We start from the raw sequence: 115,343 nt of genomic DNA, 5'->3' as shown, positions 1-115,343 counted from the left end.
TGAAGATCACCTTCAGAGCTTAAACGGAAGGTAATGGTAAATTTAATAGGATAATACCCGGTATAGGAATCTTTCCGGATCGCCATGCTGTAATGAGCAGAAACGCTTTCTCCCGGCTGGATCCGGTCGTAAGTGCGGTCATAGTTACCGTCATTGATCTCAAACGGGAATTTAGCATCGTCCTCAGATAATCCCATGGATATAGTGACATCCTGGGCAGTGGTCTCCCTCTTATTACGGAAATTTACATCAAAATCAAGGACATTGGGATAAATGCCTCTGGGAGTGGACTGATTTTCGCCTATTACAAAATAATTTCCTTCTTTTTTATCTTCTTCATCGTCTGCTGAGGAAGAGGTGCTGGTAGAGATCCAGATATTAATATAATCTACATCAGAACCGCCATCCCATTCTAACTGGATCGGGATACTGTAATATCCCTGGCCTGCATCACGGCGCACTCTGGCAGATAAAGAAACGCTTTTTACATTTCCTGCCTTAATATTTCCTACATGTTTGGCAGTAAATGTAGTCTCCATGATCTCAAACGGATAATAGTCAATGGTATAATCACTGTCCCCGCTGCTCTCAATCTGTTGAAAATCACTGGTCTCAAGAAGACTGACACGCAGATTGTTCATATCTTCATCTGTGGCGCGGATGCGGAAAGGAATGCTCATGGATTTACCAATATTCCCCTTTGGTGCCTTGGTGGTAAATATATAGTCATTGCTGCTGGCATTGGTGTTATAGCCCAGTTTGAAGTCACCGGCATAAGCACTTAAGCTGCTGACGGCAGCAAATATCCATATAACGGCTAAAAGCGCCATTTTTTCCCATACATTGTTTTTCATTCTCATTCTCTCCTCTGACCCACTTCTATATTTACGATCTTACCGTCTACAATCCGTATCCGGCGGTCCGCATAGGAAGCCAGGTTATTGTCATGTGTGACCATAACAAGGGTCTGGTCCTGTTCTTTTACAATTCTCTGCATCAGCTGCAATACCTCCATGGTAGTTTTGGAATCCAGGTTTCCTGTAGGCTCATCTGCAAAGATGATCTGGGGTTTTACTACTAAAGCCCTGGCAATACCTACCCTCTGCTGCTGTCCTCCTGACATTTGGTTAGGCATATGCTTTTCCTGTTTGCCTACTCCTACCAGTTCCATGTATTCTCTGGCTTCTTTCAGGCGTTCCTTCTTTGGAACCCCTCTAAATGCCAGAGGAAGAGCCACATTTTCTATGGCGTTCATGGTATTTAAAAGGTTATATGACTGAAAGATAAAACCTACTTTTTCGCGGCGGAAAGCCACTAACTGTTTTTCTGTTAATTTTTCTATATGTACATTTCCAATGAGGATCTCACCTTTGGTAGGCTTTTCCAATCCCGCCAGCATATTTAAAAGAGTGGACTTACCGGAACCTGAGGTTCCTACTATAGCTACAAATTCACCTTTTGGGATTTCAAAGCTGACACCGTTTAAAGCCCGGACTTTTGTTTCTCCTACACGATATATCTTATAAAGGTCTTTTACGCGGATGACCGCAGACTCTTCTTTTTGATCTTCTACATTCAAAACAAACGCTCCTTTCTGCTATAGTCGCTTGTTTTTCTTTTGGACTCATTATAAACTCACGAATCCCGCGCTGACGCGCTCCACTGCCTGCTTACGCAGGCGATTCGTTCGTTAATGGCTTGTGAAAAACAAATGTCTGCTGCGCAGCCGCTTGTTTTTCCCTGCGCTCATTATATCTTAAACTCACGAATCCCGCGCTGACGCGCTCTACTGCCTGCTTGCGCAGGCGATTCGTTCGTTAATGGCTTGTGAAAAACAAATGTCTGCTGCGCAGCCGCTTGTTTTTCCCTGCGCTCATTATATCATAGTATCTTCATTCAGGCTCTCTGTTTTTCCTTGAAAGTTCCTTAAATATTTCTTACTCTGCTAACAAGACGATACTTTTAACGATTTTTTACAATTTTTCATAATTGCGCTTGACTTCCTATGAGTTTTATGTAAGAATATGTCGAGGCACATAATCAGTGCCATTCTGACTAAGATCAGCTGTCGCACTGGTTCAGTGCTGAAGTATTTCCCAAAATCATGTAATTGAATATAAAAGGCAAAGGAGAATCACATGAGACACTTATTGAATCCCTTAGACTTCTCTGTGGAGGAGATTGATGATCTTCTGGCGCTGGCAAGGGACATTGAAAGCAACCTTCCAAAATATGCCCATGTCTGCGACGGCAAGAAGCTGGCTACATTATTCTATGAGCCAAGTACCCGTACACGTTTAAGCTTTGAAGCTGCTATGTTAAACCTTGGCGGAAATGTTTTAGGTTTTTCATCTGCTAATTCCAGTTCTGCATCAAAGGGCGAAAGCGTTGCTGATACCATCCGCATGATTTCCTGCTATGCAGATATCTGCGCTATGCGTCATCCAAAAGAAGGTGCTGCTTATGTAGCTGCACAGAAAGCACGTATCCCGGTCATCAACGCAGGTGACGGCGGACACCAGCATCCAACACAGACTTTAACAGACCTTATGACCATCCGTTCATTAAAAGGTCGTCTGGATAACTTAACCATTGGCCTGTGCGGTGACTTAAAATTTGGCCGTACCGTCCACTCACTGATCAATGCCATGGTCCGCTATCCAGGTATAAAATTTATTCTCATCTCCCCGCCTGAGCTTCGTATCCCTGACAGCATCCGTGAGGACGTTCTGATTGCTAATAACATTCCATTTGAAGAAATCGGCAGTCTGGATGATTCCATCGGCCAGCTGGATATCCTGTACATGACCCGTGTGCAGAAGGAGCGTTTCTTCAACGAAGAGGATTATATCCGCTTAAAAGACTGCTACATCTTAGACAAGAAGAGAATGGCAATGGCAAAGGATGATATGTTTGTTCTCCATCCACTTCCAAGAGTAAATGAGATCTCTGTAGAAGTAGATGACGACCCAAGAGCTGCTTATTTCAGACAGGCACAGTACGGCGTATATGTTCGTATGGCTCTGATCATGACATTACTGGAGGTAGAAAAGCCATGTTAAATATCAGCGGATTAAAAGAAGGAATCGTACTTGACCATATTGAGGCTGGAAAAAGCCTTGATATCTACTACCACTTAGGTCTTGATAAATTAGACTGCCAGGTAGCTATCATCAAGAATGCACGAAGCAATAAAATGGGCCGCAAGGACATCATTAAGATCGAAGGCGGACTGGATAAGGTTGATCTGGATATCTTAGGATACATTGATCATACCATCACTGTTAATATCATCAAGGATGATCACATTGCAGAAAAGAAAGCATTAAAGCTTCCTAAAAAGATCACCAACGTGATCCACTGCAAGAATCCTCGCTGCATTACCTCTATTGAGCAGGAACTGCCTCATATCTTCTATCTTAGTGATGAAAAGACAGAGACATATCGCTGCCAGTACTGTGAAGAAAAATACAGCGATTTTAAATAAGACACATACCTAATCCCCCATCTGATGATGGGGGATTTTTTTATTTGTCCTGCAAAAAGACCAGACACATTTATCCGTTTTATCCGGATAAAAAGTCTGGTCTTTTTACATGTATTCTCTCTTATTTAATTCCCTTATTTACGTTCTGGTACGATCTCGATCCAGTATCCATCAGGATCAGTGATAAAATAGATTCCCATAGACGGATTTTCGTAGCAGATGCAGCCCATTTCCTCATGCTTTTTATGGATGCCATCGTAATCATCTACATGAAAAGCCAGATGGAACTCACATTCTCCAAGATTATATGGCTCTGTGCGGTCTTTTAACCAGGTCAGTTCCAGTGTGAAATCTGAAACTCCATCACCTAAGTAAACCAGCTTAAAAGAGCCGTCAGAAGCATCTTTTTCCCTTACTGGCTCCAGGCCTAATGCTTCTTTGTAAAAAGCAAGGCTCTTATTAAGATCTAATACATTAAAATTGAAGTGATTAAATTTGATCATAAAAAACCCCATTATTTGTTATTCTTTGGAACCATAGCTTCCATACCGCCCATGTAAGGTCTTAATACCTCAGGAATACGTACAGAACCATCAGCCTGCAGGTTGTTCTCTAAGAATGCGATCAGCATACGTGGCGGAGCTACTACTGTGTTGTTTAAAGTGTGAGCCAGATACTTGGTGCCATCTTCTCCCTGAACACGGATCTTTAAGCGGCGTGCCTGGGCATCACCTAAGTTGGAGCAGCTTCCTACTTCAAAATACTTCTTCTGTCTTGGAGACCATGCCTCTACGTCGCAGGACTTAACCTTTAAGTCGGCTAAGTCACCGGAACAGCACTCCAAGGTTCTTACCGGAATATCCATGGAACGGAACAGGTCTACTGTGTTCTGCCACAGCTTATCATACCACATCGGGCTTTCTTCTGGTTTGCAGACAACGATCATTTCCTGCTTCTCAAACTGATGGATACGGTATACACCTCTCTCCTCGATTCCATGGGCACCTTTTTCCTTACGGAAGCATGGAGAATAGCTGGTCAGGGTCAGCGGCAGCTGTGTCTCTGGAGTAATGGTATCAATAAACTTACCGATCATGGAATGCTCACTGGTTCCGATCAGGTACAGGTCTTCTCCCTCGATCTTGTACATCATAGCGTCCATTTCAGCAAAGCTCATAACGCCAGTCACTACATTGCTGCGGATCATGAAAGGAGGTACACAGTAAGTAAATCCACGGTTGATCATGAAATCCCTAGCATACGCAATAACTGCGGAATGCAGTCTTGCGATATCACCCATTAAGTAGTAGAAGCCGTTTCCTGCTACTCTTCTTGCTGCATCTAAGTCAATGCCATTGAAGCTTTCCATAATATCTGTGTGATATGGGATCTCAAAATCAGGTACTACCGGCTCGCCAAAACGTTCAATCTCTACATTCTGGCTGTCATCTTTGCCAATCGGCACGCTTGGATCGATGATATTAGGAATAGTCATCATGATCTTTAAGATCTTTTCAGAAAGTTCTGCTTCTTTTGCTTCTAATTCAGTCAGTCTTGCAGAGTTAGCACTAACCTGCTTCTTAACCTCCTCTGCTTCTTCCTTTTTGTCCTGCCCCATAAGAGCACCGATCTGCTTGGACAGTTTATTTCTGCTTGCTCTTAAATCATCTGCTTCCTTCTGGGTAGTGCGGTTTTCTGCATCCAGCGCAATAACCTCATCTACCAGCGGCAGCTTGCTGTCCTGAAATTTATTCTTAATATTCTGCTTTACAATGTCTGGATTTTCTCTGACAAACTTTAAATCTAACATGCTACTCCTCCTGGATCTTCATTTCCTTATTTATATAGCGATCAGTTTATATAGAATACATACCATATTTCGCCAACTGTTATTGAGTATATAACATTTTCCCAAGATTGAAAAGACCTTTTTGTGTTTAGGGTTCATTTTCCGCTGTACCGCACCAGCTTGCCCATCAGTTCTTCAAAGCATACGCCATTTTCCACTGGTATCTGAAGTTCTTCAGAGCGGCGGATACAGTCTTTTACAAAATCTGCAGCTAGTGCCACTCCCTCTGACAAGCTTCCTCCTCTTACACAGACACCTGCTACTACTGATGAAAATACGTCACCTGTACCTGGACGTTCTGTACCGACCTTTTTGCGGCGGATATAAGTTATTTTCTTTTCCCTTTCCGCTACTGCATTGACCAGATACTGTCCTTCTCTCACACCGGTGATCACAACGCCAGATGGACCCATAGCAAGAAGTTCTTCTGTAAGCCCTTCTATCTCTTTCCGGCTCCAGCCTTCTTTTTTAAAAGGGCGTTCTGTTAAAATGCAGGCCTCTGTAAGATTTGGTGTTAAAATATCTGCCATTTCTGCAAGTTCCCGCATTTTCCGGCACATGGTTTCTGTATAAGTGGCATAGGTTTCCCCGTGGTCTCCCATGATCGGATCCACGATCACTTTGGTTTCCGGTTTCTTAAATTCAGTGATCATATCTTTAACTATCTGGATCTGGCGCTCAGAGCCTAAAAAACCGGAGACAATGCCATCAAAGGATAATCCCAGTTCTTTCCATTTTTCAATATAAGGTTCCATTTTATCAGTATAATCATCAAAAAAATACACTGGGAAACCGGTGTGATTGGAAAGCACTGAGGTGGGAACCGGACAGCACTGGATCTTCAGTGCCGCTAAAACAGGCAGAGCCGCTGTAATAGAACAGCGGCCATAACCTGAAAGATCATTGATCATTGCGATTTTTTTCTGGTGGTATTGTGTCATTCTTCACTCCATTTATTTTAATTTATCGAATAACCCAGAACGGATCAGCGCCGTTCTTACCGGCATGTAGATCACAACAGATGCAATGGTGGATGTAACTGCATTAATAGAAGTTGCTGCTACATTCCATGCAAGTGTCAGATCTGCTGCAGGTTTTCCCATGATCCATAATTTGTAGTAATAACCTACTAAAGGATCAAAGATCACATTAAACAGCAGACCGCTGACTGCTGCAGCAATTGCATAAGTTAATACTTTTTTACTGTCCTTTGTTTCATTAATATGTCCGATGTGATGCGCTACTAAACCTGCGATCAGGCCAATACAAAGCTTTAAAACAAAGGTCTTTGGTGCATAGAACACATACTTAGGATCAAAAAGATCACCGATGGTCATACCGATAGCACCGCCTAAACCGCCGTAAAAGCCGCCTAAAAGCAATGCACCTAAAACGCAGACTGCATTTCCAAGATGAATAGATGTTGCATCTCCGCCTGGAAGATAGATCTTAAACTGTAAAAATGTAAATACCACGTAGGATAATGCTGCAAAAAGTCCTGTAAGAGCGATCTTATATACTTTATTGCTCCCTGTTTTTGAGTCTTCATGTACTGCCTGTGCTGTATTCATAATTGACCTCCTCTGTCCGGTTTATTGTTAGTTATTTATCCGGCTCTTTTACTTAGAAGGTATACTAACACTTTAGTGGATAGTTTTAAATATCCAGTTTATTCATTTTAAACCAGTCCAGTTTTTGATCCATCAGTCATGGGACTCTACCGTGATCAGAACACCGTCAGACAACGTAATCCTACCTTCCTCTTCCACCAGCTCATTGCTGATACAGAGGCTGGTTCCAATAAAAATATCACGGTCTGTAAGTGGATACTTAAAGCCTTTTAAAGTGATCCCTTTTACTTCTTGCGTAAGAGGCAGGAAGGAAATATATTTCCCCCATACTGCATCTTTTCGAAAAATATGTTCCCCATCTATAAGATACAGACGGTTCTGGGGATCCACAATCTCTGCATAAGTGCCTTTTTGCAGGCATGGAAACAGCAGATGGATATTCCCGATCATATGATCCAGTCTTCCTCCTGTAGCTCCCAACAGCGTAATATAGCTGCAGTTCATGGCAAGAGCACGCTTAATGGCAAGCTCTGTGTCTGTATCATCTTTTTCCGGCTGATGCACTTCCCATATGATATGTTCCATTTTCCGGTAGTAAGACAATATCTCCGGGCGGACAGTATCAAAATCTCCTACGATCACATCCGGGATGATCCCCAGCTCTTTTGCAGCTTCCAGTCCTCCATCTACAGCTATTACTTTTTCATATTTACTTTTCTTTAAAAAAGAACCGGCGAAAGCAAGGGAAAGCTTCCCGCCGGTCAAGATCAGACAACGTTTCATTTCTCGTATTCCTTAAAGATCTCATTAAATTCTTTTACTCTTGCTGCCGGATCGGAACCGAAAACAGCAGAACCTGCGACAAATACATTGGCACCTGCTTCTAATACCTCTCTTACATTGGCTGCGCTGATGCCACCATCTACCTGTATATTAGCAGTAAGACCCTTTTCATCACACATAGCCCGCACCTGCTTTACCTTTTCTAATGTATAAGGAATGAACTTCTGGCCGCCAAAACCTGGATTTACAGTCATGATCAGTACCATGTCCACCTGACCTAAGATACATTCCAGTACAGATACAGGAGTAGCTGGATTTAAGGCAACACCTGCTTTGCAGCCAGCCTCCTTGATCTGGTTTACAACCCGGTCCAGGTGGGTACATGCCTCTGCATGGACAGTAATGATATCTGCTCCCGCATTTTTAATATCTTCTATATAGCGCCCTGGTTCTTCCACCATCATATGAACATCAAAAGTCATATTCGTAACTTTTCTTAAGCTTTTAAGAACCGGCATTCCAAAAGAAATACTTGGAACAAAGGCTCCATCCATTACATCCAGATGCAGATAAGGTGCCCCTGCTTCTTCAATCTCATGAACCTGTTCTCCCAGTCTGGTAAAATCTGCCGCCAGTAATGACGGTGCTACTTTGTATTCCATAATTAATATCTCCTTTTCTGCTTTAATTCATCATACATCAGATGATAATTGTCGTAGCGGCTCCGGCTGATCTTTCCTTCTGCTACTGCATCTTTTACACCGCACACCTTTTCTCCTATATGAACGCAGCCCAAAAACCTGCAGCCGCTTTCATACTGGCTAAATTCCGGGAAATGATCCTTTAACTCATTTGCTTCTATATCCGGCGTAAACATAGAACTAAATCCCGGCGTGTCCATCATGTAAGTATCTTTTTCAACAAAAAACAACTGTGAATGACGGGTAGTGTGCTTTCCACGCTCAATCTTGCGGCTGATATCTCCTGTTTCCATCTCTGCCTCCGGCTGGATACAGTTGGTAAGGGAAGATTTACCTACACCGGAAGGGCCTGCCAGTACCGTAGTTTTTCCGCGAAGAAGGCTTCTAACCTGTTCAATACCAGTTTCTTCCATAGCACTGATAAAATACACCGGATAGCCCGCCGGTCCATAAATGCTTCTATACTGTTCCATCAAAGCCTCATCTCCCAGGTCCTGCTTATTAAAGCATAATGTTACCGGGATATCTTCCATGGACATCATCACTAAAAAGCGGTCTAAAAGATTTAAATTCGGTGCCGGATGAGTCAGTGCAAAAAGCACCAGTGCCTGGTCCACATTGGCAGCTGCCGGACGGATAAGCTGATTTTTTCTTGGAAGGATCTCATCAATATTTCCCTCCATGGCTTCTTCATCCAGCACAGAAAACTCTACATCATCACCAACTAAAGGCTTGATCTTCCGGTTTCTGAAGATTCCTTTGGCCTTACACTGATATACTTTATTTTCGCCATTGTTTACGTAATAGAATCCTGCGATCCCTTTGATTATCTTTCCTGTCATTTTTTCTCCTAGCTGCTTTTATGTTCTCCCGGAGTCTTTTGCAGTGAAAGGACATTGGCAATCTGCCTTCACTGCCTGCTCATAACCAAATAACTGCCATACAGTCTCTAGTACATCGTTTCGTAAATAACTGTACTAATCACGTAGGATGCGGATTTGAGTGTGCAGGTCTAAAAACGCAGGCGTAGCGGGCTACGCTGAGGCTTTTAGGCCTGTGCAATCAGATTCGCAGACAAGTGAGCGGTATAGTTATTTCGAAAACGATGTACTAGTGTACTGTATCATTCACATTTCGCATAATGACTTGCCTGAATTTCCATCTGCTGTGTTGTCGTCAATCGACGATGCCACCGCATCGCCTCATTCCTCCGCCTTGCAGATTGAAAATTCATTCTGCGTCATTTTGCTGAAAGTGAATGATACAGTACACTAGTTATCCTACCGGGAAGAAAGAAACCGGATAAGAAGCGATCACAGTATCCTTCTCTACATCTACCACTTCTACTGTACCGTTTTCCACGCCGTATGCTCCCTTGATCCTTGGGAATACCACCGGAATATCCTGGGAACCTACCACCAGCCTTGGACTGATCAGCGGAGTATATACTTCTGCCCCACTTGCATCCTTCTGCTTTAACCGGATAGATATTTTTACACTGCTTGTCTGGGAAGCCGGTCCAATATAATTGCTCAAAGAACAGGTAGTATCTATGGAGCCCATATAATAGGACTCATCTGCTGCCTGTGCCTGGGTACTTCCTTCTTCTTCCATCTGATTAACCACATAATCAACTGTGGCAGACGGCTCTAAAACAGTTCCCGGAAGTGCAGACTGGCTCAGAACTGTACCTTCTGGCTTCCCTGCATCATAATCGTAGGTCACAGTACCCGTTTTCAATCCCGCTGCCTTTAAAAGGGCATCTGCTGTAACTTCGTCTCTTCCGATCAGCTTTGGCACCTGTCCCTGGGCTGTCTTTGGCCCTGTGCTTACAACCAGTTCAATGGTATCCCCTGCTTTTGCCTGCTGTGGACTGTAGCGGATAACTTTTCCTGTTTCAATATTATCGTTTGCCTCTTCTTTTAAGGTAACTTGCAGTTCTTTATCTTTTAAAAGTTTCTGGGCATCTTCTCCTGAAAGCTGCTCCAGTCCCAATGAAGAAAGATCTACTTTATCACTTCCCTTACTGATGGTCACGCCAACTGTACTCCATTTTTCCACTACTTCGCCTTCTGCCACATCCTGGCGCATGACCTGGTCTGCTTTATAATTATCAGAGTAATCTTCTGTTTCTATACTCATTACCAGGTTGTATTCTTTCAGCTTAGCCTCTGCCATATCCTTTGGAAGTCCCAGTACATTTGGCATATAAGTCTGGTTATCTGCCAAGGAAACATTAATGCCTTCTGTGGCCGTTTCACTGGTAACTACTTCCGTTTCCTTATCCTGTCCGCTTTTTGGCCAGAAAAGCCCTGTCAGCCTTGAAAATACAAAAATAACTACCACCGCTACTAAAACAGCGGCAAAAATACCCATCACCATAATAATACGTTCAAACTGGGTACTTACATCTTTTTCTTTCTTTCTGTCGCTGCGTTTTTTATGGACTGGTATCTGAGGCTGTGTTTCCTCTTTATCATATCCATCCCCGTCATTCTCTTCTGTTTCCGGTGTCTGGATACTTACAGCCGGGTCATATTCCGGCTCTTTTACCACAATATCCTCTGTGTGGGGCCGTCTGCGCTCCTGGATCTGGGACAGTTCTTCCCTGGAAATAGGTCTTGTTACATAAGGATCATTTTCCTCATCTGTCTGAGATACTGCCCCGTAAATATCATAATCCGGATCTACCATTACATGGCGCAGATCTGTGATCACATCTCCAATAGAAGAATATCGTCTGTCCGGTTTTTTCTGGGTACATTTTAAAATGATCTGTTCTAAACCACTGCTTACCACCGGATTTAACTGGGAAGGCGGTGTAATAGGCGTCTCTAAATGGGCAAGGGCAACAGCAACTGTATTGTCCCCTTCAAAAGGGACTCTGCCTGTGACCATTTCATACATGGTAATACCAAAGGAATATATATCACTTCTCTCGTCACAATACCCCCCTCTGGCCTGTTCTGGTGAAATATAATGGACAGAACCTACTGCTGTAGCATTCATGGTCTGGCTGGATACAGCTCTTGCAATGCCAAAATCAGCTACTTTCACATTTCCATCTCTGGAAATGATCATATTCTGAGGCTTGATATCCCGGTGGATGATGTGCTGCTCATGAGCAGCTGCGATTCCCTGCGCCACCTGGATAGCAATGCCGATTGCCTCTTTATTTTCAAGAAAGCCCTTCTTTTCGATGTAGCTTTTTAAGGTGATACCCTCAATCAGCTCCATAACGATATAATGAAGATTGCCTTCATCTACTACATCATAAACATTGACAATATTAGGATGGGAAAGTCTGGCTGCCGCCTGAGCTTCCATTTTAAATTTGCTGACAAAATTCTCATCAGAAGCAAATTCTTCTTTTAAGACTTTAATGGCTACTAAACGGTCTAAGGTATGACATTTTGCCTTGTATACCACAGACATGCCGCCAGAGCCGATCCGTCCTAATATCTCATAACGGTCCTGAAGATATGTTCCCTGATTTAACATGATCCCATCCCTCCTTCCTGAGGCTTCACAAGTACAACAGCAATGTTGTCTGTTCCTCCTCTCTTATTTGCCTCTGCGATCAGACGTACTGCCTTTTCTTTTAAGGTGCCTTCGGAGAGAACAATGGAACACATCGTATCATTGTCCACCATATTGCTCAGTCCATCTGAACAAAGTAAAATGTAATCTCCCTGTTCTAATTCTTCCTCAAAGAAATCCGGCTCTATATCCGGTTTGATGCCTGCCGCCCGGGTAATAATATTCTTTTTCCTGTTATAATCAGCACTTCCCCTCTGCATCATCCCCATAGCCACCATTTCCTCTACATAGGAATGATCCCTGGTGATCTGACGGATAGCCCCATCATGGATCAGATACAAGCGGCTGTCTCCTACATTAGCTGCATAAAGAATGCCCTCTTCGATCACAGCTGCTACCAGTGTACAGCCCATTCCCTGAAATTCTTCTCTTTCCAGAGACATTTCATAAAGAGCTTTATTCACTGTTTTAATTCCCTCTTTTAACTGGGTAACACAGGGACCGTTCTGACGGTGATTTAAATACACCACCAGATTTTCCACCATAAAGCGGGAAGCATAATCTCCCGCCTTGTGGCCTCCCATTCCATCTGCTACCAGAAAAAGATCCGGCAGAAAACCTACTTTTTCAGGAGAAGCATAAATATAATCCTGATTCATGGAACGGACTCTTCCCGTGTCTGTCAGTGCATATGCTTCCATATCAGATCTCTCCTTCCTCCAGATAGCTCTTTCTTAACTGACCGCAGGCACCGCCAATATCACGTCCCATTTCCCTGCGCACCGTTGCGTTGATCCCATGCCGTTCCAGATAATTTTTAAACTGTTCTATGGCCTTTTTGTCTGACTGGACATAATCCCGTTCTTTAATAGGATTGACCGGGATCAGGTTCACATGTCCATGCTGGTCTTTGATCAGCTCTGTTAGGGCTTTTGCCTCCTCTAAGTTATCATTAACTCCTTTTACAAGGCTATATTCAAAGGTAAGTCTTCTTCCTGTTTTTTCAAAATAATAATGACAGGCTTCCAGCACATCTTTAAGCTTAAAGCTGTTAGCTATAGGCATCAGGGTCTTTCGCACCTCATCATTAGGTGCATGTAATGACAGTGCCAGTGTGACCTGGAGTCCTTCTTCTGCAAATTTCCGGATCCCCGGCACAATTCCACAGGTGGAAATAGTCAGGTTTCTCTGGCTGATATTTAAGCCCTTGTCACTGGAAATCAGACGGATAAAGCGGACCACATTATCATAATTATCCATGGGTTCTCCGGAACCCATTACTACAATATTGGACACCCGCTCTCCGGTAATAGTCTGGATGCGGTAAATCTGGTCAAGCATCTCAGAAGGACGTAAATTCCGCTCCATACCATCCAGAGTAGACGCACAGAAACGACAGCCCATGCGGCAGCCCACCTGGGAAGAAATACATACAGAATTTCCATGGTGATACTGCATCCATACGCTTTCTATCACATTTCCGTCCTCCAAGCGGAACAGATATTTTCTGGTGCCGTCAATGGCAGAAATACGCTCTCCTGCTGTCTGCAGTGCTGTAAGACTGTAATTGTCCTTTAACTTCTGGCGCAGATCCTTTGACAATGTGCTCATATCATCAAAGCTTTCTGCCAGCTTTACATGAAGCCAGTCATAAAGCTGCTTTGCCCTGAAAGATTTCTCTCCCAGGGCTGTCATCTCTACTGTCACTTCTTCCAGTGTCATAGACTTTATATCTTTTTTACCTTTTGTATCGATCAGGTCTAACATATATGCAAATACTCCTATGCTTCTCTTTTAAAAACACTGATGAAAAAGCCATCAAAATCTTCAAATGGATGGATACCAGCAAGGATCTGGATCTGACCATTTTTAAGGTCTGCTCCCGGATACATATTCTCTTTTAAACATGCGTATCTCTCTCCCTTTGAAGAAAAAGCTTCTGTCAGGTCTTCCGGCTTAAATGGCAGATTTTCTGTGATCCAGCGGGCATTTTCTGCATTTTCCTCTTTATTGATAGTGCATGTGCTGTAGATCAGGCGGCCGCCTGGTTTTACATACTTCCACACAACAGAAAGGATCTCTTTTTGCAGCTTTGAAAGCTCCCGTAAGTTTTCTTTTGTGGTGTGGTACTTTATATCCGGCTTTCTTCCAATAATTCCCAGTCCGGAGCAAGGCAGATCGGCAATGACCAGATCTGCTTTATTTTCACTTTCAGGATCAAATTCAGTGGCATCCCACTGGACTGCTTTTATGTTTAATGCACCCATACGGCTGGCATTTTCTTCGATCAGTGCCACCTTCTGGTATGTAAGATCCCTGGCTTCCACGCAACCGGTGCCTTCCATTTTATCTGCCAGATGCAGGCTTTTTCCGCCGGGTGCTGCGCATACATCTATGATATAGCTGCCTTTTTCCGGTGCAGCCAGCTCACCAACTAAAGCTGAGCTGATGTCCTGTACCTGGATCCAGCCTTTCTGAAAGGCATCAAGGCTTTCCATATGATCATACTCAGATAAAGCCAGCATAGAATCAAAGCCTTCTACCTGCTCTGCACTAACCTGCTGTTTTTTTAAAGCTGCCAGGATCTCTTCTTTTGATGCCAGGTTCAAATTGCAGCGCACCCATACTGGCCGTTCTTTTAAAAAAGAAGCGGCGATCTTTTCTGCGCTTTCCTTTCCCCAGTCTTTTTCCCACATGGAATACATCCACTGCGGAAGACTATAGCGCAGATAAGGCTCCTTAAGGTCCAGTTCTTCTTTATTTCTTGCAATAGTACGTAAAACTCCGTTTACAAAGCCTTTCAGCCCCTGAAAATGGTGGTGTACAGCCAGTTTCACTGCTTCATTGCATACAGCGCTGTCTGGCACACGGTCCATGTAAAGGAGCTGGTAAACGCTCATCCGGAGTATATTACGGATGAGCGGTTTCATTTTTTCTGTTTTGGTTTTTGAATAGCTGTTTATAATAAAATCAATCTGAAGCAGATATTCCAGGGTTCCTTCTGTTACTCTGGTGATAAATGCCCGGTCCGGTTTTTCCAGATACTGGTATTTACTTAAAGCCTGATTTAATACCAGATGGACAAAATTACCCTTATCCAGTACCTCTGTCAGGATACCAAGTACGATCTCCCGGTTCTCCAGACCTCTGTCTATGGCTTTTGCCATATCATGTTCCCCTTTCTAGTCATCTCTGCGTCTGTTTCCAAACAGGAGCAGAAGTCTTAAAAGCTGCAGCAGGGATGCTGCGGCTGCGGCCACATAAGTCAGTGCCGCTGCATTTAATACCTGTCTGGTCTGTCCTACTTCCCGCCCCTCTAAAATACCGATAGAATCCAGAAGCGCTACTGCTCTATGAGAAGCATTGTACTCTACAGGCAATGTAACGAGCTGGAACAGAACAGCCAGTGAAAACATAAGGATTCCCAGATTAATAAGTCCGGTCCCTCCTAATACGATACCAAGAATGATCAGAAGCCATGAAATCTGGGATCCGAAATTAGCCACTGGCACCAACGCTGCACGCAGCCTTAAAGGTGCATAATCTCTTGCGTCCTGAATGGCATGACCACACTCATGGGCTGCTACACCAATGGCTGCAATAGATGTAGAACCGTAAACTGCATCAGACAGGTTTACAGTCTTACTCCTTGGATCATAGTGGTCAGTCAATCTGCCTGATACATGGCGTACAGTCACATCATAGATCCCCTGTGACTGCAGAATACGCTGTGCTGCCTGGGCGCCGGTCATACCGCAGCGGCTGGCCACAGAAGAATAACGGCCATAGGTAGCATTTAACTTTGCAGATGCTCCCATGGAAAGGAGCACACCGATCAGGATCAGTATATAAGTTGGGTCAAAATAATACATTGGCATGTAACCGTACATAAGATCACTCTCTTTCTCCCAGGATCTCTCCTGGTGTAATAGTAAAGCCACGCAGCAGTGCATCTGCTGCCATACGTTTCTTTCCTTCTAACTGAAGTTCATTGATCTTTAAAATGCCTTCTCCGGTTGCAACAGTAAATCCATGTTTGTCAGCCTGAAGGACCTGTCCCGGAACTGCATCTGCCGGAATTGCTTCATCTACTACATCTGCATCCCAGATTTTTAAAGTCTTCCCATTATAAAAAGTATAGGCACTTGGCCATGGATTCAAGCCACGGACCAGACGTTCAATAGTGGCAGCTGACATACTCCAGTTAATATTGCCTAAGGTCTTTGTAAGCATCTTTGCGTAGCAGGTGCCTTCTTCTCCCTGAGGAGTTCCTGTAATAGTCCCTTTTTCCAGTTTTTCAAGTGTTGACAAGATCAGCGGACCGCCTGCTTCGCTTAACTTTTCAAATAAACTTCCGCTTGTTTCTTTTGGATCCAAAGGGATCACCTTTGTTTCTAAGATATCTCCTGTATCCAGGCCAACATCCATCATCATAGTAGTAACGCCGGTCTCTTTTTCGCCGTCAATAACTGCCCACTGGATAGGTGCTGCACCGCGGTACTTCGGAAGCAGTGATGCATGGATGTTCACACATCCATATTTGGGCAGATCAAGTATCTCTTTGGATAAGAGCTGGCCAAAGGCAATAACAACAATGGCATCCGGAGCTTCTTTCTTTAATACTTCTACAAATTCCGGTGTTTTTACCTTTACAGGCTGATATACCGGAATACCATATTCCAGGGCCTGTATCTTCACCGGAGTCATCTGGACATCTTTACCTCTGCCCTTTGGCTTATCCGGCTGGGTCACAACAGCTGTTACCTGATGACCAGCTTCTACAATGGCTTTCAATGCCGGTACGGAAAAGTCCGGCGTTCCCATAAATACAATACGCATGTGTATTTCTCATTCCTTTCAAAATCATCACAGACAACTGTATCCCAGTTCTTTTTTACTCTTCTGTGATCTCTTCTTCGTCATTTTCTGTATCCATCAGCTCGCCCTCTACCAGTTCGGTATAAAGCTGACCGTCTAAATGGGCACATTCATGGCAGATAGCTCTTGCAAGTAAGCCTTCGCCTTCCACCTCGATCTCATCCATGTTCTCATCTAAAGCCCTTACTACCACATGGTTTGGTCTTGTAACAACACCTGTTTTTCCAGGAACACTTAAGCATCCCTCATAGCCGGTCTGCTCCCCATCCTGTTCGATGATCTCCGGGTTGATCAGAACATACTGATAACCGTCTTCTACATCGATAACAACGATCCTCTTTAAAATGCCTACCTGTGGAGCTGCAAGGCCCACACCGTTTGCCTCATACATAGTCTCGAACATGTCTTCGATCAGCTCTTTTGTACGGTCGGTCATCTCTTTCACCGGTTTACATTTCTTATTTAAAATTTCATCCCCAATAACGCGGATCTGACGAACTGCCATTTTTATCTCTCCTTTATCTGTTTACTTTCGGCGCCGCTTGTTTTTCCCTTCACTCATTAAGGTCTGACTGGAAAATAACACTTTCAAGACCCTGGGCCTCTTTTAAGCACTGCTCCGCCATTTTCCTGATGTGTATCAGTATATCATAGTTTTCCTGCTTTATATATAAAATTTTTCTATAAATATCATTAACTTTGTACACCGGGGCATTTACAGGACCAATAAACTGGATCGTTTCATCCTTTGACAGATCCTCATTTTGCCCGGTCCACTGTTTCAGGCATTTTTCTAATAATACTGCTGCCTGTTCTAGCAGTTTCTCATTTTTATCTGCGATCTGGATCGTTAAAAGTCCTACAGCAGGAGGATAACCCAGAAGCCTCCTGAAATTCATTTCCTGGGTATAAAAAGCTTCATAGTCCTGCGCTGCAGCTGTCTGAATACTGTAATGATCTGGTTGATAGGTCTGGATCACAACATTTCCGGCTGTATTTGCGCGGCCCGCTCTCCCTGCTGCCTGGGTTAGAAGATCAAATGTCTCCTCACTGCAGCGGTAATCACTGGCATAAAGAGAAAGATCCGCTGCCAAGGCACCTACTAAAGTGACTTTTGGAAAATCATGGCCTTTTACGATCATCTGGGTACCAATGAGAATATCTGCCTCTCCTCTCGCAAAAGCAGACAAAATCTGCTGGTGTCCGCCCTTTTTGGATGTAGTATCCAGATCCATACGCAGGATCCTGGCTTTAGGGAACATTTTCGCAGCCATTTCTTCTATTTTCTGGGTTCCTGTGCCAAAAGGGGCAATATAAGGAGAGCCGCAGGACGGACAGGTCTTAGGCTGACGGATGGTATAACCACAGTAATGGCACATCATCCGGCCGTCTTTATGGTAAGTCAGCGTTACATCACAATGAGGACATTTCACTGCTTCCCCGCAGGAGCGGCAGGACACAAAGGTTGCATAGCCCCGTCTGTTAATAAACAGCATAGCCTGCTCCCCTTTTTCCAGACGGTCCTCCAGCAATTCTTTTAACCGGGCACTGAAAATGGATCTGTTGCCTGCTTTTAATTCTTCCCGCAGATCAGCAATCTCTACTGTAGGCAAAACAGAATTTGCCTTAGCACGTCTGTCCAGCTTATAAAGGTTATATTCCCCCCTTACTGCCCTGGTATAAGTTTCCAAAGACGGGGTTGCAGAGCCAAGGACAAGCATTGCCCCTTCCATTTCTCCCCTTTTTTTCGCCACTTCCCTGGCATCGTATCTGGGAGAAAGCTCACTTTTATAGGAATTTTCATGTTCCTCATCAATGATCACCATTCCCAATCGTTCAAAGGGTACAAAAAGAGCCGATCTCGGACCTATGATAATATCAATATCCCCCGTCCTTGCCCGCTCATACTGGTCAAAGCGTTCTCCTGCTGACATCCGGGAATTCAATACGGATACCCGGTCTCCAAAGCGGAGATAAAAACGCATGACCGTCTGCCAAGTAAGGGATATCTCCGGGATCAGAAGAATGACCTGTTTTCCAGCACTGATCACATGACTGATCAGTTCCATGTACACTTCTGTTTTTCCGCTTCCTGTGATACCGTGAATAAGACATGGCTTCCTACTTCCACTATCATAATTTTCACAGATATTATCTGCGATTTTTCGCTGATCCTCATTTAAAACAGGCGTTTCCCATTGGGCTTTAGACGTATCTGTTAAAAGGCGGCGCATCTGCTCTAAAGGATTGCGGTACTGATCTACTATCTGGATTGCAAGAAGTCCTGCCTGTTCTAACGGCCGGACGGCTGCTGCTGTCAGGTTTAATTTATGAAGGGTATTCTCATAAGGAATATCCGGATTTTCTTTTAAAGCATATAAAAGTCGCAGACGCGCCTTGTGATTTTTCCGTTCTGCAGTCTGGATTGCTTCTTCCAGGGCCGGTGCATCCGCCAGCAGATGGATCTTACGCTTTGGTGCTTCCCGTACCTTCTGCTTTACAGGCAGCACCGTTTTTAAAGCCTGGTTCATGGTAGAGCCATACCGCTCTTTCATCCACCACGCCAGATGGATCAGCTGGGACTGGGCGGTAATACTTCCCTCCACCAGGGAATCGATCTCTTTTATTTTCGATATATCGTATTCCGCCTGATCAGTCAGCTCCACCACATAACCTTTTCGTTTATGGCTGCCTGCACCAAAGGGGATATACACCTGTTGTCCCGCTTCAACCTGTCCTAAAAGATAATCTGGAATACGGTACTGGAAGGTCTTATCTACGCTTTCATGGGATATGTCAATAATGATATTTGCATATTGATAGATAGTTGGTTGATATATTGTATCTGTATTATGATTCAAATCCTGTCACCTGTTTTAAGGCTTTCTGCCTGTCTGGTTGTTTTCACGTTTTTATTGTAACAGAAAATAACGTTTGTGACAACGCAAACAGCCTGAAGTTCATCGTTTCCACAACTTTCTTCAGGCTGTCTGCCGGAAATGGTGAAAAATGGCATTGGTTGGTTTATTCCGCCGGAAATCTGTCTGAGAAATTATAAAGGGAGCATCACGCCCCTTTTCTTTCAGGACGGATCTCCCTTTATACGAACTTCTCATATTTTATATAAAAGCCATTACTTTGAACTTCCCCAGGTACGGGCTTTTATACAGACTGTGCTTGCAAAGGAATACTTTAATGCTTAAATACAGCACTATTTTCCCAGTACCTCTTTTCCCAGAGAATCAGCAGCAAGGATTGCATCGTAAAGCTGATCTGCAGTTACATCTGCTACCATATTATGTATGGATTCGCCTTCTACACAGGCATGCTCTGCAATGACCTTTACCTGTTCCTTGGTTGTTACACCAATTTCTTCCAGAGTAACAGGAAGACCTACTTCCCGGCAGAAATCCTGAACTTCTTTAAACTCTGCCTTTGGAGCGCCCTCTAATACCAGCTGTACCAGAGTACCATAAGCAACGCAGTTTCCATGTGGTGCACTGTGTCCGCCTAAAGCTGTCAGGCCATTATAGAAAGAATGGGCAACAGCCAGACCGCCATTATCAGCGCCTACACCAGACAGGTATACATTGGCTTCGATGATAGCATCCAACGCTGGAGTAACTACCTGATTTTCACAGGCATGTTTTGCAGCTGCGCCATACTCTTTTAAAGTCTCATAGCAAAGTTTGCACAGTGCCATTGCAGATCTTGTAATACCACCAAATTCCAGGCTTGGCGCATCGGTACGCTGACATGCTCTTGCTTCAAAATAAGTTCCAAGGGCATCACCCATACCTGCTACCAAAAATTTTACAGGTGATTTTGCAATCACATCACTGTCCACAATAACAGCTTCCGGGTTCTTTGGATAAAATAAATAGCTGTTAAATGTCTCATCATCATTGTAAATAACAGAAAGTCCTGTACATGGAGCATCTGTTGCAACGACTGTTGGGATAATTACCACCGGAAGTTTTTCATAATAAGCAGTAGCCTTTGCTGTATCAATGGCTGAACCACCGCCAACACCTACTACTACATTCAGTCTATTTTCGCGGACAATTTTCCTCATCCGTTCAATCTCACCAACACTGGATACACCACCAAAAATCTCATACTGGCGGATATCTTCTGTTCCTTCAAAACTCTTCTCAATCTTATCATGGCACATTTTGTATCCACTTCTTGAACAGACAAACAAGAATTTGTTTCCAAGATCTTTCATTTCCTCATGGAATTTAAACAGAGAATCCTTTCCCTGTACATATTTCTGCGGTGCACGCATCATTCTCAGTCTTGCCATAATAATTACCTCCTGTTTTTCACATTATTTTGAGATTATTAGTTTGTTAATTTATTATCACATGCATATATTATACTACCAATCACCCTAAAATGCCAAGAAATACTTTATATAGAACATGTACAAAATTTTAAACAGAAATCCTGGTATAATCCACGATAATTACCGATCCCTTACACGCAGGATAAATTTTCATGTGCAAGGAAGCTGAATGAGGCGATGCCGGTAGCATCGTCGATTGAAGCTGACGCGGCAGATGGAAATTTAGCTTTGCGCCTCTGCATAATAAAAAAGACAGCTGCACCAACAGGTATGTCCTGTATAGCTGCCTCTGTCTTTTTCATATTACTTATATTTGCTTACTTCTAGGATCTCCTCTGCCTTCTTTACTTCTTCCGCAGTCGGTGTCCTTACACCGTCTAGTGTATAAGGAATTCCCAGTTTCTGCCATTTAAACAGTCCCAGTATATGATACGGAAGTACCTCTACACGTTTTACTGTCTTCAATTCCCGGATCAGGTCGCGGGTCCTTACCAGTCCTTCTTCGTCATCGGTCAGATCCGGCACAAGTACATGGCGGATCCACATATCTTTTCCGTGGTCTGAAAGCCATTTTGCCATCTGCACGATGTTGTCATTTGGACATCCCGTTAATTTTTTGTGTTTTTCGTTGTCGATCTCTTTAAAATCAAGGATCACCAGATCCGTTACTTTCATCAGTTCTTCAAATTTACTGACAAAAGGCTCTTCCAGCGTAAAAGGATTGCCTGCTGTATCCAGAGCTGTGTGAACGCCTTTTTCCCTGGCTTTCTTAAAAAACTCTGTTACAAAGTCGATCTGGAGAAGCGGCTCTCCCCCGCTGACGGTAATACCTCCATTTGGCTGTCCTTTTTTATTCCAATAGCTCTTATACCTGTATACATGGGAAAACAGCTTATCTGCTGTCCAGGGAGTACCTCCCTCTAATTTCCATGTCTCCGGATTGTGGCAGTAACGGCACCGCATGCGGCAGCCCTGAAGAAATACAACGAAACGGACACCCGGACCGTCAACCAGTCCAAAGGTCTCCATAGAATGAACAAATCCTTCCACGTTTTTCTCCTTATTTTCTGAAAATGCATTCCATAAATATTTATAACGGTCCAGAACATAATGTCCTGAACCGTTACATAGATCAGATCAATAGCGGAATGCTATTTTATTTCTCAGTTACATTAAATGCAGCCTGTATTAAATTACATGGTTGCATGGCAGGTTCTGGAGATAACGTCCATCTGCTGCTCTCTTGTTAAGTCGATGAACTTAACAGCGTATCCAGATACACGGATAGTGAAGTTAGCATACTCTTCCTTCTCCGGATGCTCCATAGCATCGATCAGCTTCTCCTTACCGAATACGTTTACATTCAGGTGATGAGCGCCCTGATCAAAGTAGCCGTCTAATACCTGTACCAGGTTATCTACTCTTTCTTCTTCGCTGTGGCCCAAAGCATCTGGGTTGATAGTCTGGGTATTGGAGATACCATCCAGAGCCCACTCGTAAGGCAGCTTAGCTACAGAGTTTAAGGAAGCCAGTAAGCCGTTCTGCTCTGCGCCGTAGCTTGGGTTTGCACCTGGGGACAGTGGTTCGCCTGCTCTTCTGCCATCTGGCATGCTTCCGGTAGCCTTACCATATACTACGTTAGAAGTAATGGTCAGGATAGAAGTTGTAGGCTCAGAATTTCTGTAGGTATGACGTCTCTTTAACTTCTCAAGGAAGGTCTTTAACAGCCATACAGCGATCTCATCTGCTCTGTCATCATCATTTCCGTATCTTGGGAAGTCTCCCTCAGTTACAAAGTCTACGATCAGGCCAGTTTCATCACGAACAGTCTTCACCTTTGCATACTTAATAGCACTTAAGGAGTCAACTACATGAGAGAAACCAGCAATACCGGTAGCGAATGTACGTCTGACATCGGTATCGATCAGAGCCATTTCAGCAGCCTCATAGAAGTACTTGTCATGCATATACTGGATCAGGTTTAAGGTATTTACATATACGCCTACCAGCCAGTCCATCATTACCTCGTACTTACGGATCACTTCATCATAATCAAGGTATTCAGAAGTAATAGGCATATATTCCGGGCCAACCTGCTCCTTGGACTTCATATCACGTCCACCGTTCATAGCATACAGTAAGCACTTAGCCAGGTTTGCACGGGCGCCAAAGAACTGCATTTCCTTACCAGTCTGGGTAGCAGATACGCAGCAGCAGATGGAGTAATCATCGCCCCACTCTGGCTTCATTACGTCATCATTCTCATACTGTACAGAGCTTGTATCAATAGAAATCTTAGCTGCATACTTCTTAAAGTTCTCTGGCAGTGAAGAAGAATAAAGAACAGTCATGTTTGGCTCTGGGGATGGTCCCATGTTCTCTAAGGTGTGCAGGAAACGATAATCAGTCTTAGTTACCATAGAACGTCCATCTACGCCGATACCGCCAACTTCCAGAGTAGCCCAAACCGGGTCACCGGAGAACAGCTGGTTGTAAGATGGGATTCTTGCAAACTTAACCATACGGAACTTCATTACCATGTGGTCGATCAGCTCCTGAGCCTGGGACTCGTTTAAGATACCCTTATCCATATCTCTCTTAATGTAGATATCAAGGAAAGTAGAGATACGGCCAACGCTCATTGCAGCACCGTTCTGTGTCTTAACTGCAGCCAGGTATCCGAAGTATAACCACTGAACAGCTTCCTTAGCAGTCTTAGCAGGCTGGGAGATATCATATCCGTAAGATGCTGCCATCTTCTTCATATCCTTTAATGCCTGATACTGTCTGGAGATCTCTTCTCTTAAACGGATCACATCATCAGTCATGGTTCCGTCACCGCAGTTAGCAAAGTCATTTGCCTTCTCTTCCATCAGGCGGTCGATACCATACAGAGCTACACGGCGGTAGTCACCTACGATACGTCCACGTCCATAAGTATCTGGAAGTCCGGTAATAATCTTGTTATGACGAACTTTCTTCATCTCTGGAGTATAAGCATCAAATACACCCTGGTTATGGGTTCTGCAGTATTCGGTGAAGATCTTATGAAGCTCCGGGCTTGGCTCATAGCCATAATTCTTGCAAGCTTCCTCTGCCATACGGATACCACCATAAGGCATGAATGCTCTCTTTAATGGCTTATCTGTCTGAAGACCAACGATCTGCTCTAAATCCTTGTTTTCTTCGCTGATATATCCAGGTCCATGAGAAGTAATGCCAGATACGATATCAGTATCCATATCTAAAACGCCGCCCTTAGCGCGCTCTTCCTTCTGAAGTCCCTGCAGGATTCCCCAAAGCTTATCCGTAGCTTCGGTAGGTCCTGCTAAGAATGATGAATCACCGTCATATGGTGTATAGTTCTTCTGAATAAAATCTCTTGTATTGATCTCTTCTTTCCAGAGACGGCCTTCAAATCCGTCCCACTGTTCGTAGTTAAACATTTACTTCCTCCTGTTTTGTATTCCGCGATTGTTAGCTACTCTTAACTCAACACGAATAATATCATATTTTCAGAGAAAGGCAAGTGATTATTTGATAAATTTTTTCTTGTGTTAAAGAAAAAACAATGTTTGTTTTTTGGTGCATACAATCAGTGTTTATGCGGGGTTTTAAGTGGTGTTTTGTTTGGAAAAATGTGCAATTTTATCCCTCATATCCCATTTGCCTCGCAATCCATTCCATGATCACATCTGCCACATATTTTTGCTCCACTTCTGTCAGTTCTCTCCCCTTGGGGATATGATGCCATTTTTCCAGACAGCTGCGGCAGCAGGTACCTGTGGCATGCTGGGCAATAAATACAGGATGACCTCGCATAGGTGTCTGTTTTCCATCATTTTTGGGCTCTGCCGGGGCAAGTCTGTCCCGTATAAAATCTGTGGCATGGCTTCGTACAGTATCCATTCCTTTTTCTAAAACATAATGCCTGTCGTTGGCTTTTAATGTGAAGCTGCTGCGGAATTTTGACTGGGAAAGGCGTTTCCAGAGATCCCCCTGGTAAACGGCTGGTGTTTCACACAACATAGACGGCTGGATGCTGTTTTTATATACGATCATTTTTTCTTTTAGTGCTGATGCAGAGCTTTGTGTAAATGATCCGGCATTTCCAGTATCTTCTTCTCCCTGGATCAGCTTTTTTGCCAGTGCCGCCGCCACTGCTTTTGACTCTTCGCTTTCCGGCATCAGACGTTTCGCCAGCTTTGTATTTCTCCCTGCTGTTGTTTCATTGCGGATCGCATAAAAAACAGCTTTTTTCTCTCCGATCAGCACCAGTATCTTCTTTGCCCTTGTCACTCCTGTATACAGAAGATTTCTTTGAAGCATCACAAAATGGCTCATGGTAAATGGCATGACTACAATGGGATATTCGCTTCCCTGGGCCTTGTGAATGGTTACTGCATAGGCTAATGACAGCTCATCCAGCTCTGTCACGTCATAGATCACCTTCCGCCCGTCAAAATCTACCGTCAGCTCCCGTTCTTGCATATCCACTTTGCAGATAGTCCCAATATCCCCATTAAATACTTCTTTGTCGTAATCGTTGCGGATCTGCATTACCTTATCGTTCAGGCGATACTGGGTGCCGCCACGGCGCAGGCAGATATCAGTTGGGTTCATGGCTTCCTGAAGCACCTGGTTTAAGTTGACAGCACCACACTCCCCTCTTTGCATAGGAGTTAGCACCTGTATATCCTGAACAGGATCCACATGGTAATACCGGGGCAGATTTTCTTTACAATACTGTACCAGCGTTGACACCACTTCTTCCTTTGTCTGTTTTTCTGCGAAGAAAAAGTCGGCATTTTTACCACCCCTCATATCAATGGCTTCTCCCTTATTGATCCTGTGGGCATTCATGATAATACGGCTTCCCTGGGCCTGACGGAAGATCCTGGTCAGACGCACCACCGGGATCCGCCCGGAATCGATCATATCCCGGAGCACATTTCCGGCGCCTACACTTGGAAGCTGGTCAATATCACCTACCAGAACCAGTGACATTTGTTCCGGGACTGCTTTTAGCAGGTTGTACATAAGCATAATGTCCACCATGGAACATTCATCCAGTATTAATACATCCCCTTCCAGCGGCTTATCCTCATTTTTCTGGTATCCTTCCGGTGGTTTGTACTCTAACAAACGATGAATGGTCTTGGCTTCCATGCCGGTTGCCTCTGCCATACGCTTTGCTGCCCGTCCTGTAGGAGCTGCCAGAAGGATCTTATAACCAGCCAGCTTATATGCAGATATGATCCCCAATGTTGTAGTAGTTTTTCCAGTTCCCGGACCACCGGTGAGTATCATGACTTTGGATGAGATGGCTGTTTTTACTGCTTCTAACTGGATCTCATCGTAGGTGATATCAGACTGAGATACCACTTTTTCCACGATCCTTTCATCATCGGACACAGATTTTCGCCCGGTAAGCAAAAGTTCCAGCAGCCGCTTCGCACAACCGCTCTCTGAGAAATAATAAGGCGGCAGATAAATAGCCTCTTCATCCTGGATCACATCTTTGGTGCGAAGCATCTCATCTAAAGTAACTTCAATCTCCCCTTCTTCCACTTCCAGCAGTTCTTTCGCCTTTTTTACCAGCTGTTCCCGTTCTCCATAGCAGTGTCCCTCTTCCCCCAGTTTATTTAAAGTATAAAAAATCCCACTGCGCAGACGTACAAATTTCGTCTTATCAATGCCCATTTTCTCCGCAATGGAATCTGCTGTTTTAAATCCAATGCCCCAGATATCATCTGCCAGACGGTACGGATTTTCTTTTACAATGGAAATACTTTCTTTTCCATAGGTTTTATAAATCTTAGTGGCATGAGAAGTGCTGACTTCGTTGCTCTGAAGGAACAGCATAATGTTTTTGATCTCTTTCTGGTCCTTCCAGCTGGTTTTGATCCGTTCTGCCCGCACTTTTCCGATGCCAGGGACCTTGATCAGTTCTTCTGGTGTTTCATCAATAATATCCAGCGTATTTTCGCCGAATTTTTCCACGATCTTTTTTGCAAAAACAGGCCCGATCCCTTTTACAAGACCGGACCCAAGATATTTTTCAATGCCATATACAGTGGCAGGAAGTGTTTCCTCAAACCGCTCTGTGCAAAACTGCCTGCCGTATTTTGCATCCATTTTCCAGAAGCCTTCTAAAGACAGGACAGAACCCACATGGGTATCCGGCATAATACCAACCACTGTTACCAGGTCACTATAGTTTTTTACTGCGCATTTTAAAACTGTATAGCCATTTTCCTCATTTTGATATGTAATCCGCTCCACTACGCAGCGCAGATGCTCCATGTGTTTGTCTCCTTGTTCTTTATTTAACAGCCGAATAATTTTGCTGTTTTCTCCATACGCTCTGCGATCGGTACTCCAAATGGGCACCGTGACTCACAAGCATGACAGCCAATACATTCAGAAGCTTTATGCTCCAGCAGTTCATAATGGGACTGCACAGTTGCCGGAACCTTTGGCTGCATGGTAGCCAGATCATAAAATTTGTTGATCATGGCAATATCCAGATTGGCTACGCATGGTTTGCAGTGACCGCAATAGGTACACTCTCCTTTGTAGAAATGGAATGGCGCGTTGGCGATCACAGATGCGTAGTCTTTTTCTTCTTCAGAAGCACTTTCATATGCCACTGCCTGGTCTACCTGCTCTTTTGTATCATAGCCGCACATAATGGAACAAACTGCCGGACGGGTCAATGCATAGTGGATACACTGTACCGGTGTTAAGCTTACACCAAAAGGAGAACGTTTTTCATCAAATAATCTTCCCCCTGCAAAACCCTTCATAACGGTAATGCCCACATCATTCTGCTCACAGACTTTGTATAAACGGGCCCGGTCCGGGTCAGTTCCTTTTAAGCTTGCATCAAACTCATCTGCAAACATGGTGTCAATGTTTTCGCTGGCAGGAAGCATATCAAAAGCCGGATTGATGCTGAAAAGGATCATTTCCACAAAGCCGGACGCTGCTGCTTTTACTGCCACCTTCGGGTTATGAGAACTCATTCCGATGTGGCGGATCACACCATTGTTTTTTAATTCCATTACATAATCCATATAGTCTGAGCGAAGAATATTTTCCCATTCTTCCTCAGAATCTACATAATGGATCATTCCCAGATCAATATAATCTGTCTGTAGCCTCTTTAACAAATCCTCAAAGGCTGGACGCACATATTTCATATCCCTGGTGCGGAAATACTGGCCGTTCTTCCAGGTAGATCCGATATGCCCCTGGATATACCACTTGCTGCGGTTTTCTTTGATCCCTTTTCCGATCACATCCCTGGATTTCGGGTCAGCCATCCAGCAGTCTAAAATATTAATTCCCTTAGAAGAAGCATAACGGATCAGTTCCACTCCTTTCTCCTCTGGGTGTCGTTCCAACCATTCCCCGCCGAAACCCACCTCACTTACCTGAAGTCCAGTTTTTCCTAATCTGCGTGTATTCATGTTTAACTTTTTTCTCCCAAAATACATTGCTATATCACTTTAGTTTTATTGTTCTCTATTTATTTTCTCCATAATAACCATGCACAGAATTTTGTGACCAAACTTCAAACATAGTCTCATGATTAAGTTTGATATACTTACGTATTTTTTTCATATCTGACTCTGATACTACACCTTGTCTCTGTACGATCGTTTCTCCATCCGGTTTTACAAAGAGTTTTGCAGAACCTTTTTCCGTTAATCTTTTATCGCTGGCATGGACATGCATACATTCGATCACACACTCCATTGTATAATACAGATAATATCCGGCAACTTTAAATGGAAAATACTTAGGCATCCTCTTCCTCCATAAATTCCCTGTTTTTCAAGTAATAAGCCTGCACTTTTAAAACAGTAATCGTATCCATTGTTGTTTCTACCATCGTACCATCTTTCTGAAGAACGCAAGCTTCTTCCGGATTACTTAAATTTAATACCTGTATCAGCCCCTCTGCATTTTTAGTAAATGCGTATCCGGCAACGATCATATCTGCTTCATCTGCAATTTTTTTCAATTGTTCAACTGGCATATCGAACCTCCACTTTTTTAATTGGCTTTAAAAATTCAGGCGCATTAATATAAAGTCTTTCAAGGATAGGAACCAGATCTATATAGTCTTCTGTAAGTTCTTTTTTATTTGCATATTTTACATCTACCACAATATATCCTTCATCCCATTCTTTTACTTTTACAATTTTTTGCAAACTATATGGTCCTTTAAATCGTACTGTCTTTCCCTTATAATTAAATATAATATAATCATTCTGGCTTGATAAATATGCTATATGATCCATGGCATTTTCCTCCACCTAATTAATTGCATATATTCACAGCTTCTAAAAAAACTGTATATTATTCCTTTTATTATAACATACTCTGCCAACATAAAAAAAGAGCCATGCAGCTCTTTTTATTACAACTTATTTTTATGCTTACCAAAAGCTCACATTTTCTGTAAAACCCAGTATCCCACTCCTAAAATCCAGCTTGCTCCCACGCCATACAAGATCACCGGTCCTGCAATGGTAAATATCTTTACGCCAATACCGAAAACCTGGCCTTCGGAGCGGAATTCTATTGCAGGAGCGGCTACGGAATTAGCAAAGCCTGTAATCGGCACTAAAGCTCCGGCTCCGCCAAATTTTACCAGTTTCTGGTAAATATTAAGTCCCGTACATAAAGCACTTAAAAATACCAGTATAATAGAAGTCCAGGTACCTGCAGCCTCTGCCTCCAATCCACACCTGTCAGTGGCCCAGTTCATGATAAACTGCCCCAGAGTACAGATCAGGCCTCCTGTTATAAAAGCTTTTCCCATAGAGATCCACAGGTTGTGAACCGGGGTGATCGCTTTGATGTAGTCTGCGTATTTTTTCTTATCGATCTCCATATCCATTTCCTTCCTAACGATCCTGGTTTAATATCCTATTTTAATACCCAGTTTTAATGATCCTATTCTTAATATCCTCATCCGGCTGCCATCCTTTTCCAGAAATATAATATAGAACCGCCACACTTTCCTGCTGCAATGGCGGCGATCAGCCACGGAAGTCCCACTGACAGCCGTATCCTCCGGGAAAATGTAGGAAGAGCCTTTAAAGTTTCTGCCAGAGACATAACAAGACAGCCTGTAAATATCCCTACACTGACACCCCCTGTAAGAAGAAAGATCTGCCCAAATACCTCTCCCAAGGGCAGCCGCACCTTATAAAGCTCCATAATGTTTCCAAGCACTCCTCCAAGGATGATCATATTTTCATAAAGCATAATATGCTTTTTCGTCTTCGTTTTTCCGATCATCCGCACAAATACGCCGATGATCGCCAGAAACGCATACACCCCTGCTGCAATGATCCCCCCGGCACAGAGACCGAAAAAAAGAAGAAAGACATTTTTAATCCACATCAATCTCTTTCTCCTTTCTATCAGCCTGATCAATAAGTGTTTTACAGATATTTTCCTCATACAGACGCATTTCTACCTCTAAAGGCGTAGGATCTGTATTCAGCTTTTTTACTGCAAAATGATTGAAAAATACTAAAATGCCAACAGCCAGCCCCACACTGTAGCCTGCTTCCATAAGCCCGAATCCATCTGGCTGCCGCCCCATCACCTGAAAATAGACCTGTCCCAGCACATCCCCTACATTTACATCATTATTAAAGGTCATAATGGCAAATGCCGCCCCAAAAAAGCTGACCAGACACACAAAAAAGGTTTTTAGCCACTGCCAGCACATTTCTGGAGCCTTTGGCGGCTTATAGGCAATGATAAAATCCGATTCTCCCAGATTGTTTACCTCAATAGACGGATCTATGGATTCTAACTTCTGCACTACTTCCAAAGCGCTCATTACATACCGTCTGGCTTCTTTTTCAGGGATGCTTTTTACCTTTAAAGCCCGGCATTTGCTTAAGATCACCTTGTCCCGGCAGGTTACTTCCCCTATATCTTTTAAAAACACATCCCTGCGGCAGATCTCCGTGATCTGGTTTAACTGTATATAGACCGTCTGGCTCTGGCTGCTGCTTCCCTGGCTCATAAAGCTTCACTCTGCCCTTCTTCCTCTTCTATCAGTACACTGGCCGGTGCTGACGCATAGGCTGCAACTCCGGTTTCTGTCATGTTATAATAAGCCACTACACCGTTATCTACAAATAAGCCTTCTTTCTCATATTCCGGTTCTTTCATTTTCCACAACAGATACCCTGTAACCATTCCTGCTATGAGCAGCAGGAGAATAAGAACTGCTTTCACACTTTTCATTTTCATCAGGTTCACATCCTTTCAAAGCTAGAATGTGCCTTTTTTTGATTTTTATTCGTTATTTTATCTCTTCTCTTTTATCCACCTGTCCTCATCCTTCAAAACGCTTTCGCAGCTCTTTTAAACATTTCTTCTCAAGACGCGAGATCTGTACCTGGGAAACCTTCAGTGCTTTTGCCGTTTCTGTCTGTGTCTGGCCATAAAAATAGCGGCGCAGTATCAGTTCTTTTTCCTGCTCGCCCAGATCTTTCATCAGCTTTTCCAATGTAAGCCTGTTTAATAACTGTTCCTGAGCTTCGCTCTTTTCTTCTAATTTGTCCATTAAGACTCCTTTTTCTCCTTCTGTAGCACTTAGCGGTCTGTAAATAGACTCAATCTGGGCGCCTGCCTCTAAAGATGCAGCCACCTCTTCACTGCTTACCCCTAATTCTTTTGCGATCTCTTCCACTGTAGGTTCTCTTCCGTAATTATCCGTCAGCTGTTCTTTTAAAGAAAATACCTTTACCACCAGTTCCTTTAAAGAACGGCTTACCTTAATCATTCCGTCATCCCGCAAAAACCTTCGGATCTCGCCTGCGATCATTGGCACTGCATAAGTAGAAAACCGCACCTGATACTGCAGGTCAAATTTATCAATCGCTTTTAAAAGCCCGATGCTTCCGATCTGAAACAGATCTTCCTGTTCATATCCACGGCCTGCAAAGCGTTTTACAATGCTCCATACAAGCCCCAGATTATCTGTTACCAGCCTGTCTCTGGCTGCTTTATCTCCCTGGTGAGCCAATTCGATCATTTTCAGGGTTTCATCCATAAGGCTCACCTTCCAATATGTTTTTTCATGGTCACGGCCGTTCCTTTTTCCGGTTCTGACTCTACAATAACTTCATCCATGAAGGCTTCCATAAAGGAAAAGCCCATACCAGAGCGTTCCCCTGTTGTATCTGTTGTATACAAAGGCTCCATGGCTTTTTTTACATCCGCAATTCCTGCTCCTGTATCTGTTATGCAGACAGTCAGCGTTTTTTCTGCCGGATCTGCCGTCATGTCCATAAATATCTCTCCGGCCTCTTTTCCATAGCCATGGATAATGGCATTGGTGACTGCCTCTGACACTGCTGTTTTTACATCCTGTGTCTCCTCTAATGTTGGATCTAAGCGGCTCATAAATACAGCTGCCACAACTCTGGCAAACTCTTCATTTTTAGAACAGCTTTCAAATTCCAGCCTTACATGCTCCTTTTGCCCGGTTCTGCCATTTTGTTCCTTCTGTCCTTCCACTTTTTCCATCCTCCTGCTTTTATAAATTTCCCAATGCGCTTTCACGGTCCTTAAACCCCCGGATCAGACGCCCCAGACCGCCCATCTCAAGGATCCTGAGTATTCTTGGACCTGCACCGTAATAAGTTACAGTACCTCTGCTGGCCGCCATCTGCTTATAACGGTTTAAAAGGATCCCGATCCCGGAAGAATCCATAAATTCTGTTTTTCCAAAATCGAAGATAATACGGTTGATGTAGTTTTCATCTAACATCAGGTCCGTGTCCCGTTTTAAGTCACGGCAGTTGTGGTGATCCAGTTCTTTTGGCATATGTATAAGCAATGTATCGCCAAAAGCTTCATAGGTTATTTTTGTCTGTTTCATGGTTCTTGGTTCCTCCTTAATAACTCCACCCGCCAGTAGCGGGTGGGCAATAAAAAACAGAGAAAAGGTAGTTATTCTTTTCTCTGCTGTATGATCTGATATTCACTTTTCCTATTCACATTTCCGCCCTGGGCGGATCACTCTTACTCATGTTTTTGGCGGGTCCCAAGTTCAAAAATCCTCCTGCAGGCAAGCTTGCATGGGATTTCCGACCTTTTGACCCTGGTATCTTCACATTTAATATCCTCTTGCCGTTGATGCCTTCTGGGCATATTCAGAGTCTCCATGTTCTCCAACGATCTTGTCAAACATGGCGTTTGCATTTTCCGTATCTCCGGATTCCTGATACAGACGGCCTACATAGAACATAGCTTCCGGGTTATCTGGCTGGATCTTTAAACTGGCCTGAAAATAATCCATAGCCTGGGTCTTGTCACCGCCGTTCCACAGCTGCAGTCCCTGCTGCACCAGGCTCTGGTAGATATTTCCTGCCATATCCTGACGGATGCTGCTTATGATCGCCTGGATATTTTCATCCTCGATCATATCAAAGCCGGCATCTGCAAAGGTCTTTGCTGCTGCTACCAGATCTCCTGTACGATAATACTGGAGCACCCAGATCAAACTCTGATACTGGGCCAGCACACTGGTGTTTCCTGTAGTCAGCTCGTCCAGTTTTTTCTGTACCTCTTCCTTCTGGGCAGTAAGTTCATCATTTTTCTGCTGCAGCGTATCATTTTGCTGGTTTGCATTATTCAGCTGCTGCATATAGCCGATCAGCTCATCATCCCTGGTACGGTTTAAACTGCTCTCTCTTGCAGGAAGCACCAGCACGTAGAAAGCAAACAGACCTAAAATAAGACCGATGATAATGTGAAATACCGTAGAAAGACCTGTATTTTCCTTGTAAGTATTGGGAATGATCACATCATCATCCTGCATCTGCCTGTGGGAAAATGCCTTGATCATCTTCCTCTTTTCCGCATCTGCCCGGCCAGTATTCTGTTTTACAAGAGACATATAATACAAGGCTTTTGGATTGCTCTTATCAATCTGTAATATCTTATAAAGAGACCGTCCCGCCTTATTATAATCTTCCCTCCGCATATACAAAAGGGCCAGAAGCAAATGTGCCTTCACAAAGTGGGGCTTTGCACCAACCACACGGGCCAGCTGAAGGATCGCCAGATCATCACTGCCGTTCTGGGCATGCCACAAAGCCTGGTTAAAGGTTTTCACATTCTGGCTTTCTGCCTCTAACTGTCCGGGTTTTCGCTGGATCTCATCTAAATAATGATCTGCAAGATTATTTTCCGGCTGTAAATTTAAGCTGATGACCCACTGTACCAGTGCATCTGCTACTTCCCCATTTTCATAATAGATCAGACCCAGGAGATTTCTGGCATCTGTCTGGTATTTGGAAAAATGCAGGCTTTTTTTCAGGCACTGGGCTGCACCGGAAAGATCCCGTATTTTCGCCTTTTCCAGCCCCAGATTATAGTAGCTGTTGGCTACCTGTCTGTTTTTTGCTGCAATATCCATCATCTTTTACTTCCGTCTCTTTCCTTGATCAGTTCCATCATAATGTCTGTCATATCTGTCAGGTCGCTTTTTACAATGGCATCCTCTACCGCTTCTACGTCCAGACTTGGCTTAAAACGTTCTATTTCTTCTTCAAAATCGATCAATGTATCTTGCTCCTTTCATCCTCCAGATGAACCTTCAGCTCTCCAATCAGGTACAGGGAGCCTGCACAGAATAAAATGCCCCCTCCTGCTGTCTGCTTCATCTGGCTGATAGCAGTTTTTGTATCCTCAAAAGAAACTACATCACAGGAGGCATATTTCTTAAAAACCTGTGAAAGCCGTTCTGCTGACAGCCCCCTGTCACTGTTCATATGTACCACACCAATGCCGCACCAGTCAAGACCTTCACAAAGTTCTTTTGCCATGGTCTCATACTCTTTATCTGACACAGCTGCAAAAAGAAGCCATGGTTTTTTACCGGTTCTTTCCTGGATCTTTCCTGCTGCCTGAATAAAAGCTGCGATCCCCCCCGGATTGTGTGCTCCGTCCAGATAAATATTTTCAGCTGCTCTTTCCATTCTTCCAGGCCAGCGTGCTTCCCTGATCCCATCCTGGATCACCTCATCCGCCAACCTTTCAAAAATACCGCCGTATGTTCGTAAAACCCGGAGAGCTGTCACAGCAAGAAATGCATTCTGAGCCTGATAAGGTGCTTCAAAAGGAACAATAAAAACAAGTTCTGAACAGTCAAGACCAGAAGCCTGTCCATAATCTTCTTTTTCTTTAAGACAAAGGCAGTCACTTCCCTCTTTGGCACCATTCACTGCCTCATAAAGAAGATCCGACACAGGAAAACACTGTGCATTCATCTTCTTTGCCCTGTTGCGTATCACTGCCCCAGACTCTGCATCTGAATCATCAAATACCACAGACACACCGGCTTTAATGATACCAGCCTTCTCCCCTGCAATCTCAGGAATGGTGGTACCCAGATACTGCATATGATCTTTGCTGATTGAAGTGATCACACAGACTGCCGGTTTTTCCAGCACATTAGTAGCATCCAGACGGCCTCCAAGACCAGTCTCTATGACCATCACATCTACCTTTTCTTTTGCAAAGATCACCATTGCCATATAAAAAAGGAACTCAAAAAAAGTAGGATGACAAAAACCTTCTTTCATCATAGCCTCTGCCGCTTTTTTTACTTCCCTGAAAGCCTCTTCAAAAATCCCGTTTTCCACCAGCTCCCCATTTATGAGAAAACGTTCCCGGATTTCCACCAGATGAGGAGAAATAAAGGTTCCTGTACGAAAACCGGCTTTTTTTAATACAGAGGTCATAAAAGCACATACAGAACCTTTTCCATTGGTTCCCGCTACATGGACTGCCGGGATCTTTCTGTCCGGTGCCCCCATGCGGTCTAAAAATACCCTGATATCTTTTAAAGAGTTTTTCTTATTGGCCCACATAGGAAGCTGGTCCAGATAATCTTTCGCACCTGTCTCTTCCATATTTTTCCAAGTCCTTTCCAGGATCATATTTACAAAACAGGATCCTCTTCCATAGTATACGAATTTTACAGGGTCCGCAACTCTATCTTCCCCCGTTTTTTCGACTTAAAATAACGTCCGGCGCCTGTGCCAGCACAATAGCTAAAAACATAAGAACACAGCCAAGGATCTCTCTTCCTGTCATCTTCTGTCCTAAGAGCAGCCAGCCTGCAAGTACAGAAATGCTGGACTCCAGACTTAAGATCAAAGAAGCACTGGCTGGATCGACCCCCTTCTGTCCTACGATCTGTAAGGTATATCCCACGCCACAGGACATAACACCTGCATAAAGAATAGGCTTCCATGCTATAAGGATCTGTGTAATGTGCGGTTCTTCAAAAATCAGCATACCTACCAATGAAATAGCACCACTTACCAAAAACTGGATGCAGGACATTTTCACTCCGTCTACTGCCGGTGAAAAATAGTCAATGATCATAATATGGATAGAGAAAATAAAGGAACAGATCATAACAAGGAAATCACCCTTCTGGATTCCCCGGTCACTTCCTGACATGCAAAGCAGGTAAAGACCTGCAACAGCAAGAACAACTGCTCCTGCAACAGCCGGACTGCATTTTTTACCTAAAAACAAGCTTAAAACCGGCACAATGATAATGTAGCAGGCAGTAATAAAGCCAACCTTTCCCACACTTGTATACATTACACCAAACTGCTGTAAATTAGTTGCAATACCAAGAGCAACACCACAGCAGATACCGCCTAAGATCAGCGTTTTTCTGTCGCCTGGTGCCTTATAATCTTTTTCTTCTGCCTTCTTCTTTCTATCCAGGACAAAGATCACAGGGATAAGCACAAGACCGCCGATGATGCTTCGCACCCCATTAAAAGTAAAAGGCTGTACATAATCCATTCCTACACTCTGGGCAACAAATGCAACACCCCAGATGGTAGCTGTCAAAAGTAATATCAATGCATTTTTCAATTTCATTTTAATTAATCCTATGTAAATTTTTTATATTGAGGGAGTGCAATGCACGTAGCAATTCAGTATCAGAGAGGTCAAAAGCATTCGCGGTCCGCAGGAAAAACCGCTGTGATCCGGCTTACTGCAGCCACATCTTTGCGCACATACCCTTTGTTAAAGGCCCGCGTGATCCGCTCCATCACTGCCTCACAGTTTTCGTAGGTCGCAGCAGGGATAAGTACAACATACTGGCTCACACTATAACGGGAGAAAATATCACTGGCCCGCAGGGAACCCTGGATCACCATCTTCATCCGTTCTGCAGCCCTGCCTAACACATCCGCCTTCATTTTTCTGCCATCTGGCCGTTCTATACTCAACAGACACAAATATACGGACTCGCCGCTTCTGGCCACTGCCCTGCGTTCCAGCCAGAACAGACGTTTAAAGACTGAATACTCACATTCATAAGCCCCGAAACGGTTCTCTGTCTGTTTCTCTGTTGGGATTTCCGGCTCTGATAATTCTGCAGCAATATCCTCAAATGGTTTTGGCTCTTCTAAATGACTGGTGCTTACCAGATGGTACAATTCCTTAAATTGATCAGAAGGTGTAAGCTGGTGTTCCTTATAAAATTTGTCCATTGCCATAAGATACCGGTTTAAAGCGGCTTCCACCTGTCCCATGTAGTAAAGAGCTAAGATCTTGCAGCCTTCAAATTCTTCCTGGTATTCATAAAGACTTAAACCTGCATCTGCGATCTGTTCTGCCTCTTTATACTGCCTTGTTTCAAGAAGCCATAGACACACTTTACGCACCAGCCTTTTATAAAGGCCACTGTAAAACTCTCTTTTTTCTTTCATCCAGGCAGCATCACCGGCTCCTGGAAGAAATTCTCCTTTATAAAGAGAAAGTGCAGTTTTCCACTGCTCTTTTCCTGTTTCCATATCAAACGCTTCTGCCAGACACAGCTTACTTAAATGTTCAAATTCTTCTCCATCCACTTTCATGGACAACTGCGGATTCCACCGGTAAATGCCTTTACTGCTAAGTACCATAGCTGTTGCCGGGAAACCGGCTTCTTCTAACAGGCGGCGAACGCGGAATACCAGTGTTTTTAAGGCTCCATAAGGATTTTCCTCATCTTTATCCTGCCACAGCAGCTGGTAAAGCTCTGCCACCCCCAGATCCCGTTCTCTGTTTAAAATAAGGTAGCTTAAAAGATTCCAGACCTTTCTGGAACGGCTTCCATCATCCCGTAGACACAGACCATCAAAAGAAAGAGCAAAACCGCCAAACGTATCAAGATTTCCTTCCCATTGTGCTTCCATACCCTATTCCTCTCTGCTTGGCAAAACGGTCCGAAGGGCAAATAGACTGCCATCCGGGCCGTTTTCATTAACTTAAACTTACTTTTCAAGCTGTGACAGACGTATCTTTACCTGATCCATCATCTGGGTATATTTCTCCAGTTTTGCCTTCTCTTCATCGATCTTGGCCTGTGGAGCCTTGCTTACAAACTTCTCATTTCCAAGCATAGCATGAGAACGCTTTAATTCGCCCTCCAGACGTTTTTCCTCTGCCTTTAAGCGCTGGATCTCTTTTTCAATGTCTACTAATTCTGCAAATGGCATGTAGATAACTGCCTTGTGGATAACTGCAGAAACTGCATCCTCACCAATGCCTGCTTTATCCTTCTGCAGGATGACTTCGCCGGCATAGCCTAAGAATGCGAAGAAACTGCGGCTGTTCTCAAAGATCTTTAATACAGCATCATCCTCAGATACTACATAAACAGTTGCCTTCTTGCTTGGCGGAACGTTCATGGATGTACGCACATTACGGATGGCTCTTACTGCCTCTTTAATAGTTTCAGTAGCCTCATGCTCTGCCTCAAATGCCCACTCTTCCTTATATACAGGCCAGTCAGAAAGCATAATTGTCTCTTCCTTTTCCTGTAAATTGCAGAAGATCTCCTCTGTGATAAACGGCATAAATGGGTGCAGCAGCTTTAATGCCTGGATCAGTACGTTCTTTAAAGTCCAGATAGCTGCGGCCTTAGTCTCATCCTCTTCATTGTACAGTCTTGGTTTAACCATTTCAATGTACCAGTCGCAGAACTCTTCCCAGATAAAGTCATATACCTTCTGAAGAGCGATACCTAATTCATATTTATCCAGATTTTCTGTTACATCCTTAGTCAGTGCATTTACCTTGGAAAGGATCCACTTATCTGCCAGTGTCAGGTCTTCTTCAGTAACACCGGAAATATCAGCTGCCTTTTCAATATTCATCATAATGAAACGGGAAGCATTCCATACCTTATTTGCAAAGTTACGGCTGTTTTCTACACGCTCCCAGTAGAAACGCATATCATTTCCAGGGGCATTGCCGGTGATCAGGGTCATACGCAGCGCATCTGCACCGTACTTGTCAATAACTTCCAGAGGATCGATACCATTTCCAAGGGATTTGCTCATCTTACGTCCCTGGGAGTCTCTTACCAGACCATGGATGAGAACAGTGTTAAATGGGCACTTGCCAGTCTGTTCAATACCGGAGAATACCATACGGATCACCCAGAAGAAGATAATATCATATCCTGTTACCAGTACATCTGTCGGATAGAAATAATCCAGGTCCTCTGTCTTATTTGGCCAGCCAAGAGTAGAGAATGGCCATAATGCAGAGGAGAACCAGGTATCCAGAGTATCCTCATCCTGTTTAAAATGAGTCTTTCCGCACTTCGGGCATACAGCTGGTGCTTCTTTTGCAACTACAACATTGCCGCAGTCCTGGCAGTAATATGCAGGGATCCTGTGGCCCCACCATAACTGTCTGGAAATACACCAGTCACGGATGTTCTCTAACCAGTGAAGATATGTTTTTCCAAAGCTTTCCGGAACGAATTTTAACTGGCCGTTCTTTAAAGCTTCAATGGCAGGTTTAGCCATTTCGTCCATTTTTACAAACCACTGCTGTTTTACCATAGGCTCTACTGTAGTCTTACAGCGGTCATGGGTACCTACATTGTGGGAATGAGGAACGATCTTTACTAACAGGCCCATTTTGTCCAGGTCTGCTACCATGGCTTTTCTTGCCTCATAACGGTCCATGCCGAAGTATGGTCCAGGCACATTGATAGTAGCGTCATCATTTAAGATAACGATCTCTTCTAAGTTATGGCGCTTTCCAACCTCAAAGTCATTTGGATCATGGGCCGGTGTGATCTTAACACAGCCGGTACCAAACTCCTTGTCTACATACTCATCTGCAATAACAGGGATCTGGCGGTTGGTTAACGGCAGTTCCAGCATCTTTCCAACAATATCCTTGTAACGGTCATCATCCGGATTGACAGCAACTGCAGTATCACCTAACAAAGTCTCAGGTCTGGTGGTTGCGATCTCTACAAAACGTCCTGGCTCTCCAACTACCGGATAGTTAATGTGCCAGAAATTTCCCTCCTGCTCTACATGCTCTACTTCTGCATCAGAAATAGAAGTCTTACATACAGGACACCAGTTTACAATACGGGAACCTTTGTAAATATATCCTTTTTCATATAATTTGATAAAAACTTCCAGAACTGCGTCAGAGCAGCCTTCGTCCATGGTGAAACGTTCTCTGTCCCAGTCAGCGGAAGAGCCTAATTTGTGGAGCTGCTTTACAATACGGGTGCCGTATTCATCTCTCCACTTCCAGCATTCCTTTAAGAAGCCTTCTCTTCCCAGGTCAGCCTTGCTGATCCCTTCTTCTTTCAGTTTGTTAATAACCTTAACTTCCGTTGCAATGGCTGCATGGTCAGTGCCTGGCTGCCATAATGCTTCGTATCCCTGCATTCTCTTATAACGGATCAGGATATCCTGCATGGTATTATCCAGTGCATGTCCCATATGCAGCTGGCCGGTAATATTTGGCGGCGGCATAACAATGGTAAATGGTTTCTTGCTTCTGTTTACTTCTGCGTGGAAATATTTTCCCTTCAGCCATTTGTCATAGAGGCGGTCTTCAATTTCCGCCGGATTGTAGGTCTTTTCCAGTTCCTTCATCTGCATTCTCCTTTAAAAAAATAAAAGCCCTCTGCATCCCATAGGGGAAGCAAAGGGCGACTATATCGCGGTACCACCTTTGATCTGACCAGTATCTTCATAGCACACATCGGTCATCTCACGGAACACGAAAGCTTAAACTATATCATAATCTTTCCTGCTCTCTCCCTTAACGCGGGCCAACGGAACAGGCTAATGTATCTTTCTCACCTGTCCGGTTCACAAGCTACCTTCCACTTTTAAGTATTCCCAAGCGGCCTTTCAGCCAGTGAGCCGCTTTCTCTGAGGGTCTTAAAAATGTACTCCTCTTGTTCATCACCGTTTTTTATACTGCTGTTTTCAAGCATACGTATTTTTTCTGGTTTTGTCAAGAGAAAAGTTTCATAATACGGTCATGTTCACCGTTACTGAGGCAGTTTGCACACATCCACCCACTGTTCAAAGTCACAGGACTTTTCCAGATCCGGGATAGACAGCTTAACAGCGCTGTTGCTGCTTCCACATGCAGGATAAACTACATCAAAGCGCCTTAAAGACTCATCTAAATACACCTTTACGCCCTCTTTAATACCGTAAGGACATACACCCCCAACCTCATGGCCGATCAGTTCTGCCACCTGCTCTACGGTCAGCATTTTTGCTTTTACACCGAAAAAGGATTTATATTTGTGATTGTCGATCTTCGCATCTCCAGCTGCCACAATAAGGACCGGTCCTTCTCCTGTTAAAAAGGACAGTGTTTTTGCAATGTGGGCCGGTTCGCAGCCTACTGCCACTGCTGCCAGTTCTACTGTTGCACTGGAGACATCAAACTCCTTTATCCTGTGGTCAAAGCCTCTTTTTTCCAAGTATTCCTTTGCTGTCTGAAATGCCATTTTATATCTTATGCCTCCTGGTTCTTACCCCTGTGTAACTCTGTATTCATCTTTCCATTTTCCCACCAGACGTCCTGCACGCTCTAACTGACCTGCCGGATCCTGCTTCCACATAGCACGCAGCGTTTTTAAACCTTCTGCCTGTCCTGCGGTCAGCTCCGCCTGGGCTAATTTCTGCTTCCATTCTTCCTTAAGCTCCGGCTTAAATAATGATTCATAACTTTCATCAACAGAGAGACCTGGAGTAAAACAGGTAAGCAAATAAATCTTTTCCAAAATCCGGGGATCCTCATTTAACTTAAAAGCAGTATTGTATGCCTTGTAAGACTTATGGAACTGGAACATCTGGACATAAGCTGCACCCAAGTTCTGGTAAACTTCTGACCAGAAGTTTTTCTCTTTCTTTTTATTTTCCTCTGCTTCCACAAGCCCTTTATAGCGCTGCACCGCTCTTCCATACTGTTTTCCGGAAAAAAGATAATCAGCCACTGCCTTTTCATAGGCATGTTCCGGCAGATTCCTGTACGATGCTGCTGTCTGCTTGAACTTCTGGGCTTCTTTTTCCGTGTAATAATCACATTCTGCAAGAAAAAGATATAAAGCCTCTTCCGGCTTTCCCCCTGCTTCTATCAGCTTTTCCATACGGCCAGCTAAAAAACCAAGTCCCAGCTCATTTTTGATAAAGGAAAACAAAGAGGCATCTGCAAAATCATTCATCACTAATAAGGGGTGATGATAGATCACATAGCAAAGCTCCTGGGAGGAATAAATATGGATTCCCAGCACTTCGATATAAAAGGGATGTTTTACTCTCTCCCTTCTGCAAAGCAATAAACTCATAGGATCACCTCTTGTCTGATAACTGTATCACTGGCTGGAAACAATTCCCCAAAGCCTTTATCCCGGATCACCACTGCCATGGTATTTTCATCAGTAAATCCAATATTCATCTGGATCCTTGTAGTACGTCTTGGCCGCTCCGGAAATCCGCTAAGAGGCACGGAAACGATCCGCTTCTTTCGGGAATCCAGATGGGAAATGATAAACTCGATTTCCTTCTGGTCATCTATAATAAGCTCCAGTGAGCTTTTTGACTCATACCAGTTGTCCCCATAAGAAGCTACTGCCAGCAAGATCTCTTTCCCGGCCCGCATCACTTTTAAAGCTACCTCTGCCTTTAAACGTCCTTCACAGACGAACACATAGGGGAATTCTGTTCCCTGTGCCAGATAGTCACCTGCTTTAACAGCTGCTCCTTTGGAAAATAATACATTTTCCACAAACACTCTTCTGCGGTTGCAGGCAAGCTTCATAAAGCCGGTGGCCCAGTCCTGGCGTTCAAAACCTTTTCCAGTAAGAAATACAGTAGAAAACAGCTTTTTCTCCAATAATTTTTCCCCACAGGAACAAAGAATCTGGTCTGCCAGCTTACTTCCGGAAGGGGAATTTAAAATATCCAGATCAAAGGCTTCCTCCTGGTTCTGGGCTTCTGCCTGGACCATGTTGCGGCGCATGCCTCTTTGCACCTTCATTTCATAATAACACAGCCTGTCTTCTGATAACTCAAATAAGCCTACCTGATTGCTCCAAAGTTCTTTTCTCTGGCTTAAAACATAGTAAGCAAAGCTTTCTGTATGGCTGATCACATGGACCCGGTCCCTGGGGATATTCAGATGATCAGCGCAATACATCAGGCAATCCGTAACTCTTGCATCTGTTTTATGCATGGTGATCACAAGCTGGGCCACCTCATCTGTATGAAATTCTTTAAAGGGATATTCCAGCAGTTTCTTTAAAAATATTTTTAAAAGATCCATTCCTGTATAGCAGATGCCTCCTATAGTAGAAGTACCATCTTTGCGGACCATTTTCAGCAGTTTATCTACAATGACCCCCTCGCCAAGAAGAGTGGCTGCATAAGCTTCTTCCCCTATAAGCCAGGTTTCTTTTTCTTTTCTGCGGCAGATCACCGTAGGAACTGTCCAGGACTTTTCTTTTTCATTGCAGCTGACCTGGGAATAGTCATCATTCAGATCCAGCCCTATTACAAGTCCTTCCATCTATTCGTTTCCTCCATTGTACTTAGTATGTACTCTCGGAGTCTTTCCTGCACTTGCCTTTGCGGCCGATTTTCCGCCAGTTGCATCCAAATTTCATCACCGTACGCACCGCGTACGCCTCAGAAATTTGGGCACAACTGACAAAAAATCTTCTCGCAAAATCAAGTACAAAAAGATTCCGAGAGTACATTTAGTGCATTTTATCTTCTCTATCTGACAATGTGTTACAGTTAAACTGCAACGGCGATGTTCTTATTTCACCGGAAATAAAATCCCTAAAACCATAGACTTTTTTACATAATCTTCCATTGCCTTTAAAAGTCCGTCAGCATCCTGTTGTGCCAGTGCTTCTGACATTTGGTTTAAGCAGGCAAAACGGCTGTTGTCTTTACCTTCTGACTTCAGATCGCAGACTGCACGACCTTCTTTTACAAGAACGGCGCCGCTTTCTCTCCGCTCATAGATCTGATATTCCAGAGTCTCTCCCTTAAATAAGGTCATTTCTTTTATGTAAATGCCCTGGTAAACGCGACGCATCTCTTCTCTTGTAAAATGCTCTTCCTGGGGAAGAATACGCATTTCGATCCATGGCTGTCTGTTTTTATCGCCCCGGTATTCAAGGATCGTCTTATCCATAATGTCCTCAGGCACAGACACTAAACGGGCCAGCTCTTTCATATAAGGGAACACCATTCCCCCTTCTAATAAAATATCTGTCATCATCTGAAGCTGCTTTTTCTCTTCTTCTGAGACCTCCATCTCCTTCTGCTCCCCATAGAACCGGGTAAGAGCCAGAAGATAAATGGTAGGTATTTTTTCTTTATTCAGGCTAGCATTTACTGCATTTTTCAGATATCCAAAAATCGTCTGGTCGATTTCTTTTCCTTCCAGGAAATACTGGATGCATTTCTGGGTAAAATAAGCCTTGACCATGCTTTCCCTGGTCTGTTTCCGTTTCATGTAGAGTTCAAAAACCGAATCCATCCGGGCACAGCTGCCGGTAAAAAGCATCTGGGCCAGCAACCGTTCTTCCATATCATAGGTCTGCACATGGGCTCCTACTGCCTGGATCAGTATCTCATACATCCGGGCTGTGGTGCCATTATAATGTTCACAGAGGTAATCTAAGATCACGCTGTCTGCCTTTCCTGCCTCAAATACCCTTGCTGCCAGATATAAAAGATGTTCATCCTGGTCAAATAGCTGTAAAAGGATCATACGCGTACACAGATCCAGCAATTTTCCCGGGTCAATATCTTCAATCTCATAATCTACCAGCATATCATAGGCTTCCCGCAGATAATTACAGCTGATCAGTATTTCGCATATTTTCCCACGGGTCTGATTGTCCAGCAGGGATTTGTCCATCTGCAGAAGGAAAGTACAGCGTTCTTCCTCTCCTTCTGCATCAGAAGCTGCCTTTTTACAGTAATAGTCTGTTACAAGACCCAGAAGCTTTTTCTCATAAACAGGATTTAACTTTAACTGGCTTAAAGTGTCCTCTAAAAGCAGCACATCTGCTTCTGTTTCAACACCTTTTTTTACTACTGTCTCGCAGGCACGCAGCTTCAGTACCGGATGAGCCGGATATACCTCATAACACTGATCCAGCAACTCTTTTTTATCCATAGCAGGAAGACGCCTGCAGCTGACGTTCAAATAGCGGCCACCATACGTGTCCTGGAAGAACAGCACTGTATTTTTAGACACTACCGGCACATAGGCTTCTCCATTTTCCAGTAAAAATGCCTCTTCTCCCCCCAGCTCCTCGCAACGGACGATCACGTATTTCATGGCACTGTTTTCACATTTTACACGACTGGAGCATAATACTCTGGGAAGAATCGCCGCAGTCTTTTCATCGATCATATCTTTATAAAGCATATGTTCATAAATAACTGCCAATGCACTGTTCATCCTTCCTGCAAACAGCTGCTCCATAGCAAACTGTTCCATTTCCCGCACATAAGTCTGATAAACCTGGGTAGACGGATTTACATACTGTAAAATGTTTTTATAGAGAACGCTGCGGCTCGTCTGATCCAGGGTCTTGTCATAAGAGAAATATAACAGCACTTCTTTTGGAAGGGCATGTCCGTAATCCTCTGGAAGAGAATACAGAAAATATTCATACAGCCTTGTAAGATTGATATGGGCCTTCATAGCCTTTTCATACCAGTTAAAGGAAGAACGGTCCCTACGGTCTCCCCGGATCAGAAGACTGCACAAAGCTTCCAATATCTTCATTTCCGGGTAAGCCTTATATAAACCTGCTGTCAGGCGCTCTAATAATTTGTGATAATATTTTACATTGGACAAAAATACAGCTGCCATTAAAGAGATTTCTTTACTCAGCCAGTTGTTTTTCAGTCCGCTTAATAAAAGCTGTACCTCAAAATCTCCCATTTTCACAAACAGATCCGGATACATATTTAAAAGCCTGCATGCCTCTCCATATAAAAACGGACTTCTGCAGCCATGCCCAAACATAGAACGCATCTGTTCATACAGCTCTAACGGATTCTGGAGGCAGGTTCTGTCTGTTTTTACCAGCAGATGAAACAGCTGTCCATCTGTCCTTCTGGTCTCAGAAAGCAGTTTTCGTATATAACGGGCCAGTCCTGCATTTTTTTCTTCTGAAGGTTCATTTAAAAGCTCAAGATACTGATAATAACAGTAAAGTTGCGGCTTTATGTCCCTGCATTTTAATACGGCATCCCGCATTTCTGCAAGTGCTGAAACAGCAGTATCCTTTCTGCCGTTTTTTAAAAGCTGGTCTGTCCTCCAAAGGCGCACCTCTATATCTTCCGGAAGCCGGACACGCAGATTTTCTGTTTTTTTCATCAAAGTTCTGTTTAACTGCTGATCTGCTTCTAATGTAAATTCCTGGTGTAAAAGCAGCTTACTGTATTCATAAACAGAAGCTTTATCTGCACTCTTCTTTTCTCTTCCTTCTGAGCCCTGGGTGCTTTTTTTTACTACCTCTATAGGAAGAACGAATTCTTGGCGTAAGGTTTTAATACGTATTGCCCCAAAGTTCCTTCCCCCGTGGAGATACTGGGGAAAGATCTGGTACCGGATCTGGTACCTATCCTGGTCAAACTCATGGGTAGTCACAGCATTTTTCTCAATGGAAAGAAAGCTTCCATCTGCCTCCACCTGGACCTCTGCATATCCCCAGCCGCTGGCAGCCAGCTGTATTACATTTTCTGCTGCCGTTTGGGGAGCATCTAATACAAGCCTGGATACATCTGCCTTTAAAGAAACCGGTTCTTTTACATGAAGTGCAACTAAAAATTCTTCTAACAGGTTGTTGCGCCCATTTCGTCCCTTTAAGCCCTCATAAACGGTCCTGGTCTGCACATCCTGCATAAATGGTGCTTCTATAAAGTCCTGGTATTCAAACAGGCGCAATGCCAGTTCCCAGTTTTTCTTTGCCAAAACTGCAAAGTCCCTGGGGGTTTTTAAACCCGTCAGGCTTTCTGTCCTGTTTCCTGCCTGTACACACAAAGAATAAGGAATCTCTTTCTCGCCTCCGTTTGTGACCAGGTAAAAAGATCCCTTTATCGTATCTCCATCCTCTAAATAGCAGGTGTCGATGTCATATATAATGTGATTGCGAAGGCCTCCAAAGGCTTCGTTTTCAACCTTTATCCTCTCATTTCCGGTATATACCAGTCCTTTGATATACAGGTCATTTCCGCTTTGAACGGAAAACTCTCCCCGCACGGACTCTCCCGGCGAAAGGATCCCTTCGATCCTTTCTGGCTTTATTACCAGCTCTGGCACGCTGCTGTCAATGATCCCGCGGGCCAGGCGGTTGATCCGTTCTCTCATATACTACCACCTGTATCTTATATGTTCTCTCGGAATCTTTCTGTGCCTGATTTTGTGAGAAGATTTTTTGTCAGTTGTGCCCAAATTTCTGAGGTGTACGCGGTGCGTACATTGATGAAATTCGGGTGCGACTGGCGGAAAATCAGCCACAAAAGCAGGTGCAGGAAAGACTCCTAGAGAACATTTATCTGTCAGTTTCTCGAATACGGGACCGCTGCGTGTTTCGCACTCCCGCAATCCCAGTATTCCCATGATACCACAATTCCTTCTGTTTTAAAAGTGAAATCTGTCTTGATTTAAAGAAGCAAACTTGTTATGATAAATAAGAATATTTGGAAATCTTTTAACGGAGTGTGGAACAATGCTTACGGAACCTATGACTTTATATAAACTGATGAACCTGTATCTGTTAAAGCAGGTAAACTTTCCTCTTACCAACGCCCAACTTACCAGCTTTTTTACAGAGCATGATTATACAACCTATTTCACACTGCAGCAGGCCTTAAATGAATTAGAGGATGCCGGGCTGATACACAAAGAAGCCAGCCACTCCAGCACCCGCTATGACATTACCAAAGAAGGAGAAGAAACCTTAAATTTCTTTGGCAAAAATATCTCACCTGCTATCATCAGCGATATGGATGAGTATTTAAAGGAAAATAAATTCCGCCTGCGTGAAGAGGTGGGCACCACTGCCGATTTTTATAAAGGGACCAATCAGGACTATATTGTCCATTGTGAAGTACGTGAAAATAAAGCCGTTCTCATTGGTCTGGATCTTTCCGTTCCGGACAAAGAACAGGCTGAAGCTGTATGCGGTGCCTGGAGGCGCAAAAGCCAGGAGATTTATTCTCATGTGATGCACACACTGCTGTCTTAATTTTAAAAACACGGCCGAAGTTTTTCTCACGGTCGTGTTTTTATATGCCTGTTTTTATTCTTCTATTTTTTCTTCTGCCTGGGCATCCATAGCTGTATCTGCCATGGTATCCTCGATCAGCTTCCAGATTTCTTCTCTTCCCTGCTTTGTTTCAGCAGAAAATGGGATAATGATGCCGCCTTTTTCCATTCCAAGACCCTGACGCACGATTTTTACATTTTTCTGGATCTGGCTGCGGTTGATCTTGTCCAGCTTTGTGGCAATGATCACCGGATGATAACCATTGTAAATGATCCAGTCATACATCATCTTATCATTGGCAGATGGTTCGTGACGGATATCAATGAGAAGGAATACCATTTTTAACATGGCAGAGTTTTTCAGATACCTTTCGATCATCTTGCCCCATTTTTCCTTAGCCTCTAAAGAAACTTTAGCATAGCCATATCCAGGAAGATCCACATAATACAGTTCTTTATTGATATTGTAAAAGTTAATGGTCTGCGTCTTTCCAGGCTGGGAAGACGTCCTTGCATAGGCTTTCCTGTTCATCAGGGCATTGATCAAAGAGGATTTGCCCACATTTGATTTTCCCGCAAAAGCGAACTCCGGCAATGTATTGTCCGGAAGTTTGCTGGTAACACCGCAGACGGTTTCCAGATTTACATCTCTGATGATCATACAAACGCCTCCTTTATTACTTCATCCATAGTTTTTACGTAAACGATCTCCAGACCTTTTGTGATCTCCCTGGAAAGCTCTGCCATATCCGGCCTGTTTTTATCCGGGACCAGAACCTTCTTCATGTGGGCCATCCTGGCTGCCAGGATCTTCTCTTTCAGGCCGCCGATAGGAAGAACTCTTCCACGTAAGGTGATCTCACCAGTCATGGCAACCTCTGCTTTTACCTTTTGTCCTGTAACAGCGGACAGCATAGCCGTAGCCATGGTAATGCCTGCAGACGGTCCATCCTTGGGTACTGCACCTTCCGGAATATGGATATGCAGATCATGCTTTTCAAAGTAATCATCTGCTACTTTATAATCCGGACAGATGGAACGCACGAAGGTAAGTGCGATCTGGGCAGATTCCTTCATTACATCCCCCATCTGGCCTGTCATAAGGAGGTTTCCCTTTCCGGGCATCACATTTACCTCAATCTGCAAGGTATCTCCGCCTACACTGGTCCATGCCAGACCTCTTACGATACCTACTTCATCTTCTTCGTTGGCATCTTCAAAAGAAACTCTTTCTTTGCCAAGATATTTCTCAAGATTTCCTTCATTAATACGGATCGGTCCCTGCTTCTTTTCCAGATATTTTCTGGCTGCCTTCCGGCATACATCCCCGATCCGGCGCTCTAAATTCCGTACACCGGCCTCTCTGGTATAATTGTGGATGATCTTTTCCAGGCATTTATCAGAAAATACGATCTGCTGTGGTGTAAGACCATTACGCTCTACCTGTTTTCCTACCAGATAATCCTTTGCAATATGGAATTTCTCATTTTCAGTATAACTATTGACCTCGATCAGCTCCATACGGTCTAACAATGGCCCCGGTATGGTCTGTGTGGTATTGGCTGTTGCAATAAACAGCACATGAGAAAGATCTACAGGAACCTCTACATAGTGGTCACGGAACTTTACATTCTGCTCCCCGTCTAAAACCTCTAACAGTGCAGACGAAGTATCTCCCTTATAATCACTGCTTACTTTATCGATCTCATCCAGAAGCATCAGAGGATTAGCAACTCCTGCCTGTCTTAATCCATCTACCAGACGGCCCGGCATAGCTCCTACATAGGTTTTTCTGTGACCGCGGATCTCTGCTTCATCACGTACACCCCCAAGACTGATGCGCACGTATTTTTTGTTTAATGCCTTTGCAACAGATCTTGCAATGGATGTTTTTCCTGTTCCTGGCGGACCCACCAGACAAATGATAGGGCTTGTGCCCTTCTTTGTAAGGGAACGTACTGCCAGATACTCTAAAATACGCTCTTTTACCTTTTCCAGGCCATAGTGATCCTCATTTAAGATTTTTTCTGCATGGCTGATATCTTCATTATCCTTAGAAACCTTCTTCCACGGAAGTTCTAAAAGAGTTTCTATGTAAGTACGCAGTACATTTGCTTCCTGGCTTCCTGCAGGCATGGTACGGAAACGGCCGATCTCTTTTAACAGCTTTTCCTTTACCTCTTTGTCTGCCTTTAACTCTTCTGTCTTCTTCTGGTATTCATCTGCATCAGACAGAGGATTATCTTCCCCTAACTCCTGACGGATGATCTTCATCTGTTCACGCAGGATATATTCCTTCTGGTTCTGGTCAATATCTGCTTTTACTTTCTCCTGAAATTCCTTTTTTATGCGGTAAACTTCCATCTCTGTCATGAGAGTCTGGAGAACTGCCTCATATTTACCGGACATGGTCGTACACTCCAGGATCGCCTGGCATACGGTATAATCCCATGGCATCTGAACCGGGATCTGCTTTAACATTTCCTTCAGATCACTGATAAGAAGCAGGGACGGAAGGATTTCTTTGGCAACTCTCTGGTTTACAGTCCCATATTCTTCCAGCTTGTCCTTTAAAATACGCAACATGGCTTCTCTGGCAAGAGGCTCTGTATCTTCTTCCTCTTCCCCTAAAAGACTGATCTCACCCATAAGATAGGGTTCTTCTGTATCAAAACAGAGAAGTTCTGCCTTATCCAGTCCTTCTACCAGGACACGGACGCTTTTAGAAGGGAGCTTTACCAGCTGCTTTACAACAGCCACTGTACCGATCTGGTACAGATCATCCAGTTCTGGTTCCGGTATCTCTGGCCGCTTCTGGCTGACCAAAAACAGCTTCTGATCTCCTAACATAGCTTTCTCTACCGCTGCTATGGATTTCTTTCTGCTTACATCAAAATGCTGCACCATACCCGGCAAAATGGTCATACCACGCAAGGCCACGGTAGGCATTATTATTACTTGTTCTTCCATTCTATCTTATGCACCTTTCAATATGTCAAAAAGGGGCATGCCGCAAAATAAGATTACTTTACGACAGCCCCCTTATTTACGCAGGCCACGAGCTACAGCGCGTTTCCCATAGTCTATATCAGGCGATCTCTCCTTTTTTTCCGCCGCGAAGTCTGTTTGAAACAGATTTACGGGCAGTTGTCGGAGCTGCATCACGATATACCAGTTCCGGCCCGCCTGTCTTATCGATCACGTCTTTTGTAATAGTACAGATACCTACTGTATCGTCAGACGGGATCTCATACATCAGATCCATCATAGCATTTTCCAGGATGGAACGCAGCCCTCTGGCACCAATCTTTCTCTTTACTGCCAGATTTGCTACTTCTTCCAGCGCATCTGGTGTAAATTCAAGCTTTACATCGTCCAGCTCGAACAGCTTCTTATACTGCTTGGTAAGGGCATTTTTCGGTTCAGAAAGGATTCTTACCATTGCTTCCTTTGTAAGCTGCTCTAAGGATACCATAACCGGAACACGGCCTATAAATTCAGGGATCAGGCCAAACTTAGTCAGATCTCTTGGCTCTACCTTCCGTAAAAGCTCATCAATATCCATCTCATTACGGTTTACTACTTCTGCATTAAATCCAATAGAGCCTGCACTCATACGCTGCTCTACAATCTTTTCCAAACCGTCAAAAGCACCACCACAGATAAAGAGGATATTGGTGGTATCGATCTGGATCAGTTCCTGATGAGGATGCTTTCTTCCACCCTGGGGAGGAACGCTGGCAACTGTTCCCTCTAAGATCTTAAGAAGAGCCTGCTGCACGCCTTCACCAGATACATCTCTTGTAATAGAAACATTTTCTGATTTCTTGGTGATCTTATCGATCTCATCAATATAGATGATACCGTATTCAGCACGTTCAATATCATAATCTGCAGCCTGGATCAGCTTTAACAGGATATTTTCCACGTCTTCACCTACATAACCTGCCTCTGTAAGGGAGGTAGCATCAGCAATGGCAAAAGGAACGTTTAATATCTTTGCCATAGTCTGAGCCAGGTAGGTCTTACCTGAACCTGTAGGTCCGATCATCAGAATATTGCTCTTTTGTACATCCACATCCATATGCTGACAGGATGTAACTCTTTTATAATGATTGTAAACAGCTACGGACAATACCTTTTTTGCATCGTCCTGGCCAATTACATACTCATCCAAAAATGCTTTGATCTCCTTAGGCTTTAACAGGTGGATGTCATTAAAAAGAGGTGCTTCCTCTTCTACTTCTTCCTCTTCCTGTTTTCCTAACTCTTCCTCTAAGATCTCAGAGCATAATTCAATGCATTCATCGCAGATAAATACATTATGATTACCGGAACCGGCGATCATTTTTCTAACCTGATCCTGTGTCCTTCCGCAAAAGGAACAGCGGATCGTGTCATCTGGTCTAATTGGCATACTATACTGTACCTAACCTTTCATATCCGAATCCATATATATCCCTGTAATTAATTAATGACGGGCAAGGATCTCATCGATCAGACCATATTCTTTTGCTTCCTGCGCAGTCATGTAATTATCACGTTCTGTATCACGGGCGATCTCTTCATAACTTCTGCCTGTATTGGCAGCCAGGATCTCGTTTAACTTCTTCTTGGTCTTTAAAATGTTTTCTGCAACGATCTGGATCTCCGTTGCCTGTCCTCTGGCACCGCCGGAAGGCTGGTGGATCATGATCTCAGAGTTAGGCAGTGCAAAACGTTTTCCCTTTGTTCCTCCGGAAAGCAGGAAAGCGCCCATACTTGCTGCCATGCCGATACAGATCGTGGATACATCACATTTGATGTAGTTCATTGTATCGTAAATAGCAAAGCCGGCAGATACAGAACCGCCTGGGCTGTTGATATACAGATGGATATCCTTAGAAGGATCCTCTGCTTCCAGGAACAGCAGCTGTGCTACGATAATGCTTGCGGAAGTGTCATTGACCTCTTCCCCCAGAAAAATGATCCTTTCCTTAAGAAGTCTGGAATAAATATCATAAGAGCGCTCACCGCGGCTTGTCTGCTCAATGACATAAGGTACTAAACTCATATAACCATCCTCCGTTATGATCTTTATATCTGTTTTTGACCCCATAGTGGGAATTTTTCCCAGATATATGTTTAATATACAAAACCAAGGAGACTCTCTGCAGAGAATCCCCCCGGTCTCTTTAGTAAGATTATTTTAATTGATTAAGCCAGCTTAGCTTCTGCTACTAACAGATCAACTGCCTGCTGTACAGCTAAGTCTTCCTTCATCTGCTTAATATCGCTTTCGCTCATGTAGCTCTTTAACTTGTCAACTTCCATCTTGTAAGCTTCTGCCATCTTAGCTACTTCTTCGTCAACCTTCTCATCAGAGATCTGGATGTTCTCAGCCTGGGCAACTGCTTCCAGAACCAGTCTGGTGCGGATTCTCTTTTCAGCATCTGGACGAGCCTGCTCCTTCATCTGCTCTACAGTCATACCTGTGTACTTTAAGTACATATCCAGAGACAGTCCCTGGCTCTGCATACGGCGGGCCATATCCTGAACCATGTTCTCTGCCTGGGCATCGATCATCTTGTCCGGGATCTCCATAGATGCATTCTCAACTACCTTAGCAACTACAGCGTCTTCGTTCTTGGAGTTTGCTTCGATTTCTTTCTTCTCAGCTAACTTCTTCTCAACGTCTTTCTTGTACTCATCTAATGTATCGAATTCAGAAACCTCAGATGCGAACTCATCATTTAACTCTGGAAGTTCTTTTACCTTGATTTCCTTAACAGTTACCTTAAAGGTAGCTGGCTTTCCAGCCAGATCTGCTGCATGGTACTCGGTTGGGAAAGTTACGTTTACTTCGCACTCTTCACCGATCTTCTTGCCGATCAGCTGTTCTTCAAAGGTATCGATAAAGGAATGGGAACCGATGGTTAATGGATAGTCCTCAGCCTTTCCGCCTTCAAAGCCCTTTCCGTCTACAAAGCCTTCGAAGTCGATAACGGTCTGGTCGCCGTCTTCTACTCCACGGTCTTCAACTGTAAGCAGTCTTGCGTTCTGCTCCTGAACCTTCTTTAATTCAGCCTCAACATCCTCTGCACTTACAGAAGCGTCAGCCTTCTCTACTTCTACGCCCTTGTACTGTCCTAAAGTAACTTCTGGCTTAACTGCTACTAATGCACTGTATACAAATGGCTCATCTTTGCCGATCTTTTCGATGGTAACTTCTGGTCTGGAAACGATGTCCAGTCCGCTTTCCTTCATAGCCTCAGCGTAGGAAGCGTTGATCGCTTCATCAGCTGCATCCTCATAGAATACGCCTTCGCCATACATCTTTTCGATCATAGCCTGAGGAGCTTTTCCTTTACGGAAGCCTGGGATGGAGAAGCGGTTCTTGTTCTTATTAAACGCTTTCTTGATCGCAGCCTTAAAATCCTCAGCGCTGACTTCTACAGTCAGTTTTGCCATATTCTTCTCTAATTTTTCTACCTGTACACTCATTTCTACGGGTTCCTCCTTGAAAATATATGTGATTCGCCCATATCCATGAGGGCGCTACACTTCAAGTTAGCATTATAGCATGGAGGTAAAAAAAAGGCTAGTATTTTTTGATAACTTTCAGAAATTTATGTTACAGCCTGATCTTACAGGAAATCCTCTCTCATTGGAGTAAAAATATCGATCAGAATACCATCTTCCAGACAGGTACAGCCATGCATTACCCCATCCTGTTTCAGCAGCGTATCTCCTGCACTGACTGTATGCACCTCTCCGTCTATGGTAAATTCAAACTTACCAGATGCCACATAGGTGATCTGGGTATGCGGATGATTGTGCAACGCACCGATGGCCCCTTTTTTAAAGGTATTCTCCACACACATAGCATCATTACAATAAGCTAAAATCCGGCGCACTACTCCCGGATCCATCTCCTGCGCCTCAGTTTTTCCATGAAATACCCATCTTTGATCTTTATCCGGATAATCCATAATTTTCCTCCTTGTTGACTCTAATGTTCTCTCGGAATCTTTCTGTATCTACACCATTATATAAATCCTGTCCAGCAGCGTCAATAGTTAAGGTTGTTATTGTTTATGGGTCACATGACCAGTACATCGTTTGGTAAATAACTGTACTGATCACGCAGGATGCGGATTTGAGTGTACAGTTCCTGTGCGATCAGATCCGCAGACAAGCGAGTGGCATAGTTATTTCGAAAACGATGTACCGGTATCAGAATTTGCGTTTTTTCTGCAATATATATATAATACTGATGTTGGGATCAAAAAGTCTGAAATCCGGCACGATCAATAAATGAAACCTGTCCAGGCAGGCAGAAGAAACACACAGGGGGAACGCAATATGACAAACAAACCGATCTACATAAAAATATACGATAAAATAAAATCTGCCATCAAAGGCGGCACCTACCCGCCGGGAAGCTTTCTTCCCACAGAGCAGGAGCTTGAAACCCTGTATCAGGTCAGCCGCACTACTATCCGAAAGGCAGTAAAGCTTCTTTCTGATGAAGGCATTTTAAGTGTCCGCCAGGGCTGCGGCACCATGGTCATGGATACCCGCACTACCCAGAATTACAATCAGGTAACTTCTGTAACTGAGTCCTTACGAAAGCGTGGCCATGATGTGACTACAGGAAGCATGATGATCGACGTTATCCCGGCTTCCAGGGATATTGCCACAGACCTTTTTATACCAGAAGGAACGCCTGTTGCCCGCATCCAGCGTTTACAGCTGGCAGATGGCCGGCCTGTGACTTTAATGGAAAACTATATTGAATATGCAAAGGTTCCAGGCATCGAACATCACAGCGGTCATTTTGTGGCTCTGTATCAATTTCTGGAGGAAAACTATAACCTGTTCATTGACTCTACCAAAGATAAGATCTCTGCCAAATCTGCAGACTTTTTAGAAGCCCGCGTTTTAGACGTGGAACCTAAAACCGCTCTTTTAGTGATCCGGCGTATATCCTATTATAAAGATACACCGGTAAGTATCGACCATGTACGTATCATCGGCAGCCAATATGAAGCCGAAATCTCAGGAAAAGGAAGGAGCAAATAATATGCGCCTTACAGAACTTGCAAGAAAAACCGACATTAGCTGTGTCCAGGCATTTCACACCCGCGATGAGATCGACGCCATGATAGAAGCAGCCATACATTGCCGCTTTGCTGCTGCTTTTACACTGCCCGCTTTTTCATCCTATGTGGCAGAAAAACTTGCCCCTTATCCGGATATCCATGCCGGTGGTGTCATCAGCTTTCCCGGAGGCGGGGATACTACCAGCCAGAAATACAGACAGGCAAAAGAACTGCGTGAAGCCGGATGTGAGGAATTGGACATGGTTATGAATTTAACAGCCTTAAGAAGCCATGAAGACCAATATGTACTGGAAGATATTGCTGCTGTCCGTGAAGCAGCAGGCAAAGATATCTTAAAGGTCATCATCGAAGCCCCCCAGCTGACAGGAGAAGAGATCCATCGTGCTGTAAACCTATGTATTCAGGCCGAAGCAGACTATGTAAAGACCAGCACCGGCTGGTATCCTTCCCACCCATCTGTCCTCTCCCATATACAACTTATGTCAGATGCAGCGAAAGGGCGGATTAAGATCAAAGCCGCTGGCGGGATCAGGACCTTAGAAACCATCCGTGCTATGGAAAAAGCCGGATGTGACCGTTTTGGCATTAGTATCTCTTCTGCTTTAAAATTGTTTCATGACCTTTACTGACGATCCCTTATCTGCTTTAAAGATACCTTTTAATAACTTTTCTGGCATTTGTTCTAAAAAGATACTCAAAATATTGTGAAATATGCCTATAAAGTATCCATTGATTTTATGACCTTTTAGTGATATATTTTTAACTATCAGATGATATTTTTTTAACAAACAAAACTATATAACGCATCACTGAAAGGAGAACATTATTTATGAAGGGTTATGCAATGTTAAAAATCGGAGAATCTGGATGGATCGAGAAAGATCGTCCTGCATGTGGACCAATGGATGCCATCTGTAAGCCATTAGCAGTTGCCATCTGCACCTCCGATGTGCACACTCTCTGGGAAGGCGCTATCGGCGACCGTCACAACATGATCTTAGGGCACGAGTGCTGTGCAGAAGTTGTTGAAGTTGGTTCTATGGTAAAGGATTTTAAGCCTGGCGACCGTGTATTAGTTCCTGCTATCACTCCTGACTGGAACTCCTTAGAGGCTCAGGCCGGCTACTCCATGCACTCAGGCGGCATGTTAGCAGGCTGGAAATTCTCCAACTTCAAAGACGGCGTATTCTCTGAATATTTCCATGTAAATGATGCAGACGGAAACCTGGCACTACTGCCATCCAATATCAGCCCAACCGATGCATGTATGCTGTCTGATATGGTTCCTACCGGCTTCCACGGCGTTGAGTTAGCAGATGTCCAGTTTGGTGATACTGTACTGGTAGTTGGTATCGGACCTGTAGGACTTATGTCCGTAGCAGGAACCAACATGCGCGGCGCTTCCCGCATCATCGCAGTAGGAACCCGTCCTGTCTGCGTAGAGGCTGCAAAGAAGTACGGTGCTACTGATTTCATAAGCTACAAAAATGGCCCGATCTGGAAACAGGTTATGGATATGACAGACGGCAAGGGCGTTGATAAGGTTGTGATCGCCGGCGGCGGTGTTGAAACCTTTGCGGAAGCCGTTAAGTGCTTAAAGCCAGGCGGCAAGATCGGTAATGTAAACTACCTTGGCTCCGGTGATACCATTGATATCCCACGTACTGAATGGGGCGTAGGTATGGGCCATAAGCAGATCAATGGTGGTTTAATGCCAGGCGGACGTTTACGTATGGAAAAACTGGGAGCTTTAGTATCTGCTGGGAAACTGGATGTTTCCCCATTAAGCACTCACGTATTCAAAGGCTGGGATCACCTGGAAGAAGCACTGTTCCTTATGAGAGACAAGCCAGCTGAACTTATCAAGCCAGTTGTTGTGATCGAAGAATAACAAATTGAATGACTGAACAGTCTGATTTATTATGAGAACGCGCCATTGGCGCGTTCTTGTTCTACTATTATTCTACTATTTTAAGAAAATTAAGAAAACAGAGCTCTGACTCTGGGAATCGGGGATTTAGGGGTTATCATATGAAAATATTGATCGTATCCGGCTTTCTGGGCGCAGGAAAAACTACTTTTATTAAAGCTTTCGCAAAACATACCGGAAAAGATTTTGCCATACTTGAAAATGAGTACGGCACTGCCGGCATTGACGCAGACCGTCTGCGTGCAGAAGAAGGCCAAAGCCCTGTTAATATCTGGGAAATGACAGAAGGCTGCATCTGCTGCTCCGCTAAAGGAGATTTTTCCCTGTCCGTCCTTTCTATTGCCAATACCATTGATCCTGAATATCTGGTGATCGAACCAACAGGTGTAGGCATGTTAGGCAATGTACTGGAAAATGTAAAAAAGATCGAATATCAGCGGATTTCCATTTTATCTCCTGTAACCATCGCAGATATTTACAGCTGCAGACGTTATTTAAAAGAATATCCTGCTCTCTACGAAAACCAGATCCGGGAAGCGGGAACTATTTTCCTGTCAAAATCTGAACAGGCTTCACCGGAAGAAAAAGAAGAAGCCAGACAGATCTTAACCAAAATAAATCCCACCGCCACTATTTATACAGACCACTACTCTTCTCTTCCTGAAAAAGACTGGCTGCGGATTCTTGAAACAGGCTATGACGGACAGATTTATGAATCCAAAGCTATTGAAAGTGAAGAACTGCCTGATACCTTTTCCATTGAAAATGCTTATTTTGCTTCCCCGGAATCTCTCCTGATATTTTTAGAGGACCTGATCCGCGGACAATTCGGAAATGTATTCCGTGCCAAAGGCCAGCTTCCTGCGGGATCACACTGGTTCCAGTTTGATGTGGCTGACAGCCGCTACGGTATTACAGGCTGTGAGCCATTAAAAACAGGAAAGGCTGTATTTATCGGAACAGATATCCAAAGGCAGCCCATCCGCCATGTAGCATTAAACAAGATGATCCAAAAGAAGATCACCTGGAAAAAAGGATAATTGTGATCTGATCACTACCTGTATTTTCCTAAAACGCCTGCGTAAATCCAGGCGTTTTTTTCTGCCGGTTTTCAGGTTTTCTGGAAGCAGATGTCCCTAATTGCTTTTTACCTCTTCTTATGATAAACTAGTTCAGATAAAGATCAAATTATACAAAATAAAGGGGTTAAATCACATGAACAAAAACAAGCGAAGTACGTTCTCAGGAAAGCTCGGATTTGTCCTGTCTGCAGCGGGAGCTTCCGTAGGACTTGGCAATATCTGGCGTTTTCCTTACCTAGCTGCCAAATATGGCGGCGGTATCTTTCTACTGATCTACATCATTCTGGCCCTTACCTTTGGCTACACCATGATCATAGCAGAAACGTCTTTAGGGCGCATGACAAAAAAGAGTCCTGTAGGTGCTTACCAAAGCTTTGGGAAGTCTAAATGGTTGTCTCTTGGCGGCTGGATCAATGCCATTATCCCGATTCTGATCGTTCCTTACTACTCCGTAATTGGTGGATGGGTCATTAAATATCTGGTGGGCTATTTTAGCGGACAGACACAGGCTCTGGCTTCGGATACTTATTTTTCCGCTTTTATCTCCAACGGGGCTTCCACAGAGATCTGCTTTATTGTTTTCACCTTTTGTACTCTGGGCATTATTTATGCAGGTGTACAAAACGGCATTGAACGTGTTTCCAAATTTATGATGCCGGTTCTGGTAGTGCTTTCTGTGATCATTGCCATTTATTCTGTTACCAGACCTGGTGCATTGGAAGGCGTTAAATACTTTCTGGTACCAAACCTGGCAAACTTTTCCTGGATGACCGTAGTTTCCGCTATGGGCCAGATGTTCTACTCACTGTCCATTGCCATGGGCATTCTGGTTACTTTCGGCTCCTATATGTTAAAGGATATGTCTATTGAGGATTCTACCCAGAATGTAGAGATCTTCGATACTGCTATCGCTATTATGGCCGGTCTTATGATCATCCCTGCTGTATTTGCTTTCTCAGGAGGTGATCCGAATACACTTAAAGCCGGACCTGCACTGATGTTTATTACCATTCCAAAAGTATTTGCCAATATGGGCCTTGGAACCGGCATTGGTATCCTGTTCTTCTTATTGGTACTCTTTGCAGCCATGACCAGCTCCATTGCACTGACAGAAAGTGCTGTTTCTACCTTTGAAGATGAGCTGTACTGGGGACGTAAAAAATCTACCATTGTTATGGCAGTTATCATGGTATCCCTTGGTTCTTTGTCCTGCCTAGGATACGGACCACTGGCAAACGTAACCATCATCGGCATGCAGTTTCTGGATTTCTTTGATTTTCTTACCAATTCTGTGATGATGCCCATCGCAGCTATTGCCACCTGCCTTCTGGTTTCCAAGGTCATCGGTGTAAAAAAGATTGAAGAAGAAGTCACACTGGAGGGAAAACCATTCCGTAGAAAGAAGATCTTCTTTTTTATGATCCAATATCTGTGTCCTGTCTTTGCAGCTATTATCCTTATCAGTTCTGTTGCAAATGCATTTGGATGGATCTCCATGTAGTTTTTACCAATAACTCTTATATTATTTTCTATACCAATTAAAAGACTGCTGCAAAATGGATTTTCTCCGTTATACAGCAGTCTTTATACTATTTATGTTATTATTTTCTTTCTGTACACAGTTTATAAATATCAATCATCTGAGATTTTCCGATCTTTACAAAATTACCTACCGGGATCATATCTCCATAAGTTGCCTTATCGACCATTTCTTCAAACGCATCTGCCGGTAATCTGGCACCTTCAAACGTCAATGGCATTCCCTCTTTTTTCCAGTTATTGTATAGAAAAAAGACTGCACTTTTTATCCGTGCAGTCTCTTTCTTATTATTGTTATGACATATTTTAATATAAAATTAGATATGAATTTTGATTATCTTTTTAGAAGTTCTTATATGCCGGTATAGCCCGTATTTACAGGCTTTTCCGGCATTTTTCGTATCGGAAGAAACTCACATATATTTTTATATCCGCTTAGGTTTTTGCTTTCAAAAGTAGTAAAGAAGTAGTAAAACCTTGATTTACTACTAAGCTGCTATCCGCAGCATTTCAGCTTTTGCGCTGTCGAAAGTAGCGTGTGCGTAATAGTTCAGCGTCATAGTAATGTTGGAATGTCCCATAATGTACTGTAATGCTTTCGGGTTCATTCCGGCATTTGCCATGTTGGTACAGAACGTATGACGTAAGGTGTGCGGTGTCATTACTTTCGGTAGAGCTTCCTCATGGTACTTGTTGTACTTCTTTGCAAGCCCCCTAAACATACCGTCATAATTGGTAGCTGTTTTCGGGTAGCCGTCCCGGTTGAGGAAAAGGAAGTTGCTGTAACCGTCAATAGTAACAGCTTTTGCACCCCTGCGCCGTTTCAGCACTCGGTTAAATGCTTCATATACTTTTTCGCTCATTGGAATTTGACGAATACCGCTTTTCGTTTTTGGTGTTTCAATGTAATATCCTGTTTCCGCACTTCTTAAAAGTTGGTGGTCTACATTGATTATCCTATTCTCAAAGTTAATGTCAGTATCGGTCAGCCCGCAAAGTTCAGAGATACGAAGCCCTGTCCCAAGCAAAATAATAAGCTCGTCATAATACTTCTGATAAACTTTGTCATTTTGAGCAAAGGACAAAAAACTTTCTTCCTGCGCTGGTGTTAGCGGAACCTTTGGTTCTGTATCATCTTCAATGACAGTGTTTAACTGGAAGTCAAAAGGATTTTTCCTTATGCAATCGTCCTGTATCGCTGTGTAAAAGGCAGCTTTCAAGGAACGCTTGTCATTACTGATAGTCTTATAGGAAATTCCTTTTTCTTTCATGCGGATTGCCCATTCTTTCGCGTCGGACAGCTTCACGCTGTCAATCGGGCAGCCCCCAAGTTTATCTTCTTCCAGTAGCTTCATCAGCCGCTTGCGTCCGTTTTTCGTATTGTACCTTACATTTCCCCGGTGGCGTATCTGCTTTGCATAAAGTTGGCAGACCGTCATTTTCTTGCCTATGGTGTCTATCCCGTCGTCAAGGTCTTTCTGTATCTCTTTTACCTTTTCTCGTAGGGATATATCCTCACGCTTTCCGGCAGGGGTCTTGTCCGTAGGTACTAACTTCCACGCATACACAAACTGCGGATTACCAAAGGTATCTATATATTTGTAAGCATATCTTCCGTCTTTTCTCTGGCTCTCTCCCGACCGCAAAACTCGATTTTTGCTGTCACGTCTTTTCTTTGACATTTTTCAATGCTCCTTTCCAAGACGGAAAGAGCCTTGATATGCTTATCCCATTATAGCACATTCAAGGCTCAATTTCACTATCAGATTGTGTCTATGGTATCAATCATTTTTTCAAACTGTTTGCGCTTGATTTGAATACGGTTGCCGTTCATAATAACCCACCCGGCGGCAGGATTTTCCTCGGCTAATTTACGCAGCTTGTTTTCTCCGATACGGAAGTATTTAGCTGCTTCATCTATCGTAAGCGTGTATTTTTCCCAAATAGGCACGTCGGCGTTACTCATAGTATCGTCCCCCTTTCAATATTAGGAAAAGTGAATAGTAAAAGGGGCTTTAATCGGACGGCTGTTAGCACAACCTCGCGGGAGTTCCACCCCTGCCCGTTAAGGCAGCTCTACCCAATGCCTGCGACGCTTTTAACGCTCGGACTATGGCTATAAAGGCTTGTCTACCCTTAGTGCGTGTCGTCGCCCACAAGCCGCTACACTTGTTCCCCGGCGTGGTGGTGGTCGCTCGACTTTCTCCAATAGAAGAAAAGCGTCATGGCGCACCTGCCGTATGGCTCAACGCAAAAAGGACGTATCCGATTTGCCCTATACTGCGTCGCCGTTATCTTGCGTCGCTTTCTTTGTCAAAGAGCAAGTAAGGTCAAGTCAACAGGCAGCGGAAAGGGGGACGCTGCTTGTGGTTATCTCAAACCTTGAATGAAAGGACAGCCCGCATAAGACGCGAACGCAAGCGGTCGCGTATATCCTCATCTATGCCCCAATAGATATTTCCGCGCTCATCACGCAGCTTTCGCATAGACAGGGACGCTATGTAGCTTTCGTAATGCTGTACGACAATGTTCATAGCTTCCGGGTCGCCCTTAGTAGCGGCTATGATTACCGGGTAAGGCAACAAGCCGCGTTCGTCCTGTTCTGATTTACTAATCTGTGCAGTCATAGGCTTTTTCCTCCAAATAGCGTTTTAACAGCTTCATTGAGCTTGTCCGGCGGGACTGTACCGTTGTCCTTGACAGATTACAAAACTTTGCAATCTCGCGTTCGCTCATGTCAAAGAAATAATACAGCAGTACGGTTTCCCGCTTTTCTTCCGGCAAACTGTGCAGGGCTTCGGCAAGCAGCTTCGCAGTAATTTCTTTGCCGCCGACAACGAAAGACTGTTCTGCTTCATCATCTGCAAAATACTCGTCGCAGACGTAGAGCTGTTTTTCTTCCAGTGGCGACAGGTCAGAAAAAGTAACCTCGCGTAATTGTCGCTGCTTTGTGTCCCTGTGGGCATTCATAGCTTCTCGCTTCAACGCCAGTTTGCAAAAGCCGTTAAAAGCACAACGGATTTGCCATTGGGTACGAATAGGCTCGTTCATGTTCTCACCTCCTTTCGCTGCCGCGAAAGCGGTGGAGTTTGAAATGTCCCCTTTCGTAAACCCTCAAACCAACGCACTTCAAAATGGACGTTGGTTTTAGAAATTTTTTGAAAAAGTTTTTTGATAAAATACAAAATGCGCCCGTCTGCAAATTGCAGACAGGCGCAAAGGAATTATCAAAAGTATATGTATGATTTGTGAGTTCATCTATGTAGCCAGAATAACCCGTTGGCGGGTAATGGCTTTTTTTGATAACAGTCTATTAGGGCATAGGAAAAAGGACATGACGATACCTCCTTGATACCGCCATGTCTTTATCTAGTAGGAGAGTTATCGTTAGAATTTAGATAGATAAAAAGAAACGGCGGCTCTGAAAATCAAAGCCGCCGAAATAGAATAGGCGCGTGAAAACCTGTCTGCGTTGCGACGGCTTTTTTTCTTTGCCGTCGTCCGGCAGATGTTCTATACTATGTCAATTTCAAAAATTTGCGGTACACATTGTCATCGTCCAGCTTCCGCAAATCATCGGAGAACCACTCGTCCCGGACTGCCAGCAGACGGAAGAATGTGGACTTTCCAGCCCCCTGACCGCCTACCAGACAAAGCATGATTTCAAACTTGCACCCCGGCTGAAAGGCTCGTGAGATTGCACCCAGCAGGAACAGCTTCAACGCTTCATAGGTGTAATCGTCTGCGTCAGCCCCCAGAAAGTGCCGCAGACAGAAACGGATTCGTTCTGTCCCGTCCCACACAAGGGCACTTAGGTAGTCCCGGATGGGATGGTACTTGTTTTCATTCGCCACAATCCCGATGGCATTATCAATCTTTTTCTCATTGGTAAGCCCATAGGTTTCTTCCAGATAAAGAAGCAGATACTTCATATCCGTATCATTCAGGGCGGTGCTTTCTCTGTGAAAACCGATGGGCTTTATGATGTCCTTGCGGTCGGTCAGGATGTTGTATGCGATAGCCCCGGAAAGCAGAGGGTCACGCTGGAATACGGTCAGGCAATTCCGTATGCTCTGACGGACACCGCCTTTCTCGGTAGTTTCCAGCCCCGCCTTGATTTCCTCAACGCTCTGTGGCGGCTGCATGGCGTTCATGGTGTTTTTTAGTTCTTGCTGCGTCTGCGGCTGCAAGCTCTGCCATTCGCTGTTCAAGCTGTATCACATCCTTTCCGTAGTCCGTAATCAAAGCCGCTTTTTCCTCCATTTCCCCAAAGAGCAGCACATCCAGCAGATATTCCACTTGGTCTTGCTTCTGTAAGGCTTCCACAAACCGGGGATGAAAGGCTTCCTCCGGGGAGTGCGGGGCATATTCCTTTCTCCATGCCATAAGCAAATGAAGATAATCGGCAAGAATACAAAAGCAGCGGTTCTTTGCTTCCTGAAACTGTTCCTCCGGGGATTTCTGCCGGGGCTTGGGATTTTTTGCCTTTCCCGGCGGTTTCCAGTCCTCATAGGAAAGCCCGAAGTCCTGTGCCAGTTGTACGGCGGCTTCTTTCTTTCCCAGCCCATACAGGGCGGCGGTAAAATCAATCACATCCCCATCCGCATCGCAGCCGAAGCAGTGGTAACGCTGATCCAGCTTCATGCTTGGGGTTTTATCGTTATGGAACGGGCAGCAAGCCATCCCGTTCCGCCCTACATGGATTCCATAATGCTCCGCAGCCTGTCTTGTTGTAACGGACTGCTTCACAGCTTCAAATACATTCAAATCTATCCCTCCTTGAAAAAAGAAAAGCACCTGACATTCTCTGATTGAAAATGGCAAGTGCCTGTTAAAGTTCCATATCCTGTTGTTTGTGTTTTGTCTGCGCCGGGGCAGTTCTTTGTGCTTTTTTCTCGTCTGCTTTATCCTGCAAGACTTCCTTGATGGGCTGCTTCTTAGGCGGCTCTTTACTTTCCTCTGTGCCGGGTGTGACTTTCCGTACCCAGTAGCGAATGTCCCGCAGCTTCTTCAAATCCTCCTGTACCTCGGTCAGTGGTACTTTCAGCTCTGCGATTTCTTCCAGAAGTTTTTCCAGCTCCTCTTGCAGCTCCTTTTGGGTACTGTCCTTATCGTCCGGGTGCTTGGCAAGGTAGGCGGCGGCTTTCGCATACCGGGCAACCTCCGGGTGTTCCTGTTTGAATTTCTCCTTTGTTTTCTTAAAAAATATCTTCTGGTACTTCTCATAGACAGGCTTACATTCCTTGCAGTCTGTCCGGCTGGCAAGAATCCCGTCAATCACTTTGCTGCGGGTTTCCTTTGGCTTCATCTGATTGCGGTAATCTGCGGCTGATTTCCCGGAAGATTCCAGAAATGCTTCTAAGTCCTCCACAGTGGAAAGCCCCTTTTGCCGGAGATAGGACAGGGCTTCGCTGACTGCCTTTAAGTCCTGTGAAGTCCCTCGGTTCTGTCCAGCCCTTGTCCAGTCCCTCCGTTCTTCCTTTCGTATCTCCATATACTTCATCAGCAGATTGGGAAGAAGTGTTGCTTCCTCCGCCGCTTTTTGTGCAAGCAGTTCTTTCCGTTTTTCTCCCAGCTCGGTAATCCATCCTTTGAGGTTTTGGATAAGCTGCCGGATGGACTTCATCAGGCGGTTGGTGGCTCTGATTTCCCTGTTCAGGTTGCCGATATTCGTCTGGATACCACGCTTTTCCATCTGCCGGACAGCCGCCCCCTCATGGACAGTGGGGACAATATCAAGCCCCTGTCTGGCATAGGAACGCAAGTCCACACGCTCCGGGCGGTCATTGGCTTCCAGATAGCGGTTCTGGATGACCTCCCATTCATGCCGCCAGATTTCACAATACTTCTGGTCGTTCCAGTCCACCGTATCCTCCTTGTGGCTTTTCCACCTGCCGGATGGCAGCTTTATCCGTTCCCCGTTTTCGTCAAGGTCATAAACCTTGCGGCTCTTGGGAAGCCATTTCCCATGTTCGTCCATTGCCCTCATAGTGAGCAAGACATGGGCGTGGGGATTGTGTCCCGGCGGATAGGGGTCATGGATGGCAAAGTCAGCAATCATGCCTTTGGAAACAAACTGCTGTTCACAAAACTCCCGGACAAGGACAGCGTACTGGTCAAGTGGTATTTCTCTTGGGATGGTAAGCACCCACCGCCTTGCAAGCTGGGAGTTCCATTGCTTCTCAACCGCTTCGGCTGCGTTCCATAAAGTATTGCGGTCGGCATATTCCTGTGGGGCATTTGCCGGGAGCAGGATTTCATTGTGGACGATACCACGCTTTTCCGGGTAGTGCTTCACTTGCTGGTCGTATTCACAGAACAGCTTTTCGCCGCTCTGGTAAGCAGCGGCGGCAACAGCAGACTGCCGCTGGCTGCGCTGCACAATCGTGATTTCGTTGTGTGGACAGGGCATTTCGTGTTCCTCCTTTCGCTAATTGGTGGATGGGGTGGCGTTTTACCACCTCATTTTGGGCAGAAAAAAAGCAGGAGACCTTTTTTCAGATTTCCTGCTCGATGTGCCGCTGTGTGGGCGGCGGGTATTTAGTTGTAAAAGTTCGGGACAAGTTGACCCGATGAGTGAATGATAAATAGAAAATTTGCAAAGACTATTGACATTTTTCCAAAATATCTTTCAGTTGAGCAGTCAACACATCTTCTTGACCGAGAAGCACATCTTTTTCATATACAATGGTATTCCACAGATTGCTGAGTTCTGCGGAAATTTCAGGGCTATCACAAAATTCGTGTGCCACCCAAATATTGCTGGCTATCGCTTCTGGGGCGCCATCAATGGACAGACCTTTATCTTTGATTGTATCAATCGCACGAGAAATATATTTATCAAATTGTGCTGCTCGACTTTCTGTATGTGACTTGTCGCTCACATAGTGTCCAATAAAAAAGGAAATTGCAAATCCAGCGATGATGAACACGATAGTCAATGCTGTACCTATTCTTTTCATACTTCCAACTCCTTTGTCAAATTCAAGAACTATTTTTTATTGCTTCCTATCCAGTAACATCTTGCTCCGATTACCGCTGATAAAAATTCAATTCCTTTCAAATACATATCGTAGTTTGTATATCCGATAATTGGACCAGATAAAACATAAATTATAACAAACACAATAACTGTAACTATTGCTCTCTTAGCAGTGTCCTTCACTTTTATTCCCTCCATAACTTCGACATTGTTGCTATGAAATTTTCTTTTCATCATCTCTTGGTGGTCGGACATAACATAACATTTCTTTTTCACAAGCACCAAATTTTGAGAAATTGGATTTCGCTTCTTTTAGCGTTATTCCATGATTAGAGTCACTTGGTTCGTTATCAGAAGCAATGAATGGGTCATTCTCCCAAAAACAAACGGGACAGATATACCCACAATCTTCATTTGCCGGAACATTATAGGTAAAATATCCGCAGCAAGGACATTGGTATTTTTTCATATAAACCTCCCGTTTAAGCCTTGACCTCAAATTCCTGATTTATTTCTGACTTTATTATACTTCATCGATTATCGAAAAGATAGCATATTTTATGAAACTTGTCGGCTGGGAACAGCTTACAGCGCAAGGTGTCCCCAGATGGCAAGTCCACAAAAGGGTAGCTGGCGGCAGCCAGCGCAGGGGAAGCGTAGCGTCCCCTGTATGATTTGGAGCAGACCTTGACTGCGGAAAATCACAGCCCTCCGGCGAGGAGCCTTCGGAGAACGCAATGCACCAACCTTTGGGTGGTGTATAATTGCGCCCTTAGTAAACTAAGGGGTTTCCGGCTTCTCCCGTTCCAGCAGTTTTTTCAATAGTTCCTGCGTGTCCTGCCTGTGAAAAATGAGTTTCAACAACAGCATGACATCATCATCTGTCAGGCGTTCCGGCTCTTGCAGAAAACTTTCCAGCATACCGCCACGAGTACAGAGCCGGTGCGTCCGTTCCTTTCGGGTAAGCTGCTTTAACTGGTGCTGCAATGCCTTTTCATCATTGATGGCTTTCCGCAGTTTCTTTTCGCTTTTCTCCAACTCCCGGTTGAGCTTTTCCAGCTTTGAGGTATCAGGCAAGGGCAGCGTCCTCCTTTCCCGGTATCAGCACATAAATCCTGTTTGGTTCTCCAACGCCCTGACGCACCCGCATGATAAGTCCGGCGGTTTCCAGTTCATTCAGAGAACGCTTGACCGTCATGGGACTGCGGGACAGGACTGCGGCAATGGCTGTGACAGGGAAGCAGACAAACAGGATTCCGTTCTCGTCCTCCTGACCTTTGGAGAGCATAGCGTCCAACATCCGGCAGTACATGACCTTTGCGGTGCTGCTGACTGGAAATCCTGTCAACGCTCTGGGAAAGGGCATACAGGGCGGCAATGGTGTGTCTATCGTCATAAATTCAAAATTCATTCGGTGTGTTCCTCCTTTTTCTTTGCTCGTTTGGATAAATAACGGGGGCAGTCAATCACAACCGCCCGGAAGCTCTGCCTGCACCCATGCTGGCATTTCCGGCATAATTCGTTGTAAGTGACACGCCCCCGGTCATTGAGGTAAAAGGAAAGCTCATGCTTCCTCTTTTTGCTCATTCTCGGCATATTGTGTTTCCTCCCGTTTTAGTGTATGGTTTCGGGGCGATTTTCGGCAAAATTACAGCCATAGAGCCGATTAAAATCTCCCGAAGTATCAGCGATAGGGTAGACTATCCCCCTATCAGATTGTCGTGTTTCGGTATCATTTCGGTGTCAGTTCGCCAGTTCTCCCCGGTGTCGTTCCTCCCCTGAATCTCACAGCGGCGTATCGCTCCCTTTGGTACGCTCGTTTCGGTCAGGGTTCCTCCACATCCCTGCCAAAAGTCATGGCACTACATCGCCGGGGAAGCATATCCCACACAGGCTGGTCATTCGATTGGAATAATCCATCGATGAACTACCTGTATCATAGAACATTTTTGTGCCCTGTGCCGTATGTCCACAAAGTAGGAATTAGGGGTAAAAATCAGAAATTTCCACGATTGCGGAAAGTGTGATATAATCCAGATAAGCGGCAGCAATGAAACCATTGGAAAGGAGCGTGCGCCCATGAAAGGAGCAACAAGCATACAGGAACGCCTTTGGGAACTCCGCAAGGACAAAGGCTTAAATCTGGAAGAACTATCAAAGCTGACAGGCATTTCCAAATCAGCTCTTGGAAGTTATGAAAAAGAGGATTTTAAGGAAATCAATCATGGCAACCTTATCACGCTGGCAGACTTCTATGGGGTCTCTGTTGATTATCTACTGTGCCGGACAGAGAACAGGGAGCAGATCAACACACCATTGACGGAGCTGCATTTGAATGATGAGATGGTGGCACTGCTGAAAAGCGGTCGGATTAACAACCGTCTGCTCTGTGAGCTTGCTACACATAAAGATTTCATCAAGTTTCTTGCAGACATTGAGATTTATGTGGACGGGATTGCTACCATGCAGATTCAAAACCTCAATGCACTTGTCGATACCGTCCGGCATGAAATCATTGAACGGTATCGCCCAGGCGAAGATGACCCGCATTTGAAAGTGCTGCAAGCCGCCCATATCAGTGATGATGAGTATTTCAGTCACATGGTTCTGGATGACCTCAACCTGATTATCCGGGATATTCGGGAAGCCCACAAAAAGGACAGTGAGAGTGCGCCCCAGACCACCGTTGCCGATGAATTGAAAGAAAATCTCGAAGCAGTCGAAAATTTCAAGGGCAGCCGGGATGAAAAGCTGGTTGTCCTTTACTGCAAGCAGCTCGGTATCAACTATAAAAATCTGTCAGACGAAGAATTTCGCTGGCTGATTCGGATTCTCAAAAAATCAAAGAAAATGGGAACGCCTATCAGCCAGAGGAAAAAACGGTAAAAAAAACCGCTGTTGCATGGTTGGGGTGCCTTCCATGTAGCAGCGGTTCTTGCTGTGGTTATTATTTCATTCGTTTTCTTAATATCCGGCGATAATTTGTTTCTCCCTTTGGTGCGTCCTGTATAATTTCCAACACACCATCTTCAAGCATTTTATCAATGCGATTAGAAATCCATACATCACTAATTCCAAGTTGATATTTTCCTAAAACATTACCTATAACAATAGCCATTTTGAATTGCTCTGGCTGTTCCGCAATTTCACGAAGAATGAAACTATCATATATATCTTCTGAAACACTTTGCAATTTACCATTTAGCATTGCACGCAAAGGTGCATTTTCATTTTGAAGTTGATTCCATTTCATAGCACAAGCTGAAAGAAATACAGGCTTAGCTTTTTCTTGTAGAGTTATATATTTTCCCCATTCGCCAGGAGAAACCTCACCCCATGCTATTTTGGATGTCATAGTATTTTCTTTTCCATATTCCCAGGCAGGTAACTTAACCAAATAAATTGTTGTCTGACAGTTTAATGGTCGAAGTTGTTTCATAAGCCAGTACATACCGCAAAGTTCATCCGGATTATAGCTATACCAAATACGAACTTCTTCCCCAGCTACATATCGTTCAATAACCGAAGACAATGTAGTTTTAATTTTCTGTATTTTTTCTTCAACCTGATAGTCTAAATCCTCTACAAACCAGACAGACAGCATTTTCTTGAGAACATTTTTCCGCTGTTCGCCAATTCCATTATCAGAAATATCTCCCACACTAAGAGCCATATCAAAACAATAAACATCACTGCTCTTGCCTCCCAATGGAATAGCATTCTCCCAAGCAATATGTTCTTGTTCCTGTGCTTGAATTTGTGCTTCTTTCATTTCATCTGAAGATGGAACACTCCCATCTTCGTGCCTCATAAAGACCGAAACTGCACTTCCTCTATACTTTCCCTTACCGTAAGTTTGGGCAATTTTCAAACTTCCACAGGCACTTTCACCAAATACAATTTCAATCATCTTATATACCTCCGATTTAATTACTCCCGTATGAATAAATTATATCATGCAAAACAATTTCTTCTGCCCGGTTGTGAATGTTATTACAACGCTGCACCCATTCCATTTGTTGAGTTCGCTTCAATTCCTCTGTCACGCCCTCGGTGGCTTTCATCTGCTCCATGATAGTGTCTAACCGTTCCTGTGCCTGTTCGTTCAGGTCTGCAAGATATGTCCACAATTCTCCGGTCAGTATCAATGTATTCAATCTGGCTGGGTGGACTTCCCTTAAATATTCCCGGTGCATCCGTCCGTACTTTCCGATAGGGCGGTGTTCCTCCGGCAGTTTCAAGTCCGGGATGTAGTAATCTCCGACAAGGATATAATCAATTCCGTTTTCCGTTATTCTTGGTTTCAATTCTCTCATGTTCCTTACCTCCTGTGGAAGCAGGCTCGTCTGGTACTAACTCAATCACATCGGTAATCTCACAATTCAGCGTTTCACAGATACGGGCTAATGTGTCCATGCTGATGTGCTTTCCCTCTTTGCTCATGTTGGCAATCATATTCGTTGTCATACCAGCGGCAAGCCTTAAATCCTCTTTCCTCATATCACGCTCTAACAGTGTGTGCCAGAGTGGTTTATAGCTGATGTGCATATTGTTTTCCTGCCTTTCTATCCATACCACCGAGGCGGCTGCCCCGGCAGGAACTTTTCTCTTATTATAACACCAATCTTGTGAAATCACAATTTATTCTTGTAACCTGCCGCTGATACCGTCTGGATTGTGCTTTTCCTTTCTTTTTGCTCCCTTTAATTAGCCATGAACTGCTTAATGCCCTGTGATTTTGCTTATGTGTGATAAAGAAGTAATAGAAGTGTAAAAAATTTTGCCGTTCCTATCCGGCACATGAGGTATGTCGGATAGGTCGGGCGGTTAGGTGTCGGGCAGTTCTACCTTGCCGACAAAAGAATAATAGATTTCGATTTCCTGTCTGCGTAACTTGCCCCGGCGTTTCCCGTCAAGGGCAACGCTTTCATGGACAACGATTTTCTCCACAAACTCCCGCAGCAGAGTAGGGGTAAGTTCTTCAATGGTAGTGTGCCTGCGTACCACATTCATAAACTTTTCAGCGTTTGCGGTGGCTTCCTGCGCTTTGGAAAGTTCTTCCCGCAGTCTGGCGGCACGTTCTTTCAGTTCTTTCTGCTCGGCTTCATAGTCTGCCGACAGCTCTGTGAAACGCTCGTCCGATATGCGCCCGGTTACGCTGTCCTCATACAGCCGCTTGAAGATAGCAGATAACTCGGCTATGCGTTTCTCGGCGGCTTCCAGCTCCTTTTTCTTGGCGGCGTTCCTGCGTCTGTCCCCGTCCTCATTCTGCTCGATTAAAAGCTTCATAAACCGGGCTTCATGCTTTGCCGCATAGCTGGTAACTTTCCGCAGATTGGAGAGTACGCCAGCGGTCAAGAGGTCAGTGCGGATAAAGTGCGCTGTGCAGTCGGCGGTGCGTTTCTTGTAGCTTCCGCAGATATAACAGTCCTGCTTGCGCTTGTCCGTCTGGTATCGCTGCTGGTACATGACGCTGCCGCAGTCGGCACAAAAGAGTATGCCGGAGAACAAGCCCACTTCGTCATAACGGTTGGGGCGTTTGCGCTGCTTGCGTAACTCCTGCACCCGTTCCCACGTTTCCCGGTCAATGATAGGCTCATGGTGGTTCTCAAAAACCGCCTGCTTTTCCGGGGGATTTTCTATGCTGTGTTTCAGCTTGTAGGACGGCTTCTCGGTCTTAAAGTTTACCAGACAGCCCGTATATTCCCGGTTTTCCAGCAGATGAACCACGGTATTGGTCGCCCACTTGCACTCATAGCCGGGGTGGTAGCGGCGGGTGCTGCCCGTCCTGCGGTATTCCAGCGTCCCCGGCGTGGGGATTTGCTGCTCGGTCAGCATACGGGCTATCTTGGTCGGACCGTTCCCGGCAAGGCAAAGGCTGTAAATCTGCCGTACCACCGGGGCGGCTTCCTCGTCAATGATAAAGTTTTCGTCCTCGTCCATGAGGTAGCCATAGACGGGCTTGCTTGTGATGGGCTTTCCGCTCATGCCCTTAGAGCGTTTTACTGCCTTGATTTTCTTGCTCGTATCTCTCACCAGCCATTCGTTAAAAATGTTCCGCAGCGGGGCAAAATCATTTTCCCCCTGTGCGCTGTCCACTCCGTCATTGATAGCGATGAAGCGGACACCTTTCTGTGGGAAAATCATTTCTGTGTACATTCCCACCTGTAAGTAGTTTCGCCCTAACCTCGACATATCCTTGACGATAACTGTCCCGACTTTCCCTGCTTCAATGTCTGCAAGCATGGCTTGAAATCCGGGTCTTTGAAAGTTCGCACCGGAATAACCGTCGTCGGTGTACCAGCGCAGATTAGAAAATCCATTCTGTTTGGCATAGGTTTCCAAAATCCTCTTTTGGTTGGAAATGGAATTGCTCTCGCCTTGCAGCTCGTCCTCATGGGACAGTCTTGGGTAAAGGGCGGTAATGAGTTGCTGGGTGGTCTGTCTTAACATAAATTCCTCCGTTTCCGACAGCCAGCCCCACTATTCCGTACCTTGATTGTACCACATGGGGCGGCTGTCTGTATAGCGGCAAAAGCGTCAAATCTGCTTCTTTACGGTCGGTAAAAATGACGGTTTTTCAATCAGGCTTATCACAGGTCAAATATCCGGCGGCGGCTTCTGCTTCCAGCACTTTCATCATCTTGTCAGCGGCGGTGTCGGTCGCCCCCTCCTTGAAAAAGCCAGACACCACAAGGATTGTGTTGCCTATCCTCGTTTCGGTCACGCAGTCCGGGCGGCGGGCAGGGCGTTTGTTTCTCTGGGTGTCGGTCATAGGCAAATCTCCTTTCCGGCAAGCAGCCGTTTCAGCTGTTCCATTTTTCCCTGTGCGGCGGCTTTCCTCAAATTCTCCCCGGTAAAGCAGAGAGGGGAACACATTTCAAGCAGGCGGTCATAAATCCGGGCGTGGGCGGTGTCCTCCGGGTGCTGCAATTCCTCCAGCGTGAGGTTGGTCGTCACAATCAGCGGCTTCCTGCTCCGGTAGCGGCTGTCAATCACATTGTAGACCTGTTCCAGACCGTATTCTGTGCCACGCTCCATTCCAAAATCGTCAATGATGAGCAGGGGGAAGCTGCAAAGGCGGGAAATATATTCGTTCCTGCCCGCAAAGCTGGCGGCAAGGTCGTTTAATATTGCTGCAAAGTTTGTCATGCACACCGGGACTTCCTGCTCCATGAGGGCGTTTGCAATACACCCGGCAAAATAGCTTTTCCCAGTGCCTACCCTGCCCCACAAGAGCAGCCCGTAGTTCCCGTCCTTTATCTGTTCCCAGCGTGCCACATATCCGGCGGCGTTCTTCATCTGCGGGCAGCTGCCGTTATCGTTGGCAAATGTCCAGTCCTGCATGGTCTTGTCTGTAAAGCCCTGCCGTTTCAGCCGTTCCACCGTTTCAAGGTGGCTGCGCCGCTTCTCGGCGGCTTCCCGTTCCTTACGGGCTGCCCGCTGGCAGTCGCACTCTGACGGGTGGCGGTCACGCCCGAAAAAGGTCTTGCCCTCCGGGAAATAGGCTTCTTTGGGTTTCCGGCATTTGCCGCAGTATAAAAGCCCGTCCTCCCCGGTGTAATCCTCCGGCTCGGCTGTGGTGTCGGTCATAGGCAGTATGGTGTTGTGGATTGTATCGGTCATAGGCTTTCTCCCTCCTTGAATGAATAGTCCGGTATGCCTTTCTTTGGCTTCTCTTTGGCAGCGTCCTCCTGCGCCCACTTGTAAATGGTGGCTGCATGGCTCTGGTACTGCTTCCCGGTGGAAGCGATGTGGCAGGAAAGGCGGTCAAGGTAATACTCCCACTTGCCGGGGAAGTCCTGTTCCAGCTCCAAAAGTTCTGTGTCAGAAAGAAATACATTTTTATATCTGCCATAAGCGGCGGGGGGCTGCCCCTCACTCGCTCCTTTTGTTTGGCTCTCTATTAGGTTGTTTATATTAGTTTGGTTAGGGGACGGTTTTCCGACCGTCATAAGGTCAGTTTTCCGGCTGTCAGTTGGTCGGTTTCCCGCCCTTATGAGGGGCGGTTTTCCGTCCGTCAGTTGGTCGGAAAACTGTACCACTGGGATAGGCGGCACTTTCACATACAGACGGTTGGCGGCAGAAAAGCCCGTCCGTCTGCGTTCCAGCAGCCCGGCAGCGTCCAGTTCGTTCAGTGCGCCCTTTATGGTGGTGCAGCCTTTATCCAGCATTTCCGCTATCTCTGCTATGGGGTAGACAATGTATGTCCGTCCCTCGCTGTCCTGCCAGCCGTTCTTCTGCGAAAGGGTGGAACGGTCTAACAGCAGCGCATATAACTCTCTTGCGGTGTGGGATAGGTCTGTTTCCAGCAGGAAACGGGGGTAAGGCAGGTAAGCGGGCAGCTCCGTTCCTGCGGTCATATAATCAGCGATAGGGTTCACCTCCTTGTGGTGTCTGTCTGTGGGTTCTGTTACGCTTTTAGGGGGCGTTTTTAAGGGAAAAGGATAAATGTATCACGCACCCTTTGACACCCTCCAAAAAAGCCTTGATTTATGCGGGTTTGAAATGCCCTAAAGCGTGACATTTCTCCCTTTGTTTCCGCTTCCGTTTGGCGGCGTTTATCCGCTTCATGCGTCCGGCGCAGTCCGGGCAGTATTTCCCCCGGTTGGATTTTGGGAAGAAGAACGCCCCGCAGACAGCGCAGCGTTTCCGGCTTCCCCGGCGCAAGAGGGCGGCTTCCAGTGCTTCATCAAGGGGCAGGACAGCGGCGGTAAACCAGCGGCAGAGCAGCGAATAGCTGATACTCTGTACACACACGCAAGGCTCGCCGTCCTCCAACAGCAGGCAGTTCCCGCTGTCATAGTTGCAGCACTCATGCACAAGGCGGCGGGCTGCCCGGTACTGGCGGTAGTCCATGCGGGGGATATTACCGTTCATGGCTCTGCTCCTTTCTGCGCTGCGGCTCGCTCCGGCGTAAAATCTGGTCGATATTGCCCTTGACAGTCTGCAAGCGGCGGTACTCCTCCCGTTTTGCCCGGTAATCGTTGTAGCCGCTGTTTTTCTCTTTGATAAGGCTTTCAATCTCTGCTTGCAGGGATTTATAGCTCGGCAGCTTGGAAATGCCGTTCTCCCTGAAATAGCGGGCGGCTGCGTCTGCTATGATAAAGTCACTTTCATGCTTCTGACGGTAGGCTGCTTTTGCTTTGGCGTTTTTCTGCTGTTTCAGCCCGTCCCGGACAGGGCGGGTCTTGGAATAGGCAAGCACCTGCCGTTGCAGCTCCTTTTTCCCGTTCAGCGTCTTTTCCACCTGCTTCAACCACGCAAGGCTTTCCTGCATGGCGGCATAGGCGGCAGAACAGGCTTCGTCCAGTTCCTCCGGGGAGGAAAAGCCGTACTGCTGATAGGCGGTAACGGTAGCTGCCATTTGCTTTAGGTTGTGCTTTGCCGCCCAGCGGTCATAGCCCACGCCCTTGCCCTCGGCTCGCTTGGCTTCCCGGTCAACCATGCGCTGCAAGGTGTTGTCTGCCGGGGTGGTTTTTGCAGCTTTTTCCCCTTGTAACGGCTTTTTAACTGCGGCAGGGTATTCGGGTATGGCTTTGGTCTGTTCGGCAGCTCTGTGGGCGTTCTGCGTGAGCAGGGCAAGGACAGCAGCCTTGTCAAAATCGTCCCCCAGCTTTCGGGCTGTGATAGGCTTTGTCCTGTCCGGCGTGAGGTAGGAAAGCCGCCCCCGGCTCTCCTTGACGGTCACACCCTCCCGCAGCAAAAGGGAAGAAAACTCGTCAAAGCTGCCAGCTTGGGAAAGTGCCTGCCGTATCGTCCGGCGCAGCTTCGCCTTGTCCGTTTCAAACTTGGTGGGCTTGGTCGGCTGTCCGGCGGCTTCTCTGGCGGCGTTCTCTTTGTCAAGGGCAAGCTGCCCTTTCTTTGCCGCCCAGTATTCCCGTTCGGTTATCCGTTCCTTGCTGCCGTTCAAGAGGTCGATTTGGTAAAGCCCCTCCCGGTGGCACATTTCCATGACTTCGCTCTTGAAATATTCCATAGCGGCGTTGGTGCAGCGGTGCTTGCAGCCCTCCAGCGTGTCGGCTGGTCTGTCCATGTAGGGCAGAAGCGGGACTTCGTAAATCCGCAGGGAGTTGATGACGATATGCACATGGATATTCCCGCTGTGGTTATGCCCGTCCGGGTGGGTGCAGATTAGGGCTTGGTGTCCGGGGAAATGCTCCTTGCAGAACTGCTCGCCCAGCTCCTGCGCCCGGTCTACGGTCAAGCCGTTGTCTGTCCCGTCCCGTGGGTCAAAGCTGATGATATAGTGGTGGCTTTTCACATCTTCCCGTTTTTGGTTTTTCTCATAGCGGAGATTGGCTCGCATACAGGCAACAGCGAAATCCTCGCCCCCGCAGTTGAGGGAAGAAATGCGGTAATCCTCCCTCGGTATCAGCCGCCCGTTTTCATCAAGGGTGGCTTTCATGGTAAACTCGTCATGCTCAAATGTGAGATAGGCTTCCGCTGCGCCATAGTCGGCGTTTTTAGAGCTGATATGTTTGAATGTTGCCAACAGCGTCACCCACTTTCTGCAAGACTTCAAACTTTAGGGCAGCAAGGTCGGAAACCGCCGCCCGTACCTCCCCGGCAAGCTGCGGATAGGGACTGTGCCACTCGTTCAGCGTCCGGGCTATCTGGTTTAAGTTGCCGCCGATCCTCCCGTATTCGGCGGTCAGCTTCCCGACAGCGGCAAGCAGCTCGTCATTGATGGGGGAAACGGTTATGATGGGGCGTATGGCTGCCCCGGTTATGGCTTGCCGGATAAACTCGGCTTGGCTCATGTGGTAAGCAGAAAGCCGCTGGGCAAACTCGGCGTATTCTTCCTCGGTCATGCGTGTTTTGACTACCCGGCTGCGGTGCGGCGTGTTGTATCGTTTCATAGGTGGTTGACCTCCTTTCTGTGCGTGGTGTCCTCTCACTAATAGGAGAAAAACAGGGTGTGAAGCGGAACTGTTTTTGAAAAATCCGAAAAATATTTTGAGGGGTTTTTCAGCGGCGCAAGCCGCATAAGCAGGGTTTGGGGAAGGCACTCCCCAACAAGATTCCCGCAGGGGCAAAATGAGCGATAAGCGAATTTTGGCACCTCGGTAGAATCTTGCTCTAAGAAACTGCCGGCCTGCCGTTCACTTGCTACTGCCACTTTTTCAGAAAATCTATAACCAGCTTTTTTTATAAAAGGCTGCGGGCTGGCGTTTTTCCCTTACTCCCTACAAACCACAAAAGAGCAGAATGGACGGACTTTCCGGCAAGAACTTTTCCGGCGGCTCGGTCTTTCCCGACAATAAGGCGTTTCGGAAGCTGCGTTTTGCCCGCTGTCTGAAAAAAATGGCAGCCTTTTTTGGTTTCACTGTCTAATACGGAACTTTTGGAAATTTGCCAAAAATGGACGCAAAAAAAGCAGCAAATCTTTTTCGGATTTACTGCTTCATGTGCCGCTGCGGTGCGGCGGGATGGATATTCAGTTGAAATAAAAGAGGATGGTGGTACTTTAGTCTATCGACTCTTTACTAACTATTAGGTAATCTTGAAAGATTTTCCTTGAATTTATCTAAAGAATGTTCATTGTTTCCCGCAAAAATAAGTGGAATTGTATATTCATATGATATGCCATTTTCATAGTCCGATAATTGTATTTTTATAGTATCATCCCTCTCATCTTTAGGTGCTATATATATGAATGAATTTTTATTTATATCAGATATTTTCCCTTTTTCAGAAGAAACAGTATAACCCCAGTCTGTTAAATTTGTCTTTATTGTAACTTCTGTTTCTGTTTCTTTTCTAGTCTGCAATGCTGTTTTATCGATTTGGATATCAAAAGGAGTCGAACCTAACAATTCACTGTTTATATTTACAAGTTCTTCTCCATTTGTTTTAGAAATATTAGATTCATCTTCATAATTTTGTTGAGATTCATCTTTTGGTGTTTCTCTGTTACATCCTAATAAAAAGCATAAAATAATTAGTACTAATACAGAAAGTTGTTTTTTTTGCATTTATTTCTCCTTTCATATTATCAAAGAAAGCACTGAGAGTACTTTCAAGAAATTTTGAAATATTCTCAATGCTTTCTATTTTTTGATTATAAGCTTGCCGGTAATGATACTATGTTAATTTATCTCTTTCGCGTAACCTTTGTTGCAATATACACATGCACCATTCACCCATTTGTGAGACATTTCAATCGTCTCAACTTCATAAATGCTTACTTCTCCACAAATTAAACATTGTTTGTAATTATATACATGACGTGTCGCACATTTATCCCAGTCATCATATATACCAGGCATTTCATCTTCATATCCATAGTACTGGGGAGAACCCCAACTATGAGTATGAGCGGCAAATACAGTCATTGGAGCAGCTACAATTCCAGCTACTACTGAAAGTGCTAAAATAGATTTTCTTAAATTCATAAGTTCCTCCCTTTCCTTAAAAATACATAGCTCTTTGTTACATTGTCATTTTAACATAATAATTGGTAAAATGCAATAATTTATTTTCTATTTACGAGAAAATACTGTGCATATTATCTTATTTAGGAATAGTTAAGGCGGCTACCTAAATCTTTTTATTACTTTACCGCACATGAGCATTTGCGCCCGGATTATCATTTCCGTAGCCCTCCAAGAGATTGATAACGCCCCAAATGCCAAGTCCTGCTCCAAGAGCGATAACCAAAGTCTGTAATACGCCGATTGCGCTGTTGAAAAATTCCATAAAACTCCTTTCTGCCGCAAATGCGGCTTGCCCGTAAAAGGGCATAAAAAACGGCGGTCAGTTTTCAAACTGCCGCGGTCATAAGTCCCCGCGCTGCCTAAATGTCTGCTGCGCGGCGGTATTCAGTTGTCAGTGTGGGCGATAGGAATTTTTGTAGGGGCGCGTATCATGCAAGTTGTCTTTTTCTTTGTTACTGCGTCAATTCCTCCTTTCTTTTCGCTGCTGCTCATACAGGGCTTCACACCGTTTGATGGTGTATAAATAAAGTTGACAGCCTATTCTCAAGGATTTCATAGTATAATCAAGAGAATAAGGAGGTGCCCAACTATGGCACGAAGTCAACGTAAGTACGATCATGAATACAAAGTGCAGGCAGTTAAGCTTGCAAAAGAAATCGGTGGTGCGAAAGCCGCTAAAGAATTAGGAATTCCTGAAGGGACTATCCATACCTGGCTTAAAGCCGTAAGAACCGGACAACTGGATATTGGAGAAGGTGCCCATACTCCAGAATCTGCCATGAGCCTTGCGGAGGAATTAACCATGCTTCGAAAACGCGTGAAAGATCAGGATAAAGAAATTCGTCGTCTGAAAGAAGAAAACGAGTTTCTGGAAGAAGCCAGCGCTTTTTTCGCAGCGAGCCGTCGGAAGTCTCTAAGACCGAAAGAATGAAATTCATTGCGATTAAGACTGACGATAGCACCATCAAGGGAAAACTGGCTTTTTACTGTCGTATGTTACATGTGAGCCGCCAGGGATTTTATAAATATCTGTCCGTAAAAGACCGTCCGTGGAAATACCAGACGCTTGCAGATACCATGCTTGAAATCCATGCTGAGGATGTCTGCAACGACACCTATGGACGTGTACGTATGTTCCAGGCATTAACTCTTAAACGACCTGATGGCATTCCTATCCCCAGTGAGCGTACCGTTTATAGAGTCATGGAAAAAATCGGTCTCAGTCATCGTCCTAAGCGTAATCCGAAAGGAATTACGAAAGCAGACCGTGAGGCTCGTAAATCGGATGATCTTCTTAAGAGAAATTTCACATCAGAAAAGCCTCTTGAAAAATGCGTGACAGATATCACCGAAATCAAAGCAAAAGATGGAAAACTCTATGTTTCGGCAATCTTCGATTGTTTTGATTCAGCAGTACTGGGGCTGGCAATGGAAACCACGATGAAGGCAACGCTTTGCCAGCATACGGTAGAAAACGCTTTTATCGCATATCCTGAAATTCAAGGAGCAGTGCTTCACTCCGATCGAGGTAGCCAATATACCAGTGAGCTTTACCGCAGCACCCTGAGAAAATATGAAATCATCCAAAGTATGAACAGTGCCGGTGGTCGATGCCATGACAATGCCCGTTGTGAAAGCATGTGGGCGCGTCTAAAGACAGAATTATTGTATGACCGATACAACAGTGAAAACCTGACTGTGTCCGAACTGAAGTCTCTAATCTGGAGATACTTTATCAGTTATTGGAACAATCGGAGGATTTGCACCACCAATGGTGGTCTTCCTCCCATGCTCAAGCGACAGAGATACTATGATTCTCTGCGTATAGCAGCATAGTCCATGATGTCCTTGAGAAAAATGTGTCAACCAATCTTGACAACATCAGTTTCACAAACTGCCGGATAGCAGCCTGCCGCTGCTGTTCCCGTCGTTCAGCAATCGAAACAAGCCCGTTTATGGCTTCTGTGATTTTCTTGTCCTTTTTCTTTCTGATACGTCTATTCATGGTCGGTGTCCTCCTGCAAATCGCTTTCGCTGATTTCGTAGTAGTCAAATACTTCGTCCGGCTTCACAAGGGCGGGTCTGCGCCTTAAATGCTTTTCCATATCAAAAGTATTTTTCTTGTCATAGTCGGAAAGATATTTATAGTTGGGGTGCTTTGTAATGTCGTACTTATCAGAGAAGAACGGGCGCACCCCTCGTAGCTGTAAAATACATTTCCCGCCGTCCATAACCGCTATTTCATCTTCCGTCATAAGCTGCTTGCCTAACTTCTGATAGTTCAGCCCATGCGATACCTCGCGCCCCCGGTTCTCGGAAGTGTTGAAGCTGTCAATGGTTTCTTTCCCCAAGATTTCCGACATTTCTTTGAGGGTGGTTTTCTCCTTGCCGCCCAAGAAAAGGGTGGTGTCGCAGTTGCCGACTATGGTATCGGCGTTGTCCTTATAGATTGCCTTTAACTGGCTTTGCGACTGTAAGATAATCGACGCGGAGATTTCCCGGCTTCGTATGGTGGCTATGAGCTTTTCAAACTTCGGTATCTGCCCGATATTTGCAAACTCGTCTAACAGACAGCGCACATGGACGGGCAGCCTGCCGCCGTATTCATCATCTGCCTTGTCGCAAAGCAGATTGAAAAGCTGCGTGTAAAGAATACTCACGACAAAGTTAAAAGTATCGTCGGTGTCGCTGATGATAACAAACAGGGCGGTCTTGCGGTCGCCTATGGTGTCAAGCTCCATTTCGTCGGTTTCCATAAGGTCGCGCAGCTCCTTAATGTCAAAAGGGGCAAGCCGCGCACCGCAGGAAATGAGAATAGAGCTTCGTGTCTTTCCCGCAGATAACAGGAATTTCTTGTACTGCCGGACGGCAAAGTGTTCCGGGTCTTTTTCCTCCAACCGTTCAAACATGAGGTCAACGGGGGACTGAAATTCCGGGTCGTCCTCGCGGGCTTCACTGGCATTTATCATTTCAAGCAGCGTCGTGAAGTTCTTTTCTTCCTCCGGGGCTTCGTACCAAATGTAGCCGATAAGGGCGCAGTAAAAGAGCCGTTCCGATTTTACCCAAAAATCCTCCCCGGCTTTTTCCCCGTCCCCTTTGGTGTTGGCAATCAAGGTATTTACCAGTTTCAAAATGTCTTTTTCGCTGCGGATATAGGCAAAGGGATTATAACGCATGGATTTCTTAAAATTTATCGTGTTCAGCACCTTTATCCGATACCCGCCGCGCTGTAAGAGCTTCCCACACTCGACTAAAACCGTACCTTTCGGGTCAGTTACAACGTAGCTTGAGTGCATTTGCATTAAGTTGGGCTTCACAAAAAATCTCGTCTTGCCGCTGCCGCTTCCCCCGATAACAAGGATATTTTTATTCCTTGCATACTTCGGCTGCTTCGGGCGGCTGTTCATGGTAAGCCGTTCCGTCTGTGTCAGAAGCACGTTATTTTGAAATACCGGGTCGGTATAGGGCTTTATATCTTCGGCGTTGCCCCAACGGGCTGAACCGTATTCGATACCTTTTCGGTATTTCTTCGCGTTCTTGCCTTTGAAGTACACCATAAGCCGGATAAGGACAGCCCCCACAATACCGATAAGCAAATCCATAGGGGCAAGGCTCGGAAGCGGGGTTGCAAAGGCAGCGGAAAAGCCGTCTGCAAGGGAAAGCACCTTGCCGGAAAGGTCAGCCCCCGGCGCAAGGCGTACCGCTTGTCCGATTTTGTCAAAGAGATAGACAAAGAGCAGATAGGGGGCATTTAGGATAAGCAGCTTTTTAAGTTCCGGCTTCATAGCGATACCTCCCTGTCCTTTTTCTTCACTTTGTCCTTCTGTGCGTTCAGAGCTGCCGCCTTGTCTTTCAGAGTGGAAAGCAGCTTGCGGATAGAGGGCTTTTTATCCCTGCCTAATTTCTTTGCGGTAAATTCCCGGAACGCTTCGGTCATAACGTCAATATCCTTGCCCTTAAAAGACACAAGATAGGTCGGCGGCTTGCCGTTCTCAATCTTCTTGACGTTGTAATCAAGCCCGCTTTTCCTTGCGATAGGGTCAAAGGCTTTGATATTTTGGTCGGTAATCTCAATGTTGGAAACCTTTTCTCCCTGCTTCATAAGCTGCCGCATAGTGATTTTCCCATGCGGGGCTTTGGTTAGCTGCCCTTTGCCTTTGGCAAGCAGGGCTTTCATAGCCTTTTGCAGCACTTCGGCGGTCAGCTTAGATGTTTTGATTGCTAAAGACACGACTTTTTCATTGACTTCATCTTGCATGAAATCCCTCCTTTCATAGTTTGGTTAGGGTGGTGTGCCGCTTCGGGGCATAAAAATAAGGCGTACATTTTTCATGCCGCCTTTAGATACGCACCCGCAGCCCGTTCAAATCCGAAGCCCTCACACCGACAAGATACCAGTTGTCCCCGTACTCCATGCGGGTCGGCTTCCATTTGCCGCGTACAAACACTTCAAGGCAATCCCCACAATGCAATCCTCCGTAGTAGTCGTTAAGGTCAAAGCGAATGTCGTAACGGTCTGCCGTTTCATCAAAAATCAAAGCTCCTGTTTTCTGTGTCATATTAAAATCCTCCTGTTTTTTAATAGCCGCCGTACATATCGTGGTTGACAAGGGCGGTGTAATAGCTGTCAATGGTGTTGGGCGCGTTGAAAAGTACCGCTTTCAGATATTGCTTGATGTTACGGATTTTCGTGGTGTTCTCTTTCATGCAGTCAAAGACAAATTCAATGTGGCTGCTGTTCAGCTTCATAAACTTTGCTTTGACAAGCTCTGCCGGATAATCGTCCCCGGCGATACGAATTGTCTTTCGTTTGGTGCAGACAGTTTCAAGGATAAGGGACACAATCTCGTCCAAGCGTTCCCTGTCAATGTTGGTATGCTTGATAAAATGCTCATACTCGATATTGTCCTTGATGATTTCCTCATACACGCTGTATGCGTCTGCCGCTTCCGTTCCTTTCCGTTCCGGCTCTGCCGTTTCTTCCCTCAAAGGAGAGGGGTTAGGGGAAAGGATAGGAATGGAATGGTTACTTGATAAATCCGTATTTGATTTTTCTTTTTTTGGTAAGTCAGTCTTTTGTATATCTTTATTTAATTGCATTGGATTTTCCAACGTAGGTTTTTCCTGCGTAGGATTTTCCAATGTTGGATTTTCCAATGTAGGTAAATCCAAGTTAGGCGGCTGCTCATAGATGATGTAATCAGTTCCCCGCAAGCGTCCTTTCTCGTCGCGCTCCCTTGAACGCTGAATATATCCGGCTCTTTCAAGCTCCCGGACAGCTTCGCGGATAGCGTCGATTTTTTCCCGGTTGATATAGGACAGTCCCGCAAGGGTATAGTCCCAATCCTCCGGCAAGGACAGCATTTGCGATAACAGCCCTTTTGCCTTTAGGGAAAGTTCTTTGTTGCGTAAATGGTGGTTGCTCATAACCGTATATCCTGTGTTTCTCTCCACGCGGAAAACTGCCATAGCTTCATCAACTCCTTTGCTGCATATTTGTTACGCGGTAGAACAGCGATTTTAAGGGTTTAGGTATCAATCCCTTACCCTGTGAAAACCGTACCCGCAAAGCCTTGTGTAGCAAGACTCTTTTTGCCCCTACTGCGTAACATGAGGGTAAAAAAATAGCGGCGTTCCTTGTTTCCCGGTTGGGATAAGGTAACGCCGCCAGTGCGGTGCTATATGAAATTGTGTGATTGCCGACGTGCCGCGCCGCCAGTGCGTCGCGTTTGTATTGGGTTGTTTCATGCTCGCAAGATGTTCCGGCATATCAAGGCGCAATCCGTTAAAAGTAGTAAATTGGTAGTAAAATCAATCTGAAATCCTGCGAATGTGCTTGTATTTCAAGGGTTTTTCGGGATAATCAAAATTTTTCTTGAAAGAATAATCTATATTTCTTTATACCTGATCATACTGGATCGAATCTTTCACCATCTGTGCATGCTGCGGCCCCATAAGAAGACGGATCAGCTCAATCCCCAAATCTAAAGCATATCCAAGTCCTCTTGCGGTAGTAATATTTCCATCGGTGATCACGCCCTGACGGGTGTAGGAAACGCCCTCTAACTTGTCTTCAAAACCCGGATAGCAGGTGGCTGTTCTTCCTTTTAACAGTCCCATTTCCCCAAGGATGCTTGGAGCTGCGCAAATAGCTGCAATGCGCCGTCCCTGCTTATTGGCCTTGCAAATAGCATTCTTTAAGCCTTCGTGGGCTTTTAATGTATTGGTTCCTGGCATTCCTCCCGGCAGGAATAATACATCTGCATCTTCTGCTGCTGTTTCATCAAAAAGGGCATCTGCCTGAAAATGAATATGATGAGAGCCTGTGATTTCACGGCTTCCTGTTACTGATACCAATGTTACCTCTACTCCGGCACGGCGAAGGACATCTACTACTGCAAGACATTCTACTTCTTCCAGTCCATCTGCAAGAAATGCAAAAACTTTTGACATTTTAATTCCCCTTTACGCAATGATGTTGGAAGCCAATATTTTGGCCTCCTATATGTGTAACCGATCTGAAACTTTATTTATTTTACCATTTTTCCCTTTTTCTGAAAAGAGATAAATGCTATGATAGTGTATACTAAAAAGTGCAAAATATTGTTAAAAAAGCACACAAAACGGAAGGAGAATTTACAATGGAAATCGAAAGAAAATTTCTTGTTAAACAAATCCCTGAGGGATGTACATCTTTTCCCTGCAGACAGATCGAACAGGCCTACTTAAATACAGATCCTGTTGTCCGCGTCCGCCGGGATAATGATGACTACTATCTCACCTACAAAGGAAAAGGCCTCTTATCCAGAGAAGAATACAATCTTGTACTGAATAAAGAAGCCTATGAACATCTGCTGACCAAGGCAGACGGTATTATCCTTACAAAAAAGAGATATATGATCCCGGTTCCGGGAAGTGATCACCTTACCATCGAATTAGACGTCTTTGAAGGCCACTACCACGGCCTTATCCTTGCAGAGGTAGAATTTGCCAACGAAGAAGAAGCAAAGGCATTTAATCCGCCTGCATGGTTTGGAGAGGACGTTACCTTCTCCGGTGAATATCACAACAGCCGCCTGTCCCAGGGATAACTATCATTATTTCTTAGCAATGTACTTTCTGATATCCAGAGCAATTGCAACTACGATAACAATACCCTGTGCAATGTACTGGTAGTTGGTGTCAACACCCAGATACTGTAAGCAGGTCTTTAAGATCTCAAATACCAGAACACCGATGAGAACACCGGAGATACGTCCGATACCACCATTTACAGATACACCACCGATGGTGCAGGCTGCGATTGCTTCCAGCTCCCATCCATAACCCATGTTTACAGAGGAACCGCCGGACTTAGCGCCTACTAAGAAGCCGCCCAGTGCATAGCAAGCTGCTGCTGTAATATAGATGATGATCTTGGTCTTCTTTGTATTTACGCCGGAAACCTCTGCTGCCTGCTCATTTCCGCCGATAGCGTACATATATTTGCCGTGAGGCATCTTGTTATATACGAACCACATTACAATACCAACTGCTAAAGCGATCAGGAACAGATATGGGATCACACCAAATAACTGGCCCTTTGCTACTTCTGTATAAGCGGCACGATAACCACCGATCGGAGTTGCATTGGTGTAAACCAGGCAGACACCATATACGATCAGCTGCATACCCAAAGTTCCGATAAATGCAGGAACCTGCAGATAAGAAACTACGATACCGTTGATGGCACCAAAGATAGCACAAACTGCTACGCAGATCAGAAGCACTACTGCTACCCACCATACACCATAAAATGGCATGTTAGGGAAGAACTTGCCGCTGTAATCCGCTTTCTGAAGTAAAGTACCTGCTAAGCAGGCAGATAAACCTACCATACGTCCTGCTGAAAGGTCTGTACCTTTGGTGATCAGACACCCGGATACGCCGCAGGCGATGATAAAACGTGGTGCTACGTTAAGAGCAATATTCTTTAAGTTGGAGCCGGATACGAATGTCGGCTGCATGATACCGGTGTAGATTGCTAATAACACCAGAACGACTATAATTCCGTTATTGATAAGGAAATCTTTTAAATTAAATTTTTTCGCTGTCATGGCTTAATCCTCCTGCTTGGACTCTGTGGTTGATTTACCCTGGAGATCAAATTGTGTTGCAAATGACATGATCCGCTCCTGGGTTGCTTCTTCCCCTTCTACTTCACCGGTGATACGTCCGTTGCACATTACGATAATACGGTTGGACATACCGATCAGTTCCGGCATTTCTGAGGAGATCATAATAATGGATTTACCCTGTTTTACCAGGTCAATCATGATCTGATAGATCTCATATTTCGCACCTACGTCAATACCTCTTGTAGGTTCATCCATGATCAGGATATCCGGATTGTTTGCAAGCCAGCGGGCAATGATAACTTTCTGCTGGTTACCACCGGAAAGAGACTGGATCAGCGTCTTTCCGCTTGGTGTCTTGATGTTTAACTTCTGGATACTGTCTTTTACAACGGCATCTACCTTTTTCTGGTCAATCACACCTGCATTGGTGTAGTTTTTATAGGAAGCAATGGCCGTATTGTCGTTGATGCTGAGGCATCCTAAGATACCGGTTCCACGACGGTCTTCTGTGATCATACCAATGGAATTATCGATAGCATCTTCTGGCTTTTTAATATCTACTTTCTTTCCAAGAACTTCCACAGTACCACTTGCAATGTGACGCATACCAAAGATAGCTTCCATCATCTCTGTTCTCTGGGCACCTACCAGACCGCCGAATCCTAAGATCTCGCCCTTCTTTAATTCAAAGGAGCAATCTTGGAAGGAACGCTCATGGATACTGCACAGATGTTCTACTTTCAGAACTGTTTCATCTGTTCTGTAGTCTTCCTTTGGAGGATATACATTGGTCAGCTCACGTCCAACCATCTGTTTTACGATTTCATCATCGGAGATATCCTTTACCTCCCAGGATCCTACATATGTACCATCTCGCATGATGGTAATATCGTCTGCGATCTGACGGATCTCAGCCATCTTGTGGCTGATATATATCATAGAAACGCCTCTGGACTTTAAGTCCCTGATAATGCGGAACAGCGCTTCTACTTCATTATCAGTCAGAGAGGATGTGGGCTCATCCAGGATCACGATTTTTGCGTGCTGGCTGACTGCCTTTGCAATCTCTACTGACTGCATCTGTCCAATTGACAATGTTCCTAGTTTTGCCTTAGGATCAAAATTCATCTTTACATCTTTTAACCATTTTTCAGCTTCGCTGTTCATGGTCTTATGGTCTACCATTTTAAGAGGACCAATATTCTTCATGGGGTATCTTCCCAGATACATATTCTCTGCAATGGAACGATCCGGTATCGGCTGCAGTTCCTGATGAACCATTGCCAGACCCTTATGAAGGGCGTCATCCGGGTTCGTTATCATTGTTTTTTCACCATCTATGATGATCTGTCCCTCATCCATCTTATAAATGCCGAAAAGACATTTCATAAGGGTAGATTTTCCTGCGCCATTTTCCCCCATCAGCGCATGGACAGTTCCGGGACGTACTTTCAAGTTAATTCCATCCAGTGCCTTTACGCCAGGGAAGCTTTTACTGACCCCTATCATTTCCAGTCTGTACTGTTCTGCCATCCCGTTACTCCTTTCAATTCCTTTGACGCTTTTTCTATGCCCTCCGGGAGCATATTTTCCTTAAAAATCGGGTGTGACGGAATGACCCGCACACCCGATAAATAGTCAGTTAACTGTAACTTATTTTAACTTGTCAAGGATTTCCTGTGCGTTTGCGTTAGTAACCTTGATGTAGTCTACAGGGATCTTGGCATCAACTTCTTCGCCGCCGATGAACTTAACAGCTGCATCTGCTGCTGCCTTAGCCTGTGAGAAGTGATCGTTAAATACAGTACCGGTCTGCTTGCCATCGATAACGTTCTGAACTGCCTCGGTCAGAGCATCTACACCTACTAAGTAGATATCCTCATTTACCTTACGTCCAGCTGCTTCGATTGCCTGTAAAGCGCCCAGTGCCATTGCATCGTTGTTGCAGAAGATAACTTCGATCTTGTCGCCATACTGGTTTAAAGCATCCTGTGCGATCTGCTGTGCCTTAGCCTGATCCCAGTCACCACGCTGCTTTAACAGCTCTTCTACTTCTACGCCTGCATCTGTTAATGCCTTAACAGAGAATTCAGTTCTGTACTGAGCATCTACGTTCTCAGGGTCGCCCTGGATCATGATGTAGGAAACTTTTCCGTCACCATTGATATCGCCCTTGGTCTCTGTCTCTAAGATCTCTTCGCCCTGATATGTACCGGACTGTCTTGCATCACAGCCTACATAAGTAGCGTTGATCTTTTCGTCAACCCATCTCTGCTCTTCTGCCTCATCTGGCTCACGGTTGATGAAAACAACAGGGATACCTGCATCTTTACACATATCTGTAATCTCTGGTGCGGAAGAAGCCTGTACCAGGTTCAGGATCAGAACATCATACTTCTGGGTGATGAAGTTATTGATCTGGTTGGTCTGCTCTGCCTGATCGCCCTTACCATCCTGGATAACTACGTTCTCAGCCTTGAATCCAAGATCCTCGGTCAGGTAACGCTGTAATTCCTGTCTGTACAGAGTCATAAAGTTATCATCAAATTTATAAATGCTGATGCCCACTTTCTTATCTGCTACATCTGCTGTTCCAGCTGCCTGTGCTGCAGTCTCTGCTGCTTCCTTAGCTGCCTCTGTAGCTGCTTCGCTTGCTGCTGTAGTTTCCTTAGCTGCTTCAGTAGGAGCTGCTGTTGTAGCGGTACTTCCGCCGCCGCAGGCTGCCAGTGAAAGTGCCATTGCGGATGCCATAGCTGCTGCTGTAACCTTCTTAACTAATCTCATAATTGTAATCCTCCCTATACATATAATTTTGTTTTTTATCGCCTTTTGGTGTATTTTCCTTAACGACAAGCACATTATAAGCCACGGTTGTGCATTTTTCCATATGATTTTTTAAGGAGTATTATGAAATTTCTTTGATTTTACATTATTGCTGAATTTTTTTATTGTTTTTATGTCATTTATTGTCAGTTTCTGTTGCATCTTCCTGGGTTATCCCCTTCTGGCTGCACCAGAAATATTTTCCATTTTCCAATTTTATGCTCTCATCAACAGGAAGCCTCCTGCTTAAAGAGGCTGCGATCTGGAAAATGGCATTTGCATAGCCTTCTTTATCTGCTGCTACCGTTCCAAAAAGTTTTCCTGCCTTTAATGCCTCCATTCCAGACGGCGTAGCATCGATCCCCACTATTTTGATCATACCCGGAAGGATTCCCGCCCGGTCAATAGCATCAATAGCGCCCAGGGCCATATCATCATTATTAGCCACCACCAGTTCGATCTGATCCGGATATTCTGTAAGCCACTGCTCCATCATGGCAGATGCCTGGCTGCGTTCCCAGCTGGCAATACCTCCTGTGATTTTTTCCAAAGGCACTCCACCGTCCTTTAATGTCTGTATGGACCATTCAGTACGGATCAGGGAATCCTGATGATTGCTCTCTCCTTCTAATAGCACATAGCTGACGATCCCATCACCGTTGCGGTCAAGATTTGAGGAATCTTTTTTATAGGCATCTACCAGGATCCTTCCTTCAAAAACAGCAGAATCCTTTGCATCAGCCCCTACATAATAAAGCTTCTCCCACCGGTTCATGTCTTCTTCTACCGGCTCTCTGTTAAAAAAGATCACCGGCACATCCGCTGCCATGGCTTTATCAATAACTACAGAAGCTGCAAAACGGTCTACAATATTGACACATAAGGCATCACAGCCTAACTCCAGCATCCGGTCCACCTGATTATTCTGGGTATTCTGGTTACTTTTTGCGTCTAAAATATCCAGTGTTACCTTGATGCCTTCCTTCCGCTCATATTCTTTAGCCTTTTCTTCAATATAAGAGCGAAGTGTGCTGATAAAAGTATCATCCCCCCTGTAGAGAAGAAGTCCCACACGTATCTCCTTAGATGCCGCTTCTTTTTTCGCTCCGTTTCCTGCTACAATAAACAGACAGATGATCACTATTACAGCGATCATACTAAACAGCATCGCCCCGGTTCCTTTTGTTTTCTTCATTATCATTTCCCCCTATTCCATAGGATAGAGCATTTTCTCATATACACCAGAGGCCAGTTCCTGCTGATCCAGATAAACCAGATCTAACAAAGTCTCCTGCTTCTGCCTGCCTGCATGAATGGCTTCTACTGCTTTTTTTATACTTAAATATCCCTGGCTGAACTGGTCATAGGTCACTAGTCCATCAATAATGCCCTGATCCAGATAATTTAAGATCCCGGTAGTGGAACCAATGCCGTAAAGGGCAGACACATGTTCCCTGTAAACAGAACTTTCATTTAAGATACCCGCTGTCTGGTCTAAGGAGCGCACATCCAGGGCGATCACCTCTACCTTGTCTTTTCCCGGATAAATCGTATTTTCCACCACCTTGCGGAACGTATTTTCTTCTTTTGCCTCATATAGCTCAAAGGGGATCTGTTTATCATTTAAAACAGAGCAGACCCCTTCATAGACATCCTGTACTCCATTGTAAGCCATTCCCTGGGTAAACAGACAGATCTTTTCATCTGAAAGATCCTTTTCAGCCGCCTTTTCCCCCAGGATCCTTCCTGCCTCAAAGTAATCAATGAAAAGTGAATCTGTCACAAACTCGCTGGGAGAAGATGCGCCCACAAATATCACCGGGCATCCCGGTTTTAAGCCTTCCAGATCCATAACTGCTGTTTTTTCCTCTACCGGTTCGATGACCACAGCCCCAGCCCCATCACGAATCTCCCTGGCGGCCAGCTCGATCTGCTGTTCCTGGTCTTTCCGGTCATAAAGAGTGATCAGTCTCACATCACTTCTCAGATCTGTGGCTGCTTTTTCCATTCCTTTTCTGAAATTCTGGTAATAATCGTCTGTGTCTTCACTTAAGATCACAGAAATGGAGTCGATCTGCACAGCACGTTCTTTTATGATCAGATCCGTAGAAGACAGCAGAAACAACAGGACCAGAAAAACAGCACCTATACATAACAGTATTTTTTCTCTCTTAGGCATGTTTCTCCTCCTTTCCCACTGCTTCTTCATAAGCAATTGCAGGAAGATGGATCCGCACAGTAGTTCCCTCATCTGGCTCCGACTCTATAGAAAGCCCGTAGTTTTTGCCAAAATACAAATGGATCCGTTCATTTACGTTCTTTACGCCGATCCCGGAACCTCTTCTGGAAGGAACATGACCGGTATCTGTAAACAGACGCTCTACCTGTTCCTCCGTCATGCCAAGCCCATTGTCCTCCACACTCAGGTAAAGATTCTCTTCCTCTTTCCATGCCCGTATTTTGATCTCACCGTCACCATCCATAAACTCCATGCCATGATAAATGGCGTTTTCCACCATAGGCTGCAGGATCAGCTTTAAACTGGCAAGTCCTAATACCTCTTCCTCTGCCTCTATGGAATAAGAAAATTTATTTTTATAGCGCATATGCTGGATCATCAGATAGTTTCTTACATGCTCCAGTTCATCCCTTACCGGGATAATGCTTTTTCCCTTACTTAAACTGATACGGAAGAAACGCGCCAATGCGGTTACTGCTTTCACTGCTTCTGACTGTTTTTCATTTTCGATCATCCACACAATGATATCCAGGGTATTATAAAGGAAATGGGGATTGATCTGGGACTGTAAAGTATCAAATTCGCTTTTTCGCTTAGATTCATGCTCTGCCACAATGTCATCCATAAGGCGCTTGATCTGCCTTGCCATATTCTGAATGGATTTTCCCAGATGCTGGATCTCGTAAGACCCCCCTGTGTAAACTTCTGTTTCCAAATTTCCCTCCTCGATCTGATTTACAGATTTTTCCAATTCCTTAATAGGGTCTGTGATCCTGGAAGAAATATAGGAATTGATGATAGTCAGGATAAACAGCACCAGCGCAATAATGAACACAATCAAAATACGGGTCTTGATCGCATTTAAGGATACTGTGTCAAGGGGCATGACACCTACGATCCTCCAGCCTGTATATCCCACCGTTTTTACCGACACCATACGGGTCTGTCCCTGCCACTGCTCCTGGTAATTTCCATCTTTTAACACGGCAGTATTACCATTGTTTTCTGCTACAATGCCGGAGCTTATCAGCTGGCCGTCCGGGTGATAGATCAGGTTCCCGTTGCTGTCTGTAAGATACACATAGCCGCCTTTTGCCAGGTTCATACCATCAAATAACTGTTCTAAGCTGTTATAACGCAGATCGATGAGAAGAACACCCTGGTCTGTATAGGGGCCGTCTGTGATCTCCACAGCTCTTGCCACAGATACCACCCAACGGTACTGGCTGTCTCCTGTGTCAAAAATATGCTGTACATGAGGCATGGAAAAATGGAGGTTTTCTGTTTTTTCCAAAGCCGCCATAAACCAGTCCTGGTCTGCCACTCTGGCATTGTTCTTTAATCTTGCTGCGGGAACCGACTCTAACAATTCCCCTTCTTTTGAAAACAGGGCAATATTTTCTACATTGTCCTTGTTATTATCATAAAGGCGCGTGATCTCCCCGTTAATAGAACCGTCAGAAAGATTGGCATTTTTGATCACGCCGTAATACAGGGAATCTGAAAGCTTCATCACCAAACGCAGATAAGAGTCCATTGTCCGGCCTAACTGGTTGATAAGGATGCGGTTTTCCTCCTGAAGTGCAGAGGACATCTGCCCTGACAGCCGTCCGTAAAGAGAAACGCCGATAAAAATACTGGCTGCCAGAGCGGTAATGGTAAAATACATGAATATAATGGAACGGATACTGGCATTTTGAAGCCGGTGTTTTCGTTGTTTCAAAAACATTATTTTGCTCCTCTGAATTTTGTAGGCGAAATACCAAATCGTTTCTTAAATACATAGCTGAAATAATTCTGCTCCTGGTATCCTACCTTTGCCGCGATCACATATGTCTTGTCATCTGTTTTGTTTAAAAGCTCCACTGCTTTATCCAGACGGACTTCCGTAAGATAAGCTACATAAGTCTTTCCTGTTTCTTTCTTAAACATGGTAGAAAAATAAGCCGGGCTCATATGCAGGTGACGGCAGATCTTCTCCACAGACAGCTCCGCATCCTGATAGTTGTCCATAATATACTGCCTGGCTTCCTGGATCACCTGTTTTGTAGTATTATCACGTTCTGTATTCACAGACTGGTTTACTGCAATGGCAGCCTGAAGAAGCCATTTTGCAAAATCTTCCTTTTTCTGGGTACTGGAGATCAGGGCAAAGGCCTCATTTAAGTTGGTCTCCCCCTTGAATATAGTCTCCATGTCCAGATCATACATCTGCACCAGCTGGATCATACAGTTTAATACACTTAACATATAGGTCTGGCACTGACGCTGATGGACTTTTGCATCACTGATCTTATCCGCGATTTTATGTACTGCTTCTTCGATCTTTTCCTGAGGACCAAATTTCACAGCACCTACCAGCTCTGCCTCATCTTTGCTGTCAAACTGCAGCTTTCCCCTGCTTACCGGCTCCACGTCGTTGATATAAATGGTATTTCCAGCCCCTACAATGGCCTTATAACCTAAAGCATTGACTGCATCCTTGTAAGATTCGCAGATCATGCCCAGATCCTGGGTACTGTGTCCAATGCCAATGGTAATAGGAACTGCCAGGATCTTTCTGGTCTCTTTGCAGATATCTCCTAATACAGCAGTCAGTCCGGTCTGGGAATTTTCCTCGTCAATAGCTGCGATCACACCGATCTGTGCATCACTGCTTCCGGTAGAGTTAAAAATAGAAAAACGACAGAAATTTCCCAGCTTTTCTTCCAGGATCTGCATGACAGAAATAGGGATCAGGTCCTGCTCCCTGTGGATAGCCAGTTCGCCTTCCCGCTCCTCCTCCGGCCTGTCAATACCTACGGCTGCTGCCACCCATTTCTGGGCACCGGAAAGGGAGATACCATACTCTTTTAAACGGGTCTGCACAGTTTCATAAGCTATGGGGGCATTTACCAGTTCATTTAAAAACTGTTCCCGGAGGATCGGCAGGCTTTTTATATAATTTTCCCGCAAAAGGTTTACATTTCGCTTCTGTTCGATCTCCTGATCCAGATTTGCCTTTATCTTTTGTAAAATGGCAGTCAGCTCTTCTACGTTTACCGGCTTTAGTATGTATTCTGTAACATTTAATTTAATTGCCTGCTTAGCATATTCAAAATCATCATAACCGGAAAAAATGACGATCTTCATGGACGGGTATTTCTGGCGCACACGTTCTGCCAGTGTCAGTCCGTCCATATAGGGCATACGGATGTCGGTCAGGATCAGATCCGGTTCCAACAGTTCGATCTTTTCTAAGGCATCTTCCCCGTTTTCCGCGTCCCCGGCTACTAAAAAGCCGTTTTCCTCCCATTTGATCTTGCGGATAATACTTTTTCTTACCTCTTCCTCATCATCTACAAGGATAATACGATATAGTTTCATGCTTTCTGTCCCCTTTTATTATCATGGCCAAACTGCAGCCCTTTATTTGATACCGTATAATAGAGCATTGCAGATAGCTGCCGCCACATTGCTGCCGCCTTTTCTGCCTTCTGCCACAATGTATGGTGTATCTTTCAGTGAAAGGATCAGTTCTTTTGACTGGATCACATTAACAAAGCCTACAGGCGCACCAATGATCAGGGCCGGTTTTATTTTTCCCTCCCGGATCAGCTCATAAAGGCGTATAAGCGCCGTAGGGGCATTTCCAATAGCAAAGATACAAGGTCTCTCTCCGCCTCCAAATAATTTTGCCGCCTTATCCATACTTGCCACCGCTCTTGTGCTGCCCTTTTCCTTGGCCTCTGCTGCCACATCTTCATCTGCCATAAAGCACAAGGCTTCTCCCCCATAACTTTCCAGACGCTTTTTGTTCACACCGGACCAGCCCATTTTTGTATCGGTAATGATCACGCCTCCGTTTTTAATGGCTTCCCTTGCTTTTTCTACTGCATGCTCAGAAAATTTCAGATGATCTGCATAGTCAAAATCCGCTGTTGTATGAATAGCCCGCATGATCACCGGTGCCAGTTCCGGTTCCAGTTTCTTTCCCATAGCCTTTAATTCTTCACCGATGATCTCAAAGCTTCTGTGTTCTATATCTGACGGAAGCACCTGTTCTATATGTATTTTTTCTTCCAGTCCCATAATCTCATATATCTTTTCCATATCCAGACTCTCCCGCAATATTTCTGCCAGTTTATCATACTGTTCTTCTTTATATGCCCTGTAATCCAGCTGTCCTGCCATTTCCAGGGTAATGCCCTTTCTGGCTGCAAGGGCAGCTGCTATGGTCTCACAGATACCAGGAGCGTCAAATATACCGTGGACATAGGAACCATAAAGGTTTTTCCTGTTCCAGCCGCAGGGGATGCCTTTAACTTCCCTTACTCCGGTATTCTCTCCTGCATTTAACAGACAGAGCGGCTGTTCCTTTTCCCTGCTCTTTGTACGGCCCATATGGATCTCATAGCCAGTAAGTTTCTTTCCTGAAAGCTCCCTGAAACAGCCGTAAAGTTCCCCGAAACGTCCCTCTGTCTGGGTACGTACTTTTTCTTCTTCAAATTCCGTTTCTACAGGGAAAAGACCCATTCCACGGATCTTTCCTTTGTAGGACGACTCAATGGCAAGTTCGTCCACCAGCCATTCTCCCATCATCTGGAAACCGCCGCAGATTCCCCATACAGGCACCTGCTTTGCCGCCAGTTTTAAGACAGCTGCTTCCAGACCATTCTGACGCATCCACAGAAGATCATCAATGGTATTTTTTGTTCCCGGAAGGATCACCATATCCGGCTGTTTCAGCTCAGAGGGCTTTGAAACATAACGGATGGAAACCTCGTTCATACGCTCAAAAGCATCCATGTCTGTAAAATTGGAAATTTTGGGAAACCGGAGCACTGCAATATCGATGCAGCCCTTCTGTCTGGTATTTCCAAGTTTGGTGCTTAAGCTGTCTTCATCTTCAATATCTACGTTCATATAGGGAACGACACCTGCCACCGGTATCCTGCAAAGATCCTCTAACTGGCGAAGTCCCGGCTCCAGTATCGTCTTATCTCCCCGGAATTTATTGATGATAAGTCCCTTTATGCGCTTGCGCTCTTCAGGCTCCAAAAGCTCTACTGTCCCGTAAAGCTGGGCGAAAACCCCGCCCCGGTCAATATCCCCGGCAAGCAGCACCGGTGCATCTACCATGGCAGCCAGTCCCATGTTTACAATATCATCTGATTTTAAGTTGATCTCTGCCGGACTTCCTGCACCTTCAATCACGATCACATCATATTCTTCGTCCAGGTGTTTGTATGCTTCCATGATCTGGGGGATCAGCTGTTTTTTATAAGCAAAATAATCTTTTGCCCGCATGTTTCCAATAGAAACGCCATTTACGATCACCTGGGAACCTACATCAGTAGTTGGTTTCAGCAAAATGGGGTTCATGTACGCAGAAGGCTTCACTCCCGCCGCTTCTGCCTGGACCACCTGGGCACGGCCCATTTCCAGCCCATCTTCTGTAATAAAAGAATTTAAAGCCATATTCTGGGATTTAAAAGGTGCTGTTTTATAGCCGTCCTGGGCAAAAATGCGGCACAGGCCTGCTGCGATCAGGCTTTTTCCCGCATTGGACATGGTTCCCTGTATCATAATGGATCTTGCCATGGATTTATTCCTCCTTTTCAGGTTTATGTTCTCTCGGAAACTGTACACTGGGAAAGTTTATGCAGAAATTCCCGGTTTTCTTCTTCTGTTTTTACGCAGATGCGGTAGCAGGAAGCATCCAGACCCGGATAATTAGAGCAGCTGCGGATAAGGACCCCCTGTTTTAACATACGGTCATACAACCCAGCTGTCTCTTTCCCGGCATTTTTCTGCTCCTGACCTGTTTTTTTCTCCTGTTCTGTGCTTTTTACAGCTGCTTCTTGCAAAATCCTTTCCTTAAAGAAAATATAATTAGCCTGGGACGGATAAACGATATATCCCAGTTTTTCTAATGCTGCTTCCATTTTATTTCTCTGCTCATGGATCAGTTTTCTGGTTTTCAGCACATATTCTGTCTCTTTTAAAGCTGCAATTCCTGCTTTCTGGGCCAGTCCCGAAACAGACCAGGGCTGTCTTACCTGAGAGATCCTTGTTAAAACCTCCCCGCTGCTGCACAGTGCATATCCTAAGCGCATTCCAGCCATGGCATAGATCTTTGTAAACGCTTTTAATACAAAGACATGCGGAAGCTTCTCTAAAAACGGAATAACACTGTAAGCCTCCGGCTCATCTAAAAACTCTCCAAAACACTCATCCACAACCAGAAATGTATTTGTCCTTTCGCAGGTTTCTGCCAGTTTTAAGACCTGTTCCTTCTTCACAGCAATGCCTGTTGGGTTATTGGGATTGCATAAAAACAAAATGTCCCAGCCCTTTAAGGCTGCTGATACAGGCCGGTCTTTCTCCAGGCAGCTGATTTTAGCAGGATCTGCAGACGCCGGATCAAAACTGTTTTTTTCTATAATCTGACATAATTCATCCACATCCAAGCAATACCCATTTTCCTCTTTCAGATAAAAAAGACTGATATCACAGCCTGCCGCCTTTAAAGCCTGTTCATATTCCAGAAAAGAAGGGGCTAAAAGCAGGGCTTTTTCCGGTTTCAGGGCAAATGTAAGACCAAAGATCAGATCTGCCGCACCATTGCCACAGATGATCCAGTCACAAGATACCTTATGATAGTCAGCTAATGCATTTACCAGATCTGTACACCGGCTGTCCGGATAGACGCAGCACACCTGCTCTTTCATACATCGTGCCAGTTCTTCTTTCACTCCCTGAGGCAGTCCTAAAGGGTTAATGTTAGCGGAATAGTCCATTGAAACCTTGTTACTGTAAATGTCACCGCCGTGCTGGTATTGGGTATGCATGTGGATTCCTTCTTTCAAAAATTAATATCTATATTCCCCTCGTCTCCCGGTCTGACCAGGAAAGAGGATTTTTGAATAATCATTATAGCCTGACTGCTGCCAGGATCACCAGCAGCACTGCCATCAGTATCCCCTCTGCCAAAAACATTAAAAGGGATGCTTTCCATATATCTTCCGGGACGATCTCCCTGTCATTATCTCCGATAAACTGTTTCTTGTGAAGAACCCCAAAGTACCAGGCATCTCCTGCAAGACGCAAATGAAGGGCTCCCGCACAGGCTGCCTCTCCATGAGCAGAATTGGGGCTGTCATGCTTTCTGCGGTCCCTTAAGAATATACGCCAGGCATTTTTCCCGTCTGCCCCGGGAAGCAGATATGCTGCCAGTGTAAGCAGACAGCCGGAAATGCGGGCTGGTATAAAGTTTAATACATCATCCAGCTTTGCAGCTGTCCGGCCAAACAGGATATATTTATCATTCCTGTAGCCGATCATGGAATCCATGGTGTTTACTGCCTTATAAAAGGTACCGCCCAACGGTCCGAAAACTGCCATAAATAAAAATGGAGCGATCACACCATCTGAGGTATTTTCTGCCACAGTTTCCACTGCTGCTCTGGTAATGCCTGCTTTGTCCAGAACTTTGGTATCACGGCCTACGATCATGGAAACAGCCTTTCTTGCCCCTTCTATATCTCCCTTTTTTAGTTCCCTGCATACCTTCATGCTTTCCACACAGAGACTTTTGGCTGCCAGAAGCTGATAACAGAAAAAGCTTTCCAGAAGAAATCTTGCCGTCAGACCCAGATATTTTCCTGTTACCTGAAAAAGCAGCCCCGGCATGATGATCCAGAAAAGGCACATAGTCATGGTAAGAAAAGTTCCTGCAAGCCGTGGCTTTTCAGGAAAAAGTTTACGCAGATCCTTTTCCAGACTGCTTATCATATTCCCCATCAGGCGTATCATATGGGGAAAATTATAGGGATCTCCAAAGATCCAGTCCAGAATACTGCCTGTTAAAAGGGCCAGCCCATGCAGCTGCCATAACTGTATCCATTCCATTGTTATGTTACTATCCTTTCCTATATCAGAGTGGTCAAAATACCTTTTGTCCCCAACATCATTATATCAAACATTACTCTTATAAGCTGTCATGCTTTTCACATTTTCATTTTCTCTACTTTAAACGGGTTCCAAGCCCGCAGCAGACCCGCCATACTTCCTCTGATCTTTCTGCCAGCAGACAGCAGATACGGCCTGTTTCTTCCCTGTACTCCCGCTCAAACGGATCTACAGGAACAATGCCGTAACCAATCTCATCTGTGACCAGAATACGGTGAGGACCGGCAGTGTATATGACCTCTGCCATTTTTTTCCAGTCCGGCAGACCTGTAGGCATTATTTCAAATACGCCTTTTTCCTGCTCATCCGGCAATCCCAGCGTCTCATCTTTTTTTAATATCCGCCGCACCAGCAGGTGAAAATTCCGGCTCCATGCAGAGGCAAGAAACTCTTCCCAGGTGGCTGTTTCTCCATCTGTCCAAGGATCTGTCTTTAAATTTTCCAGATGGTCTTTCTGGATTTCCCCGTCTTTCTCTATTTTTTTATTTTCCTGTATCCTGCTTTCAAAATGTTCTCTTGCAAAAGAAGATTTTCCCTGACATCTTCCTCCAATGACCATGATCATCTGTTTTTTCTCCTTTGACACTCACATCATTTTTATAACATTTTCAATAAAAATGCCACTGCAGTCAGACAGCCCAGTTCCTCTGTCTGCAGGAAAAATCCGGCCAGATCCCCGGTAATACCTCCGAAGTTCTTTTTTGACCATTTATCATACCAGGCAAAAAGCGCTCCCTGAAACACCAGGCATACTCCATAAATTTTTATCCCCTGCATACCCCAGATCCCAAAAGCCGCCACTGCCAGGAGTGCCAATAACAGGATCAGGATCTTTTTATCCAGCTTTTTCTCAGATGCCTGAGAAAATGTGGCTGCCAGCCCGTTGTTTTTCGCTGAAGGGAGCATGATTACAGAAAGGCCGCTGAACACCCGTTCACTGGACAAAAACAATACTGGATAAAATATGGCTTTTCCCTGTGCATTTTTGCAAAACTCATACATGCTCCCTGTATATAATAATAAATATACAGCCGCACAGATCACTGCGAAAGCCCCTAAATGAGGATCTTTTAATATTTCCAGTTTTTTCGTCCTGTCTCCATAGGAATGGACTGCATCCATAGTATCCATAAAGCCATCCATATGGATACCCCCTGTTACAAGAAAGGGAATGGCAGATGCCCACAGAAATCTTATGCCCACAGACAGATCAAACTGTGCTGCAATAACCAGCCAGAGTCCCAAAAGGCATCCCTGCACAGCACCTACCAGCGGAAAAAAGCACATGGCATGGTTCATTTTTTCTTTGGTCCACTCTACCTGGGGCACAGGGATCTTTGAATACATGGATATTGCGATCAGACAGGAATCTAACCATTTCATACAGTTTCTCGTTCCTTTCATTAATGATATACTCCCAAAATCCTTTTGAACTTGATTTTGCAGGAAGATTTTTGGTCAGTTGTGCCAAGGATATCTGAAAGACTTAGTGAGGGCATTTAACTGGTATACCGTATACTACTTCAACCACCTCTGAGGCCATTTTCGCCAGACGGCAGTTCACAAGCCCCAGAAGACGGATATATTCTAACGTCTCTTTTTCATACATTTCCCCGTCAGAGCCCACTTCATTGGTGATCACTGCGAAAAAGCCAGCTGCTTTATCGATTTTTTCGATGTCAGTGCAGATTTTTTCTGCCAGTGCTTCTGTACGTCTGCCAGGTTCTGATCCTTCTCCAAAGGAACTGCCAAACATTTCATTGGCTGTGAGATTAGAAATACATTCCAGTAAAACGGCTTTTTTCTGACCATCAGGACGGAGCATTTCCAACACTTTTTCCCTGCCCACATCCTTTGGGCTCTCAATGGTGATAAATCCTTTTCCCTGACGAAGTTTTTTATGCCGCTCCACTTTTTTTCTGCCTTCTTCCCCAAATACTTCCATGGTGGCAATATAATACCGGGTCATTTCTCCAGCTTCCAGTATTCTTTTTTCTCCATAAGCAGATTTACCGCTGCCGCTGCCGCCGGTAATCAGTATCATAGCTATTCGTTATCCTCGTTTTTATCTTCATGTACTCTCGGAGTCTTTTCTGCACTTGCCTTTGCGGCCGATTTTCCGCCAGTTGCACCCGAATTTCATCAACGTACGCACCGCGTACGCCTCAGAAATTTGGGTACAACTGACAAAAAATCTTCTCGCAAAATCAAGTACAAAAAGATTCCGAGAGTACATCTTCCTCAAAATGGCAATATGGTTTTACCTTTATATCCTGGAAGGTATCCATTTTGCTGTAAACAGTAAGGGCCATATCCAGCATAGGAAAGAACGCAGCTGCCCCTGTTCCTTCCCCCAGACACATTCCAGCCTGAATCGCAGCCTTTAAGCCAAGACAGGATAAAACTGCCTGTCCTGCCGGTTCCGCAGATACGTGGGATGCCAGCAGATAACCGGCTACCTCCGGACATATCTTTACTGCTGCCAGTGCCGCCGCACCGGTAATAAGACCGTCCAGGACTACCGGGATCCGCCAATAGGCACAGCCAAGATAAAAACCTGCCAGTGCTGCCAGATCCAGTCCGCCTACTTTTGATAAAACATCGATCCCATCTGACGGATCCGGTTTGTGGATACGGATTCCTTCTTTAATAACCTCTATTTTCCGTTTAAGACCGGCATTATCCAAGCCTGCGCCTTTGCCTGTTACCGTTTCCGGATCCAGACCTGTAAGTACAGAGATCACAGCACTGGATGTAGTGGTATTTCCAATACCCATTTCTCCTGTTCCTGCCAGATCACAACCCTTTTCATATAAAATCCCGGCTGCTTCGATCCCCACTTCCAATGCTTTCACAGTATCTTCCCTGGTCATGGCTGATTCTTTTAAGAAATCCCTGGTCCCCCAGGCAATCTTACGGTCTAAAATACCGGTCTCTGACATATTAGCGGCGATTCCAACGTCTACAGGAAGGACCTCTGCTCCTGCGCAGGCCGCCATCAGGCAGACGCAGGAACGCCTGGCCGCCATATTTTTGGCAACAGCTGCTGTTACTTCCTGTCCTGTCTGGGTCACGCCTTCTTCTACGATCCCGTTGTCCGCGCACATGATCACAATACACTTTTTATCAAGGGAAAATCCTTCCCGCCTTTTCACACCTGCAATGCGGCATATATCCTCTTCTAACACGCCTAAGCTGTTTAATGGCTTTGCCACACGGTCCCAGTGAGCCTTTGCTGCCGTTACCGCTTCTTTATCTGTGGTAGTTATTCCTTTTAACACAATTTCCAGGGAAACTGTCTGTTTCTGGTTCATTTTAATGCTGCCTCTCTCTTTTCTTTCTGTAGGTATCACATGCCTGGATAAACCGTTTTCCAAAGCCTTCCATGGAAGGATAGTACAGATGCGGAAAACCGGCCATTACCTGATTTTTTATGGTCACACAGGGCCATCCTCGCTTTCCTGTAGGCTTTTGGGCCTGCATCTTCAGTTCATTTTCGTCCTGGGTACTTTCCCAATAATGGAATTCATGGCCTTTGATTCTTTCTCCTGCTTTTAAATACAGGCTGTCACTTTCTGTTTCCACTGTAATATAACCGAAATGGGAATTTTTTCCTTTTTTGAAACCTTTTCCTGAAAATACGCCTGCCATCTCATAACCAGTTCCATTTTCATCTTCCAGCTCTTTTAAAAGATAAAGATAACCGCCACACTCTGCCAGAACAGGCATATCTTCTTCTGCTTTCCGGCGGATCTCATTTCTCATAGTCTTATTTTCTTCAAGAGCCTTTCCATAAAGTTCCGGATAACCGCCTCCAAGGAGAAGGCCATCCAGATCTTCCGGCAGATGCTTGTCATGAACAGGACTGAACCGAAGGATCTCAGCTCCCTGCTTTTCCAAAAATTCCAGATTATCCCGATAGTAGAAGCAGAAAGCTTCATCCCAGGCAATGCCAAGTCGGATATGAGGCTTAGGATATGGGTTTTCTTCAGCTTCACGATCCTGGCCAGGACAACCAGCTGCCACCATCTCAGGCTCCAGAGGCTTTGCACTTTCTCCCAGACTGAATAGTTTATCTACATCCAGCGTCTTTTCCAGGCAATCCCCCAGCTGTCTGATCTGGCCCTGAAGGTTTTCGATCTCCCCAGGAAGCACCAGTCCTAAATGGCGGCTTCCTACCTGCCAGAAATCCAGCTCAGGCACATATCCTGCTACCAGAATACCTGTTTCTTTTTCGATCACTGCTTTTATCCGTGGATACAGCATGGGAGAGATCCGGTTTAAGATAACTGCCTGGATGTGATTTCCATTTTTATCCCCCTGAAAAGACCGGGCCTCTCCTTTAAAGGCCTGAAAACCTTTGATCAGCGCTGCCAGAGAAAGGCTGGCTCCTTTTGCATCCACCACCAGCACTACCGGAAGGTCTAAAATATCTGCCACTTCCCAGGAACTGGCTGCTGTGGTGTCTCCTCCAAGACCATCAAAATATCCCATTACGCCTTCTATTACAGGAAAATGATCTTTTGATATATTCATGAGTTTTTTTCTCATGTCTTCCGGCCTTTCAAAGAAACTGTCCAGGTTTCCTCCTTCAATCCCCAGCACCTTCCGGTGGAACAGCCCGTCAATATAATCCGGTCCGCATTTATAAGAAAATGGATTTTTCTGTTTTCGTTTTAAAAGCTCCAGAATACCACAGGTGACCATAGTCTTTCCGCTGCCGCTTCTTGGAGCTGCGATCATGAATCCAGCCACTCTATTTCCTCCACATCATCTTTTGCCGGGTGCTGCATCACTGCAATATATACCGGATTCTGTGCCATTGGCATATGGTAGCTGCCAAGCTGCTTTACAGGAGATGCCTGGATCTGCAGAAGCTCACCATCTTCAAAACCATATTCCTTCATACATTCAACGATCTCTGATACCGTTTCTAAAGTAATAGCATTGGCCACAATCCGTACTGACGGGTTTAGGTCCAGCAACGTTCCAATGATCTCTTTCATCTTTCCGCTGCTTCCGCCTATAAATGCATGTGTAGGTGCCGGAAGCCCCTCAAAGGCCTCTGGCGCCTCTCCTTCTACAATGTGGATATCTTCCCAGCTGCCATGGAACTTTTGCACATTGGCCCGGATCAATTCCAGAGCTTCCTGTTCCCGTTCAATAGCATACACACTGCCTTCATTGCAGCTTCTGCGGATCTCCAGGCCTATTTCCACAGATACAGATCCTGTTCCTGCACCAATATCATAGCACACACTATGATTACCGATGCACAGCTTCTCTATAGACAGCCGGCGGATGGTTTCCTTAGTCATAGGAACCTTTCCCCGGATAAAATCCTCATCCTTCGGGCGTTTCGTGAGATAAATCCTCATCTCTTCTGCGTGAGGATTTTTCGCAAGAACGCAGGCAAGACTTCCAAAGGGGTGGCTCTCCTCTTCCATCAGCAATTCTGCTGGTGTAGCCTCACAGAGAATACGTTCTGTTTCATATGAGAAATTTTCCCCGGCCCAGATTTTTACATTTCCAAGTCCATTGCTTACCAGTTCCCTGCAAAGAGCAGAAACACTGCCCTTTCCTCCTAATAAGATAAAGCAGTTTTCATAATGACGGATATGGGCAACTACATCGCAGCTGCGGCCATGGCTGCTGATACAGTGGATATTCTGCCAGCTGCGCCCCAGCCTTCCGCAGAAATAAGAAAGACTGGACACTCCCGGGATATATTCTACCTCCCAGCCTTCCTGTAAGAAAGCTTTGGAAGCTGCTTCTGCACCGCTGTAAAAGCCTGTATCCCCGGAAAGGACTAAAACTGCCTCATTCCATTGAAAAGAAGAAAGCCAGTTCACCATTTCACTGGGCTTATAAGCAGCCAGCACTGCTTTTCCTTCTGTATATGGTGCAGCTGCATCTAACATCCTTCTGGCTCCCATTACAGCATCGGCACGGTCTAAACAGTCTAAGACCTCACCGGTCAGCTGGTCTTCTCTTCCCATTCCGATCCCCGCAAGATAAATAATGGGGTTTTTATCTTTATATTCATTCTGAGCCATCTTCCATCCACTCCTTTACCGCTTCCTTTATCTGCTCCAGGGACATTCCCCTATCTTTAGGCCTGTCTATTATAACTGCTGTGGCACCAGCCCTTTTTGCAGCCTGTATCTTTTCTTTAAAGCCGCCGGTATCTCCCCCGTCTTTTGTTACCATGTAAGAACAATGAAATTCCTTTAACTGCACATAATTCATTTCTTCTGAAAACGGGCCCTGCATTGCAATAATATGCCTTCCGCCATATCCCAGCTCCCGGCAGATACGAATGGAAGCTTCCACAGGAAGAACTCTTGTAAAAATGCGTTCTCCATGTTTTGGAAGCTCCTGCCACAAAGCCAGCTCCTTACTTCCTGTAGTAAGAAGGATATTTCCTTCTTTTTCCCAAAGATACCTGACTGCTTCTTCTGTATCTTTCACATGGACAATATTGTTTTTACCGCTTCTATCATTCTCCGTCATGTTTGCACTTTCTTTTCGCAGGCAGCGCAGCAGGCAGATGTGGGGGAATTTTTCACAGGCTTTCCGGATATTGGCTGTGACCACCTGGGCGTAGGGATGTGTTGCATCTATCACAAGATGTGTTCCGTTTTTTTTCAGGAAGGCTTCTATTTCGTCTTCATCCAGACGGCCGCAGTGTACCTTTAAATGCTTTAATGGCATCTCCTCTGTCAAAAGCTCTGCCCCATATTCTGTTGCCACGCAAACAGTACCGGTAATGCCAGGCTGGTCATCCAGCCAGTTAGCCAGTACCCGTCCCTCTGTAGTCCCTGCAAAGAGGATCACATGTTTTCCGGTCATGCTATTTCTCCTTTTTTTGCAGATAGCCTCGTGGAGTCACCATCCATCTGCCGATCTTTACAGTGCTGGATTTTCCAATGAATACAGTCGTAAACATATCCGCCGGATAATCTGCCAGTTCTTTTAAAGACATCACCTTCATCTCTTCCCCATCTCTTCCAATGCTGGAAGCCACACCGCAGACTGTCTCCGGCGGACGGTATTTCATGATACGCTCACAGGCTTCTTTTAAATAGTCCGGTCTGCCTTTACTGCGGGGGTTGTACAGGCAGATGACAAAGTCTGCCTGAGCCGCCTTTTCTATGCGCTCCCATATCATTTCTATAGGGGTTAAACGGTCACTTAAGCTGACCACTGCAAAATCATGGGTCAAAGGTGCTCCAAGACCGGCAGCACCGGCACAGGCAGCTGTAACCCCTGGTATGATTTTGATCTCCACTCCCGGATACTGCGCAGACAGCTCCAGGATCAGACCTGCCATACCGTAAACACCGCTGTCCCCGCTGCAGATCATGGCTGTATCTTTGCCCTTCATACAACATTCAAAAGCCATACGGCACCGTGCTTCCTCTTTTGTCATAGGAGTGATGAGATACTCTTTATCTGGAAAATATGGCTTTACAAGATCTGCATATACCGTATAACCGGCGATCACCTGACAGTCTCCAATTGCTTTAAAGGCCTCTTTTGTCATTCCATCCAAAGAACCCGGCCCTATACCTGCTACGTACAGTTTTCCTAATATTGTTTTTTCTTCTTCTGCGCCTGTCTTTTCACTCTTTTGTGCGTCTTTATCTGCCCTGACAGGCATGCTTGTTTCCGGCACCATCGTTTCCGGCACAGCCGAAGCCATTTTCCCGCTGTGGGAGTTTTCTGCCATACGGAACTGTGTTGTAAATCCCGGATCATACAGTTTTGACCTGTCGTAACCATTTTGTGCCACTGCATTTCCTACTACGATCAGGGCTGTTTTTGTAATATTCTCCCGCTCTGCTGCTTCTGCAAGCCCAGCTACGGTTGTGCGTACCGTTTTTTCTTCCGGCCAGGTAGCCTTGTATACAATAGCTGCCGGTGTATCTGACGGGTAACCACCTGCCATTAATTCCTCTGACAATTCTTTTAACATGCCTGTACTTAAAAAGACCACCATCGTTGCCTGGTGAGAAGCAAACTGGCGGATGCTCTCTCTTTCCGGCACAGGTGTCCTTCCTGCCATCCGGGTAATGACCACGCTCTGGGATATTCCCGGAAGAGTGTATTCCATCTGTAAAGCTGCTGCCGTGCCGCAAAAAGAACTGACTCCCGGACAGATATCATACTTGATCCCGGACTTGTCCATAGCATCCATCTGCTCTCTGATAGCTCCGTAAATGCATGGATCTCCTGTATGCAGGCGGACCACTTCTTTATGCTCCTTCCATGCCTGTTCTATAACCTCCATAACCTGCTCTAAGGTCATTTTTGCACTGTCATAGATCATGGCATCCTGTTTTGTCTCTTTTAACAGACCCGGATTAACCAGGGAACCTGCATAAATAACAATGTCCGCCTGTTTTAAAAATTTCAGTCCCCTTACTGTGATCAGATCCTCTGCACCCGGACCTGCACCTACGATATGTACCATATTCTCTTCCTTTCCGTAATCTGCTTTTGCCTGCTTCCCACTCTGCTTTATCAGTCCAGCTTCGTCATATCCTGGGCCAGTATCCTTTTTAACATATCCCTGGCACCAGGAGACATTCCCAGAATCCCTCTTTCATTGGTAAACAAAATACATTCTGTCTTCATAGACTCCCCTGCACGCAGTGCCATATGTTCCCAGGCCCGTCTTACCACCTGCTCCATAACTTTTTCACGAAGTCCCGGCACTGTTTCTAAAAGTTTAAGTCCCTGATCCACTGTAACAGACTCTAAAATCTCCCGGATCAGCTTTTCACCTGCACCACAGGCACCGCCCCAGGCTGCCAGGGTTTCCATTCTTCCGTCTGCTACAGAGGAATGGGTATTCATCACACCGGCAGCCAGCTTGATCAGCTTTCCCCCGTGGCCTACTAACAATACTTCTTCTATATTTTCCTGCACTGCCATATCCAGGGATTCACCAATATAATTGCTGCATTTTACAGCATAATCCAGATTTACATCCAGTTCATCCCTTAAAAAACTTTCCCCATAATTTCCAGGTGTCAAAATCACGCTTTTCAGACCAGCTATATGCTTCTGGTGCAGCTCCAGACGGATGGTATCTGTCAGTGCTTTCTCACTCATAGGCTCTACCATACCGCTAGTCCCTAAAAGGGAAATACCGCCTTTGATGCCCATACGGGGATTAAAGGTCTTTTTGCTTATTTCCGCTCCCTGAGGGATAAATATTTCAATGTTAAGACTTCCCTGAAATCCATATTGTCTGCATACTTTTTCCACATGGGTAAATATCATTTCCCTTGGTACAGGATTAATGGCAGGTTTCCCTACCTCACAGGCCAGTCCCGGTTTTGTAACTGTGCCAACACCTTCTCCTGCTGTAAGCCGAAGGCAAAGACCTCCATTTTCCCAGATATAACCTTCTGTCTCCTGTTTATCATTTCTGAAAGATACTCTGGAATAGACTGCAATTCCGTTAGTCACATCCGGATCATCCCCGGAGTCCTTTCGCACAGCACATACCGCCTGTTCCTTTGTAAAACGGGTCTCCTCGATCTCCAGATCCAGATCAATACCCTTAGGCGTAGAAACCTTAACATGGCTCACACGTTTCTGTCCAAAAAGCATAAAAGCCGCTGCCATAGAAGCTGCCGTCCCACAGGTGCCTGTAGTATATCCCCATCTTAACTTTTGCTGATTTTTATATACATACATTTCTTCCATGTAAATACCTGCACATCTTTGAATGTCTGTGATACCAGATCGTTTGCACTTTCCAGACTCACAAGCTTAAAAATCCTCTTGTGGTATCATATGATGATACCAGGGTCAAAAGGTCATAAATCCGATGCAAGCTTGCTTGCAGGAGGATTTTTGAACTTGGGACCCGCCAAAAACATGAGTAAGGAGCCATTTTTTGAAGAAAAATGAGCGGATTACGAATGTTTTTAGAATTGCGGGAGTGCAAAGCACGTAGCAATTCGGTATCAGAGGGGTCAAAATACCTTTTGACCCCAACATTATATGATGTGAGTGTCAAAAGTAAATTTTGCCACTCACTGATGTAACTGGATTGCTCCATTGCTATGCAATTCCCGCAATCCTCGAACACCTCAAACTCCCATAAAATGGCGTGTTCACACCATTTTATTTCGTTTTCGGTGTTCGGCGTGTCAATAAGCATAAATTGCTTATTTGTGCGAGCACAAACGCAATTTATACTTTTGACACTTACATCATCATATCATATTCCCAATTATTCTACAACTTCCAGATATTTACAAAGGAAGATGTCGGGGGAAAAGAAAAAATAAAACAGAAAAAGCAGGGGAATCCCTGCTTTTATAATGTCTTTATCCTACGGAACCTGTATCATTTTACTGAACTTTTTATAAATCTACAGTAATGAAAATATCATAGATTGCCTTAATAGCAGTTTCAAAATCAGCGTTCTTAACACCAATGATGATATTCCATTCACTAGATCCCTGATCAATCATTTTTACATTAACTCTTGCATGTGCCAGTGCAGAGAAGATGCGGCCTGCAGTGCCTCTGTTGGAACGCATTCCTCTTCCCACTACTGCGATCAGCGCCAGATCAGATTCCAGTTCTACGGTATCCGGCTCTACAGCTCTGTGGATACCTGCTACTACAGACTGCTCATAAGCCTCAAACTCAGACTGATGGACAAAAATAGTCATAGTATCAATGCCAGATGGCATATGTTCAAAATTAATACCGTATTTTTCAAATACGCTTAAAACTCTTCTCCCAAAACCAACCTCAGAATTCATCATTGCCTTTTCAATGTTGATGGAGCAGAATCCCTTCTTACCTGCAATACCTGTAATGGTATGACGCGGCTTGCGGCAGGTGGTCTCTACGATCAGCGTTCCCTTATCCTCCGGGCGGTTGGTATTGCGGATATTGATGGGGATACCTTCCTTGCGTACCGGGAAAATAGCATCTTCGTGAAGAACACTTGCGCCCATGTAAGCCAGTTCACGAAGTTCTTTATAAGTGATGGTTTCAATAACCTCAGGATCCTTGATGATCCTTGGGTCAGCTACTAAAAATCCGGAAACATCTGTCCAGTTCTCATACATATCTGCATGGATCGCTTTTGCAACGATAGAGCCGGTCACATCAGAACCACCTCTGGAAAAGGTCTTTACAGTGCCGTCATGGCGGGAACCGTAAAAGCCGGGGATAACAGCTCTCTCTACATGCTCTAAACGCTCAGAAAGCTCTTTATCAGTAATATCTGCCTCAAAGTTTCCATTATCATCAAAGAAAATAACCTCTGCAGCATCAATAAATTCATATCCCAGATAATTTGCCATAACAATACCGTTTAAGTATTCGCCTCTGGAAGCTGCGTAATCTCTTCCTGCCTTTGCCAGGAAGTTTTCTTCAATTTTATCAAATTCATGATCCAGGTTCAGGTTCAGATCCAGTCCGTCAATGATCTCATTGTATCTTTCTTTGATCTTATCAAGGATCTTCTTGTAGGAACGTCCCTCTGCTACTGCATCATAGCATGCATAAAGCATATCGGTTACTTTTTCGTCTTTGTCATTGCGCTTGCCTGGTGCAGACGGAACTACATATCTTCTGGACTTATCCGCTTTAATGATGTCAGCCACTTTTTTAAACTGCTTTGCATTTGCAAGTGAACTTCCTCCGAACTTAACCACTTTCTTCATGATCTTTATCTCCCTTAAATCGTAGTAAAACACGCGTTTTCCTAAGGTTTTTATTAACGCGTTACAAGTGCAAATGATACCGTACTTTTTTCATCATGTCAATAGTTTTGAGCCAAAAAATTTGCCGCACAAGGACAAATGTCTTTGTACGGCATACTTTTATAGTCATTCTGTCTTTCTCTTAACACTGTGGCCTGATCCTTGTCCCTGCCTCTATGTCAGCCTTTATCAGCCTTCCATTTCCTTATTTATAGACTCTTCACAGGAACGCATGGCAAGAATGGTCTTTTCCATTAATTCTTCCAGCGTCCAGCCAAGGTTTTCTGCACCTTCACGGATCACATCCCTGGAACATCCGGCAGCAAACTTTTTATCTTTAAATTTCTTTTTAAGGCTGGAAACCTCCATATCCATTACACTGCGGGAAGGACGCATTCTGGCTGCTGCTCCTACAAGACCTGTAAGTTCATCTGCTGCAAACAGCACCTTTTCCATCTCATGTTCCGGCTTTACATCACAGGCAATACCATATCCATGGCTGCAGATAGCGTGGATCAGCTCTTCTTCTGCCCCTGCTTCTCTTAACAGCTCCTCTGCCTTGATACAGTGCTGTTCCGGATACATTTCAAAGTCAATATCGTGAAGAAGTCCTGCCATTGCCCAGAAATCTGCGTCTTCTTTATATCCCAGTTCATTTGCAAACCATCTCATAGTACCTTCTACAGTCAGTCCATGTAAGATATGAAATGGCTCTTTATTGTATTTTTTCAGTAATTCCAGTCCCTGTTCTCTTGTAAGTTTTGTAGTCATCTCTTTTGCTTCCTTTCCGGCACATATTCAGATATATCCTGTAGGAATATGTATTTTTATTATTTCTCAATTATAATTCCCATATGTGAAAAATGCAAGACTGTCCGCCTTGAAAATCCTTAAGACCGGGATTATACTATCATTAATATCCGCAATGAAAAAATCAAAAAACAAACGGAGGCACCATATGTTAAAATACAGAACCGCTGATCTGTCAGATCTGCCTGCCATGATGAAAATGGTGGAGGAAGCAAAAGAAGGATTCCGCACAAGAAACATTGACCAGTGGCAAAAAGGGGAGCCTAATGAGCAGGGGCTTACAGAAGGCATTAAAAAGGGCGTTGTACACGTTCTGGAAGAAAACGGAAAAGTTTTAGGCATGGTCACTGTTGTACCCGGCCCTGAAGCTGATTATGCAGCCATAGGCGGTGCCTGGTTAAATGACGAGCCTTATTTTGCTTTCCACAGAGTCTGCGTATCCGAGGCCCACAAGGGCAAAGGGCTGGCTGGAAGCCTTTTCTCTCATTCTGAGATCTTTGCAAAGGAAAAGGGTGTCAGAAACATTCGTATCGACACCCATCCGGACAACCTTTCCATGCAGAAAGCATTAACCAAAAATGGATATACCTTCTGTGGAAAGATCACATTATGCTCTGGAAGTGAAGCCGGAGATCCCCGGTTCGCCTACCAGAAGATTTTAAACTGACGCACATGGCGTTATTTTAACCAGATTGGTCATAAAAACAATTATACCCCGCTGAAAGCGCTGTAACCGCCATCTACAGGCAGTACGATGCCATTTAC

114 protein-coding genes, 3 pseudogenes and 1 other annotated feature (2 of these 118 running past the window's edge) are annotated in these 115,343 nt (G+C 44.9%); of the genes and pseudogenes, 13 read left to right on the top strand and 104 right to left on the bottom strand.

From position 1 onward, the window contains the following. Both OGM16_14210 and OGM16_14205 read right to left on the bottom strand, forming a co-directional pair. Window positions 1-830 carry the beginning of a hypothetical protein gene (locus tag OGM16_14210; protein UYJ48473.1) on the bottom strand. 979 nt of this gene lie to the left of the window's left edge, so the window shows 830 of its 1,809 coding nt (coding positions 1-830); the start codon lies at window positions 828-830; the stop codon falls past the left edge of the window. A 26-nt stretch (window positions 831-856) separates the two neighbouring features. Then, a complete protein-coding gene (locus tag OGM16_14205; protein UYJ45943.1) occupies window positions 857-1,579 on the bottom strand; it encodes an ABC transporter ATP-binding protein in 723 nt (240 codons plus the stop codon). Window positions 1,580-2,138: 559 nt separating this feature from the next. Between OGM16_14205 and pyrB the strand changes: the two genes are divergently transcribed. Both pyrB and OGM16_14195 read left to right on the top strand, forming a co-directional pair. After that, window positions 2,139-3,062 (top strand): aspartate carbamoyltransferase, encoded by a 924-nt coding sequence (pyrB, locus tag OGM16_14200; GenBank protein UYJ45942.1) that lies wholly within the window; start codon window positions 2,139-2,141, stop codon window positions 3,060-3,062. Continuing rightward, window positions 3,056-3,487 carry an aspartate carbamoyltransferase regulatory subunit gene (locus tag OGM16_14195; protein UYJ45941.1) on the top strand — a complete coding sequence of 144 codons (432 nt, stop codon included), beginning with the start codon at window positions 3,056-3,058 and terminating at the stop codon, window positions 3,485-3,487. The genes pyrB and OGM16_14195 overlap by 7 nt, the downstream gene beginning before the upstream one ends. A 134-nt stretch (window positions 3,488-3,621) precedes the next feature. Here OGM16_14195 and OGM16_14190 read toward each other — a convergent pair whose 3' ends face one another. From OGM16_14190 to OGM16_13990, 41 genes are all read right to left on the bottom strand, one after another. Next, window positions 3,622-3,990, bottom strand: a complete 369-nt coding sequence (locus OGM16_14190; GenBank protein UYJ45940.1) for a VOC family protein — start codon at window positions 3,988-3,990, stop codon at window positions 3,622-3,624. An 11-nt stretch (window positions 3,991-4,001) separates the two neighbouring features. Beyond that, window positions 4,002-5,297 carry a serine--tRNA ligase gene (gene serS, locus OGM16_14185; protein UYJ45939.1) on the bottom strand — a complete coding sequence of 432 codons (1,296 nt, stop codon included), beginning with the start codon at window positions 5,295-5,297 and terminating at the stop codon, window positions 4,002-4,004. 134 nt (window positions 5,298-5,431) lie between these two features. Continuing rightward, on the bottom strand, window positions 5,432-6,277 hold the full coding sequence (locus OGM16_14180; protein ID UYJ45938.1) for a pyridoxamine kinase: 846 nt from the start codon (window positions 6,275-6,277) through the stop codon (window positions 5,432-5,434). A 12-nt stretch (window positions 6,278-6,289) separates the two neighbouring features. Next, window positions 6,290-6,907 (bottom strand): ECF transporter S component, encoded by a 618-nt coding sequence (locus OGM16_14175; protein ID UYJ45937.1) that lies wholly within the window; start codon window positions 6,905-6,907, stop codon window positions 6,290-6,292. A 132-nt stretch (window positions 6,908-7,039) separates the two neighbouring features. Beyond that, window positions 7,040-7,690 (bottom strand): thiamine diphosphokinase, encoded by a 651-nt coding sequence (locus OGM16_14170; protein ID UYJ45936.1) that lies wholly within the window; start codon window positions 7,688-7,690, stop codon window positions 7,040-7,042. Then, the gene (gene rpe, locus OGM16_14165; GenBank protein ID UYJ45935.1) at window positions 7,687-8,352 is read right to left on the bottom strand and encodes a ribulose-phosphate 3-epimerase; all 666 of its coding nucleotides are present in this window, start codon (window positions 8,350-8,352) and stop codon (window positions 7,687-7,689) included. The genes OGM16_14170 and rpe overlap by 4 nt, the downstream gene beginning before the upstream one ends. Window positions 8,353-8,354: 2 nt before the next feature. Next, the gene (gene rsgA, locus OGM16_14160) at window positions 8,355-9,233 is read right to left on the bottom strand and encodes a ribosome small subunit-dependent GTPase A (protein UYJ45934.1); all 879 of its coding nucleotides are present in this window, start codon (window positions 9,231-9,233) and stop codon (window positions 8,355-8,357) included. 433 nt (window positions 9,234-9,666) lie between these two features. Next, window positions 9,667-11,892 (bottom strand): Stk1 family PASTA domain-containing Ser/Thr kinase, encoded by a 2,226-nt coding sequence (gene pknB / locus OGM16_14155; GenBank protein UYJ45933.1) that lies wholly within the window; start codon window positions 11,890-11,892, stop codon window positions 9,667-9,669. Next, window positions 11,886-12,632, bottom strand: a complete 747-nt coding sequence (locus OGM16_14150; GenBank protein UYJ45932.1) for a Stp1/IreP family PP2C-type Ser/Thr phosphatase — start codon at window positions 12,630-12,632, stop codon at window positions 11,886-11,888. Before OGM16_14150 ends, pknB begins: the two co-directional genes overlap by 7 nt. Before the next feature lies 1 nt (window position 12,633). Beyond that, window positions 12,634-13,698 (bottom strand): 23S rRNA (adenine(2503)-C(2))-methyltransferase RlmN, encoded by a 1,065-nt coding sequence (gene rlmN, locus OGM16_14145; protein UYJ45931.1) that lies wholly within the window; start codon window positions 13,696-13,698, stop codon window positions 12,634-12,636. A gap of 14 nt (window positions 13,699-13,712) precedes the next feature. Further along, window positions 13,713-15,098 carry a 16S rRNA (cytosine(967)-C(5))-methyltransferase RsmB gene (rsmB, locus tag OGM16_14140; GenBank protein ID UYJ45930.1) on the bottom strand — a complete coding sequence of 462 codons (1,386 nt, stop codon included), beginning with the start codon at window positions 15,096-15,098 and terminating at the stop codon, window positions 13,713-13,715. A gap of 15 nt (window positions 15,099-15,113) precedes the next feature. Next, complete coding sequence (locus tag OGM16_14135; GenBank protein UYJ45929.1) at window positions 15,114-15,821, bottom strand: zinc metallopeptidase; 708 nt, start codon at window positions 15,819-15,821, stop codon at window positions 15,114-15,116. A gap of 4 nt (window positions 15,822-15,825) precedes the next feature. Beyond that, window positions 15,826-16,770: a methionyl-tRNA formyltransferase gene (gene fmt, locus OGM16_14130; GenBank protein UYJ45928.1), complete on the bottom strand. Its 945-nt coding sequence runs from the start codon at window positions 16,768-16,770 to the stop codon at window positions 15,826-15,828. A 55-nt stretch (window positions 16,771-16,825) separates the two neighbouring features. Continuing rightward, window positions 16,826-17,314: a peptide deformylase gene (gene def / locus OGM16_14125; protein ID UYJ45927.1), complete on the bottom strand. Its 489-nt coding sequence runs from the start codon at window positions 17,312-17,314 to the stop codon at window positions 16,826-16,828. Between the two features lie 49 nt (window positions 17,315-17,363). Then, window positions 17,364-19,670: a primosomal protein N' gene (priA, locus tag OGM16_14120; protein UYJ45926.1), complete on the bottom strand. Its 2,307-nt coding sequence runs from the start codon at window positions 19,668-19,670 to the stop codon at window positions 17,364-17,366. 350 nt (window positions 19,671-20,020) lie between these two features. Then, complete coding sequence (locus tag OGM16_14115; GenBank protein ID UYJ45925.1) at window positions 20,021-21,115, bottom strand: glycerol dehydrogenase; 1,095 nt, start codon at window positions 21,113-21,115, stop codon at window positions 20,021-20,023. 173 nt (window positions 21,116-21,288) lie between these two features. After that, window positions 21,289-21,459 (bottom strand): hypothetical protein, encoded by a 171-nt coding sequence (locus OGM16_14110; protein ID UYJ45924.1) that lies wholly within the window; start codon window positions 21,457-21,459, stop codon window positions 21,289-21,291. Window position 21,460: 1 nt separating this feature from the next. After that, window positions 21,461-22,186, bottom strand: a complete 726-nt coding sequence (gene pflA / locus OGM16_14105; GenBank protein ID UYJ48472.1) for a pyruvate formate-lyase-activating protein — start codon at window positions 22,184-22,186, stop codon at window positions 21,461-21,463. A gap of 164 nt (window positions 22,187-22,350) precedes the next feature. Beyond that, a complete protein-coding gene (gene pflB / locus OGM16_14100) occupies window positions 22,351-24,603 on the bottom strand; it encodes a formate C-acetyltransferase (GenBank protein ID UYJ45923.1) in 2,253 nt (750 codons plus the stop codon). A 202-nt stretch (window positions 24,604-24,805) separates the two neighbouring features. After that, window positions 24,806-27,463, bottom strand: coding sequence for an ATP-dependent RecD-like DNA helicase (locus OGM16_14095; GenBank protein ID UYJ45922.1), 2,658 nt, complete (start codon window positions 27,461-27,463; stop codon window positions 24,806-24,808). A gap of 23 nt (window positions 27,464-27,486) precedes the next feature. Then, a complete protein-coding gene (locus OGM16_14090) occupies window positions 27,487-28,632 on the bottom strand; it encodes an aldo/keto reductase (GenBank protein ID UYJ45921.1) in 1,146 nt (381 codons plus the stop codon). 55 nt (window positions 28,633-28,687) lie between these two features. Then, on the bottom strand, window positions 28,688-28,972 hold the full coding sequence (locus OGM16_14085; GenBank protein ID UYJ45920.1) for a DUF4160 domain-containing protein: 285 nt from the start codon (window positions 28,970-28,972) through the stop codon (window positions 28,688-28,690). Further along, window positions 28,965-29,204 (bottom strand): hypothetical protein, encoded by a 240-nt coding sequence (locus tag OGM16_14080; protein ID UYJ45919.1) that lies wholly within the window; start codon window positions 29,202-29,204, stop codon window positions 28,965-28,967. The genes OGM16_14085 and OGM16_14080 overlap by 8 nt, the downstream gene beginning before the upstream one ends. Next, on the bottom strand, window positions 29,194-29,469 hold the full coding sequence (locus OGM16_14075) for a hypothetical protein (GenBank protein ID UYJ45918.1): 276 nt from the start codon (window positions 29,467-29,469) through the stop codon (window positions 29,194-29,196). Before OGM16_14075 ends, OGM16_14080 begins: the two co-directional genes overlap by 11 nt. Before the next feature lie 149 nt (window positions 29,470-29,618). Beyond that, window positions 29,619-30,065: a SpoVA/SpoVAEb family sporulation membrane protein gene (locus tag OGM16_14070; protein UYJ45917.1), complete on the bottom strand. Its 447-nt coding sequence runs from the start codon at window positions 30,063-30,065 to the stop codon at window positions 29,619-29,621. Between the two features lie 77 nt (window positions 30,066-30,142). Next, entirely contained in the window at window positions 30,143-30,583 is a 441-nt protein-coding gene (locus OGM16_14065; GenBank protein UYJ45916.1) for a stage V sporulation protein AB, read from the bottom strand. Continuing rightward, a complete protein-coding gene (locus OGM16_14060) occupies window positions 30,570-31,217 on the bottom strand; it encodes a stage V sporulation protein AA (GenBank protein ID UYJ45915.1) in 648 nt (215 codons plus the stop codon). Before OGM16_14060 ends, OGM16_14065 begins: the two co-directional genes overlap by 14 nt. Continuing rightward, window positions 31,214-31,447, bottom strand: a complete 234-nt coding sequence (locus tag OGM16_14055) for a hypothetical protein (GenBank protein ID UYJ45914.1) — start codon at window positions 31,445-31,447, stop codon at window positions 31,214-31,216. Before OGM16_14055 ends, OGM16_14060 begins: the two co-directional genes overlap by 4 nt. An 85-nt stretch (window positions 31,448-31,532) precedes the next feature. Further along, window positions 31,533-32,252 carry a SigB/SigF/SigG family RNA polymerase sigma factor gene (locus OGM16_14050; GenBank protein UYJ45913.1) on the bottom strand — a complete coding sequence of 240 codons (720 nt, stop codon included), beginning with the start codon at window positions 32,250-32,252 and terminating at the stop codon, window positions 31,533-31,535. Window positions 32,253-32,257: 5 nt separating this feature from the next. After that, entirely contained in the window at window positions 32,258-32,728 is a 471-nt protein-coding gene (spoIIAB, locus tag OGM16_14045; protein UYJ45912.1) for an anti-sigma F factor, read from the bottom strand. Between the two features lie 10 nt (window positions 32,729-32,738). Next, window positions 32,739-33,083, bottom strand: a complete 345-nt coding sequence (locus tag OGM16_14040) for an anti-sigma factor antagonist (GenBank protein ID UYJ45911.1) — start codon at window positions 33,081-33,083, stop codon at window positions 32,739-32,741. Between the two features lie 237 nt (window positions 33,084-33,320). Beyond that, on the bottom strand, window positions 33,321-34,628 hold the full coding sequence (locus tag OGM16_14035; GenBank protein UYJ45910.1) for a tetratricopeptide repeat protein: 1,308 nt from the start codon (window positions 34,626-34,628) through the stop codon (window positions 33,321-33,323). Next, window positions 34,625-34,771: a hypothetical protein gene (locus tag OGM16_14030; protein UYJ45909.1), complete on the bottom strand. Its 147-nt coding sequence runs from the start codon at window positions 34,769-34,771 to the stop codon at window positions 34,625-34,627. Before OGM16_14030 ends, OGM16_14035 begins: the two co-directional genes overlap by 4 nt. Then, window positions 34,768-36,123, bottom strand: coding sequence for a bifunctional folylpolyglutamate synthase/dihydrofolate synthase (locus tag OGM16_14025; protein ID UYJ45908.1), 1,356 nt, complete (start codon window positions 36,121-36,123; stop codon window positions 34,768-34,770). The genes OGM16_14030 and OGM16_14025 overlap by 4 nt, the downstream gene beginning before the upstream one ends. An 82-nt stretch (window positions 36,124-36,205) precedes the next feature. Beyond that, complete coding sequence (locus OGM16_14020) at window positions 36,206-37,114, bottom strand: DMT family transporter (GenBank protein UYJ45907.1); 909 nt, start codon at window positions 37,112-37,114, stop codon at window positions 36,206-36,208. Between the two features lie 71 nt (window positions 37,115-37,185). Beyond that, on the bottom strand, window positions 37,186-38,421 hold the full coding sequence (locus tag OGM16_14015; GenBank protein ID UYJ45906.1) for an SARP family transcriptional regulator: 1,236 nt from the start codon (window positions 38,419-38,421) through the stop codon (window positions 37,186-37,188). Window positions 38,422-38,499: 78 nt separating this feature from the next. Then, window positions 38,500-41,142, bottom strand: a complete 2,643-nt coding sequence (locus tag OGM16_14010; protein ID UYJ45905.1) for a valine--tRNA ligase — start codon at window positions 41,140-41,142, stop codon at window positions 38,500-38,502. Window positions 41,143-41,191: 49 nt separating this feature from the next. Further along, window positions 41,192-41,467 (bottom strand) — a binding site (T-box leader). A 79-nt stretch (window positions 41,468-41,546) separates the two neighbouring features. Then, window positions 41,547-42,017 carry a YbaK/EbsC family protein gene (locus OGM16_14005; protein UYJ45904.1) on the bottom strand — a complete coding sequence of 157 codons (471 nt, stop codon included), beginning with the start codon at window positions 42,015-42,017 and terminating at the stop codon, window positions 41,547-41,549. A 24-nt stretch (window positions 42,018-42,041) separates the two neighbouring features. Beyond that, window positions 42,042-42,857 carry a hypothetical protein gene (locus OGM16_14000; GenBank protein ID UYJ45903.1) on the bottom strand — a complete coding sequence of 272 codons (816 nt, stop codon included), beginning with the start codon at window positions 42,855-42,857 and terminating at the stop codon, window positions 42,042-42,044. Further along, complete coding sequence (locus OGM16_13995) at window positions 42,854-44,077, bottom strand: DUF5716 family protein (GenBank protein UYJ45902.1); 1,224 nt, start codon at window positions 44,075-44,077, stop codon at window positions 42,854-42,856. The genes OGM16_14000 and OGM16_13995 overlap by 4 nt, the downstream gene beginning before the upstream one ends. Before the next feature lie 252 nt (window positions 44,078-44,329). Continuing rightward, entirely contained in the window at window positions 44,330-47,914 is a 3,585-nt protein-coding gene (locus OGM16_13990; protein ID UYJ45901.1) for a DUF5717 family protein, read from the bottom strand. 361 nt (window positions 47,915-48,275) lie between these two features. Here OGM16_13990 and OGM16_13985 point away from each other — a divergent pair, with 361 nt between their 5' ends. Then, window positions 48,276-48,794, top strand: coding sequence for a DUF4364 family protein (locus tag OGM16_13985; protein UYJ45900.1), 519 nt, complete (start codon window positions 48,276-48,278; stop codon window positions 48,792-48,794). Between the two features lie 54 nt (window positions 48,795-48,848). Here OGM16_13985 and yihA read toward each other — a convergent pair whose 3' ends face one another. The 6 genes from yihA to OGM16_13955 form a co-directional block, all read right to left on the bottom strand. Next, entirely contained in the window at window positions 48,849-49,475 is a 627-nt protein-coding gene (gene yihA, locus OGM16_13980) for a ribosome biogenesis GTP-binding protein YihA/YsxC (GenBank protein UYJ45899.1), read from the bottom strand. Continuing rightward, entirely contained in the window at window positions 49,472-51,784 is a 2,313-nt protein-coding gene (gene lon / locus OGM16_13975; GenBank protein UYJ45898.1) for an endopeptidase La, read from the bottom strand. Before lon ends, yihA begins: the two co-directional genes overlap by 4 nt. Window positions 51,785-51,902: 118 nt before the next feature. Beyond that, window positions 51,903-53,231: an ATP-dependent Clp protease ATP-binding subunit ClpX gene (clpX, locus tag OGM16_13970; protein ID UYJ45897.1), complete on the bottom strand. Its 1,329-nt coding sequence runs from the start codon at window positions 53,229-53,231 to the stop codon at window positions 51,903-51,905. A 54-nt stretch (window positions 53,232-53,285) separates the two neighbouring features. Further along, a complete protein-coding gene (gene clpP / locus OGM16_13965) occupies window positions 53,286-53,867 on the bottom strand; it encodes an ATP-dependent Clp endopeptidase proteolytic subunit ClpP (GenBank protein ID UYJ45896.1) in 582 nt (193 codons plus the stop codon). 143 nt (window positions 53,868-54,010) lie between these two features. Continuing rightward, window positions 54,011-55,297: a trigger factor gene (tig, locus tag OGM16_13960; GenBank protein ID UYJ45895.1), complete on the bottom strand. Its 1,287-nt coding sequence runs from the start codon at window positions 55,295-55,297 to the stop codon at window positions 54,011-54,013. 143 nt (window positions 55,298-55,440) lie between these two features. Beyond that, window positions 55,441-55,785 (bottom strand): cupin domain-containing protein, encoded by a 345-nt coding sequence (locus tag OGM16_13955; protein ID UYJ45894.1) that lies wholly within the window; start codon window positions 55,783-55,785, stop codon window positions 55,441-55,443. A 373-nt stretch (window positions 55,786-56,158) separates the two neighbouring features. Between OGM16_13955 and OGM16_13950 the strand changes: the two genes are divergently transcribed. The 5 genes from OGM16_13950 (at window position 56,159) to OGM16_13930 (ending at window position 61,432) form a co-directional block, all read left to right on the top strand. Beyond that, entirely contained in the window at window positions 56,159-56,878 is a 720-nt protein-coding gene (locus OGM16_13950) for a GntR family transcriptional regulator (GenBank protein UYJ45893.1), read from the top strand. Further along, window positions 56,841-57,548 (top strand): deoxyribose-phosphate aldolase, encoded by a 708-nt coding sequence (gene deoC, locus OGM16_13945; protein ID UYJ45892.1) that lies wholly within the window; start codon window positions 56,841-56,843, stop codon window positions 57,546-57,548. Before OGM16_13950 ends, deoC begins: the two co-directional genes overlap by 38 nt. Before the next feature lie 200 nt (window positions 57,549-57,748). Then, complete coding sequence (locus OGM16_13940) at window positions 57,749-58,810, top strand: NAD(P)-dependent alcohol dehydrogenase (protein UYJ45891.1); 1,062 nt, start codon at window positions 57,749-57,751, stop codon at window positions 58,808-58,810. A 140-nt stretch (window positions 58,811-58,950) separates the two neighbouring features. Continuing rightward, window positions 58,951-59,889, top strand: a complete 939-nt coding sequence (locus tag OGM16_13935; GenBank protein UYJ45890.1) for a GTP-binding protein — start codon at window positions 58,951-58,953, stop codon at window positions 59,887-59,889. Between the two features lie 175 nt (window positions 59,890-60,064). Continuing rightward, a complete protein-coding gene (locus tag OGM16_13930) occupies window positions 60,065-61,432 on the top strand; it encodes a sodium-dependent transporter (protein ID UYJ45889.1) in 1,368 nt (455 codons plus the stop codon). 100 nt (window positions 61,433-61,532) lie between these two features. Here the strand turns inward: OGM16_13930 and OGM16_13925 are convergent, their stop codons facing one another. The 14 genes and pseudogenes from OGM16_13925 to OGM16_13860 form a co-directional block, all read right to left on the bottom strand. Then, window positions 61,533-61,691 carry a hypothetical protein gene (locus OGM16_13925; GenBank protein UYJ45888.1) on the bottom strand — a complete coding sequence of 53 codons (159 nt, stop codon included), beginning with the start codon at window positions 61,689-61,691 and terminating at the stop codon, window positions 61,533-61,535. A 267-nt stretch (window positions 61,692-61,958) separates the two neighbouring features. Continuing rightward, the gene (locus OGM16_13920; GenBank protein UYJ45887.1) at window positions 61,959-63,152 is read right to left on the bottom strand and encodes a site-specific integrase; all 1,194 of its coding nucleotides are present in this window, start codon (window positions 63,150-63,152) and stop codon (window positions 61,959-61,961) included. Between the two features lie 80 nt (window positions 63,153-63,232). Next, on the bottom strand, window positions 63,233-63,436 hold the full coding sequence (locus OGM16_13915) for an excisionase (GenBank protein UYJ45886.1): 204 nt from the start codon (window positions 63,434-63,436) through the stop codon (window positions 63,233-63,235). A 409-nt stretch (window positions 63,437-63,845) separates the two neighbouring features. Further along, window positions 63,846-64,097: a helix-turn-helix domain-containing protein gene (locus OGM16_13910; protein ID UYJ45885.1), complete on the bottom strand. Its 252-nt coding sequence runs from the start codon at window positions 64,095-64,097 to the stop codon at window positions 63,846-63,848. Next, window positions 64,081-64,521 (bottom strand): sigma-70 family RNA polymerase sigma factor, encoded by a 441-nt coding sequence (locus OGM16_13905; GenBank protein UYJ45884.1) that lies wholly within the window; start codon window positions 64,519-64,521, stop codon window positions 64,081-64,083. Before OGM16_13905 ends, OGM16_13910 begins: the two co-directional genes overlap by 17 nt. A gap of 485 nt (window positions 64,522-65,006) precedes the next feature. Then, window positions 65,007-65,624 (bottom strand): annotated as a pseudogene (locus tag OGM16_13900) (virulence-associated E family protein). Next, on the bottom strand, window positions 65,593-66,237 hold the full coding sequence (locus OGM16_13895; GenBank protein UYJ45883.1) for a CHC2 zinc finger domain-containing protein: 645 nt from the start codon (window positions 66,235-66,237) through the stop codon (window positions 65,593-65,595). The pseudogene OGM16_13900 and the gene OGM16_13895 overlap by 32 nt, the downstream one beginning before the upstream one ends. A 64-nt stretch (window positions 66,238-66,301) precedes the next feature. Beyond that, entirely contained in the window at window positions 66,302-67,882 is a 1,581-nt protein-coding gene (locus OGM16_13890) for a MobA/MobL family protein (protein UYJ45882.1), read from the bottom strand. A 193-nt stretch (window positions 67,883-68,075) separates the two neighbouring features. Next, window positions 68,076-68,432: a hypothetical protein gene (locus OGM16_13885; protein ID UYJ45881.1), complete on the bottom strand. Its 357-nt coding sequence runs from the start codon at window positions 68,430-68,432 to the stop codon at window positions 68,076-68,078. Window positions 68,433-68,461: 29 nt separating this feature from the next. Further along, complete coding sequence (locus OGM16_13880) at window positions 68,462-68,635, bottom strand: hypothetical protein (GenBank protein UYJ45880.1); 174 nt, start codon at window positions 68,633-68,635, stop codon at window positions 68,462-68,464. A gap of 31 nt (window positions 68,636-68,666) precedes the next feature. After that, window positions 68,667-68,921, bottom strand: a complete 255-nt coding sequence (locus tag OGM16_13875; protein UYJ45879.1) for a CPCC family cysteine-rich protein — start codon at window positions 68,919-68,921, stop codon at window positions 68,667-68,669. Between the two features lie 311 nt (window positions 68,922-69,232). Next, complete coding sequence (locus tag OGM16_13870) at window positions 69,233-69,529, bottom strand: DUF3847 domain-containing protein (GenBank protein UYJ45878.1); 297 nt, start codon at window positions 69,527-69,529, stop codon at window positions 69,233-69,235. Continuing rightward, window positions 69,522-69,863: a DeoR family transcriptional regulator gene (locus OGM16_13865; protein UYJ45877.1), complete on the bottom strand. Its 342-nt coding sequence runs from the start codon at window positions 69,861-69,863 to the stop codon at window positions 69,522-69,524. The genes OGM16_13870 and OGM16_13865 overlap by 8 nt, the downstream gene beginning before the upstream one ends. Continuing rightward, a complete protein-coding gene (locus OGM16_13860; GenBank protein UYJ45876.1) occupies window positions 69,860-70,048 on the bottom strand; it encodes a hypothetical protein in 189 nt (62 codons plus the stop codon). The genes OGM16_13865 and OGM16_13860 overlap by 4 nt, the downstream gene beginning before the upstream one ends. A 483-nt stretch (window positions 70,049-70,531) precedes the next feature. Here OGM16_13860 and OGM16_13855 point away from each other — a divergent pair, with 483 nt between their 5' ends. Further along, window positions 70,532-71,338, top strand: coding sequence for a helix-turn-helix transcriptional regulator (locus tag OGM16_13855; protein UYJ45875.1), 807 nt, complete (start codon window positions 70,532-70,534; stop codon window positions 71,336-71,338). A gap of 61 nt (window positions 71,339-71,399) precedes the next feature. Here OGM16_13855 and OGM16_13850 read toward each other — a convergent pair whose 3' ends face one another. The 13 genes and pseudogenes from OGM16_13850 to OGM16_13790 form a co-directional block, all read right to left on the bottom strand. Next, window positions 71,400-72,362 (bottom strand): DUF1835 domain-containing protein, encoded by a 963-nt coding sequence (locus tag OGM16_13850; GenBank protein UYJ45874.1) that lies wholly within the window; start codon window positions 72,360-72,362, stop codon window positions 71,400-71,402. A gap of 16 nt (window positions 72,363-72,378) precedes the next feature. Continuing rightward, the gene (locus OGM16_13845) at window positions 72,379-72,768 is read right to left on the bottom strand and encodes a TnpV protein (protein UYJ45873.1); all 390 of its coding nucleotides are present in this window, start codon (window positions 72,766-72,768) and stop codon (window positions 72,379-72,381) included. Beyond that, window positions 72,728-73,000, bottom strand: coding sequence for a helix-turn-helix transcriptional regulator (locus tag OGM16_13840; protein UYJ45872.1), 273 nt, complete (start codon window positions 72,998-73,000; stop codon window positions 72,728-72,730). Before OGM16_13840 ends, OGM16_13845 begins: the two co-directional genes overlap by 41 nt. A 279-nt stretch (window positions 73,001-73,279) precedes the next feature. Then, a complete protein-coding gene (locus OGM16_13835) occupies window positions 73,280-74,905 on the bottom strand; it encodes a recombinase family protein (GenBank protein ID UYJ45871.1) in 1,626 nt (541 codons plus the stop codon). Window positions 74,906-75,032: 127 nt separating this feature from the next. Next, on the bottom strand, window positions 75,033-75,227 hold the full coding sequence (locus OGM16_13830; GenBank protein UYJ45870.1) for a transposon-encoded TnpW family protein: 195 nt from the start codon (window positions 75,225-75,227) through the stop codon (window positions 75,033-75,035). Further along, the gene (locus tag OGM16_13825) at window positions 75,224-76,078 is read right to left on the bottom strand and encodes an ATP-binding protein (protein ID UYJ45869.1); all 855 of its coding nucleotides are present in this window, start codon (window positions 76,076-76,078) and stop codon (window positions 75,224-75,226) included. Before OGM16_13825 ends, OGM16_13830 begins: the two co-directional genes overlap by 4 nt. Then, the gene (locus OGM16_13820) at window positions 76,075-76,815 is read right to left on the bottom strand and encodes a replication initiator protein A (GenBank protein UYJ45868.1); all 741 of its coding nucleotides are present in this window, start codon (window positions 76,813-76,815) and stop codon (window positions 76,075-76,077) included. Before OGM16_13820 ends, OGM16_13825 begins: the two co-directional genes overlap by 4 nt. 130 nt (window positions 76,816-76,945) lie before the next feature. After that, entirely contained in the window at window positions 76,946-77,332 is a 387-nt protein-coding gene (locus OGM16_13815; protein UYJ45867.1) for a cysteine-rich VLP domain-containing protein, read from the bottom strand. Continuing rightward, window positions 77,322-78,947: a relaxase/mobilization nuclease domain-containing protein gene (locus tag OGM16_13810; protein ID UYJ45866.1), complete on the bottom strand. Its 1,626-nt coding sequence runs from the start codon at window positions 78,945-78,947 to the stop codon at window positions 77,322-77,324. Before OGM16_13810 ends, OGM16_13815 begins: the two co-directional genes overlap by 11 nt. Next, a complete protein-coding gene (gene mobC, locus OGM16_13805; GenBank protein UYJ45865.1) occupies window positions 78,919-79,314 on the bottom strand; it encodes a plasmid mobilization relaxosome protein MobC in 396 nt (131 codons plus the stop codon). Before mobC ends, OGM16_13810 begins: the two co-directional genes overlap by 29 nt. A gap of 627 nt (window positions 79,315-79,941) precedes the next feature. Continuing rightward, window positions 79,942-80,430: a murein transglycosylase gene (locus OGM16_13800; protein ID UYJ45864.1), complete on the bottom strand. Its 489-nt coding sequence runs from the start codon at window positions 80,428-80,430 to the stop codon at window positions 79,942-79,944. A 114-nt stretch (window positions 80,431-80,544) separates the two neighbouring features. Beyond that, the gene (locus tag OGM16_13795; GenBank protein ID UYJ45863.1) at window positions 80,545-80,850 is read right to left on the bottom strand and encodes a desmoglein-4; all 306 of its coding nucleotides are present in this window, start codon (window positions 80,848-80,850) and stop codon (window positions 80,545-80,547) included. A 175-nt stretch (window positions 80,851-81,025) separates the two neighbouring features. Further along, window positions 81,026-81,154 (bottom strand): annotated as a pseudogene (locus OGM16_13790) (Maff2 family protein). Between the two features lie 327 nt (window positions 81,155-81,481). On the opposite strand from OGM16_13790, the gene OGM16_13785 reads away from it, so the two are divergent. Both OGM16_13785 and OGM16_13780 read left to right on the top strand, forming a co-directional pair. Beyond that, window positions 81,482-81,823, top strand: a complete 342-nt coding sequence (locus tag OGM16_13785; protein ID UYJ45862.1) for a transposase — start codon at window positions 81,482-81,484, stop codon at window positions 81,821-81,823. Next, window positions 81,820-82,728 carry an IS3 family transposase gene (locus tag OGM16_13780; GenBank protein ID UYJ45861.1) on the top strand — a complete coding sequence of 303 codons (909 nt, stop codon included), beginning with the start codon at window positions 81,820-81,822 and terminating at the stop codon, window positions 82,726-82,728. The genes OGM16_13785 and OGM16_13780 overlap by 4 nt, the downstream gene beginning before the upstream one ends. Window positions 82,729-82,889: 161 nt before the next feature. Here the strand turns inward: OGM16_13780 and OGM16_13775 are convergent, their stop codons facing one another. The 5 genes from OGM16_13775 to OGM16_13755 form a co-directional block, all read right to left on the bottom strand. Beyond that, window positions 82,890-84,677: a type IV secretory system conjugative DNA transfer family protein gene (locus OGM16_13775; GenBank protein ID UYJ45860.1), complete on the bottom strand. Its 1,788-nt coding sequence runs from the start codon at window positions 84,675-84,677 to the stop codon at window positions 82,890-82,892. Then, the gene (locus tag OGM16_13770) at window positions 84,674-85,150 is read right to left on the bottom strand and encodes a PcfB family protein (protein UYJ45859.1); all 477 of its coding nucleotides are present in this window, start codon (window positions 85,148-85,150) and stop codon (window positions 84,674-84,676) included. The genes OGM16_13775 and OGM16_13770 overlap by 4 nt, the downstream gene beginning before the upstream one ends. Before the next feature lie 82 nt (window positions 85,151-85,232). After that, complete coding sequence (locus OGM16_13765) at window positions 85,233-85,451, bottom strand: DUF5348 domain-containing protein (GenBank protein UYJ45858.1); 219 nt, start codon at window positions 85,449-85,451, stop codon at window positions 85,233-85,235. A gap of 19 nt (window positions 85,452-85,470) precedes the next feature. Then, window positions 85,471-86,361 (bottom strand): helix-turn-helix domain-containing protein, encoded by an 891-nt coding sequence (locus OGM16_13760; protein UYJ45857.1) that lies wholly within the window; start codon window positions 86,359-86,361, stop codon window positions 85,471-85,473. Between the two features lie 429 nt (window positions 86,362-86,790). Next, a complete protein-coding gene (locus OGM16_13755; protein UYJ45856.1) occupies window positions 86,791-87,345 on the bottom strand; it encodes a DJ-1/PfpI family protein in 555 nt (184 codons plus the stop codon). Window positions 87,346-87,533: 188 nt separating this feature from the next. Between OGM16_13755 and OGM16_13750 the strand changes: the two genes are divergently transcribed. Continuing rightward, window positions 87,534-87,983: a CYTH domain-containing protein gene (locus tag OGM16_13750; protein UYJ45855.1), complete on the top strand. Its 450-nt coding sequence runs from the start codon at window positions 87,534-87,536 to the stop codon at window positions 87,981-87,983. A 6-nt stretch (window positions 87,984-87,989) separates the two neighbouring features. Here OGM16_13750 and OGM16_13745 read toward each other — a convergent pair whose 3' ends face one another. From OGM16_13745 to OGM16_13640, 22 genes and pseudogenes are all read right to left on the bottom strand, one after another. Next, window positions 87,990-88,988 (bottom strand): beta-methylgalactoside transporter, encoded by a 999-nt coding sequence (locus OGM16_13745; protein ID UYJ45854.1) that lies wholly within the window; start codon window positions 88,986-88,988, stop codon window positions 87,990-87,992. 3 nt (window positions 88,989-88,991) lie between these two features. Continuing rightward, a complete protein-coding gene (locus tag OGM16_13740; GenBank protein UYJ45853.1) occupies window positions 88,992-90,542 on the bottom strand; it encodes a sugar ABC transporter ATP-binding protein in 1,551 nt (516 codons plus the stop codon). Window positions 90,543-90,662: 120 nt separating this feature from the next. After that, the gene (locus tag OGM16_13735; protein ID UYJ45852.1) at window positions 90,663-91,793 is read right to left on the bottom strand and encodes a substrate-binding domain-containing protein; all 1,131 of its coding nucleotides are present in this window, start codon (window positions 91,791-91,793) and stop codon (window positions 90,663-90,665) included. Window positions 91,794-91,968: 175 nt separating this feature from the next. Further along, window positions 91,969-93,027: a galactose ABC transporter substrate-binding protein gene (locus OGM16_13730; GenBank protein ID UYJ45851.1), complete on the bottom strand. Its 1,059-nt coding sequence runs from the start codon at window positions 93,025-93,027 to the stop codon at window positions 91,969-91,971. Between the two features lie 12 nt (window positions 93,028-93,039). Beyond that, window positions 93,040-94,011, bottom strand: a complete 972-nt coding sequence (locus OGM16_13725) for a substrate-binding domain-containing protein (GenBank protein UYJ45850.1) — start codon at window positions 94,009-94,011, stop codon at window positions 93,040-93,042. Then, window positions 94,004-95,800, bottom strand: coding sequence for a sensor histidine kinase (locus OGM16_13720; GenBank protein UYJ45849.1), 1,797 nt, complete (start codon window positions 95,798-95,800; stop codon window positions 94,004-94,006). The genes OGM16_13725 and OGM16_13720 overlap by 8 nt, the downstream gene beginning before the upstream one ends. After that, a complete protein-coding gene (locus OGM16_13715; GenBank protein ID UYJ45848.1) occupies window positions 95,800-97,437 on the bottom strand; it encodes a response regulator in 1,638 nt (545 codons plus the stop codon). Before OGM16_13715 ends, OGM16_13720 begins: the two co-directional genes overlap by 1 nt. Window positions 97,438-97,479: 42 nt before the next feature. Beyond that, entirely contained in the window at window positions 97,480-98,049 is a 570-nt protein-coding gene (locus OGM16_13710; protein UYJ48471.1) for a precorrin-8X methylmutase, read from the bottom strand. Window positions 98,050-98,133: 84 nt separating this feature from the next. Beyond that, window positions 98,134-99,654 (bottom strand): annotated as a pseudogene (locus OGM16_13705) (cobyric acid synthase). A gap of 23 nt (window positions 99,655-99,677) precedes the next feature. Next, window positions 99,678-100,904 (bottom strand): aminotransferase class I/II-fold pyridoxal phosphate-dependent enzyme, encoded by a 1,227-nt coding sequence (locus OGM16_13700; GenBank protein ID UYJ45847.1) that lies wholly within the window; start codon window positions 100,902-100,904, stop codon window positions 99,678-99,680. An 82-nt stretch (window positions 100,905-100,986) separates the two neighbouring features. Next, window positions 100,987-101,970 (bottom strand): adenosylcobinamide-phosphate synthase CbiB, encoded by a 984-nt coding sequence (cbiB, locus tag OGM16_13695; protein ID UYJ48470.1) that lies wholly within the window; start codon window positions 101,968-101,970, stop codon window positions 100,987-100,989. Between the two features lie 109 nt (window positions 101,971-102,079). Beyond that, complete coding sequence (locus tag OGM16_13690; protein ID UYJ45846.1) at window positions 102,080-102,589, bottom strand: bifunctional adenosylcobinamide kinase/adenosylcobinamide-phosphate guanylyltransferase; 510 nt, start codon at window positions 102,587-102,589, stop codon at window positions 102,080-102,082. Window positions 102,590-102,621: 32 nt separating this feature from the next. Next, entirely contained in the window at window positions 102,622-103,407 is a 786-nt protein-coding gene (locus OGM16_13685) for an adenosylcobinamide-GDP ribazoletransferase (GenBank protein ID UYJ45845.1), read from the bottom strand. Window positions 103,408-103,510: 103 nt separating this feature from the next. Further along, complete coding sequence (locus OGM16_13680) at window positions 103,511-104,068, bottom strand: bifunctional adenosylcobinamide kinase/adenosylcobinamide-phosphate guanylyltransferase (GenBank protein ID UYJ45844.1); 558 nt, start codon at window positions 104,066-104,068, stop codon at window positions 103,511-103,513. Window positions 104,069-104,231: 163 nt separating this feature from the next. Next, entirely contained in the window at window positions 104,232-105,338 is a 1,107-nt protein-coding gene (gene cobT, locus OGM16_13675; protein UYJ45843.1) for a nicotinate-nucleotide--dimethylbenzimidazole phosphoribosyltransferase, read from the bottom strand. A gap of 1 nt (window position 105,339) precedes the next feature. After that, window positions 105,340-106,779 (bottom strand): cobyrinate a,c-diamide synthase, encoded by a 1,440-nt coding sequence (locus tag OGM16_13670; protein ID UYJ45842.1) that lies wholly within the window; start codon window positions 106,777-106,779, stop codon window positions 105,340-105,342. Next, entirely contained in the window at window positions 106,764-108,080 is a 1,317-nt protein-coding gene (gene cbiE, locus OGM16_13665) for a precorrin-6y C5,15-methyltransferase (decarboxylating) subunit CbiE (protein UYJ45841.1), read from the bottom strand. The genes OGM16_13670 and cbiE overlap by 16 nt, the downstream gene beginning before the upstream one ends. After that, window positions 108,067-108,876 (bottom strand): precorrin-6A reductase, encoded by an 810-nt coding sequence (gene cobK, locus OGM16_13660; GenBank protein UYJ45840.1) that lies wholly within the window; start codon window positions 108,874-108,876, stop codon window positions 108,067-108,069. The genes cbiE and cobK overlap by 14 nt, the downstream gene beginning before the upstream one ends. A gap of 1 nt (window position 108,877) precedes the next feature. Beyond that, complete coding sequence (gene cobM / locus OGM16_13655; GenBank protein ID UYJ45839.1) at window positions 108,878-110,500, bottom strand: precorrin-4 C(11)-methyltransferase; 1,623 nt, start codon at window positions 110,498-110,500, stop codon at window positions 108,878-108,880. A gap of 50 nt (window positions 110,501-110,550) precedes the next feature. After that, window positions 110,551-111,744 carry a cobalt-precorrin-5B (C(1))-methyltransferase CbiD gene (cbiD, locus tag OGM16_13650; GenBank protein ID UYJ45838.1) on the bottom strand — a complete coding sequence of 398 codons (1,194 nt, stop codon included), beginning with the start codon at window positions 111,742-111,744 and terminating at the stop codon, window positions 110,551-110,553. Window positions 111,745-112,409: 665 nt separating this feature from the next. Beyond that, window positions 112,410-113,729: an aspartate kinase gene (locus tag OGM16_13645; GenBank protein ID UYJ45837.1), complete on the bottom strand. Its 1,320-nt coding sequence runs from the start codon at window positions 113,727-113,729 to the stop codon at window positions 112,410-112,412. Window positions 113,730-113,957: 228 nt separating this feature from the next. Continuing rightward, window positions 113,958-114,539 carry an HD domain-containing protein gene (locus OGM16_13640; protein UYJ45836.1) on the bottom strand — a complete coding sequence of 194 codons (582 nt, stop codon included), beginning with the start codon at window positions 114,537-114,539 and terminating at the stop codon, window positions 113,958-113,960. A gap of 187 nt (window positions 114,540-114,726) precedes the next feature. Here OGM16_13640 and OGM16_13635 point away from each other — a divergent pair, with 187 nt between their 5' ends. Next, entirely contained in the window at window positions 114,727-115,245 is a 519-nt protein-coding gene (locus OGM16_13635) for a GNAT family N-acetyltransferase (GenBank protein UYJ45835.1), read from the top strand. A gap of 41 nt (window positions 115,246-115,286) precedes the next feature. On the opposite strand, the gene OGM16_13630 is transcribed toward OGM16_13635, so the two are convergent. Next, window positions 115,287-115,343, bottom strand: the 3' end of a protein-coding gene (locus tag OGM16_13630; protein ID UYJ45834.1) for an SDR family oxidoreductase. 810 nt of this gene lie beyond the right edge of the window; only the last 57 of its 867 coding nucleotides appear in the window; its start codon lies off the right edge, out of view — the gene reads right to left on this strand; its stop codon occupies window positions 115,287-115,289.

It is taken from the genome of Lachnospiraceae bacterium (assembly GCA_025758065.1).
GTDB lineage: Bacteria > Bacillota > Clostridia > Lachnospirales > Lachnospiraceae > Enterocloster.
The sequence above is the reverse complement of the archived record's forward strand: the minus strand, read 5'-3'. Positions and strand labels throughout refer to the sequence as shown.

Coding starts and splice junctions, on each gene's coding strand:
- pyrB (UYJ45942.1), top strand. CDS start 2,139: ATGAGACACTTATTGAATCCCTTAGACTTCTCTGTGGAGGAGATTGAT.
- OGM16_14195 (UYJ45941.1), top strand. CDS start 3,056: ATGTTAAATATCAGCGGATTAAAAGAAGGAATCGTACTTGACCATATT.
- OGM16_14190 (UYJ45940.1), bottom strand. CDS start 3,990: ATGATCAAATTTAATCACTTCAATTTTAATGTATTAGATCTTAATAAG.
- serS (UYJ45939.1), bottom strand. CDS start 5,297: ATGTTAGATTTAAAGTTTGTCAGAGAAAATCCAGACATTGTAAAGCAG.
- OGM16_14180 (UYJ45938.1), bottom strand. CDS start 6,277: ATGACACAATACCACCAGAAAAAAATCGCAATGATCAATGATCTTTCA.
- OGM16_14175 (UYJ45937.1), bottom strand. CDS start 6,907: ATGAATACAGCACAGGCAGTACATGAAGACTCAAAAACAGGGAGCAAT.
- OGM16_14170 (UYJ45936.1), bottom strand. CDS start 7,690: ATGAAACGTTGTCTGATCTTGACCGGCGGGAAGCTTTCCCTTGCTTTC.
- rpe (UYJ45935.1), bottom strand. CDS start 8,352: ATGGAATACAAAGTAGCACCGTCATTACTGGCGGCAGATTTTACCAGA.
- rsgA (UYJ45934.1), bottom strand. CDS start 9,233: ATGACAGGAAAGATAATCAAAGGGATCGCAGGATTCTATTACGTAAAC.
- pknB (UYJ45933.1), bottom strand. CDS start 11,892: ATGTTAAATCAGGGAACATATCTTCAGGACCGTTATGAGATATTAGGA.
- OGM16_14150 (UYJ45932.1), bottom strand. CDS start 12,632: ATGGAAGCATATGCACTGACAGACACGGGAAGAGTCCGTTCCATGAAT.
- rlmN (UYJ45931.1), bottom strand. CDS start 13,698: ATGTTAGACCTGATCGATACAAAAGGTAAAAAAGATATAAAGTCTATG.
- rsmB (UYJ45930.1), bottom strand. CDS start 15,098: ATGGCAAAAGCCATAGACAGAGGTCTGGAGAACCGGGAGATCGTACTT.
- OGM16_14135 (UYJ45929.1), bottom strand. CDS start 15,821: ATGTACGGTTACATGCCAATGTATTATTTTGACCCAACTTATATACTG.
- fmt (UYJ45928.1), bottom strand. CDS start 16,770: ATGCGTATTGTATTTATGGGAACGCCGGACTTTTCCGTACCGGCATTG.
- def (UYJ45927.1), bottom strand. CDS start 17,314: ATGGCAGTTCGTCAGATCCGCGTTATTGGGGATGAAATTTTAAATAAG.
- OGM16_14115 (UYJ45925.1), bottom strand. CDS start 21,115: ATGGCAAGACTGAGAATGATGCGTGCACCGCAGAAATATGTACAGGGA.
- OGM16_14110 (UYJ45924.1), bottom strand. CDS start 21,459: ATGAAAAAGACAGAGGCAGCTATACAGGACATACCTGTTGGTGCAGCT.
- pflA (UYJ48472.1), bottom strand. CDS start 22,186: ATGGAGACCTTTGGACTGGTTGACGGTCCGGGTGTCCGTTTCGTTGTA.
- pflB (UYJ45923.1), bottom strand. CDS start 24,603: ATGTTTAACTACGAACAGTGGGACGGATTTGAAGGCCGTCTCTGGAAA.
- OGM16_14095 (UYJ45922.1), bottom strand. CDS start 27,463: ATGGAGCATCTGCGCTGCGTAGTGGAGCGGATTACATATCAAAATGAG.
- OGM16_14090 (UYJ45921.1), bottom strand. CDS start 28,632: ATGAATACACGCAGATTAGGAAAAACTGGACTTCAGGTAAGTGAGGTG.
- OGM16_14085 (UYJ45920.1), bottom strand. CDS start 28,972: ATGCCTAAGTATTTTCCATTTAAAGTTGCCGGATATTATCTGTATTAT.
- OGM16_14080 (UYJ45919.1), bottom strand. CDS start 29,204: ATGCCAGTTGAACAATTGAAAAAAATTGCAGATGAAGCAGATATGATC.
- OGM16_14075 (UYJ45918.1), bottom strand. CDS start 29,469: ATGGATCATATAGCATATTTATCAAGCCAGAATGATTATATTATATTT.
- OGM16_14070 (UYJ45917.1), bottom strand. CDS start 30,065: ATGGAGATCGATAAGAAAAAATACGCAGACTACATCAAAGCGATCACC.
- OGM16_14060 (UYJ45915.1), bottom strand. CDS start 31,217: ATGAGCCAGGGAAGCAGCAGCCAGAGCCAGACGGTCTATATACAGTTA.
- OGM16_14055 (UYJ45914.1), bottom strand. CDS start 31,447: ATGAAAATGAAAAGTGTGAAAGCAGTTCTTATTCTCCTGCTGCTCATA.
- OGM16_14050 (UYJ45913.1), bottom strand. CDS start 32,252: ATGGATGAAACCCTGAAAATGATCGAATTGGCTCACCAGGGAGATAAA.
- spoIIAB (UYJ45912.1), bottom strand. CDS start 32,728: ATGGAAAAAGTGGAAGGACAGAAGGAACAAAATGGCAGAACCGGGCAA.
- OGM16_14040 (UYJ45911.1), bottom strand. CDS start 33,083: ATGAAACAGACAAAAATAACCTATGAAGCTTTTGGCGATACATTGCTT.
- OGM16_14035 (UYJ45910.1), bottom strand. CDS start 34,628: ATGATGGATATTGCAGCAAAAAACAGACAGGTAGCCAACAGCTACTAT.
- OGM16_14025 (UYJ45908.1), bottom strand. CDS start 36,123: ATGGAAGAGACAGGTGCGAAAGATTATCTGGACCAGCTTCCTATGTGG.
- OGM16_14020 (UYJ45907.1), bottom strand. CDS start 37,114: ATGAAATTGAAAAATGCATTGATATTACTTTTGACAGCTACCATCTGG.
- OGM16_14015 (UYJ45906.1), bottom strand. CDS start 38,421: ATGGAAGCACAATGGGAAGGAAATCTTGATACGTTTGGCGGTTTTGCT.
- OGM16_14010 (UYJ45905.1), bottom strand. CDS start 41,142: ATGAAGGAACTGGAAAAGACCTACAATCCGGCGGAAATTGAAGACCGC.
- OGM16_14005 (UYJ45904.1), bottom strand. CDS start 42,017: ATGGCATTTCAGACAGCAAAGGAATACTTGGAAAAAAGAGGCTTTGAC.
- OGM16_14000 (UYJ45903.1), bottom strand. CDS start 42,857: ATGAGTTTATTGCTTTGCAGAAGGGAGAGAGTAAAACATCCCTTTTAT.
- OGM16_13995 (UYJ45902.1), bottom strand. CDS start 44,077: ATGGAAGGACTTGTAATAGGGCTGGATCTGAATGATGACTATTCCCAG.
- OGM16_13990 (UYJ45901.1), bottom strand. CDS start 47,914: ATGAGAGAACGGATCAACCGCCTGGCCCGCGGGATCATTGACAGCAGC.
- OGM16_13985 (UYJ45900.1), top strand. CDS start 48,276: ATGCTTACGGAACCTATGACTTTATATAAACTGATGAACCTGTATCTG.
- yihA (UYJ45899.1), bottom strand. CDS start 49,475: ATGATCATCAGAGATGTAAATCTGGAAACCGTCTGCGGTGTTACCAGC.
- lon (UYJ45898.1), bottom strand. CDS start 51,784: ATGGAAGAACAAGTAATAATAATGCCTACCGTGGCCTTGCGTGGTATG.
- clpX (UYJ45897.1), bottom strand. CDS start 53,231: ATGCCAATTAGACCAGATGACACGATCCGCTGTTCCTTTTGCGGAAGG.
- clpP (UYJ45896.1), bottom strand. CDS start 53,867: ATGAGTTTAGTACCTTATGTCATTGAGCAGACAAGCCGCGGTGAGCGC.
- tig (UYJ45895.1), bottom strand. CDS start 55,297: ATGAGTGTACAGGTAGAAAAATTAGAGAAGAATATGGCAAAACTGACT.
- OGM16_13955 (UYJ45894.1), bottom strand. CDS start 55,785: ATGGATTATCCGGATAAAGATCAAAGATGGGTATTTCATGGAAAAACT.
- OGM16_13950 (UYJ45893.1), top strand. CDS start 56,159: ATGACAAACAAACCGATCTACATAAAAATATACGATAAAATAAAATCT.
- deoC (UYJ45892.1), top strand. CDS start 56,841: ATGAAGCCGAAATCTCAGGAAAAGGAAGGAGCAAATAATATGCGCCTT.
- OGM16_13940 (UYJ45891.1), top strand. CDS start 57,749: ATGAAGGGTTATGCAATGTTAAAAATCGGAGAATCTGGATGGATCGAG.
- OGM16_13935 (UYJ45890.1), top strand. CDS start 58,951: ATGAAAATATTGATCGTATCCGGCTTTCTGGGCGCAGGAAAAACTACT.
- OGM16_13930 (UYJ45889.1), top strand. CDS start 60,065: ATGAACAAAAACAAGCGAAGTACGTTCTCAGGAAAGCTCGGATTTGTC.
- OGM16_13925 (UYJ45888.1), bottom strand. CDS start 61,691: ATGCCATTGACGTTTGAAGGTGCCAGATTACCGGCAGATGCGTTTGAA.
- OGM16_13920 (UYJ45887.1), bottom strand. CDS start 63,152: ATGTCAAAGAAAAGACGTGACAGCAAAAATCGAGTTTTGCGGTCGGGA.
- OGM16_13915 (UYJ45886.1), bottom strand. CDS start 63,436: ATGAGTAACGCCGACGTGCCTATTTGGGAAAAATACACGCTTACGATA.
- OGM16_13910 (UYJ45885.1), bottom strand. CDS start 64,097: ATGACTGCACAGATTAGTAAATCAGAACAGGACGAACGCGGCTTGTTG.
- OGM16_13905 (UYJ45884.1), bottom strand. CDS start 64,521: ATGAACGAGCCTATTCGTACCCAATGGCAAATCCGTTGTGCTTTTAAC.
- OGM16_13890 (UYJ45882.1), bottom strand. CDS start 67,882: ATGCCCTGTCCACACAACGAAATCACGATTGTGCAGCGCAGCCAGCGG.
- OGM16_13885 (UYJ45881.1), bottom strand. CDS start 68,432: ATGAAAAGAATAGGTACAGCATTGACTATCGTGTTCATCATCGCTGGA.
- OGM16_13875 (UYJ45879.1), bottom strand. CDS start 68,921: ATGAAAAAATACCAATGTCCTTGCTGCGGATATTTTACCTATAATGTT.
- OGM16_13865 (UYJ45877.1), bottom strand. CDS start 69,863: ATGAATTTTGAATTTATGACGATAGACACACCATTGCCGCCCTGTATG.
- OGM16_13860 (UYJ45876.1), bottom strand. CDS start 70,048: ATGCCGAGAATGAGCAAAAAGAGGAAGCATGAGCTTTCCTTTTACCTC.
- OGM16_13855 (UYJ45875.1), top strand. CDS start 70,532: ATGAAAGGAGCAACAAGCATACAGGAACGCCTTTGGGAACTCCGCAAG.
- OGM16_13850 (UYJ45874.1), bottom strand. CDS start 72,362: ATGATTGAAATTGTATTTGGTGAAAGTGCCTGTGGAAGTTTGAAAATT.
- OGM16_13845 (UYJ45873.1), bottom strand. CDS start 72,768: ATGAGAGAATTGAAACCAAGAATAACGGAAAACGGAATTGATTATATC.
- OGM16_13840 (UYJ45872.1), bottom strand. CDS start 73,000: ATGCACATCAGCTATAAACCACTCTGGCACACACTGTTAGAGCGTGAT.
- OGM16_13835 (UYJ45871.1), bottom strand. CDS start 74,905: ATGTTAAGACAGACCACCCAGCAACTCATTACCGCCCTTTACCCAAGA.
- OGM16_13830 (UYJ45870.1), bottom strand. CDS start 75,227: ATGACCGACACCCAGAGAAACAAACGCCCTGCCCGCCGCCCGGACTGC.
- OGM16_13825 (UYJ45869.1), bottom strand. CDS start 76,078: ATGACCGATACAATCCACAACACCATACTGCCTATGACCGACACCACA.
- OGM16_13820 (UYJ45868.1), bottom strand. CDS start 76,815: ATGACCGCAGGAACGGAGCTGCCCGCTTACCTGCCTTACCCCCGTTTC.
- OGM16_13815 (UYJ45867.1), bottom strand. CDS start 77,332: ATGAACGGTAATATCCCCCGCATGGACTACCGCCAGTACCGGGCAGCC.
- mobC (UYJ45865.1), bottom strand. CDS start 79,314: ATGAAACGATACAACACGCCGCACCGCAGCCGGGTAGTCAAAACACGC.
- OGM16_13800 (UYJ45864.1), bottom strand. CDS start 80,430: ATGCAAAAAAAACAACTTTCTGTATTAGTACTAATTATTTTATGCTTT.
- OGM16_13795 (UYJ45863.1), bottom strand. CDS start 80,850: ATGAATTTAAGAAAATCTATTTTAGCACTTTCAGTAGTAGCTGGAATT.
- OGM16_13785 (UYJ45862.1), top strand. CDS start 81,482: ATGGCACGAAGTCAACGTAAGTACGATCATGAATACAAAGTGCAGGCA.
- OGM16_13780 (UYJ45861.1), top strand. CDS start 81,820: ATGAAATTCATTGCGATTAAGACTGACGATAGCACCATCAAGGGAAAA.
- OGM16_13775 (UYJ45860.1), bottom strand. CDS start 84,677: ATGAAGCCGGAACTTAAAAAGCTGCTTATCCTAAATGCCCCCTATCTG.
- OGM16_13770 (UYJ45859.1), bottom strand. CDS start 85,150: ATGCAAGATGAAGTCAATGAAAAAGTCGTGTCTTTAGCAATCAAAACA.
- OGM16_13765 (UYJ45858.1), bottom strand. CDS start 85,451: ATGACACAGAAAACAGGAGCTTTGATTTTTGATGAAACGGCAGACCGT.
- OGM16_13760 (UYJ45857.1), bottom strand. CDS start 86,361: ATGGCAGTTTTCCGCGTGGAGAGAAACACAGGATATACGGTTATGAGC.
- OGM16_13755 (UYJ45856.1), bottom strand. CDS start 87,345: ATGTCAAAAGTTTTTGCATTTCTTGCAGATGGACTGGAAGAAGTAGAA.
- OGM16_13750 (UYJ45855.1), top strand. CDS start 87,534: ATGGAAATCGAAAGAAAATTTCTTGTTAAACAAATCCCTGAGGGATGT.
- OGM16_13745 (UYJ45854.1), bottom strand. CDS start 88,988: ATGACAGCGAAAAAATTTAATTTAAAAGATTTCCTTATCAATAACGGA.
- OGM16_13740 (UYJ45853.1), bottom strand. CDS start 90,542: ATGGCAGAACAGTACAGACTGGAAATGATAGGGGTCAGTAAAAGCTTC.
- OGM16_13735 (UYJ45852.1), bottom strand. CDS start 91,793: ATGAGATTAGTTAAGAAGGTTACAGCAGCAGCTATGGCATCCGCAATG.
- OGM16_13730 (UYJ45851.1), bottom strand. CDS start 93,027: ATGAAGAAAACAAAAGGAACCGGGGCGATGCTGTTTAGTATGATCGCT.
- OGM16_13725 (UYJ45850.1), bottom strand. CDS start 94,011: ATGCCTAAGAGAGAAAAAATACTGTTATGTATAGGTGCTGTTTTTCTG.
- OGM16_13720 (UYJ45849.1), bottom strand. CDS start 95,800: ATGTTTTTGAAACAACGAAAACACCGGCTTCAAAATGCCAGTATCCGT.
- OGM16_13715 (UYJ45848.1), bottom strand. CDS start 97,437: ATGAAACTATATCGTATTATCCTTGTAGATGATGAGGAAGAGGTAAGA.
- OGM16_13710 (UYJ48471.1), bottom strand. CDS start 98,049: ATGGGAAAGAAACTGGAACCGGAACTGGCACCGGTGATCATGCGGGCT.
- OGM16_13700 (UYJ45847.1), bottom strand. CDS start 100,904: ATGCATACCCAATACCAGCACGGCGGTGACATTTACAGTAACAAGGTT.
- OGM16_13690 (UYJ45846.1), bottom strand. CDS start 102,589: ATGATCATGGTCATTGGAGGAAGATGTCAGGGAAAATCTTCTTTTGCA.
- OGM16_13685 (UYJ45845.1), bottom strand. CDS start 103,407: ATGAAATGGTTAGATTCCTGTCTGATCGCAATATCCATGTATTCAAAG.
- OGM16_13680 (UYJ45844.1), bottom strand. CDS start 104,068: ATGATACTGATTACCGGCGGCAGCGGCAGCGGTAAATCTGCTTATGGA.
- cobT (UYJ45843.1), bottom strand. CDS start 105,338: ATGAACCAGAAACAGACAGTTTCCCTGGAAATTGTGTTAAAAGGAATA.
- cbiE (UYJ45841.1), bottom strand. CDS start 108,080: ATGGCTCAGAATGAATATAAAGATAAAAACCCCATTATTTATCTTGCG.
- cobK (UYJ45840.1), bottom strand. CDS start 108,876: ATGACCGGAAAACATGTGATCCTCTTTGCAGGGACTACAGAGGGACGG.
- cobM (UYJ45839.1), bottom strand. CDS start 110,500: ATGGTACATATCGTAGGTGCAGGTCCGGGTGCAGAGGATCTGATCACA.
- cbiD (UYJ45838.1), bottom strand. CDS start 111,744: ATGGAAGAAATGTATGTATATAAAAATCAGCAAAAGTTAAGATGGGGA.
- OGM16_13645 (UYJ45837.1), bottom strand. CDS start 113,729: ATGAAGAAAGTGGTTAAGTTCGGAGGAAGTTCACTTGCAAATGCAAAG.
- OGM16_13640 (UYJ45836.1), bottom strand. CDS start 114,539: ATGACTACAAAACTTACAAGAGAACAGGGACTGGAATTACTGAAAAAA.
- OGM16_13635 (UYJ45835.1), top strand. CDS start 114,727: ATGTTAAAATACAGAACCGCTGATCTGTCAGATCTGCCTGCCATGATG.